The organism is Prauserella rugosa (genome assembly GCF_000719975.1).
Lineage (GTDB): Bacteria > Actinomycetota > Actinomycetes > Mycobacteriales > Pseudonocardiaceae > Prauserella > Prauserella rugosa.
The window spans coordinates 1-84,130 of sequence record NZ_JOIJ01000018.1 but is presented as its reverse complement, the minus strand read 5'-3'; the positions used below and the strand labels follow the sequence as shown (position 1 = coordinate 84,130).

General features: G+C 69.9%; 83 protein-coding genes, 1 tRNA gene and 3 pseudogenes. 57 read left to right on the top strand and 30 right to left on the bottom strand.

The genetic code is table 11. The features are described from left to right. Nucleotides 1-309 precede the first annotated feature (309 nt). Nucleotides 310-1,479: a M20 family metallopeptidase gene (locus IF64_RS0120850; RefSeq protein ID WP_030533844.1), complete on the bottom strand. Its 1,170-nt coding sequence runs from the start codon at nt 1,477-1,479 to the stop codon at nt 310-312. A 52-nt stretch (nt 1,480-1,531) separates the two neighbouring features. Between IF64_RS0120850 and hemB the strand changes: the two genes are divergently transcribed. The 11 genes from hemB (at nt 1,532) to IF64_RS25625 (ending at nt 11,906) form a co-directional block, all read left to right on the top strand. Continuing rightward, on the top strand, nt 1,532-2,503 hold the full coding sequence (gene hemB, locus IF64_RS0120845) for a porphobilinogen synthase (protein WP_030533843.1): 972 nt from the start codon (nt 1,532-1,534) through the stop codon (nt 2,501-2,503). 132 nt (nt 2,504-2,635) lie between these two features. Continuing rightward, nucleotides 2,636-3,154, top strand: coding sequence for a hypothetical protein (locus tag IF64_RS0120840; RefSeq protein ID WP_030533842.1), 519 nt, complete (start codon nt 2,636-2,638; stop codon nt 3,152-3,154). Beyond that, on the top strand, nt 3,151-3,663 hold the full coding sequence (locus tag IF64_RS0120835) for a hypothetical protein (RefSeq protein ID WP_246134825.1): 513 nt from the start codon (nt 3,151-3,153) through the stop codon (nt 3,661-3,663). Before IF64_RS0120840 ends, IF64_RS0120835 begins: the two co-directional genes overlap by 4 nt. Beyond that, a complete protein-coding gene (locus tag IF64_RS27740) occupies nt 3,656-4,174 on the top strand; it encodes a hypothetical protein (RefSeq protein WP_051758037.1) in 519 nt (172 codons plus the stop codon). Before IF64_RS0120835 ends, IF64_RS27740 begins: the two co-directional genes overlap by 8 nt. Nucleotides 4,175-4,198: 24 nt before the next feature. Then, entirely contained in the window at nt 4,199-5,521 is a 1,323-nt protein-coding gene (hemL, locus tag IF64_RS0120825; protein WP_030533839.1) for a glutamate-1-semialdehyde 2,1-aminomutase, read from the top strand. After that, nucleotides 5,518-6,147, top strand: a complete 630-nt coding sequence (locus tag IF64_RS0120820) for a histidine phosphatase family protein (protein WP_030533838.1) — start codon at nt 5,518-5,520, stop codon at nt 6,145-6,147. The genes hemL and IF64_RS0120820 overlap by 4 nt, the downstream gene beginning before the upstream one ends. Then, on the top strand, nt 6,144-6,749 hold the full coding sequence (locus IF64_RS0120815; protein WP_030533837.1) for a TlpA disulfide reductase family protein: 606 nt from the start codon (nt 6,144-6,146) through the stop codon (nt 6,747-6,749). The genes IF64_RS0120820 and IF64_RS0120815 overlap by 4 nt, the downstream gene beginning before the upstream one ends. A gap of 96 nt (nt 6,750-6,845) precedes the next feature. Then, nucleotides 6,846-7,604, top strand: coding sequence for a cytochrome c biogenesis CcdA family protein (locus tag IF64_RS0120810; protein ID WP_030533836.1), 759 nt, complete (start codon nt 6,846-6,848; stop codon nt 7,602-7,604). After that, on the top strand, nt 7,601-9,202 hold the full coding sequence (resB, locus tag IF64_RS0120805) for a cytochrome c biogenesis protein ResB (protein WP_030533835.1): 1,602 nt from the start codon (nt 7,601-7,603) through the stop codon (nt 9,200-9,202). The genes IF64_RS0120810 and resB overlap by 4 nt, the downstream gene beginning before the upstream one ends. An 11-nt stretch (nt 9,203-9,213) precedes the next feature. Next, nucleotides 9,214-10,227, top strand: coding sequence for a c-type cytochrome biogenesis protein CcsB (gene ccsB / locus IF64_RS0120800; RefSeq protein WP_030533834.1), 1,014 nt, complete (start codon nt 9,214-9,216; stop codon nt 10,225-10,227). 62 nt (nt 10,228-10,289) lie between these two features. After that, complete coding sequence (locus tag IF64_RS25625) at nt 10,290-11,906, top strand: MinD/ParA family ATP-binding protein (protein WP_246134826.1); 1,617 nt, start codon at nt 10,290-10,292, stop codon at nt 11,904-11,906. 114 nt (nt 11,907-12,020) lie between these two features. Here the strand turns inward: IF64_RS25625 and IF64_RS0120790 are convergent, their stop codons facing one another. Together IF64_RS0120790 and IF64_RS0120785 are read right to left on the bottom strand one after the other, a co-directional pair. Then, nucleotides 12,021-12,203 (bottom strand): hypothetical protein, encoded by a 183-nt coding sequence (locus IF64_RS0120790; protein WP_030533832.1) that lies wholly within the window; start codon nt 12,201-12,203, stop codon nt 12,021-12,023. 84 nt (nt 12,204-12,287) lie between these two features. After that, a complete protein-coding gene (locus IF64_RS0120785; protein ID WP_030533831.1) occupies nt 12,288-12,497 on the bottom strand; it encodes a BldC family transcriptional regulator in 210 nt (69 codons plus the stop codon). Between the two features lie 213 nt (nt 12,498-12,710). On the opposite strand from IF64_RS0120785, the gene IF64_RS0120780 reads away from it, so the two are divergent. The 3 genes from IF64_RS0120780 to cds1 are packed head-to-tail and all read left to right on the top strand — an operon-like array spanning nt 12,711 to nt 14,701. After that, nucleotides 12,711-13,178 (top strand): Lrp/AsnC family transcriptional regulator, encoded by a 468-nt coding sequence (locus IF64_RS0120780; protein WP_030533830.1) that lies wholly within the window; start codon nt 12,711-12,713, stop codon nt 13,176-13,178. Between the two features lie 3 nt (nt 13,179-13,181). Beyond that, complete coding sequence (locus IF64_RS0120775; RefSeq protein ID WP_030533829.1) at nt 13,182-13,613, top strand: DUF4229 domain-containing protein; 432 nt, start codon at nt 13,182-13,184, stop codon at nt 13,611-13,613. A gap of 2 nt (nt 13,614-13,615) precedes the next feature. Further along, nucleotides 13,616-14,701: an L-cysteine desulfhydrase Cds1 gene (gene cds1, locus IF64_RS0120770; protein ID WP_051758039.1), complete on the top strand. Its 1,086-nt coding sequence runs from the start codon at nt 13,616-13,618 to the stop codon at nt 14,699-14,701. A 74-nt stretch (nt 14,702-14,775) separates the two neighbouring features. Here the strand turns inward: cds1 and IF64_RS0120765 are convergent, their stop codons facing one another. From IF64_RS0120765 to IF64_RS0120750, 4 genes are all read right to left on the bottom strand, one after another. Continuing rightward, nucleotides 14,776-15,648 (bottom strand): 1,4-dihydroxy-2-naphthoate polyprenyltransferase, encoded by an 873-nt coding sequence (locus IF64_RS0120765; RefSeq protein WP_030533827.1) that lies wholly within the window; start codon nt 15,646-15,648, stop codon nt 14,776-14,778. Between the two features lie 63 nt (nt 15,649-15,711). After that, a complete protein-coding gene (menE, locus tag IF64_RS0120760) occupies nt 15,712-16,869 on the bottom strand; it encodes an o-succinylbenzoate--CoA ligase (RefSeq protein WP_030533826.1) in 1,158 nt (385 codons plus the stop codon). A gap of 61 nt (nt 16,870-16,930) precedes the next feature. Beyond that, nucleotides 16,931-17,371, bottom strand: a complete 441-nt coding sequence (locus IF64_RS0120755; protein WP_211252623.1) for a toxin-antitoxin system YwqK family antitoxin — start codon at nt 17,369-17,371, stop codon at nt 16,931-16,933. Nucleotides 17,372-17,454: 83 nt separating this feature from the next. Beyond that, on the bottom strand, nt 17,455-18,378 hold the full coding sequence (locus IF64_RS0120750; protein ID WP_030533824.1) for a 1,4-dihydroxy-2-naphthoyl-CoA synthase: 924 nt from the start codon (nt 18,376-18,378) through the stop codon (nt 17,455-17,457). A gap of 48 nt (nt 18,379-18,426) precedes the next feature. Between IF64_RS0120750 and menD the strand changes: the two genes are divergently transcribed. From menD to IF64_RS0120735, 3 genes are all read left to right on the top strand, one after another. After that, complete coding sequence (gene menD / locus IF64_RS0120745) at nt 18,427-20,094, top strand: 2-succinyl-5-enolpyruvyl-6-hydroxy-3-cyclohexene-1-carboxylic-acid synthase (RefSeq protein WP_030533823.1); 1,668 nt, start codon at nt 18,427-18,429, stop codon at nt 20,092-20,094. 175 nt (nt 20,095-20,269) lie between these two features. Continuing rightward, complete coding sequence (locus tag IF64_RS25620; protein ID WP_051758036.1) at nt 20,270-20,584, top strand: XRE family transcriptional regulator; 315 nt, start codon at nt 20,270-20,272, stop codon at nt 20,582-20,584. 56 nt (nt 20,585-20,640) lie between these two features. Then, nucleotides 20,641-21,225 carry a DUF3592 domain-containing protein gene (locus tag IF64_RS0120735; protein WP_342779950.1) on the top strand — a complete coding sequence of 195 codons (585 nt, stop codon included), beginning with the start codon at nt 20,641-20,643 and terminating at the stop codon, nt 21,223-21,225. 62 nt (nt 21,226-21,287) lie between these two features. Here the strand turns inward: IF64_RS0120735 and IF64_RS0120730 are convergent, their stop codons facing one another. Next, nucleotides 21,288-22,034, bottom strand: coding sequence for an NYN domain-containing protein (locus IF64_RS0120730; protein ID WP_051758035.1), 747 nt, complete (start codon nt 22,032-22,034; stop codon nt 21,288-21,290). A gap of 47 nt (nt 22,035-22,081) precedes the next feature. After that, complete coding sequence (locus IF64_RS0120725; RefSeq protein ID WP_030533819.1) at nt 22,082-22,912, bottom strand: inositol monophosphatase family protein; 831 nt, start codon at nt 22,910-22,912, stop codon at nt 22,082-22,084. A 33-nt stretch (nt 22,913-22,945) separates the two neighbouring features. Here IF64_RS0120725 and IF64_RS27285 point away from each other — a divergent pair, with 33 nt between their 5' ends. The 21 genes and pseudogenes from IF64_RS27285 to IF64_RS28270 all read left to right on the top strand — a co-directional run. Next, nucleotides 22,946-23,095, top strand: coding sequence for a hypothetical protein (locus IF64_RS27285; protein ID WP_157575530.1), 150 nt, complete (start codon nt 22,946-22,948; stop codon nt 23,093-23,095). Nucleotides 23,096-23,098: 3 nt separating this feature from the next. Beyond that, the gene (locus IF64_RS0120715; protein ID WP_211252622.1) at nt 23,099-24,217 is read left to right on the top strand and encodes a glycosyltransferase family 4 protein; all 1,119 of its coding nucleotides are present in this window, start codon (nt 23,099-23,101) and stop codon (nt 24,215-24,217) included. 27 nt (nt 24,218-24,244) lie between these two features. After that, a complete protein-coding gene (locus IF64_RS0120710; protein WP_030533817.1) occupies nt 24,245-25,354 on the top strand; it encodes a glycosyltransferase in 1,110 nt (369 codons plus the stop codon). A 71-nt stretch (nt 25,355-25,425) separates the two neighbouring features. Next, nucleotides 25,426-26,169 (top strand): class I SAM-dependent methyltransferase, encoded by a 744-nt coding sequence (locus tag IF64_RS0120705; protein ID WP_051758034.1) that lies wholly within the window; start codon nt 25,426-25,428, stop codon nt 26,167-26,169. Beyond that, nucleotides 26,166-27,437 carry a geranylgeranyl reductase family protein gene (locus IF64_RS0120700; protein ID WP_030533815.1) on the top strand — a complete coding sequence of 424 codons (1,272 nt, stop codon included), beginning with the start codon at nt 26,166-26,168 and terminating at the stop codon, nt 27,435-27,437. The genes IF64_RS0120705 and IF64_RS0120700 overlap by 4 nt, the downstream gene beginning before the upstream one ends. 524 nt (nt 27,438-27,961) lie before the next feature. Then, nucleotides 27,962-28,351 carry an NADH-quinone oxidoreductase subunit A gene (locus tag IF64_RS0120695; protein WP_030533814.1) on the top strand — a complete coding sequence of 130 codons (390 nt, stop codon included), beginning with the start codon at nt 27,962-27,964 and terminating at the stop codon, nt 28,349-28,351. 6 nt (nt 28,352-28,357) lie between these two features. Then, on the top strand, nt 28,358-28,906 hold the full coding sequence (locus tag IF64_RS0120690; protein ID WP_030533813.1) for a NuoB/complex I 20 kDa subunit family protein: 549 nt from the start codon (nt 28,358-28,360) through the stop codon (nt 28,904-28,906). 9 nt (nt 28,907-28,915) lie between these two features. Next, nucleotides 28,916-29,674, top strand: a complete 759-nt coding sequence (locus IF64_RS0120685; RefSeq protein ID WP_030533812.1) for an NADH-quinone oxidoreductase subunit C — start codon at nt 28,916-28,918, stop codon at nt 29,672-29,674. 114 nt (nt 29,675-29,788) lie between these two features. After that, a complete protein-coding gene (locus IF64_RS0120680) occupies nt 29,789-31,162 on the top strand; it encodes an NADH-quinone oxidoreductase subunit D (protein WP_030533811.1) in 1,374 nt (457 codons plus the stop codon). Further along, a complete protein-coding gene (gene nuoE, locus IF64_RS0120675) occupies nt 31,159-31,896 on the top strand; it encodes an NADH-quinone oxidoreductase subunit NuoE (protein WP_030533810.1) in 738 nt (245 codons plus the stop codon). Before IF64_RS0120680 ends, nuoE begins: the two co-directional genes overlap by 4 nt. Next, a pseudogene (gene nuoF, locus IF64_RS0120670) lies at nt 31,893-33,179 on the top strand (NADH-quinone oxidoreductase subunit NuoF); the annotation flags it as partial. The gene nuoE and the pseudogene nuoF, both read left to right, overlap by 4 nt. Before the next feature lie 77 nt (nt 33,180-33,256). After that, entirely contained in the window at nt 33,257-35,779 is a 2,523-nt protein-coding gene (locus IF64_RS0120665) for an NADH-quinone oxidoreductase subunit G (RefSeq protein ID WP_030533808.1), read from the top strand. After that, the gene (gene nuoH / locus IF64_RS0120660; RefSeq protein WP_030533807.1) at nt 35,776-37,167 is read left to right on the top strand and encodes an NADH-quinone oxidoreductase subunit NuoH; all 1,392 of its coding nucleotides are present in this window, start codon (nt 35,776-35,778) and stop codon (nt 37,165-37,167) included. Before IF64_RS0120665 ends, nuoH begins: the two co-directional genes overlap by 4 nt. Continuing rightward, nucleotides 37,154-37,720, top strand: coding sequence for an NADH-quinone oxidoreductase subunit NuoI (nuoI, locus tag IF64_RS0120655; protein WP_030533806.1), 567 nt, complete (start codon nt 37,154-37,156; stop codon nt 37,718-37,720). The genes nuoH and nuoI overlap by 14 nt, the downstream gene beginning before the upstream one ends. Continuing rightward, nucleotides 37,717-38,658 (top strand): NADH-quinone oxidoreductase subunit J, encoded by a 942-nt coding sequence (locus tag IF64_RS0120650; protein WP_084705992.1) that lies wholly within the window; start codon nt 37,717-37,719, stop codon nt 38,656-38,658. The genes nuoI and IF64_RS0120650 overlap by 4 nt, the downstream gene beginning before the upstream one ends. Beyond that, nucleotides 38,655-38,954, top strand: a complete 300-nt coding sequence (nuoK, locus tag IF64_RS0120645) for an NADH-quinone oxidoreductase subunit NuoK (protein ID WP_030533804.1) — start codon at nt 38,655-38,657, stop codon at nt 38,952-38,954. The genes IF64_RS0120650 and nuoK overlap by 4 nt, the downstream gene beginning before the upstream one ends. A 187-nt stretch (nt 38,955-39,141) precedes the next feature. Beyond that, nucleotides 39,142-41,055, top strand: coding sequence for an NADH-quinone oxidoreductase subunit L (nuoL, locus tag IF64_RS0120640; protein ID WP_030533803.1), 1,914 nt, complete (start codon nt 39,142-39,144; stop codon nt 41,053-41,055). Next, complete coding sequence (locus tag IF64_RS0120635; RefSeq protein WP_030533802.1) at nt 41,052-42,599, top strand: NADH-quinone oxidoreductase subunit M; 1,548 nt, start codon at nt 41,052-41,054, stop codon at nt 42,597-42,599. The genes nuoL and IF64_RS0120635 overlap by 4 nt, the downstream gene beginning before the upstream one ends. A gap of 6 nt (nt 42,600-42,605) precedes the next feature. Beyond that, nucleotides 42,606-44,180, top strand: a complete 1,575-nt coding sequence (gene nuoN, locus IF64_RS0120630) for an NADH-quinone oxidoreductase subunit NuoN (protein WP_030533801.1) — start codon at nt 42,606-42,608, stop codon at nt 44,178-44,180. A 198-nt stretch (nt 44,181-44,378) separates the two neighbouring features. Next, nucleotides 44,379-45,419, top strand: a complete 1,041-nt coding sequence (locus tag IF64_RS0120625) for a polyprenyl synthetase family protein (protein WP_030533800.1) — start codon at nt 44,379-44,381, stop codon at nt 45,417-45,419. 1,832 nt (nt 45,420-47,251) lie between these two features. Then, nucleotides 47,252-47,449, top strand: a pseudogene (locus IF64_RS28270) (sunset domain-containing protein); the annotation flags it as partial. 73 nt (nt 47,450-47,522) lie between these two features. On the opposite strand, the gene IF64_RS0120615 reads toward IF64_RS28270, so the two are convergent. The 3 genes from IF64_RS0120615 to IF64_RS0120605 all read right to left on the bottom strand — a co-directional run bounded on the left by IF64_RS0120615 (nt 47,523) and on the right by IF64_RS0120605 (nt 51,168). Then, nucleotides 47,523-48,587: a 2-oxoacid:ferredoxin oxidoreductase subunit beta gene (locus IF64_RS0120615; protein ID WP_030533798.1), complete on the bottom strand. Its 1,065-nt coding sequence runs from the start codon at nt 48,585-48,587 to the stop codon at nt 47,523-47,525. A 34-nt stretch (nt 48,588-48,621) separates the two neighbouring features. Continuing rightward, nucleotides 48,622-50,568 carry a 2-oxoacid:acceptor oxidoreductase subunit alpha gene (locus IF64_RS0120610; RefSeq protein WP_030533797.1) on the bottom strand — a complete coding sequence of 649 codons (1,947 nt, stop codon included), beginning with the start codon at nt 50,566-50,568 and terminating at the stop codon, nt 48,622-48,624. 153 nt (nt 50,569-50,721) lie between these two features. Beyond that, nucleotides 50,722-51,168, bottom strand: a complete 447-nt coding sequence (locus IF64_RS0120605) for an Lrp/AsnC family transcriptional regulator (protein WP_030533796.1) — start codon at nt 51,166-51,168, stop codon at nt 50,722-50,724. A 73-nt stretch (nt 51,169-51,241) separates the two neighbouring features. On the opposite strand from IF64_RS0120605, the gene ddaH reads away from it, so the two are divergent. After that, entirely contained in the window at nt 51,242-52,096 is an 855-nt protein-coding gene (gene ddaH / locus IF64_RS0120600; protein ID WP_030533795.1) for a dimethylargininase, read from the top strand. Between the two features lie 139 nt (nt 52,097-52,235). On the opposite strand, the gene IF64_RS0120595 is transcribed toward ddaH, so the two are convergent. From IF64_RS0120595 to IF64_RS0120575, 5 genes are all read right to left on the bottom strand, one after another. Beyond that, nucleotides 52,236-52,610: a VOC family protein gene (locus IF64_RS0120595; protein ID WP_030533794.1), complete on the bottom strand. Its 375-nt coding sequence runs from the start codon at nt 52,608-52,610 to the stop codon at nt 52,236-52,238. Nucleotides 52,611-52,822: 212 nt separating this feature from the next. Then, nucleotides 52,823-53,689, bottom strand: a complete 867-nt coding sequence (locus IF64_RS0120590) for a metal ABC transporter permease (RefSeq protein WP_030533793.1) — start codon at nt 53,687-53,689, stop codon at nt 52,823-52,825. After that, on the bottom strand, nt 53,676-54,572 hold the full coding sequence (locus IF64_RS0120585) for a metal ABC transporter permease (protein WP_030533792.1): 897 nt from the start codon (nt 54,570-54,572) through the stop codon (nt 53,676-53,678). The genes IF64_RS0120590 and IF64_RS0120585 overlap by 14 nt, the downstream gene beginning before the upstream one ends. Continuing rightward, on the bottom strand, nt 54,569-55,423 hold the full coding sequence (locus IF64_RS0120580; protein WP_084705991.1) for a metal ABC transporter ATP-binding protein: 855 nt from the start codon (nt 55,421-55,423) through the stop codon (nt 54,569-54,571). The genes IF64_RS0120585 and IF64_RS0120580 overlap by 4 nt, the downstream gene beginning before the upstream one ends. Beyond that, complete coding sequence (locus IF64_RS0120575) at nt 55,420-56,406, bottom strand: metal ABC transporter solute-binding protein, Zn/Mn family (protein WP_030533790.1); 987 nt, start codon at nt 56,404-56,406, stop codon at nt 55,420-55,422. Before IF64_RS0120575 ends, IF64_RS0120580 begins: the two co-directional genes overlap by 4 nt. Nucleotides 56,407-56,604: 198 nt before the next feature. Here IF64_RS0120575 and htpX point away from each other — a divergent pair, with 198 nt between their 5' ends. After that, on the top strand, nt 56,605-57,468 hold the full coding sequence (gene htpX, locus IF64_RS0120570) for a zinc metalloprotease HtpX (protein ID WP_030533789.1): 864 nt from the start codon (nt 56,605-56,607) through the stop codon (nt 57,466-57,468). Nucleotides 57,469-57,530: 62 nt separating this feature from the next. Here htpX and IF64_RS0120565 read toward each other — a convergent pair whose 3' ends face one another. Further along, nucleotides 57,531-58,124, bottom strand: coding sequence for a TetR/AcrR family transcriptional regulator (locus IF64_RS0120565; protein WP_030533788.1), 594 nt, complete (start codon nt 58,122-58,124; stop codon nt 57,531-57,533). 70 nt (nt 58,125-58,194) lie between these two features. Between IF64_RS0120565 and IF64_RS0120560 the strand changes: the two genes are divergently transcribed. After that, nucleotides 58,195-59,397 carry an MFS transporter gene (locus IF64_RS0120560; RefSeq protein ID WP_051758032.1) on the top strand — a complete coding sequence of 401 codons (1,203 nt, stop codon included), beginning with the start codon at nt 58,195-58,197 and terminating at the stop codon, nt 59,395-59,397. 8 nt (nt 59,398-59,405) lie between these two features. On the opposite strand, the gene rfbA is transcribed toward IF64_RS0120560, so the two are convergent. From rfbA to IF64_RS0120545, 3 genes are all read right to left on the bottom strand, one after another. Then, complete coding sequence (rfbA, locus tag IF64_RS0120555) at nt 59,406-60,287, bottom strand: glucose-1-phosphate thymidylyltransferase RfbA (RefSeq protein WP_030533786.1); 882 nt, start codon at nt 60,285-60,287, stop codon at nt 59,406-59,408. Between the two features lie 51 nt (nt 60,288-60,338). Further along, nucleotides 60,339-61,487, bottom strand: a complete 1,149-nt coding sequence (locus tag IF64_RS0120550) for a sialidase family protein (protein WP_030533785.1) — start codon at nt 61,485-61,487, stop codon at nt 60,339-60,341. A 102-nt stretch (nt 61,488-61,589) separates the two neighbouring features. After that, complete coding sequence (locus tag IF64_RS0120545) at nt 61,590-62,081, bottom strand: YajQ family cyclic di-GMP-binding protein (protein ID WP_030533784.1); 492 nt, start codon at nt 62,079-62,081, stop codon at nt 61,590-61,592. A 153-nt stretch (nt 62,082-62,234) separates the two neighbouring features. Here IF64_RS0120545 and IF64_RS0120540 point away from each other — a divergent pair. The 3 genes from IF64_RS0120540 to IF64_RS0120530 all read left to right on the top strand — a co-directional run bounded on the left by IF64_RS0120540 (nt 62,235) and on the right by IF64_RS0120530 (nt 63,602). Continuing rightward, a tRNA-Tyr gene (locus IF64_RS0120540) sits at nt 62,235-62,316 on the top strand. A 230-nt stretch (nt 62,317-62,546) separates the two neighbouring features. Beyond that, the gene (locus IF64_RS0120535; protein WP_030533783.1) at nt 62,547-63,113 is read left to right on the top strand and encodes a DUF2231 domain-containing protein; all 567 of its coding nucleotides are present in this window, start codon (nt 62,547-62,549) and stop codon (nt 63,111-63,113) included. Nucleotides 63,114-63,122: 9 nt separating this feature from the next. Then, nucleotides 63,123-63,602, top strand: coding sequence for a hypothetical protein (locus IF64_RS0120530; protein ID WP_030533782.1), 480 nt, complete (start codon nt 63,123-63,125; stop codon nt 63,600-63,602). 33 nt (nt 63,603-63,635) lie between these two features. Here the strand turns inward: IF64_RS0120530 and IF64_RS0120525 are convergent, their stop codons facing one another. Together IF64_RS0120525 and IF64_RS0120520 are read right to left on the bottom strand one after the other, a co-directional pair. Beyond that, nucleotides 63,636-64,703, bottom strand: coding sequence for a tartrate dehydrogenase (locus tag IF64_RS0120525; protein WP_030533781.1), 1,068 nt, complete (start codon nt 64,701-64,703; stop codon nt 63,636-63,638). A gap of 57 nt (nt 64,704-64,760) precedes the next feature. Continuing rightward, nucleotides 64,761-65,651, bottom strand: a complete 891-nt coding sequence (locus IF64_RS0120520) for an alpha/beta hydrolase (RefSeq protein WP_030533780.1) — start codon at nt 65,649-65,651, stop codon at nt 64,761-64,763. A gap of 159 nt (nt 65,652-65,810) precedes the next feature. Here IF64_RS0120520 and IF64_RS0120515 point away from each other — a divergent pair, with 159 nt between their 5' ends. Beyond that, on the top strand, nt 65,811-66,758 hold the full coding sequence (locus IF64_RS0120515) for a LysR family transcriptional regulator (RefSeq protein WP_030533779.1): 948 nt from the start codon (nt 65,811-65,813) through the stop codon (nt 66,756-66,758). Here the strand turns inward: IF64_RS0120515 and IF64_RS0120510 are convergent. After that, nucleotides 66,700-67,365, bottom strand: coding sequence for an HNH endonuclease family protein (locus IF64_RS0120510; RefSeq protein WP_030533778.1), 666 nt, complete (start codon nt 67,363-67,365; stop codon nt 66,700-66,702). The genes IF64_RS0120515 and IF64_RS0120510 overlap by 59 nt on opposite strands. A 209-nt stretch (nt 67,366-67,574) precedes the next feature. On the opposite strand from IF64_RS0120510, the gene IF64_RS0120505 reads away from it, so the two are divergent. After that, nucleotides 67,575-67,994, top strand: coding sequence for a PPOX class F420-dependent oxidoreductase (locus tag IF64_RS0120505; RefSeq protein ID WP_030533777.1), 420 nt, complete (start codon nt 67,575-67,577; stop codon nt 67,992-67,994). A gap of 29 nt (nt 67,995-68,023) precedes the next feature. On the opposite strand, the gene IF64_RS0120500 is transcribed toward IF64_RS0120505, so the two are convergent. Next, entirely contained in the window at nt 68,024-68,956 is a 933-nt protein-coding gene (locus tag IF64_RS0120500) for a LysR family transcriptional regulator (RefSeq protein WP_030533776.1), read from the bottom strand. Nucleotides 68,957-69,042: 86 nt separating this feature from the next. Here IF64_RS0120500 and IF64_RS0120495 point away from each other — a divergent pair, with 86 nt between their 5' ends. The 3 genes from IF64_RS0120495 to IF64_RS0120485 are packed head-to-tail and all read left to right on the top strand — an operon-like array spanning nt 69,043 to nt 72,426. Then, a complete protein-coding gene (locus tag IF64_RS0120495) occupies nt 69,043-69,756 on the top strand; it encodes a succinate dehydrogenase cytochrome b subunit (RefSeq protein ID WP_036877343.1) in 714 nt (237 codons plus the stop codon). A 1-nt stretch (nt 69,757) separates the two neighbouring features. Then, on the top strand, nt 69,758-71,683 hold the full coding sequence (locus tag IF64_RS0120490; RefSeq protein WP_030533774.1) for a fumarate reductase/succinate dehydrogenase flavoprotein subunit: 1,926 nt from the start codon (nt 69,758-69,760) through the stop codon (nt 71,681-71,683). Next, nucleotides 71,680-72,426, top strand: coding sequence for a succinate dehydrogenase/fumarate reductase iron-sulfur subunit (locus IF64_RS0120485; protein WP_030533773.1), 747 nt, complete (start codon nt 71,680-71,682; stop codon nt 72,424-72,426). Before IF64_RS0120490 ends, IF64_RS0120485 begins: the two co-directional genes overlap by 4 nt. A gap of 99 nt (nt 72,427-72,525) precedes the next feature. Here the strand turns inward: IF64_RS0120485 and IF64_RS0120480 are convergent, their stop codons facing one another. After that, on the bottom strand, nt 72,526-73,215 hold the full coding sequence (locus IF64_RS0120480; protein ID WP_345968977.1) for a TetR/AcrR family transcriptional regulator: 690 nt from the start codon (nt 73,213-73,215) through the stop codon (nt 72,526-72,528). Between the two features lie 561 nt (nt 73,216-73,776). Here IF64_RS0120480 and IF64_RS27275 point away from each other — a divergent pair. From IF64_RS27275 to IF64_RS0120460, 4 genes are all read left to right on the top strand, one after another. Further along, entirely contained in the window at nt 73,777-74,040 is a 264-nt protein-coding gene (locus IF64_RS27275; RefSeq protein ID WP_145600589.1) for a hypothetical protein, read from the top strand. A 2-nt stretch (nt 74,041-74,042) separates the two neighbouring features. Continuing rightward, complete coding sequence (locus IF64_RS0120470) at nt 74,043-75,026, top strand: MSCRAMM family protein (protein ID WP_246134928.1); 984 nt, start codon at nt 74,043-74,045, stop codon at nt 75,024-75,026. A gap of 151 nt (nt 75,027-75,177) precedes the next feature. Continuing rightward, complete coding sequence (locus IF64_RS0120465; RefSeq protein WP_051758031.1) at nt 75,178-75,477, top strand: YhdT family protein; 300 nt, start codon at nt 75,178-75,180, stop codon at nt 75,475-75,477. Further along, nucleotides 75,465-77,000, top strand: coding sequence for a sodium:solute symporter family protein (locus tag IF64_RS0120460; protein ID WP_030533768.1), 1,536 nt, complete (start codon nt 75,465-75,467; stop codon nt 76,998-77,000). Before IF64_RS0120465 ends, IF64_RS0120460 begins: the two co-directional genes overlap by 13 nt. Before the next feature lie 66 nt (nt 77,001-77,066). Here IF64_RS0120460 and IF64_RS28265 read toward each other — a convergent pair. Further along, a pseudogene (locus IF64_RS28265) lies at nt 77,067-77,603 on the bottom strand (DUF5753 domain-containing protein); the annotation flags it as partial. 267 nt (nt 77,604-77,870) lie between these two features. Between IF64_RS28265 and IF64_RS0120450 the strand changes: the two are divergent. Further along, nucleotides 77,871-78,548 carry a GntR family transcriptional regulator gene (locus IF64_RS0120450; RefSeq protein WP_030533766.1) on the top strand — a complete coding sequence of 226 codons (678 nt, stop codon included), beginning with the start codon at nt 77,871-77,873 and terminating at the stop codon, nt 78,546-78,548. Here IF64_RS0120450 and IF64_RS0120445 read toward each other — a convergent pair. Then, a complete protein-coding gene (locus IF64_RS0120445) occupies nt 78,545-79,570 on the bottom strand; it encodes a LacI family DNA-binding transcriptional regulator (protein ID WP_030533765.1) in 1,026 nt (341 codons plus the stop codon). The two genes, IF64_RS0120450 and IF64_RS0120445, sit on opposite strands and share 4 nt — an antisense overlap. 195 nt (nt 79,571-79,765) lie before the next feature. Here IF64_RS0120445 and IF64_RS0120440 point away from each other — a divergent pair, with 195 nt between their 5' ends. Together IF64_RS0120440 and IF64_RS0120435 are read left to right on the top strand one after the other, a co-directional pair. Next, nucleotides 79,766-81,208 carry an Nramp family divalent metal transporter gene (locus tag IF64_RS0120440; RefSeq protein ID WP_030533764.1) on the top strand — a complete coding sequence of 481 codons (1,443 nt, stop codon included), beginning with the start codon at nt 79,766-79,768 and terminating at the stop codon, nt 81,206-81,208. Next, nucleotides 81,205-81,537, top strand: coding sequence for a hypothetical protein (locus tag IF64_RS0120435; RefSeq protein WP_030533763.1), 333 nt, complete (start codon nt 81,205-81,207; stop codon nt 81,535-81,537). Before IF64_RS0120440 ends, IF64_RS0120435 begins: the two co-directional genes overlap by 4 nt. Nucleotides 81,538-81,624: 87 nt before the next feature. On the opposite strand, the gene IF64_RS0120430 is transcribed toward IF64_RS0120435, so the two are convergent. After that, nucleotides 81,625-81,942 carry a putative quinol monooxygenase gene (locus tag IF64_RS0120430; RefSeq protein WP_030533762.1) on the bottom strand — a complete coding sequence of 106 codons (318 nt, stop codon included), beginning with the start codon at nt 81,940-81,942 and terminating at the stop codon, nt 81,625-81,627. 20 nt (nt 81,943-81,962) lie between these two features. Further along, entirely contained in the window at nt 81,963-82,985 is a 1,023-nt protein-coding gene (locus IF64_RS0120425; RefSeq protein WP_030533761.1) for a LacI family DNA-binding transcriptional regulator, read from the bottom strand. A 132-nt stretch (nt 82,986-83,117) separates the two neighbouring features. Here IF64_RS0120425 and IF64_RS0120420 point away from each other — a divergent pair. Continuing rightward, the coding region (locus IF64_RS0120420; RefSeq protein WP_030533760.1) for a Gfo/Idh/MocA family oxidoreductase at nt 83,118-84,130 on the top strand (1,013 nt) is incomplete at its 3' end.

Here is an 84,130-nt window from a genome sequence, read left to right as displayed (position 1 = left end):
ACGCAAGACGCTCGACTGGGATACCCCAGCCGAGCGTCTGCGTGATCTACTGACGACCAACTAGCCATCAGGTGTTGCGAGGACCCCTGGAAACCGCCCGGGTGCGGCGGGGCGTCCGCGTGTTGCGGACTCGGGAGCTCGTGTTGCGCATTCAGGGCCCCGTGTTGCAGCTCCGGGGCGCCGTGTTGCGGGTTCGGGAACTCGTGTTGCGCACTCAGGGGCCCGTGTTGTCGTTCGAGGGGACTTGCGCGCCCTTCGCTCGTACGGTTCTCCGCCGGGACGACCCGGCGCGAGCGAGTCACCTGGACGTCACACGCCGCACCACGCCGCCGCGACCCGGCGGATGATCTCCTCCGACTCGCGGAGCCTGGCGATCGACACCCACTCGTCGGTGACGTGGGCCAGCTCGGGCCTGCCCGGACCGCAGACGACCGTCGGCACGCCGCCCAGCGCCGGCGTGAGCACCGACGCGTCGGTGAAGTACGTCGCCGCCCGCGGAGCGCCACCCTGCACCCCGCCGTCCTGCACCCCGCCACCCTGCGGCCCGCCCGTGACGTCGGTGGCGATCGCGGCGACGGAGGCGGCCCACTCGTCGGCCGGGTCGGTCCACACGGCGGGCAGGTCGATGAGCGCCTCGAGTGCCGCGTCGTCGCCCACCCGTGCCCGGAGCATCTCGGTGAGCGTCGCGTGGTCCTGGCCGGGCACGGTGCGGATGTCGACCGTAGCCACGGCCGAGTCGGGAACCGAGTTGGTGTTCAGCCCGCCTCGGATGGTGCCGACGTTCAGCGTCGGCCCACCCATCGCCGGGTGTTCCTGCGCGCTGAACGTGAACTCCTCGAACGCGCGCACCGCGCGGGCGAGCTTGTAGACGGCGTTCTCACCCAGGTGCGGCATCGAGCCGTGCGCGGTGACGCCCGTGGCCCTGGCAGCCAGCCACAACGCGCCCTTGTGTCCGTGGAACACGGCGTTGTCGGTGGGCTCGGCGATCAGCAGCGGTCCTGAGGGGCGGCCGTCCAGCACGTCGAGGGCTCCGCGCGCGCCGTGCGAGCCCGTCTCCTCGGCGGCGGTGAGCACGAGGCGCAGTCCGGCCCGCGGCGCGTGAGCGGCCGTGGCGACACCGATCGCCGCGCACACGATCGCCGCCACGCCGCCCTTCATGTCCGTGGTGCCGCGGCCGTAGAGGCGGTCGCCGTCGGGGTCGGCGTGGAACGGGTCGTGGGACCAGTCGGCCTCGCCCAGCGGCACCGTGTCGACGTGGCCGGACAGGCACAGCGGAGGTGTGTCGTGGCCGGTGTTCCACTCGGCGACGAGCGTTCCGCGTCCCGGTTCGTGCTCGGCGACCTCGACGGTGAACCCGGCTTCGGACAGCAGGGGTGCGACGACGTCGAGCGCCGCGTTCTCGCCGGCATCGATGGTGTTCACGGCGACGAGGTCACGGGTGAGGGTCAGGACGTCGAGCGAACGTGTGGGGCTTGGCATGGTCGGTCCTTCCGTCGGCCCGCATCGTAGGCCGGGCGAGTAGCCTGGCGGCGTGTTCCCTGAGCATCGTCCCCGGAGGTTGCGCACCACTCCGGCCGTGCGCCGGCTCGTCAGCGAGACCACGGTGCGTCCCCGTCAGCTGATCCTGCCCATGTTCGTCGCGGAGGGACTGTCCGAACCGCGGCCCATCGAGAGCATGCCGGGAGTCGTGCAGCACACCCGTGACTCGTTGCGGAAGGCGGCGACCGAGGCCGTCGCCGCGGGGGTCGGCGGGCTCATGCTGTTCGGCATCCCCGCGACGCGGGACGCCACCGGATCGGCGGCGACCGCCGACGACGGCATCCTCAACGTCGCGCTGCGCGACCTGCGCGCCGAGCTCGGCGACGACACCGTGCTCATGGCCGACACGTGCCTGGACGAGTTCACCGACCACGGCCACTGTGGCGTGCTGGACGCCGACGGCGGGGTCGACAACGACGCGACGCTGCAGCGGTACGCCGAGATGGCGCTCGCGCAGGCCCGCGCGGGTGCGCACTGGCTGGGGCCGAGCGGAATGATGGACGGCCAGGTGGGCGTCATCCGCCGCGCGTTGGACGACGCCGGGTTCACCGACACGGCGATCCTGGCGTACTCGGCCAAGTACGCGAGCGCGTTCTACGGACCGTTCCGCGAAGCCGTCGACTCGCAGCTGCAGGGCGATCGCAACACCTACCAGCAGGACCCGGCCAATCCGCGCGAGGCGCTCCACGAGATCGAACTGGACCTCGCCGAGGGCGCCGACGCGATCATGGTCAAGCCCGCACTGTCCTACTTGGACGTGATCAGGGCGGCGTCGGAGATCTCGTCGGTGCCGGTCGCGGCGTACAACATCTCCGGTGAGTACGCGATGATCGAGGGTGCCGCGGCCAACGGCTGGGTCGACCGGGAACGCACGATCCTCGAGGTGCTCACGTCCATCCGGCGCGCCGGGGCCGACTTGGTCCTGACGTACTGGGCTGCCGAGGCCGCCGGCTGGCTGGACTGACCCACCTCGGTGGCGCTGCGGATGCGTCGCCGGCCACCACCCGCTTCCGAGTCGCTGCGCGCCGCCTAGCCCGCCCGTCTCCCGGCCACCACCCCCCAACGAGCCGCTACGCGGCGCCTAGTCTTCTGGGGCATGAGCGAAGCCGACGAAAGCGACGACCAGCGGCGCGCCCGGGGGCTGCCTCCCGAGCCGCTGCGGCCTGGCGAACCGGAGCCCGACCGGCCCGAACCGCCGAAACCGGTGAACGCCGCCTTCTGGCTCGTCGTCGCCGCGGCCGCGGTCCTGGTGGTGGCCTTCGTGCTGCAACTGCTGAACAAGGACGCGCTCACCGACACGCTCATCCAGCGCAACACCGACGAGAACATCTCCAACGACCAGATCGCCTCCGGCGTGGAGTCGATGCTGTGGTCGCTGATCGTCGGCGCGGTGGCCGTCGGCGCGCTCATGGTGCTGTTCGCCTGGAAGGCCAGGCAGGGCACGCGTTCGGCGCGCACCGTCGTCACCGTGCTCGTCGTCCTGGTCGCCCTGTTCTCCCTGCTCGGCGGGGGATACCTGGTGATCGGCGCGGTGCTGCTCGCGCTCGTCGGCGCGGCGCTGATGTACCTGCCGAGCGTCGACCCCTACTTCCCGAGGGTGCTCAAACGGCCGTGAGCGACGACAACAACGACACCGGCAGCAAGAGCGACGGCGCCGGTCAGCCCGCGGGCACCGGGACATCCGAGACCGTCCACTACGCCGAGGCGGGCGCGTCGTACTGGCGGCTGGTGCTCGGCCCCGCACTGGCCGCCGCGGGCGCCGTCGCCGAGGTGGTCATGGGCGACCGGCCGCACTGGCTCATGTGGATCATCACCGGTGTCGGGCTGTTGTGGCTCAACGGCATCTGGGTGCTCGCCCGCCGGCGGTTCCTGCGTGTCCGGGTCACCGACACCCAGCTGGTGCAGGGCACCGAACGCGTTCCCGTCGCCGACATCGCCTCGGTGCTGACCCGCGAACCGCGGCCCGGGACCAGGGTGCTCGGCGGCGGTCCGACCGTGCCGAGGCGCTACGACGGCGTGGAACTGAAGCTGGCCGACGGCACCCACGTGCTCGCCTGGTCGCAGGACACGGAGACGTTCACGGCGGCGCTGCGCGGTGCCGTGCGAAACTCACGCCGTGACTGAGCACGCCCGTACGGACACCGCCATCGAGCCCGCCGCGACCGGATCCGCGGCCGAAGGGCCACGTTCCGCGCAGCGCAGCGCGGACGGGCCCCGCCGCGCTCGGGGCAGACTGCACCAGCCCTGGCGCGTCGTCGTCGCGCTCGTCGAACTGGTGCTGGCCGCCGTCGCGGTGGTGGTCGCGTTCCCGGTGTGGAACTCGTCGATCCGCGAGGTGACCGTGCAGGCCTCTGACGGTGCCGACCTGACCTCGCGGGTCTACGAGGGCAGCGGCATCGCCCTCGCCGTCGCGCTCGGTGCCGTGGCGCTCGTGCTGGTCATCGATGCGATCCGGCAGTTGATGCTGGGCATCGCCGCCAAGGGCAGGAAGCCGAAGAAGCGCGCGAACCCCGACCCGGACCCCGACGTCGACACCGATGGCGACCACGACACGAACCACGGCACCGACCACGGCACGGCGGCCCGCCGGAATGCCGGCGGTCACTCCGGTCAGGAGGCAGGCACCGCAGGCTGACGGCGTTTTGCGAGACTGGCAGGCGTGACAGGCAGCAAGAGCACGGTCGAGAAGTCCCAGTCCTGGTTCCGGCGCGCTGCCGCGGCGACGCCCGGTGGCGTGAACTCCCCGGTGCGCGCGTTCGCGTCCGTCGGCGGTGACCCACGGTTCATGGTCAAGGCCAGCGGTCCCTACCTGTGGGACGCCGACGACAACCGCTACGTCGACCTGGTCTCCTCGTGGGGGCCGATGATCCTCGGACACGCCCACCCCGCGGTGGTCGAGGCGACGAGGGAGGCCGCCTCGCACGGCCTGTCGTTCGGTACGCCGACCACCGGTGAGGTCGAGCTGGCCGAGGAGATCATCCGCCGCGTCGAGCCCGTCGAGCAGGTGCGGCTCGTCAACTCGGGCACCGAGGCGACGATGACGGCGATTCGCCTCGCTCGCGCGTTCACCGGCCGCGCCAAGATCGTCAAGTTCGCGGGTTGCTACCACGGCCACGTCGACGCGCTGCTGGCGCAGGCAGGCTCGGGTGTCGCCACGCTCGGCCTGCCGACGTCGCCGGGTGTCACCGGTGCGCAGGCCGCCGACACCATCGTCGTGCCCTACAACGACCTCGACGCCGTGCGGGCCGCCTTCGCCGAGAACCCCGGCGACATCGCCGCGGTCATCACCGAGGGCGCCCCGTGCAACATGGGTGCCGTGCAGCCGGCCGAGGGGTTCAACGCCGCGCTGCGCGACATCGCCCACGAGGCGGGCTCGCTGCTGATCATCGACGAGGTGCTCACGGGCTTCCGCGTGTCGTCGGCGGGCTGGTACGGCATCGACGGCGTCGCGGGCGACCTCTACACCTTCGGCAAGGTGATGTCCGGCGGGCTGCCTGCGGCCGCGTTCGGCGGGCGCGCCGACGTGATGGCCAAACTCGCCCCGCTCGGCCCCGTCTACCAGGCGGGCACGCTGGCCGGGAACCCCGTCGCCGTCGCCGCGGGCCTGACGACGCTGCGGCACGCCGACGCCGACGTCTACCGCGTGCTCGACACCAACGCCGGGCGGATCGCCTCGATCCTCGGTGACGCGCTGACCGCCGCGGGCGTGGCGCACACCGTGTCGATGGCGGGCAACCTCGTGACCGTCTTCTTCGGCGAGACCGCTCCGACCAATTTCGACGAGGTATCCGCGACCGAGACGTGGCGCTACGCCCCGCTGTTCCACGCCTTCCTCGACGCGGGCGTCTACGGCCCGCCGAGCGCGTTCGAGGCGTGGTTCGTCAATGCGGCCATGGACGACGCGGCATTCGAGCTCATCGAGGCGGCCGCGCCCGCGGCCGCCCGTGCCGCGGCGGCCGCGACCCCGCCGGAGCGGGCATGAGCCGCACGATCGTGCACCTGCTGCGGCACGGCGAGGTGCACAACCCCGAGGGCATCCTCTACGGCAGGCTGCCCGGGTACGGGCTGTCGGACCGTGGCCGTGAGCAGGCCGTGCTCGTCGCGCAGGCGTTGCGCCCGCACAACCTCGTGCGGGTCGTCGCCTCGCCGCTGCAGCGCGCCCAGGAGACGGCCGAACCCATCGCGGGGGCGCACCGGCTCGACATCGCCACCGACGAGCGGCTGATCGAGGCCGACAACGCCTTCGAAGGGCAGCGGGTGAGCGTCGGCGACGGGGCGCTGCGGAAGCCGGAGCACTGGCCGAAGCTGCGCAACCCGGTGCGGCCGTCGTGGGGTGAGCCGTACGTCGACATCGCCCGCCGCATGCTCGGTGCGGTGTACCGCGCGCGGGCGGCCGCCGAGGGCGGCGAGGTGCTGTGCGTGTCACACCAGCTGCCGATCTGGACGGTGCGGCGGTTCCTCGAGGGCAGGCGGCTCTGGCACGACCCGCGGTCGCGGCAGTGCTCGCTCGCGTCGCTGACCAGCCTGGTGTTCGACGGTGAGGAGCTGACCGACATCGTCTACAGCGAACCCGCAGGCACGACCGACCCGACGGTGACCGGCGCATGAACCGCCGCAGGAGACTCGCGGCGTGCGTGCTGGCCGGGGCGTTGGCGCTCACCGGGTGCACGAGCGGCCAGGACGCCGTCGAACGCGGCACGTCGTTCAACTTCGTCGCCCCCGGCGGGAAGACTGACATCACCTACAGCGGCGACGAACGGCAGGAGCTGCCCGAGGTGTCGGGTGAGGACCTGTTCGACGAGGGCGAGCAGATCTCCAGCACCGACTACCGCGGCAAGGTGCTCGTCATCAACATCTGGGGTCAGTGGTGCGGACCGTGTCGCACCGAGGCGCCCGAACTGCAGAAGGTCTACGAGCAGAAGAAGGACGAGGGCGTCGAGGTGCTGGGCATCGACGTGCGCGACTTCGACCGGACCGCCCCGCAGGACTTCATGCGCAACCGCGGGCTGACGTACCCGTCGATCTACGACCCGTCCGGCCGGTCGCTGCTCGGCCTGACCGGCTACCCGAGGAACGTCGTGCCGTCGACGATCGTCGTCGACAAGCAGGGCCGGGTCGCCGCGGTCTACCTGCGGGACCTGTTGGCCGGCGACATCCTCCCGGTTGTCGAGGATCTGGCTGCCGAGTCCGGCCAGGGCGCGCAGGAGTGACGCGCGCCGCATCGCCGCAGGTGGAGGCAGGGCCCAGGGGACTTCACACCGACCCCATTCCCTAGTCTGGGTGTCGTGAACGCGACCGAGCTGGCGATGTCCGGACCGCTGCTGCTGGCCGCAGCGGTGGCCCTCCTCGCCGGCACCGTCTCGTTCGCCTCCCCCTGCGTGGTGCCGCTCGTCCCCGGCTACCTCGCCTACCTGGCCGCGCTCGTCGGATCCGACGCCCCTGCCGTCGATGCCGCGGAGGCCTCGGAGAAGCCGAAGCGTGGCAAACGGTCCGTCGTCGGCGCCACCGCGCTGTTCGTGCTGGGCTTCACCGTCGTGTTCACGGCGGGGGTCGGCAGCCTCGTGTGGCTGGCCGACGCGATCCTCGTCAACACCGAGACGCTGCAACGCGTCGGCGGCGTGATCACGATCTTCATGGCGTTGGTGTTCCTCGGGCTCGTGCCCGGCCTGCAGCGGGAGGTGCGTTCGCACCACGTCCCGCGGGCGGGCCTGTGGGGAGCGCCCGTGCTCGGCGCGGTGTTCGGACTCGGCTGGACGCCGTGCATCGGCCCGACGCTGTCCGGGGTCCTCGCCATCTCGGCGGCCAGCGGCAGCACGGGCGCCCGCGGGTTCGTGCTCGTGCTCGTCTACTGCATCGGACTCGGTCTGCCGTTCCTGCTCATCGCGGCCGGTACGAAGTGGGCCGTGTCCGCCACGGCGTGGCTGCGCCGCAACGGAAGGCGGGTGCAGATCTTCGGCGGCGCGTTGCTGCTCGTGGTCGGCGTCATGCTCGTGTCCGGTCTGTGGGCGGAGCTGACGTCGTGGCTCAGGGACGCCTTCATCACCGACACGAGGTTGCCCCTGTGACCCCTCCGACCCAGACCTCGACCGACCCGAACGGCGACGCGGGCACCACCTACCGTCAGACGCCGCTGCGCAAGGCGTGGGCGTTCGTGCGCAACACCTGGCGCGGGCTCACGTCGATGCGCACGGCGCTGATTCTGCTGTTCCTGCTCGCCCTCGCCGCGCTGCCAGGCGCGCTGTTGCCCCAGCGTTCGCTCAACGAGCAGAAGGTCAACGAGTACCTCGGCGAACACGGCTGGTGGGGGACGCTGCTCGACCGGCTGCAGTTCTTCGACGTCTACTCCAGCGTCTGGTTCTCGGCGATCTACCTGCTGCTGATGGTGTCGATCATCGGCTGCCTCGTGCCGCGCACGTCGGACTACGTGCGCAGCATGCGCGCCAAGCCGGTGCTGACCCCGCGCAACCTCGCCCGCCTGCCGCACCACGAACACGGCCACACGGCCGATGACGTCGAGACCGTCATGGCCACCACGCGCAAACGGCTGCGCGGCTGGCGGATCGTCGAGCGCGAGGAGCCCGGCGGCGCCCGCAGCATCAGCGCCGAACGCGGGTTCCTGCGCGAGACCGGCAACCTCGCGTTCCACTTCGGCATGCTCGGCGTGATCATCGCGTTCGCGGGCGGCGCGCTGTACTCCTACGAGGGCCAGGTGATCGTGCTGGCCGACGGCTCGGAGTTCTGCAACTCCGGCATCTACAACTTCGACTCGTTCAACCCCGGCCTGCGCGTGGACGGCACCGAGTTGAACCCGTTCTGCGTGCGCGTCAACGACTTCCACGCCGAGTTCAAGAACGGCCAGCCGATCGCCTACGAGGCGGGCATCGACTACCAGTCCGGTGACGCCCTGACCACCGGCGACTGGCAGCCCTACGACCTCGCGGTCAACAGCCCGCTGCGCACCGCGGGCGACCGGTTGTACCTGCTGGGGCACGGGTTCGCGCCGACGTTCACGGTCACGTTCCCCGACGGGCAGAGCCGTACGCACACCATCCAGTGGCGGCCCGTCGACCAGACCACCTACCTGTCCCAGGGCGCGACGAAGTTCGAGGAGCCGGGCATCACCGACCCGGTGGAGCGCAGGGAGAACCAGCTCGCGGTGACGGGGCTGTTCGCCCCGACCCCCGCCATGCACGGCAGCGTGCTCTCGTCGGCGGGGCCGGAGCTGAACAACCCGACGGTGGCCGTCGACATCATGCGCGGTGACCTCGGTGTCGACTCCGGGCGCGGGCAGTCGATCTTCGAGATCGACCAGTCGATGGTGGACAGCGGCAGGCTCGACCGGGTCGCGCGCGAGAACCTCGAGGTCGGCCAGTCGGTGACGCTCGACGACGGCACGAAGGTGAGCTTCGACGGCGTCGAGCGGTTCGTGTCGTTGCAGGTGTCGCACGACCCGACGCAGAACTGGGTCCTCGGCTTCGCCGTTGTGATGTTCGTCGGCCTCGGCGCGTCGCTGTTCATCAAGCGGCGCAGACTGTGGGTGCGCGCTGCGCCCGACGGGGAACGACGTACCGTAGTAGAAGTGGGCGGGCTCGCCCGCACCGACCAAGCCGGGTACGGCGAGGAGTTCACCCGGATCGCGGCGGACCTCCTCGGCCGGAAGTAGAAGGGCATCCGATGCCGGTCAACGAGACGTTGTCACAGTACAGCGACTGGTCGTACACCACATCCGTCGTCATCTACATCCTGGCGATGGTGTTCTTCCTCGTGGAGCAGTCCTTCGGGCGCCACGGCAGGAAGGTCGCCGAACGCACCCGCACCCGCCAGCTCGTCACGGCCGGCGCGGGTGCGGACGACGTGTCTCCCGGAAACGACGACACGGGCCCCGAAAGCGACAACACGGGCTCCGGAACCCGCAACACGGGCGCGGAGCGGACCAGGGCCGAGCGGTTCGGGCGGATGGGCGTCGCGCTCACGGTGCTGGGCCTGCTGTTGCACGGCGCCGCGCTGGTGCTGCGCGGCCTCGCGACCGACCGCGTGCCGTGGGGCAACATGTACGAGTACGTGATGATCACGTGCCTCGTCGCCGTCGCGGCCTGGCTGGTGCTCCTGCGCAAACACCCGGTGCGGCACCTGTCGATGTTCGTGCTCCTGCCGAACGTGATCCTGATGTTCGTCGGCGGCACCTGGCTGTACTCGGAGGCTGCGCCGCTGCAGCCCGCGCTCCAGTCGTACTGGCTGATCATCCACGTCGCGGCCGCCGCGGCCTCGTCCGGTGTGTTCCTCGTGCCCGGGGTGGCGAGCATCCTCTATCTGGTCAAGGCGCGGAACGAGAGCAATCCGGACTCCTTCGCGTCCTTCGCGGCGAAGCTGCCCGCGAAGGAGGTCCTCGACCGCATTGCGTACCGCACCACGGTGTTCGCGTTCCCGGTCTTCACCTTCGGCGTACTGTGCGGTGCGGTCTGGGCCGAGGCCGCGTGGGGCCGGTTCTGGGGTTGGGATCCCAAGGAGACGGTCGCCTTCATCGCGTGGATCATCTACGCCGCGTACCTGCATTCCCGTGCCACCGCGGGGTGGCGGGGGAACCGCGCGGCGATCATCAACGTCGTTGGTTTCGCGGCCACGGTGTTCAACCTGTTCTTCGTGAACCTGGTGACCACGGGCCTGCACTCGTACGCGGGAGTTGGCTGACGCGACCGGTGACGGGCGGGTAGCGTCGCTCCCAGCACCGACAGCAGCGGAGGAACGAAGCGGTGACCGCAGGACACGACCCCACAGGGCAGGAACCGCAGAACCCTCATGGCGCCCACCATCTCGGCGAGGAACTGACCGATTCCACCCGGCCGCCCGAGGCCGCGGACTCGCCGGGCCTGTCCGAGAACCCCGAGGCGACGCAGCGCGTGAGCCCGCCGCAGAACCCGGCCCAGCAGGGCGCGGGAGTCCCGGAATCGGAGCAGACGCAGCCCGCGGTGCACTACCCGGCCCAGCAGCCCTACGACCCGAATCTGCCGCCGCTCACGCCGGAACAGGCCGCTGCGGCCGATCCCGCGCAGGCGGCGCACGGTCAGGGGCAGCAGGCCCCGGGTCAGCCGGGACAGGGCCAGCACGCGCAGGGCAACGCGCCGTATCAGCAGTACGCGCAGTACTCCCAGTTCGCCCAGCACGAGGCGGCCCAGCCCCAGTACGAGCAGCCCCAGTACGAACAGCCCCGGTCCTCGTATGCGCAGTCGTACTTCGAGGGCCAGCACGGTGTGCAGCCGGCCGCGCAGTATCCGCCCCAGTACGACCAGGCCCAGCACGGGCAGGTTCCGCAGGGGCAGGCACCTCAGGGGCAGGCACCTCAGGGGCAGGCGGCTCAGGGGCAGGCGGCTCAGGGGCAGGCGGCTCAGGGGCAGCCGTTGCCGCCGCTGCCGCAGCCGCAGCGCTCCGCGCAGGCGGCGGGTGATGCGGACCTGACCGGCACGAGCCTCGTCAAGCAGACGAAGCGGCCGCCGAAGTCGGGCTGGCGCAAGGCCCTCTATCTCGGCACGGGCAAGCTGGTCAACCCGGGGGAGGGTCCCGCGGACCGTGCGCAGCGGGACCTCACCGCGCGGGTCCAGCAGCCGCTACGCGGGTGCTACAAGATCGGCATCCTCAGCTTGAAGGGCGGCGTCGGCAAGACGACGACCACGACGACGCTGGGTTCGACGTTCGCGTCGCTGCGCGGCGACCGGGTGATCGCCGTCGACGCGAACCCGGACCGCGGCACGCTGTCGCAGAAGATCCCGATCGAGACCACCGCCACCGTGCGGCACCTGCTGCGCGATGCCGACCGGATCACGCGCTACAGCGACGTGCGTGCCTACACCTCGCAGGGCGGCAGCAGGCTGGAGATCCTGGCCAGCGAACAGGATCCGGCCGTGTCGGAGGCGTTCTCGGAGAACGACTACCGCAGGGCCGTCGACCTGCTCGAGCACTTCTACAACATCGTGCTCACCGACTGCGGCACCGGTCTGATGCACTCGGCGATGAAGGGTGTTCTGGACCTCGCGGACTCGCTGGTGATCGTCTCGTCCGGATCGGTCGACGGGGCGCGGAGCGCGTCGGCGACGCTCGACTGGCTCGACGCCCACGGCTACGGCGAACTGGTGCAGCGGTCGATCACGGTGATCAACTCGGTGCGTCCCAAGTCGGGCTCGGTCGACCTCGACAAGCTGACCGCGCACTTCTCGGCGCGTACGCGTGGCGTGGTGCGGATCCCGTTCGACCCGCACCTCGAGGAGGGCGCGGAGATCGACCTGGATCGTCTGGGCAAGAACACCCGCACCGCGCTGCTCGAACTCGCGGCCACGGTCGCCGACGGATTCGCCGCCGACCGGCTCGTCAGGTAAAGACCTGCCCGTGCGCCGCAGCCGGCGGCGATGCGGCGCAGGCGCACAAACAGAAGGCCGACCGCGGGCCGGTGGATCACCGGCTGCGGTCGGCCTTCGGCGCTTGCGACGAGACTACTTGTCGTCCTCGTCGTTCGTCTTCGGCTTCTGTTCCCCGAGTTTGCGCAGGAATTCCGGGTCGTCGTCAGGGGCGACCGGGCTCTGCCGGGTACTCGCACCGACCCGTTCGGCACCGAGCAACCGCCACAGAACAACGGCAATGGTGATGGCGCCGATCGCCGCGAGCAAATACAGCATGCTCGCTCCTTCCCGTGGGCTGACTGACTCCAGCCTAGCGCCTCGAGGGAGTGCTCCGACGGGTAATGCGCCTCGGGGACGACCTCAGGGCTGCTGGGGACCGTTGGGGTCGGTGGTGAGCTCGGCGAGGAGCTCGTTGACCTCGGCCTCCCGGAATCGGCGATGTCCGCCCGGGGTACGGATCGATCCGATGCGGCCTGCCGTGGCCCAGCGGGTCACCGTCTTCGGGTCCACGCGGAACAATGCGGCGACCTCACCCGGGGTGAGCAGCCGTCCTCCTGTGGTCGCGGTCACTATCCGCCTCCTTTGAACCACCGTTGATCTTCGGTCCAGGTTCTGGACCGCCATCAATCGTGGCACTCCGCCCGTCGGGTACTCGAACGGTTGTTGGCGAGTAAAGAGGAGGTAATGGACAAACGGATCGGTTCGGACATTTGCCCTGGTGGGCGCGTTCCGGACCGGAACCCGGCCCGGCGGGGGACATGGGAAGGCCTTTAACGTGGCCGGGTGGACCATGTGGACCGGAAGATCATCGCCGCCCTCAGGGACAACGGCAGGGCCACCTATGCCGAGGTCGGCAGGACCGTCGGGTTGTCGCCGTCGTCGGTGCACGAGCGGGTCGGCAAGCTCGAGGCGGCCGGTGTCATCACGGGCTACCACGCGACGGTCGACCCGCGGGCCGTCGGACTGGGCGTGACCGCGCTGGTGGGTATCCAGCCCACCGACACCGCCTCCAACGACGAGATCGCGGACGAACTGAGCGTGCTGCCCGAGGTGGAGAGCTGCTACGCGGTCGCGGGGGACGAGGCGTTCGTGGTGAAGGTGCGGGTCGAGACCGTGGACGAACTCGAGCACACCCTCGGCAGGCTGCGGCGGATCGACGGGGTCGGACGCACCCGCACCACGGTGGTGCTGTCGACCCGCTTCGAGGGCAGGCCGAACAATCAGCTGCTCGACGACGACGTAACCTCGTAGAGCGTGAACGCCTCCGCACCGGCCACGCAGCAGCACCTCGCCCGTGACCTGACGCTGTACCTGCTCGCGCGGTTCGCGCTCGTCGCCGTGCTCGCCGCGCTGTTGGTGCTCGTCGGCGTGCCGCTGCTGGTGGCGCTCATCGTTGCGCTCGTCGTCGGACTGCCGTTGGGCATGTTGCTGTTCAAGGGCCTCAACGCGCGGGTCACGGCGGCGCTGGCGGCTCGCAACGAGAACCGCGCACGCAAGCGGGCTCAGTTGCGCGCCGAGCTGCGTGGCGAGCGCGGACCCGAGGACGCCGAGGAACCGCAGGGCACCGAGGACTCTGGGGACTCTGGGGACTCTGGGGACGCCGCGGAGCCGGGCGCCGAGGAACCGGGCGCCCCGGAGCCGGACGCCGCGGAGTCGGGTAAAGACACGGGCAAGGCGGCCGAGTGACGGTGTCGCCGGGGCCGGAGGGTCGCACGCGCCGCGACTGGGTCCGCGAAGCCGTTCGCATCATCGAGGCCGATGCCAACCGCTCGGCCGACACGCACCTGCACGTCTTCCCGCTGCCTCCCGAGTGGGGCATCGATCTGTACCTGAAGGATGAGTCGGTCCACCCCACCGGTTCCCTCAAGCATCGGCTCGCGCGTTCGCTCGTACTGTACGGGCTGGTGAACGGCCAGATCGGGCCGGAGACGACGCTCATCGAGGCATCCAGCGGCTCCACCGCGGTGTCGGAGGCGTACTTCGCGCGGATGCTCGGACTCGACTTCGTGACGGTGGTGCCGCGCACGACGAGCCAGGAGAAGATCGACCTCATCGAGTTCTACGGCGGCCGGTGCCACTTCGTGGACGTGCCGGTGGCCATGTACAGCGAGGCCGAACGGCTCGCCTCCGAATGCGGCGGGCACTACCTCGACCAGTTCACCTACGCCGAGCGCGCCACCGACTGGCGGGGCAACAACAACATCGCCGAGTCGGTGTTCGCCCAGCTCGAGATGGAACGGCATCCGGTGCCCGCGTGGATCGTCGTCGGGGCGGGCACGGGTGGTACGAGCGCCACGTTCGGCCGGTACGCGCGGTACCGGCGCTACGACACCCGCATCGCCGTGGTCGACCCGGAGAACTCGGCGTTCTACGGGGCGTGGGAGACGGGCGCGCGCGACTACGGGACGGGTATGCCGTCGCGGATCGAGGGGATCGGACGTCCGCGGGTGGAGCCGTCGTTCGTGCCCGAGATCATCGACGAGATGATCCGGGTGCCCGATGCGGGTTCGCTGGCGGCGATCCGGTTCCTGCGCGAGCACACCGGCCACTGGGCGGGCGGTTCGACGGGCACCAACCTCTACGGCGCGTTCACGATCATCGCACGCATGCTCGCCGAGGGCGAGCAGGGCAGCGTCGTCACGCTGCTGTGCGACGGCGGCGAACGCTACTCGAACACGTACTACTCCGACGAGTGGATCGCCGAGCAGGGCTTCGACCTCGCCCCGCACCGCAAGGCCCTCGACACCTTCCTCGACACGGGCCGCTTCCCGTAACCCCCGGTTCAAAGCTCCCAAGGGCCCCATAGTTGCGTTCAACGCGACTATGGGGCCCTTGGGAGCATTCGCGTTCAGGCGAGGGTGAGGGCGGCGGCGGTCAGCAGCGACCACGCGAGCATCGCCAGTCCGGTGTCGCGCAGCACCGGGACGAGTTCGAGTCCCGTGCGGCCGCTGACCATCGTGTGCACCGGCTTGACCAGCAGCAGCAACGCCGCCAGCGCGATGAACGCGAGCGGGTGCGCCAGGCCGAGGGCCACCGTCAACAGGGCGGTGACCACGACCAGCGCGACGTACAGCAGCCGGGTGCGCCGGTCGCCCAGCAGGACGGCGAGCGTGCGTTTGCCCGACTCGGCGTCGGTGGGGATGTCGCGCAGGTTGTTGGCGACGAGCACGCCCGAGGACAGTCCGCCGATCGCGACGGCGCAGGCGACCGCCTCCCACGTGACCGCTCCGGCCTGCACGTAGACCGTTCCCAGCACGGCGGCCAGTCCGAAGAAGACGAACACGGCGACCTCGCCGAACCCGCTGTAGCCGTACGGTTTGCGGCCACCGGTGTAGAACCACGCGGCGGCCAGGCACATGCCGCCGAGCAGCAGCAGTCGCCAGTGTCCCGTCGCCACCACCAGCACCAGTCCGCTGACCGCCGCGACCCCGAGGCAGCTCACGGCCGCCGTCAGCACCTGGATGGGCTGGGCGGCACCCGAGCCCACGAGCCGTAGCGGGCCGACCCGGTCGGCGTCGGTGCCGCGCACCCCGTCGGAGTAGTCGTTGGCGAAGTTCACGCCGATGATCAGCGACAGCGCCACGAGCAGCGCCAGCAGCATCCGCCACCACGAGAACGCGTCGAGCTGCGCGGCCACGCCCGAGCCCGCGATCACCGGTGCGAGCGCGTTGGGCAACGTGCGGGGACGTGCGCCTTCGATCCACTCTGCGACTGTCGCCATGCCCGCATTGTTTCGCGTGCCCGGTCGGTCGTGATCGGCAGGAGGGGCTCGGGCGGGCGAACGTCACGTCGTGAGCAGGGCGCGCACCGCGGCGCGGTCCACCTTTCCGGGCCCGATGAGCGGCAGCTCGGGGACCCCGCGCAGCAGCTTCGGCACCGCCGCCCTGCCGAGGCGCTGTTTCACCAGTGCCCGCAGTTCGTCGAACGGGACCTGCGCGAGCTCGGGGTCGGCGACCACGGCTGCGGCGATCCGCTGTCCCCATTCGGCGTCCGGAAGGCCGACGACGCACGCCGCGCGTACCGCGTCGTGGCTCGTCAGCACGCTTTCGACACCTCCGGCGGGCACCTTCACACCGCCGGTGTTGATCATGTCGTCGACGCGGCCGAGCACGGTGAGGGTGCCGTCGTCGTGGATGCGGCCCACGTCGCCGGTGCGGAACCAGCCGTCCGCCGACAGGACCTGTGCGGTCAGGTCGGGGCGCAGCCGGTAGCCGTGGGTGAGCGCCTCGCCGGCGAGTTCGATCCGGTCGCCCTCGCCGAGGCGCACCCGCACCCCGTCGAGGGGCACGCCGTCGTAGACGCATCCGCTGGCGGTCTCGCTCATGCCGTACGACGACACCGCGCGCACCCCGGCAGCCCTGGCGCGGGCTGCGAGGTCGTCGTCGAGTCGGGCTCCGCCGAGGACGATCGCGTCGTAGGCGGCGGCGCTGTGGGCCGCGCTGCCGCCCGCGTCGAGCAGGCGAGCCAGCTGGGTGGGCACGAGCGCCGTGTAGTGCGGGCCCGGCTCTCGCAGCAGTTCGCGGGTGGCCTCCGCGAACGCCTCGGGGCGGAATCCGGCGGAGATGTCGAGCACCACCGGGTCGGTGCCGGCCAGGTGCGCCCGCGTGAGCACCTGGAGCCCGCCGACGTAGTTGGCGGGCGTGGCCAGTAGCCAGCGGCCCGGTCCGCCGAGCCGCGCGTGGGTGGCGTGGGCCGAGGCCACGAGGGCCGACGCCGACAGCAGCACGCCCTTGGCCTCCCCGGTCGACCCGGACGTCGGGATGATCACCGCGGTGTCGGGTTCGACCGGCTCGCCGGGCGCCATGGCCTCGCGCAGCTCGGCGCTCTTCGGGTTGCGGGGATCGAGGGGCAACAGCGTGTCGCCGCCGGCGAGCGCGCTGCGCAACGCGGTGTCGAGCTCGGCGACCGAGCCAGGGGAACCGTCCGTGAACACGACCTGCACCGCACCAGCGTAGGTCGCCCCGTCGGCACCGGCGGTGCACCTGGGTGGCGTACCGGGGAGGTCAGCTGTCTCGGGACTGAGGGGATCGGTGCCGCGTGGTCTTCTTCACGGTGCCGTCGGGGTTGTACTGCTCCCAGGCGCCGACCTTCTTGCCGTGTTCGAAGTCGCCGCGGTCGATGGCCCGGCCTTGGGCGTTCCACCGTTCCCAGGTTCCGTGTTTCTCCCCGTGGAGGAAACTGCCGCGTTGCATCAGCTGTTCGTCGGCTCGGTACCAGGTCCACTGCCCGGACAGCTCGCCGTCGGCGTACTGGCCCTCGGCGCGCAGCCGGCCGTCGTCGGCGTAGTGCTTCCACTCGCCGTGGCGCAGGTCGTCGACATAGGTGCCGACCATGACACCGCCGTGCGCGTCCTTGTCGGTCCAGAGGCCCTGTTTGCGCTGCTGTTCGTCCCGCTCGTCCGGCGTCTCGGGCAGCGGGCGGGAGCGTTGTCCGGGCTCATCCAAGCTCCTCCGCGGGGATGCACCCAAGGGCCCCATAGTTGCGTTCAACGCGACTATGGGGCCCTTGGGAGCGTGAATCCGCCGGGTCAGTAGTAGTACGGGTGGTTGGTCCAGTCCGGGTCGCGTTTCTCGAGGAAGGCGTCGCGGCCCTCGACCGCCTCGTCCTGCATGTACGCCAGGCGGGTCGTCTCGCCTGCGAACAGCTGCTGGCCGACGAGGCCGTCGTCGATCAGGTTGAACGCGTACTTGAGCATCCGCTGCGCCGTCGGTGACTTGCCCAGCACGTCGAACGCCCATTCCAGCGCCGTGGACTCCAGCTGTTCGTGCGGGACCGCCCTGTTGATGGCACCCATCTCGAAGGCCTCGGTCGCCGAGTACTCGCGGCCGAGAAAGAAGATCTCGCGCGCCCGTTTCTGCCCGACCTGGCGGGCCAGGTACGCCGAGCCGAACCCGCCGTCGAACGATCCGACGTCGGCGTCGGTCTGCTTGAACCTGCCGTGTTCGAGCGAGGCGAGTGTGAGGTCGCACACCACGTGCAGCGAATGCCCGCCACCCGCGGCCCACCCCGGAACGACGGCCATGACGACCTTCGGCATGAACCTGATCAGCCGCTGGACCTCGAGAATGTGCAGCCTGCCCGCTCGGGCCCGATCCACCGTGTCGGACGTCTCGCCGCTCGCGTACTGATAGCCGGACCGGCCGCGAATACGCTGGTCACCGCCGGAGCAGAACGCCCAGCCGCCGTCCTTCGGCGACGGGCCGTTGCCGGTGATCAGCACGCAGCCGATGTCGGAACTCGTCCTGGCGTGGTCGAGTGCGCGGTACAACTCGTCGACGGTGTGCGGGCGGAACGCGTTGCGCACGTCGGGGCGGTCGAACGCCACTCGGACGACGCGTTTGCCGGAACGGCTCTGGGTGGAACGGTGGTAGGTGATGTCGGTGAACTCGAACCCCTCGACGGGTGTCCACGCGTCCGGGTCGAACAGTTCCGATACCTGGGTGTCATGCACGCCTGGGACAATAGGCCGTTCCACCCGATGCATCGAGGGGGCTCGCACGTGAACCCTTCCACCGCGCAGGCGAGGGTCATCGTCGACGAGCTGGTCCGCAACACCGTCTCGCACGTCGTCCTGTGCCCCGGTTCGCGCAACGCACCGTTGTCGCTGGCGCTCCGGGACGCCGAGGCCGCGGGCAAGCTCACGCTGCACGTCCGGATCGACGAGCGTGGCGCGGGCTTTCTCGCTCTGGGCATCGGCGCGCGCACCGGGCGGCCCGTGGCACTGGTCTGCACCTCGGGTACAGCCGCCGCGAACTTCCACCCCGCCGTCCTGGAGGCCGACCGGGCTGGGGTGCCGTTGATCGTGCTCACCGCCGACCGGCCGCCCGAGCTGCGGGCTGCGGGCGCCAACCAGGTCATCGACCAGCAGCACCTCTACGGCGGTGCGGTGCGCTACTTCGACGAGCTCGCCGTCGCCGAACGCCGCGCCGGGCAGAACGCGTACTGGCGGAGCCAGATCTGCCGAGCCTGGAACGCCGCCTATGGCGAGTGGCGGTGCGGACCGGTGCACCTCAACGTGCCGTTCCGCGAGCCGCTCGTGCCCGACGGCGAGGCCGACTGGTACGAGTCGCTCGACGGCCGAGCCCGCGGGGCCAGGTGGACGGAACTGCCCGAGTACGGGGCGCTGCCGTCGTTCGTGGTGCCCTCGGCGCGGCAGGGACTGGTCATCGCCTGCGACGCGGGTGTGCACGCCGCCGGTGAATGGGCCTCGGAACACGGCTGGCCCGTGCTGTCGGAGACCGGAGGGCTCGGACTCGGCGGGGACACGGCCATCTCGGGTGGTGCGTGGCTGCTGGGGATCGAGGAGTTCCTCGCCGAGAACAAGCCGGAGCAGGTGCTGTGTATCGGCAGGCCGACCGTGTTCCGCCAGGTGCAACGCCTGTTGTCGGACCCGGCCGTCGAGGTGCTGCTCGTGCGGCCCGACGCGGACTGGCCCGCGCCGGCCCACAACGTGCGGCAGGTGGGGCAGTGGTTCGACGCGCCCACGAAGCCGGCGGACCCCGAGTGGCTGGCGCGGTGGCAGCGCGCCGACGCCGCCGCCGCGGCCGCGGTGCACGAGACGCTCGCTCGGGAGCCGTGGCCGAGCGGACTGCGGGTCGCCGAGGAGTTGGTGCGGGAGCTGCCACGGGACGCGCTGCTGGTGGTCGGCTCGTCCAACCCGGCGCGCGACGTGGCGCTCGTCGGCGGCAGGCGCCCCGACGTGCTGGTGCACCGCAACCGCGGGGTGGCAGGCATCGACGGCACCGTGTCGACGGCCGTCGGCGCGGCGAGCGTCCACAGGGGACCGTCGTACGCGCTGCTGGGCGATCTGACGTTCCTGCACGACATCAACGGGCTGTTGATCGGGCCCGCGGAGGACCGGCCCGATCTGACGATCGTCGTGGTCAACGACGACGGCGGAGGCATCTTCTCGTTGCTCGAACAGGGATCGCCCGAACACAGCGAGGGATTCGAGCGGATCTTCGGCACCCCGCACGGCGCCGACCTCGCAGCACTGTGTGCCGGTTACCGCGTGCCGTACCGCCGGGCGGACACGCTCGAGGAGTTCCGCGAGGCGCTGGCTCCCGCTCCGGGACTGCGTGTGGTGGAGGTCAGGGCGGACCGCACGAGGCACCGCGAACTGCACGCCACCCTGCGCGAAGCCGTGGCCACCGCGGTCACCGGCTGACCACCGGCTGACCCGACCCCGCCCGGTCGCGCGCCGAGCAGGGGCGCCGCCCGTCACTCCACGTGAATTGCCGGAAGCAGGCTGTACTGTCCTCTGGATCGACTGGCCGAGGACGGTCCTCATCTGGGCCGGCCGTTGGTCGACACATTGAGCGGTACCGATTACGGGGGACGCCTTGCGCCGGGACGCCGTCGCGCGTGGGCAGATCACCGAGGAGGGCGTGCAGCAGGCACGCGCCGAGCAGGATGCTTACGAAACCGGGTACAACCTGGCGCAGCTTCGGGAACACGCGGGCCTGACCCAGACCGAGGTCGCCGAGCGCATGGACGTGACACAGCCGCGGGTCAGCGCCCTGGAGCGAGGGCAGCTCGACCAGCTCACCGTCGCCACGGTGCGGGCGTACGTCGCCGCCTTGGGTGGAGGGATGCGCATCGTCGTGTCGGTCGACGACGCCACCGTCGATCTCGGGTTGCCGTCGTCCGCCGCTTGACGGGTGTCGAGGACACGAGGGGACGGCGGTTCGGTGGCTGCACCTAGGATTGCGGTGTGACCTCCTCGTCCCAGCCGGCACCCGAGTCGCCGCCGGACAGCGACACGGCGACCGACGCGACGACCGACCCTGCGTCGAACTCGGACGCCGGCCAGGCGGGTGCCGCCGGCACGGCCGATCAGGCCGGGCGCACGGAGCGGCGTTGGCGGATCGGCGCGTGGATCGTGCTGGGCCTGGCGGCGCTGATCACCCTCGAATGCTTCGTGCTCGCGGGCGGCGCGTGGGTCAACGACCGGGAGATCGCCAAGAACCGTGGCACGGCCGTCGCCCAGGTCGAACAGGTGACCTGGGACCGGACACTGATCCGCTACGACACCCCGGACGGCGAGTCGCACAACCCGGACCTGGGCGTGCTGTACCCGGACGGTCTCAGCCAGGGACAGCTGGTGCGCGTCGAGTACGACACCACGGAGCCGGACCTGGTGAAGATCGCCGGGCGCACGTGGGTGCTGACCCTGTTGCCGACGAGCACCACCGCACTGTTCACGTGGCTCGTCGCCGGCCCGCTGCTGTGGTTCCTGCGCAGGAAGGCAGGCGGCCGCATCGTGCCCCGCCGCCGCCGACACCGCACCGCCGCCTGAGGGCGCCTACTCCTCCTGGACGCCGGTCCATCAGTCGAACCTGACAGGGGCGGCACTGTGCGCTACCCTGAGGGCACACCCCCAGTGGGCTTCGGCCGCTGGTTAGAAGGCCCCGCTTCGGCGGGGCCTTCGGAATTTGTGGCCCATTTCTGTGGCCGGTGGACGGTCCCGTACTTGTCGGTCAGAACGTCGGGGAGTTGGCTACGCTGCAGATCCGCATGTGTGATCTGCCGGTGCCAGCGGGGGTTGGTCTGCTTCAGTTCGTTACTTGCTCGCTTGCATTGCACAGGCGATAGCAATCCGATGTCGCCGCCGAGCTCAGCCTGGACGAGGTGAAGCGGCATGACGAGATCCGAGTCGTTGGTGCACACGACGTAGATGTCAGCCTTGCGTTGCATCGCGTCGACCAGAAGTCGACTGGCCAGCGCAACGTCCGAGCCCTTCTCCTCTGTCTTCTTCACCTTGACGCGGACCGGCTTCCCGTGAGAATCCACTTCGATGGGGTGCTTGGGCATGATCCGGGCGTCCACCCGGAACTTTCCGAGGAACACCTCAACGCGCTCCAAGATGGCGAGCGCACGCAGGTACGCCTGCTGGCGCTGCGGGGCGCTCGCGTCTTTGCCAGGGAGCTGTTTGATTTTTGCGGTGAAGTAGCGGACCCCGATCACGCGATAGTCGGGCAAGACCTGATCAGCCAGCGCGGTGAGATCCAGCCATTTGTATTGAGGCTGGCCCTCCAGCAGCTGCCTGTAGAGGTTGAAACCGTCGACGTATACCAACGCGGTCGGCGGTGACCCGGCTCCGTCCATTGCGGAATCGTGCCACCTTGACGGTGAGGGCGAGCGAGAGGTCGGCGTTACTCCTCCTGGGCGCCGGTCCACCAGCCGAGGACGTCGTCCGCGACCGTGGGTGCGGCCACGAGCATGCCGTCGAGCGGCAGGGTGGCCTGCCGGCCGCGCCGGTCGAGGATGACCGCGCCGGCCTCCGTGGCGATCCCCAGCGCGCCGGCCACGTCCCACTCCCGGTACCCGTCGAGCACCGCGGCCACGGCGTGCCCCAGCGCGACCTGGGTGACCGCCAGCGCGGACGAGCCGAGGATGCGCGTGCCCGAGTGGGCGCGGGCGGCTCGTTCGACGAACCGCGCCATCCCGGGCCAGGCATCGCCGCCGGTGAGTTCGGTGCACACGATCGCGCCCGCCGTCCCCGCGCACTCCGGCACCCGCACGAGCGCCCCGTTGGCGCGGGCCCCACGCCCGCGTCCCGCGCTGTAGACCTGCCCCCGGTACGGGTCGGCGACCACGCTGACCACCGGCCCGTCGGCGTCGACGAGCGCCAGGCTGTAGGAGCACCACGGGATGCCTGCGACGTAGTTGGCCGTGCCGTCCACGGGGTCGACCACCCACCGGTACTCGGCGTGTTCGGCACCGCTGTCGTCGCCGTACTCCTCACCCACGACCGGGATGCCGGGGAACTCGGCAGCCAGCACGCGGCGGGTGTGCCGTTCGAGGGTGCGGTCGGTGTCGGTGACCCAGTCGAACGGCGATTCCTTCGTGGTCGGGCGCGCGCCCCGCCCAGCGGTCGCGGTGATCACGTCGGTGGCGTCGCCCGCGAGGCGGCCTGCCACCTCGAGCGCCTGGGAGACCAGCCCGGGGTCGACCGGGCGCAGCATGCGGGACGAGAGGGTCATGCCTCTCCACAGTGGCGATCGCGGGTGTCCGGCATGCGAAGCGGAGATGACGCCTCGCTCGCGATCCGACGACGACTCGACCGGGTGGCCGTGCTCACCGTGGGCGGTGGAGTGTTCCGCGGCCGTTCGGCGCGGCGTTACGTGAGCGTGGCACCGTCGCCGCCGGCGGGCCGCACGCTCTGAGACGTGCGCGTTGCCATCGTCACCGAGAGCTTCCTGCCGCAGGTGAACGGCGTGACCAACTCCGTGCTGCGGGTCGTCGAGCATCTGACGGCCCGCGGGGACGACGTGCTGGTGGTCGCGCCCGGCGCCGGTCCCGAGGAGTACCGCGGCGCACCCGTCGTGCGGGTGCCGTCCGTGGACCTGCCCGTGGTGAACACCCTGCCGGTCGGTGTGCCCACCCGGACCGTGCTCACCGCGCTCGCCGGGTTCGGCCCGGACGTGGTGCACCTCGCCTCACCGTTCGTCGTCGGAGCCAGGGGACTCGCGGCCGCGCGCCGCCTCGGGGTGCCGACCGTGGCCGTCTACCAGACCGACATCGCCGGATTCGCCGAGGCGTACGGCCTCGGACTCGGGGCGCGAGCCGCGTGGCGGTGGGTGCGCCGACTGCACTCACGGGCCGACCGGACGCTGGCGCCCTCGTCGGACTCGGCCCACCAGCTGCGACTGCACGGGGTACCGCGCGTGCACCGGTGGGGCAGGGGAGTGGACGTGGAACGGTTCGACCCCGGCCACGCCGACCCCGCGCTGCGCGCCGAACTGGCCCCGGGCGGTGAACTGCTCGTCGGATTCGTGGGCAGGCTGGCGCCCGAGAAGGAGGTCGGCAGGCTCGCCGCACTGGCCGACGCGCCCGGGGTGCGGGTCGTCGTGGTCGGCGACGGTCCCGAGCTGGAACCGCTGCGCGCCGCGCTGCCACAGGCGGCGTTCCTCGGTGCGCAGTACGGCGACGATCTCGCCACGGCCTACGCGAGCCTCGACCTGTTCGTCCACACCGGCCCGCACGAGACGTTCTGCCAGGCGGTGCAGGAGGCGATGGCCTCGGGCCTGCCCGTGATCGCGCCCGCCGCGGGCGGACCCCGCGACCTGGTCGACCACGGCGTCACCGGACTGCTCCTGCCTCCGGACCGGGAGGACTTCGCCACCGCGCTGCCCGAGGCGGTCGAGCTGCTCCGCCCCGCCGACACCAGGGCGGACATGGGCCGTGCCGCGCGCAGGGCCGTACTGGGCAGGACCTGGCCCGCGGTGTGCAGGCAGCTCGTCGGGCACTACGACGCCGTCCGGGGCCGGATCATCAAGGCGGCGTGAGCGATGGGCCCGGTGGGAACGGAGTCGCTGCACATCGTTCAGCTGGCCAACTTCTACGGGCCGCGGTCCGGAGGGCTGCGCACCGCACTGCACCATCTCGGAGCCGGATACGTCGCGGGCGGGCACCGGGTGACGCTCGTCGTCCCGGGTCCGCGCCACGAGGACACCGTGCTTGCCGGCGGCGTGCGCCGGGTGGCACTGCCCGCGCCGCGCATCCCGGGCACCGGCGGATACCGCGCCGTCGACCCGTTCCGCGTGCGGGCGTTGCTGGAGCGGCTCGCGCCCGACCGGCTCGAGGTGTCCGACCGCCTCACCCTGCGTGGCATGGGCGCGTGGGCACGCGAGCGGGGAGTGCCGAGCGTGGTGATCTCCCACGAACGACTCGACCGCTTGCTGCGCCAGTTCCTCCTGCCGCGCCCGATGGCCGAACGCGTGGCCGACGTCGCCAACCGGCGCATGGCGGGCACCTACGACAAGGTCGTCTGCACCACGGCCTTTGCCCGCGGCGAGTTCGACCGCATCGGTGCGCCCAACGTGCAGCGCGTGCCCCTCGGCGTCGATCTGCGCACGTTCCGGCCGGACCTGCGCGACGGTTCGTGGCGCAGGGAACTGGCGGGCGACGCGGACGCGCTGGTCGTCCACTGTGGACGCCTGTCGCCGGAGAAGCACGTCGAGCGCAGCGTGGACACCGTCGCCGAACTCACCGAGGCGGGGGCCAACGTGCGGCTCGTCGTCGCCGGGGACGGTCCGCGCCGGCGCGCGCTCGAACGCAGGGCCCGCGGCCTTCCGGTGCGGTTCCTCGGCTACGTGTCCGACCGGGCCACCGTGGCACGTCTGCTGGCGAGCGCGGACGTGTCACTGGCGCCGGGCCCGCACGAGACGTTCGGTCTCGCGGCGTTGGAGGCACTGGCCTCCGGCACGCCGGTGGTGGTGTCGCGCTCGTCGGCGTTGCGGGAGATCGTGCGGCCCGGCTGCGGTGCCGCGGTGGCCGACCACGCCGGAGCGTTCGCGGGCGCCGTGACGGACCTGCTCGAAACCCCCGAGGCCGCGCGTCGCACGTCGGCGAGAGCGCGGGCCGAGGAATTCACCTGGCCACGCGCCGTCGAGGGCATGCTGCAGGTGCTGGCTCCCGGGTAGCGGCCGGCGCTCATGGCGTCCCACCGCCACCCATAAGGACGCGCTCCGCGCGGCCGCCTTAGTCTCGGAACATGTCTCGAGCTTCGCTGGACAAGGATCCTCGCGAGGTCGCCGCCATGTTCGACGGCGTCGCGGCCGGGTACGACCGTGCCAACTCCGTGATGACCTTCGGCTTCGACCGCCGCTGGCGTGCCACCACCGCCGGTGCCCTGGAGGCACGCGAGGGGGAACGGGTCCTCGACCTCGCCGCCGGGACCGGCGTATCCACCGAGGAGTACGCCCGCGACGGCGCCTGGTGCGTCGCCGCCGACTTCTCGCTCGAGATGCTCCGCAACGGGCGCGGCCGCGGCCTTCCCATGATCGCCGCCGACGCGCTCCACCTGCCGTTCGCCGACGAGTCCTTCGACGCCGTGACCGTGTCGTTCGGGCTGCGGAACTTCGTCGACACCAAGGCGGCGCTGGTCGAGGCACTGCGCGTGGTCAAACCCGGAGGCAGGCTCGTGATCTGCGAGGTGTCCACGCCGACGTTCGCGCCCATCCGTTTCGTCTACCGCAGGATCGTCCTGCGGCTGCTGACCTGGCTGGGCAGGCGAGCCGCCTCCAACCCGGAGGCCTACGGCTACCTCGCCGAATCCATGCTGACCTGGCACGATCAGCGCGCGCTCGGCGAGATCATCGCCTCGGCGGGCTGGACGAAGGTCGAGTGGCTGAACCTCATGTTCGGCGCCGTCGCCATCCACCGGGCACGCAAACCCGAGCCCGAAGAGCCACCGGCCCCCGAGCCGGCCGGTAGTCCTGCGAAAATCGACTCATGACTCAGGATGCCGAGGTCATCGTCGTCGGAGCAGGACCGGCGGGATCGACCGTCGCCACGTACCTCGCCCGCGCCGGCGTGGACGTGCTGCTGCTCGAGAAGACCACGTTCCCCCGCGACAAGGTCTGCGGCGACGGGCTGACCCCGCGCGGGGTCAAGCAGCTGATCGACCTCGGCCTCGACATGAGCCCCGAGGCGGGCTGGACCTTCAGCAAGGGTCTGCGCATCATCACCGGCGACCTGCACCTGCAGCTCGACTGGCCCGACCTGACGAGCTACCCGCCCTACGGCGTCTCCCGCACCCGCCACGACTTCGACGAACTCCTCGCCCAGACCGCGGTCAAGGCGGGCGCCCGGCTGCAGGAACGCACGACGGTCACCGGCGCGCTCACCGACGAGCGCACCGGACGTGTCGTCGGCGTCGAAGGCAAGGCGGGGCCCGACAAGCGGCCGGTGAGCTACCGCGCCCCGCTGGTGCTGGCGTGCGACGGGGTGTCCGCCCGCCTGGCACTGTCGGTGGGCATCGAGAAGAGCGACAAGCGCCCCATGGGCGTCGCCGTCCGCCGGTACTACAAGAGCCCTCGGCACAGCGAGGAGTACATCGAGGGTCACCTCGAACTGTGGGACCGCGCCGACCCGGCCAACCCGAAGCTGCTGCCCGGCTACGGCTGGGCGTTCCCGCTCGGTGACGGCACGGTCAACGTCGGGCTCGGAATGCTGTCGACGTCCGCGTCGTTCCGCAACATCGACTACCGCCAGCTGCTGCGCTCGTGGCTCGACGGAACCCCCGAGGAATGGGGCTACCGGGAGGAGAACGCGGTCGGCAGGATCGGCGGGGCGGGCCTTCCCATGGGCTTCAACCGCACCCCGCACTACCGCGACGGGATGCTGCTGCTCGGCGACGCGGGCGGGATGGTGAGCCCGTTCAACGGCGAGGGCATCTCCGCGGCCATGGAATCGGCGCAGCTCGCCGCAGAGCACGTGGTGCAGGCGCTGGCCCGTCCGGAAGGCCCTTCGCGCGAGCGAGCGCTGGCCGGGTATCCGCGTGCCGTCGCCGACCTGATGGGCGGCTACTACCGCCTCGGCAACGTCTTCGCCAAGCTCATCGGCAAGCCGAAGGTCATGCGCGCGGCCACGAAGTACGGTCTGCGCGTCAACCCGATCATCCCGCTCGTCTACAAGGGACTCTCGGGCTGCTACGACGCGAAGGGCGGCGACGCGGTGGACCGCATCATCGCCGCGATGGCGCGCGTCACACCGAGTGCCTGAGGGCCGCACCTCGTACCCGACGAAACGCCCTACGTGGGATAGATCACGTCGGGTTTCATGATCCACATCGCGGCTGTCCTCGCGATCCGTTTTGCGCTGGTCGTGGGCCGTTCGGCCGTGTCCCGCCGGCTGTGCACGGCGTGCCTACTTAGGTCTCCCTTATAAGGAAGGGGCTAGCGACAGCCTGTGACTTGAGTCCTACACTGGCCCCATGCTTTGTGAAGCGCTTCACAACCGCTTAGGAGGGCTTGTGAACGATTTCACGACGTCAGGGGTCGGGACGTCACGCGGCGCGCTCGATTCGTCACGGCCATGGCTGTGACCTGCGTCCCTGACGAGTCGGTCCGGGCGTCGCCCGGATCACACAGGCAGCACACCACAACACGTCCGAACGCAACGACGCGGAAAGGATGGTGCCCGCAGTGAACGTCACGTTCGCGCCGGCCGGTCTCGCCTCGGCGAGTCACGTCCCGGCCGAGCACGTGCAGGCCGGCATCGGGTCCACCCAGACGCAGGCCCACGAGGTGCTGGCACAGGGCTCGGCCGCCGGCATCGGCATCTATCTGCCACTGGTGCTGCTGATCGTCCTCGCCGCCGCGTTCGGAATCTTCTCCGTGCTGCTCGGCCCGCTCGTCGGCCCGAGCCGCTACAACCGGGCCAAGACGGCCGCCTACGAGTGCGGCATCGAACCGTCGCCGCAGCCCGTGGCCGGTGCGGGCCGCATGCCCGTCGCCTACTACGTCACGGCGATGCTGTTCATCCTCTTCGACATCGAGATGGTCTTCCTCTTCCCGTACGCCGTCGCCGCGGACGCGCTCGGGCTGTGGGGCCTCGGCGCGGTGGCCCTGTTCATCGCGACGTTCTTCATCGCGGACTTCTACGTGTGGCGCCGCGGCGGCCTGGATTGGAACTGATGCGCCATGGGTCTTGAGGAAAAGCTCCCCAACGGAATCCTGCTGGCCAGCCTGGAGGGCGTCGTCAACTGGGCGCGCAAGAACTCCATGTGGCCCGCGACGTTCGGCCTCGCGTGCTGTGCCATCGAGATGATGACCAGCGGCGGCTCCCGCTACGACATCGCGCGGTTCGGCATGGAGCGCTTCAGCGCCACGCCGCGTCAGGCCGATCTGATGATCGTCGCCGGGCGGGTCACGCAGAAGATGGCGCCGGTCCTGCGCCAGATCTACGACCAGATGGCCGAGCCGCGCTGGGTGCTCGCCATGGGTGTGTGCGCCTCGTCCGGCGGCATGTTCAACAACTACGCGGTGGTGCAGGGCGTCGACCACATCGTGCCCGTCGACATGTACCTGCCCGGCTGTCCGCCGCGGCCGGAGATGCTGCTCGACGCGATCCTCAAGCTGCACGCCAAGGTTCAGGACGAGCCGCTGAACGCCCGCCGCGCGCAGCTGCGCGCCGAGAGCGGCGCCAGGACCGAGATCGTCCCGTCGTCCATCAAGTACGCGAAGAAGTAGGTCGACGTCATGTCTGAATCCGACAGCCAGAACCCCACCACGGGCGGGCAGAACTCGAGCGCGGAGCGGCCGGAGTCCGGTCTCGAGCCGCGTGGCGCGGAACCAGCGAGGGTGGTCGCGGGCCGCGAGCGGAAGGGCATGTTCGGCGTATCCGGTAGCGGCGACACGTCCGGTTACGGCGGGCTGCGGTTGCCCGCGTACTCACCGCCGCCTGCCGAACGTCCCTACGGCGGCTGGTTCGACGACTTCGCCGACGAGTTCTACGCCGCGTTGGGTGAGAACGGCATTCCCGCCGAGGCGATCCTGCAGGTCACCGTCGACCGTGGGGAGATCACGTTCTACGTCGACCGCGCGCACCTGGTTTCGATGTGCCGCGTGCTGCGTGACGACGAGGGGCTGCGGTTCGAGGTGTGCAGCTCGGTGTCCGGTGTGGACTACGGCGAGGACGTGCCGCAGCGCCTGCACTCGGTGTACCACCTGCTGTCGATGACCTACCGCAGGCGGATCCGCCTCGAGGTGACGATGAATGTCGACGACGCGCATGTTCCGTCCATTGTGGAGGTCTACCCGACGGCGGACTGGCACGAGCGCGAGGCCTACGACATGTTCGGCATCGTCTACGACGGCCACCCGGCGCTGACTCGCATCCTGATGCCCGACGACTGGGAGGGGCATCCGCAGCGCAAGGACTATCCGCTCGGCGGCATTCCCGTCGAGTACAAGGGTGCGGAGATTCCGCCGCCGGACACGCGGAGGTCGTACTCGTGAGCTTCCCGCCGAAGTTCGTGTTCCCGCTGGAGGCGCGGAGGACACCGCCGAAGTTCGTGTTCCCGCTGGAGGCGCGGAGAACACCGCTACTGTCGAACTCCCGCTGGAGGCACCATGACCACTAGCGATCACATCGCCGACGTCTCGACCGGGACGGACACCACGCCGGCCGGTGCCGACAGTGCGCCTTACGCCGAGCCGAGGGAGACCACGGAGGGTCCGGTCTACACCGTCAGCGGTGGTGACTGGGACGACGTGCTCTCGGATGTCTCGCACGACGAGCGCATGATCATCAACATGGGGCCGCAGCACCCGTCGACGCACGGGGTGTTGCGGCTGGTGCTGGAGATGGAGGGGGAGACGGTCACCCAGCTCCGGTCGGTGATCGGCTATCTGCACACGGGTATCGAGAAGAACTGCGAGTACCGGACGTGGACGCAGGGCGTCACGTTCGTGACGCGCATGGACTATCTGTCGCCGCTGTTCAACGAGATGGGCTACTGCCTCGCGGTGGAGAAGCTGCTCGAGCTGGAGGTTCCGCGGCGGGCCCAGTTGTTGCGGGTGCTGTTGATGGAGATCAACCGCATCGGGTCGCACTTCGTCTACATCGCCACCGGTGGCATGGAGCTCGGGTCGACGACGGCGATGACGCTCGGGTTCCGGGAACGCGAGGAGGTGCTGCATCTGCTCGAGCACCTCACCGGTCTGCGGATGAACCACGCGTTCATCCGGCCGGGCGGGTTGGCGCAGGACATGCCGGACGACTTCGTCGAGAAGGTCACCGAGTTCTGCAAGACCATCGACGAGCGGCTTCCCTCGTACGACAAGCTGTTCACGGGCCAGCCGATCTGGCGCAACCGGCTCAAGGGGGTCGGTTATCTGCCGGTCGACGCGTGCCTGGCGTTGGGCGTGACCGGCCCGGTGCTGCGGTCGGCGGGCCTGGCGTGGGACCTGCGCAAGACCGACCCGTACTCGTGTTACGACGAGTTCGACTTCGAGGTGCCGACGTCGACGGACGCCGATTGCTGGGCGCGGTACCTGTTGCGGGTCGAGGAGATGCGGCAGTCGTTGCGGATCATCCGCCAGGTGCTGGAGAAACTCGAGCCGGGTCCGGTGATGGTGGAGGACCGCAAGATCGCGTGGCCCGCCCAATTGTCGATCTCCAGTGACGGCATGGGTAACTCGCTCGACCACGTCCGCAAGATCATGGGCCAGTCGATGGAGTCGTTGATCCATCACTTCAAGCTCGTCACCGAGGGCTTCCGGGTTCCGCCGGGCCAGGTGTACTCGACCGTCGAGTCGCCGCGCGGGGAGCTCGGCTTCCACCTCGTGTCCGACGGTGGGACGCGGCCGATGCGGGTGCACGTGCGCGAGCCCAGTTTCGTGAATCTGCAGTCGATGCCCGCGATGTCGGAGGGCGGCCTGGTCGCCGACGTCATCGCGGCCGTCGCCTCGATCGACCCGGTGATGGGGGGAGTGGACCGGTGAGCACCGAAACGCCCACGTTCGGCGAGGACACGGTCGCCGAGGCCAAGGAGCTGATCGCCCGCTATCCGCAGTCGCGGTCGGCGCTGCTTCCGTTGCTGCATCTCGTGCAGTCGGTGCAGGGGTTCGTGAGCCAGGAGGGCATCGCGTTCTGTGCCCAGCAGCTCGGGTTGTCGGAGGCCGAGGTGTCGGCCGTCGCGACGTTCTACACGATGTACAAGCGCAAGCCGTGCGGTGAGCATCTCGTGAGCGTGTGCACGAACACGCTGTGCGCGGCGATGGGTGGCGACGCGATCTACAAGAAGCTGCAGGATCACCTCGGTTCCGAAGGGGCTCCGCTGGGGCACGAGGAGGTCGCGGGGACGCCGGGTGAGCCGGGTTCGATCATGCTCGAGCACGCCGAGTGCCTTGCCGCGTGCGATCTGGCTCCGGTGTTGCAGGTCAACTACGAGTACTTCGACAACCAGAGCGAGCAGAGCGCCGTCGAGCTGGTCGATGCGTTGCGGCGGGGGGACAAGCCCGCGCCGACGCGCGGTGCTCCGCTGTCGGACTTCAAGACCGTGGAGCGGCGCCTCGCCGGGCTGTTGCCCACCGACGACGACGAGTTCTGGTCCGATGTGGACGGGCCGTCGCAGGCGGTCGAGACGTTGCGGGGTGCGCAGTTGGCCGCGGATCGGGGCTGGACGGCGCCGGCTGCGCCGGAGGACGTCCCCCTGCCGGAGGTGGAGGCGAAATGAGCGACGGTACCTCGGAGAAGGCGCCGCTGACGCCGGTGTTGACGAAGCGGTGGTTGTCGCCGCAGTCGTGGCGGTTGGCGACGTACGAGAAGCTCGAGGGCTACACCGCGGTGCGGAAGGCGCTGAGCGGCACGCCGGAGCAGGTCGTCCAGATGGTGAAGGACGCGGGGCTGCGTGGCCGTGGCGGTGCGGGTTTCCCTTCCGGTGTGAAGTGGGGCTTCATGCCGAAGGATGAGGAGAAGCCGCATTACCTGGTGATCAACGCCGACGAGGGTGAGCCGGGCACGTGCAAGGACATCCCGTTGATGATGGCCGACCCGCACGCGCTCATCGAGGGCTGCATCATCGCGGCGTACGCGATGCGTTCGCACCACTGCTTCATCTACATCCGTGGTGAGGCGCTGCATCCGATGCGCCGGTTGCACGCGGCGGTGCGGGAGGCGAAGCACGCGGGTTACCTGGGGCGCGACATCCTCGGCTCGGGTTTCGACCTGGAGATCACGGTGCACGCGGGCGCGGGCGCCTACATCTGCGGTGAGGAGACGGCGCTGCTCGACTCGCTGGAGGGCCGTCGTGGCCAGCCGAGGCTGAAGCCGCCGTTCCCCGCGGCCGCGGGTCTGTACGCCGCGCCGACGACGGTGAACAACGTGGAGACGATCGCGACCGTCCCGTCGATCATCAACGGCGGTGCGGACTGGTTCCGCGCGATGGGCACCGAGAAGTCGCCCGGTCCGAAGATCTACTCGATCTCGGGGCACGTCGAACGTCCCGGCCAGTACGAGGCGCCGTTGGGCACGACGTTGCGGGAGCTGCTCGAGATGTGCGGCGGGATGAAGAACGGGATCCCGCTGAAGTTCTGGACTCCGGGCGGGTCGTCGACGCCGCTGTTCACGGCCGAGCACCTGGACGTGCCGCTGGACTTCGAGGGCGCAGCCGAGGCCGGTTCGATGCTGGGCACCACGGCGGTGCAGGTGTTCAACGAGACCGTGTCGGTGCCGTGGGCGGTGATGAAGTGGACGCAGTTCTACGAGCACGAGTCGTGCGGCAAGTGCACGCCGTGCCGGGAGGGCACGTTCTGGTTGGCCCAGATCCTCGAGCGCATGGTCGAGGGGAAGGGCACCGAGCAGGACATCGACACGCTGCTGGACGTGTGCGACAACATCGGCGGCCGTTCGTTCTGCGCGCTCGGCGACGCCGCGGTGAGCCCCATCCAGAGCGGCATCAAGTACTTCCGTGACGAGTTCCTCGCGCTGTGCGAGTCGAACCGGCCCACCGCCACGCAGCAGTCGCAGGCCGAGCAGGCCTCGCTCGGCGGGGCCGCTGCCGATTCGCAGGTCGCGCAACCGGTTGGAGCACAGGCATGACGGTGGCACCGGAATCCCCCGAGGTGGACGTGCCGGAGGGGCACGTCAAGCTCACCATCGACGGCCAGGAGGTCGTCGCGCCGAAGGGTGAGCTGCTGATCCGCACGGCCGAACGGCTCGGCACGGTGATTCCGCGGTTCTGCGATCACCCGCTGCTCGACCCGGCCGGTGCGTGCAGGCAGTGTCTGGTCGAGGTCGAGATGAACGGCAGGCCCATGCCGAAGCCGCAGGCCTCGTGCACGATGACGGTCGCCGACGGCATGGTGGTCAAGACCCAGATGACGTCCGAGGTGGCGGACAAGGCCCAGCAGGGTGTGATGGAGCTGCTGCTCATCAACCATCCGCTGGACTGCCCGATCTGCGACAAGGGCGGCGAGTGCCCGCTGCAGAACCAGGCGATGGCGCACGGCCGTGCCGAGTCGCGGTTCGTCGACCGGAAGCGCACGTTCCCGAAGCCGCTGCCGATCTCCTCGCAGGTGTTGCTCGACCGCGAACGCTGTGTGCTGTGCCAGCGGTGCACCCGGTTCTCGGCGCAGATCGCGGGCGATCCGTTCATCGACCTGCTCGAGCGCGGTGCCCACCAGCAGATCGGGACGTCGGAGACGGCGGACGTGCTGGACGCCGCCTCACACACCTCGGGGTCCGATTCCGCTTCAGCGGGAAAGAGTGCTTCGGCGGGGGGTGAACCGTTCCAGTCGTACTTCTCCGGCAACACGATCCAGATCTGCCCGGTCGGTGCACTCACCAGCGCCCAGTACCGGTTCCGGTCGCGGCCGTTCGACCTCGTGTCGAAGCCCAGCGTGTGCGAGCACTGCTCGTCCGGGTGCGCCGAGCGGGCCGACTACCGCCGCGGCAAGGTGATGCGCAAGCTCGCCGGCGACGACCCCGAGGTCAACGAGGAGTGGATCTGCGACAAGGGCCGCTTCGCGTTCCGCTACGAAACGGCCGAACAGCGCATCCGCAGGCCGCTCGTGCGCGATGCCGACAGCGGTGAGCTGGTCGAGGCGTCGTGGACCGAGGCGCTGCGCGCCGCCGCCGCAGGCCTGGCGGCCGCCCGCGACGGAAAGGGCGTCGGGGTGTTGCCGGGCGGCAGGCTGACCGTCGAGGACGCCTACGCCTACAGCAAGTTCGCCCGCGTGGCGCTGCGGACCAACGACATCGACCACCGCGCCCGCGCGCATTCGGCGGAGGAACTGGACTTCCTCGCCTCCCGCGTCGCAGGCGGGCCCGGTGTCGACACCGGCCGCGACGGCGGCGTGACCTTCACCGACCTGGAGAACGCTCCGCTCGTGTTGTGCGTGGCGTTCGAACCGGAGGAGGAGGCACCTGCCGTCTTCCTGAGGCTCCGCAAGGGGGCGCGGACGAAGAACGTCCAGGTCGTCCACATCGGACAATGGACGTCGCCTGCGGTGTCGAAGACGTTCGGGGAACTGCTCGCGTGCAAGCCGGGAGGCGAGGCGAGCGCCGTCGACGGCATCGCCGAGCACGCTCCCGACGTCGACGAGGGGCTGCGGGCCGACGGCGCCGTGGTGCTGGTCGGCGAGCGGGCCGCGGAGGTGCCCGGACTGCTGACCGCCGTGCACCGCCTCGCCGAACGCACCGGCGCGCGGCTGGCGTGGATCCCGCGCAGGGCGGGCGAACGCGGGGCCGTCGAGGCAGGCGCGCTGCCGAACCTCCTTCCCGGCGGAAGGTCCGTGACCGACCAGGCGGCGCGAGCCGAGGTCGAGGCCCACTGGGGTATGGCGGCGGGCACGCTGCCCGCCGAGCCGGGCAGGGACGTCACGGGGATGTTGAACGCGATCGTCACCCGCGACCTCGACGGACTCGTCGTCGGCGGGGTCGACCTCGACGACCTGCCCGACCCGGCCCTGGCCCGCAAGGCCCTGGACGCCGCGTCGTTCGTCGTGTCGCTGGAGATGCTGCCCAGCACGGTCACGCCGTACGCGGACGTGGTGCTTCCGATCGCGCCGGTCGACGAGAAGAACGGCACGTTCCTCAACTGGGAGGGCAGGCGCAGGCCGTTCACCGTGACGCTCGAGGGCACGGGAGCGCTGTCGGACTGCCGGGTGCTCGACACCCTCGGCGTCGAGATGGACGCCGACCTGTTCACCCAGACCCCGGCCGCCGCCCTCGGTGACCTGGACCGCCTGCCGGCGCACACCGCGCGGGCCGCCGCGCCGGACTGCCCGGTCGCGGAACCGCAGGCACCGGCCGACGGTGCGGCGTTGCTGGCGACGTGGCGGCAGCTCATCGACGACGGCTCGCTGCAGATCGACGAACCCGCGCTGGCGGGAACGGCACGGCGCGTCGTCGCGCGGATGTCGCAGGCCACCGCGGACGGACTCGGTGATCACGTGACCGTGTCGACCGACCGCGGTTCGGTGACGCTGCCGATCGAGATCGCCGACGTGCCCGACGGCGTCGTCTGGCTTCCGGGCAACTCGCCGGGTTCGAAGGTGCGTGCCGCGCTCGGCGCCGGACACGGCGCGCTCGTCGACATCGCAGGAGGCGTGCGGTGACCCTCAGCTCACAGCTTTCGACACCGGTTCTCGCGCAGGCCGCGCAGGAACCGCTCAACAGGGCGGAACTGCTCGCCGACGACCCGTGGTGGCTGATCCTGCTCAAGGCCGTCGTGATCATGTTGATCGGGCCGATCTTCACGGTCGTGCTGATCGTGGGGGAGCGCAAGATCGTCGGCCGGATGCAGAACCGGCCCGGCCCGAACCGGGTCGGCCCGTTCGGCATGCTGCAGTCGCTGGCCGACGCGATCAAGCTGCCGTTCAAGGAACAGGTCATCCCCGACACGGCCGACCGGAAGATCTACTTCCTGGCGCCCGTGGTGGCGGTGGTGCCCGCGTTGATCGGCCTCGCCGCGATCCCCTTCGGCGGCGAGGTGACGATCTTCGGCGAACGCACCGTGCTGCAGCTGATCGAACTGCCGGTGAGCGTGCTGCTCGTGCTGGCGGGCGCCTCGATCGGCGTGTACGGCATCGTGCTCGGCGGCTGGGCTTCCGGGTCGCCGTATCCGCTGCTGGGCGGACTCCGGTCGGCCGCGCAGGTCATCTCGTACGAAATCGCGATGGGCCTGTCGATCATCGGCGTGGTGCTGTACTCGCAGTCGATGGCCACCAGCGGCATCGTCGCGGCCCAGGCCGACAGCGGGTGGTACTTCTACCTGCTGTTGCCGAGTTTCGTCATCTACATCATCTCGATGGTCGGCGAGACGAACCGTGCGCCGTTCGACCTGCCCGAGGCCGAGTCCGAACTGGTCGGCGGGTTCCACACCGAGTACAGCTCGATGAAGTTCGCGATGTTCTTCCTCGCCGAGTACTCGAACATGGTGATCGTCTCGGCGTTCGCGACGACGCTGTTCCTCGGCGGCGGCATGTTCCCGTTCATCGGCGCCGACGCGGCGATCAACCAGGGCTGGTGGCCTGCCCTGTGGTTCCTGATGAAGATGTGCGTGCTGCTGTTCGGCTTCATCTGGCTGCGCGGCACGCTCCCGCGGTTCCGCTACGACCAGTTCATGAAACTCGGCTGGAAGGTGCTCGTCCCGGCCGCGTTGGTCTGGTTGCTGCTGATCGCCACGGTGCGGGCGCTGCGCAACGCCGAGGGCGTCTCCACGGGGCAGCTGCTCATGATCGGCGGCGTCGTCATCGTCGTGATCGTGCTGCTGACCCTGCTGATTCCGGAGAAGCAGCCGCCGGAGGACGCCGGAATGGTGTCGACGACCGGCGGTGGGCACCCGGTGCCGCCGCTCGACCTGAAGGTGCCGGAGACCACGCCGCGCAAGAAGGCCCTCGAGGCACGGCGCAAGTCCGAGGCGAAGAAGCAGGCGGAGCTGAGTCCGTCGACCGTCGGCTCGTCCGAAGGCTCGAAGGAAGGAGAGTCCGATGGGAATCTTTGATCCCGTCAAGGGATTCGGCGTCACCTTCGGGATGATGTTCAAGAAGGTCGCCACCGAGGAGTACCCGGAGATCGGCGCGCCCGCCGCGCCGCGGTACCACGGCAGGCACCAGCTGAACCGCCATCCCGACGGGCTGGAGAAGTGCGTCGGCTGCGAGCTGTGCGCCTGGGCGTGCCCCGCGGACGCGATCTTCGTCGAGGGCGGCGACAACACCGAGGAAGCGCGGTACTCGCCGGGCGAACGCTACGGCGCGGACTACCAGATCAACTACCTGCGCTGCATCGGTTGCGGCCTGTGCGTCGAGGCGTGCCCCACCCGGTCGCTCACGATGATCAATTTCTACGAGCTGGCCGACGACAACCGGCAGGACCTCATCTGGACCAAGGAGGACCTGCTGGCACCGCTGCTGCCCGGGATGGAGCAGCCCCCGCACCCGATGCGGCTCGGTGACGACGAGCAGGACTACTACGTGGGCGGCCCCGAGCTCGCGCGGGGCCGCGGCGTGCCCGAGCAGCAGACCGTGGAGACCGACACCGAGGAGGCGGTCCGATGAGGACGGAGACGTCGCTGGTGCTGGCGCAGGCCGGGGCCGACGCGACGGTGTCCACGGGCGAGGCCGTCGCGTTCTGGGTGCTCGGGCCCATCGCGGTGGCCGGCGCGCTCGGCATGATCTTCGCCCGCAATGCGGTGCACTCGGCCCTGTGGCTCGTGCTGACGATGCTGTCGCTGGGCATGCTCTACATGGTTCAGCACGCGCCGTTCCTCGGGTTCACGCAGATCATCGTCTACACCGGCGCGATCATGATGCTCTTCCTGTTCGTGCTGATGATGGTGGGCAGGGAGTCGTCCGACTCGGTGCTCGAAGTCCTCAGAGGACAGCGGCTCATGGCCGCGTTGCTGGGCATCGGCGTGGCCGGCGTGCTCGCGGGGGCGCTGACCCGCGCGCTGACCGACGTGCCGCCCGCACCGCCGATGAACCCGTGGACGCCCGACGGCGGTGGCGCGGGCGGCCTGGCGCGCGTGATCTTCCAGGACTACCTGTTCCCGTTCGAACTGACCTCGGCGCTGCTCATCACGGCGGCGATGGGGGCCATGGTGCTGGCCTTCACCGACCGGCACTCCAAGGAAGGCAAGCGCAGCCAGCGCGACCTCGTCGAGGCGCGGTTCCGCGGTGAGTACGAGCGGCCCTCGCCCAAACCGGGACCCGGGGTGTACGCGACGTCGAACTCGGTGGCCACGCCCGCACTGCTGCCGGACGGCTCGATCGCCCCCGAATCGCTGTCGGAGCTCATCGAGTCCACGCCGACCGCACAGTTGCAGGCGCATCGCGAACACCTCGACCGCGTCGAGCGCGAGAACGCCCGCGCTCTCGTGGGGCCCGACGCGGGTTCGGCGGGTTCCGGGACCGGTGAGGACTCGGGCGCCGGCGCCGGCGCCGACACCCCGGCCCCGACCGGCGGTGCTGCGAACGGCACGGAGGACAAGGCATGACCCCGACCTACTACCTGCTGCTGTCGGCGCTGCTGTTCACCATCGGCGCGGTCGGCGTGCTGGTGCGGCGCAACGCGATCGTGGTGTTCATGTGCATCGAGCTGATGCTCAACGCCGTGAACCTGTCGCTGGTCACGTTCGCGCGCATCAACGGCGACATCGACGGACAGGTGATGGCCTTCTTCGTGATGGTCGTCGCGGCGGCGGAGGTCGTGGTCGGCCTCGCCATCATCATGGCGATCTTCCGCACCCGCCGCTCGGCCTCCATCGACGACACCAACCTCCTGAAGTACTGAACAGGGCGAAATAGAAGGTGGGAGACCTGCGTATGTGGTCGGGTAGGACGCGCCCAGGCGGCGATCTACTGCGTTGGCGACCGCTCGAGTATGTCAATACGAGTCGCGACCGCCTGCCTTGTAGCTCATCCACCTGGACGCGTCCGGGTGGCCACCCTGCCAACGTGGGCCCCGAAGGGAAATAGTTGTGATCGCATCATCGTGGCTGCTGGTCGCGTTCCCGGCGCTCGGCGCGCTCGTACTGTTGCTCGGCGGCAGACGCACCGACGGCTGGGGCCACCTGCTCGGCTGCGCGACCGTCGCGGCGTCCTTTGTGTACGGTCTCGCGCTGTTCTTCTCGGAATCGCTGACCCAGGCCGCCGATACGACGCTGTGGTCGTGGATCCCGGTCGAGGCGCTGCAGGTGGACTTCGGACTGCGCATCGACCCGCTGTCGATGACGTTCGTCCTGCTGATCACGGGTGTGGGTGCGCTGATCCACGTCTACTCGATCGGCTACATGTCCGACGACCGGGACCGCAGGCGCTTCTTCGCCTACCTGAACCTGTTCGTCGCCTCGATGCTCATCCTGGTGCTGGGCAACAGCTTCGTGATGCTGTACCTCGGCTGGGAGGGTGTCGGCCTCGCGTCGTACCTGCTGATCGGGTGGTACACCGATCGCCCGTCGGCGGCCACGGCGGCGAAGAAGGCGTTCCTGATGAACCGCGTGGGCGACGTCGGTCTCGCGATCGCGATCTTCCTGATGTTCAAGCACATCGGCAGCACCAGCTACGAGGCCGTGTTCGCGGGCATCGGTGACGTGTCGCCGGGCGTGGTCACGGCGATCGCCCTGCTCCTGCTGCTGGGTGCGTGCGGCAAGTCCGGTCAGTTCCCGCTGCAGGCGTGGCTGCCGGACGCCATGGAGGGTCCGACCCCCGTGTCGGCGCTGATCCACGCCGCGACGATGGTCACCGCGGGTGTGTACCTGATCGCCCGCGGCGCGCCGATCTACAACCTCACCGAGGACGGCAGGTTGGTGGTCGCACTCGTGGGTGCGTTCACGTTGCTGCTCGGGTCGATCATCGGCTGTGCCTACGACGACATCAAGAAGGTGCTGGCCTACTCCACGGTGAGTCAGATCGGCTACATGATGCTGGCGGTCGGACTGGGCCCGTTCGGCTACGCGCTGGCCATCGCCCACCTGCTGACGCACGGCTTCTTCAAGGCCGGTCTGTTCCTCGGGGCCGGTTCGGTCATGCACGCCATGAACGACGAGGTCGACATGCGCAAGTTCGGCGGGCTGGCGAAGAAGATGCCGATCACCGCCGTCACGTTCGGCCTCGGCTACCTGGCGATCATCGGCTTCCCGTTCCTGTCGGGCTTTTTCACCAAGGACGCCATCATCGAGGCGGCGTTCGGCCAGGAGGGCTGGCGCGGCTGGGTGCTGGGCGGTTCGGCACTGCTGGCCGCCGGCATCACCGGCTTCTACATGACCCGCCTGGTGTTGTTGACGTTCTTCGGCAAGGAGCGCTGGCGCGGCGAGAAGTCCTCCGACGGGCGTGAGTTCCATCCGCACGAATCGCCACCGACGATGACGGCGCCGATGATCGTGCTGTCGGTCGGATCGGTCGCCGCGGGCGGACTGCTCATCGGCGGGGACACGCTCGCCGAGTTCCTCGCCCCGTCGGTCGGCGCGCTGGCCGAGAGCCACCACGGTGTGCTGCCGCACGCGCTGATCCCGTGGTTGACGGTGCTCGTCTCGGGGCTCGGGGTGCTCGGCGCGTGGGCGTTGTTCGGACGCAGCACGGAGGGGTCGAAGTACACGGCGGTCGAACGTCCCGAACGGGTCGCCTGGCCCGTGCGTGCCGCGCGCAAGGACCTGTACGGCAATGCGCTCAACGAGGCCCTCGTCGCGACGCCGAGCCTGTGGCTCACGCGGTTCGCGGTGTTCTTCGACAACCGGGGCTTCGACGGCGCGGTGAATGGGCTCGCCGCACTGTTCGGTGGTAGCTCCGGACGACTGCGCCGCATGCAGACCGGTTTCGTCCGCTCGTACGCGCTGTCGATGCTCGGCGGAACGTTCCTGATCGTCGGCGCTCTGTTGTTGGTGAGGTTCGGATGACCTGGCTGCTCGCACTGATCCTGCTGCCGCTGCTCGGCGCGGTGGCCGTGGCGCTGCTCCGCAAGGACGACCGGCTCGCCACGACGACCGCCTTCGCGGTGTCCGTTGTGGAGCTCGTGCTGATCCTGCCGCTGTGGCTGAGCTACGACCCGGGCGGCGACCGGCTGCAGCAGGTGTCGTCGATGGAGTGGATCCCGGCGTTCGGGGTGCACGTCTCCTTCGGCATCGACGGCATCGCGCTGTTGATGATCGCGGTCATCGCACTGCTCGTGCCAATCGTGATCGCCCTGCTGCGCTCGACGGACAAGCTTCCGGAGGGCAAGGACACCGGGGGCCTGCTGTCGCTGATCCTGCTGCAGCAGGCGCTCACCATCGCGGTGTTCGCCGCGACGGACGTGTTCCTGTTCTACGTCCTGTTCGAGATCATGCTCATCCCGATGTACTTCCTCATCGGCGGCTACGGCGGGCCGAAGCGGCAGTACGCGGCGGTGAAGTTCTTCCTGTACTCGTTCCTCGGCGGACTGATCATGCTGGCGTCGGCGATCGGTGCCTACTCGCTGGCCGCCGACGAACTGGGCCAGGGGACGTTCGACTGGGCCACGCTCGTGCAGGTCGTCAGCGAGGCCCCGCTCGAGACGCAGATCTGGATCTTCCTCGGCTTCTTCCTCGCCTTCGCCATCAAGGCACCCCTGGTCCCGTTCCACACCTGGCTGCCCGACGCGGCGAGCCAGGCACCGGTGGGCGTGACGGTGCTGCTGGTCGGCGTGCTCGACAAGGTCGGCACGTTCGGGTTCCTGCGCTACAGCCTGCCGATGACCCCCGACGCCAGCGCCGAGCTCGCCCCGCTGGTGCTGGTGCTCGCCGTGGTCGGTGTCATCTACGGCTCGATGCTGGCGGCGGGCCAGACCGACATGAAGCGGTTCGTGGCCTACGTGTCGATCGCCCACTTCGGATTCATCGCGCTCGGCATCTTCGCCTTCACCCAGCAGTCCGTGGCGGGGTCGGCGACGTACATGCTCAACCACAGCCTCGCCACCGGCATGCTCATCCTGGTGCTCGGCATCATCGCCACGCGTGGCGGCGACACCCGGATCGACGCGTACGGCGGCATGGCGAAGGTGACGCCCGTGCTGGCCGCAATGCTGCTGATCGCGGGGCTGTCCGCGCTGTCGCTGCCGGGCACGAACTCGTTCATCAGCGAGTTCCTGGTGTTGCTGGGCGCGTTCGACACCCGGCCCGTGTTCGCGATCGTCGCGACGGTGGGCATGGTGCTGGCGGCGGCCTACATCCTGTGGCTGTACCAGCGGATCATGACCGGACCCGTCCGCGGCGACGCGCTGCTCGGTGCCTCCCCCGGTCCCGGCACCGTCGAGGCACCCGCGACCGGCGCGCGCAAGACCATCCGCGACCTGGGTGGCAAGGAGATCGCGGCACTCGCGCCCCTCGTGGTGCTGATCATCGGCCTCGGCTTCTACCCCAAGCCCGTGCTGGACACCGTCAACCCGTCGGTCGAGCAGACCATCACCGCGGTGCAGGAAAGGTAACCGGCCATCGTGAACCCGTATCTCGCCCAGCAAGTGCAGACGATCGACGCCCCCGGCATCGACTGGGGCGCGATCCTGCCCATGGTGATCGTGCTCGGCGCCGCGTGCGTCGGCGTGCTGATCGAGGCGTTCGTGCCCAAGCATCAGCGCTGGTCCGGACAGGTCGTGCTGACCCTCGGGTCGATCGCCGCCGCGGGCATCGCGCTCGGCGCCTACGTCTCCGGTAAACCCGAGCACGACATCACCACGCTGTCGGGCACGCTGTCGATCGACACTCCCGCGCTGTTCCTGTGGGGCACGCTGCTCGCGTTGAGCGTGGCGGCCGTGCTGATGATCGCGGACCGTTCCGTCGAACCCGGCGGCTCGTTCGTGGCGCAGGCCGGTATCGCGCCCGGCACGGTGCAGGATCGCGCGCAGGTCGGCTCGACCGGCATGCAGACCGAGGTGTTCCCGCTTGCGCTGTTCGCGCTCGGCGGCATGATGGCCTTCACCGCGGCCAACGACCTGCTGACCATGTTCATCGCACTCGAGGTGCTGAGCCTGCCGCTGTACCTGATGTGCGGTCTGGCCCGCAGGCGCAGGCTGCTGTCGCAGGAAGCTGCGGTGAAGTACTTCCTGCTCGGCGCGTTCGCCAGCGCGTTCTTCCTGTACGGCCTGGCGATGCTGTACGGCTACGCCGGTTCGGTGAAGCTCGCCGACATCGCGACCGCCTCCGCGGGTACCGACCGCAGCGACACCCTGCTGTTCGCCGGCCTGGGCCTGCTGATGGTCGGTCTGCTGTTCAAGGGTTCGGTCGGGCCGTTCCACACCTGGACCCCCGACGTGTACCAGGGCGCCCCGACGCCGGTGACCGCGTTCATGGCGGCGTGCACCAAGGTCGCCGCGTTCGGCGGCATCCTCCGGGTGCTGACCGTGGCGTTCGAGGCCACCAGCTGGGAGTGGCGCGGCGTGTTGTGGGCCGTCGCGATCGTGTCCATGGCGATCGGCGCGGTGCTCGGCCTCACCCAGACCGACCTCAAGCGCATGATCGCCTACTCGTCGATCGCGCACGCCGGCTTCCTGCTCATCGGAACCATGGCGCTGACCGACGAGGGCCTGTCCGGCACGCTGTTCTACCTGCTGGCCTACGGCTTCACCACGCTCGCGGCGTTCGGCGTGATCTCCCTGGTGCGCGATTCCTCCGGCGAGGCCACGCACCTGTCGGCGTGGGCCGGACTGGCGAAGCGCTCGCCGCTGCTGGCAGGCGTGTTCACGTTCCTGCTGCTGGCGTTGGCCGGCATCCCGCTCACGAGCGGATTCGTCGGCAAGTTCGTCGTGTTCTCGGCCGCGCTGTCGGACGGCATGGCGCCCCTGGTGGTGATCGCACTGGTCTTCAGCGCGGTCGCGGCGTTCTTCTACCTGCGCGTCGTGGTGCTCATGTACTTCTCCGAACCGGCGTCGGACGGGCCGACCGTGAGCGTGCCCGGCGCGTTCACGACCGCGTCGATCGCGCTGGGTGTCGTGGTCACGCTGCTGCTGGGCGTGCTGCCGACGTTCGCCCTGGACTGGGCAGGCGCGGGAGGCTTCGCACTCGGCGGGTGAGCCGGGTGGGGAACCCGGAGACGACGGGCCGCTTTCCGGTCGGTGTCGACGGTCACGTCTGAGCAGCGTGAATGCGTGATCGCGGCGTACGGACTTGCCAGTAGGCTGGGGCCGATTCTCCGGCAGGTGCCCACTCCGCCGAGCGGGCACCTGCCGGGGCAGGAGTGCAACCCAGTGCCGAGAGGGCGGGAGCGAGCAGTGTCAGTGCGTGACGGCGCCACCGAGAACGGCGCTCTTGAGGATCTGCGCGCCTCGGTCGGGCTCCAGATCGACGACGAGGCGCTGCTGACCGACCTCGCGCGTGGTCTCGGCGCCGTCGAGCAGCTGCTCCGCGACGTGGTGCGCAGCGACGTCGCCGCCGTCAACGAAGCCGCCCGGCACCTGGTCGAGGCGGGTGGCAAACGGTTCCGTCCGCTGTTCACGCTGCTGGCAGGTCAGTTCGGCACCGAGACCGGTTCGCGGGACGGCGTGATCACCGCTGCCGCGGCCGTCGAACTGGTCCACCTGGCGACGCTGTATCACGACGACGTCATGGACGAGGCGACGATGCGCCGCGGCGCGGAGAGCGTCAACGCGCGGTGGGACAACACGGTCGCCATCCTCACTGGCGACTTCCTGTTCGCCCACGCCTCGCGGCTCGTCGCCGACCTCGGCACCGACGCGGCGCGGATCATCGCCGAGACGTTCGGCGAGCTCGTCACCGGGCAGATGCGCGAGACCGTGGGACCCGCCGAGGGTGAGGACCCCATCGAGCACTACCTGACCGTCATCGGCCAGAAGACCGGTTCGCTCATCGCCACGTCCGGACGGTTCGGCGGGATGCTCTCGGGCGCTCCCGACGAGTACGTCGAGGCGCTGCGGCGGTTCGGCGACATCATCGGCACGGCATTCCAGATCTCCGACGACATCATCGACATCGACTCGCCGTCGGCCGAACTCGGCAAATCGCAGGGAACCGACCTGCGCGAGGGAGTCAAGACGTTGCCGATGTTGTACGAATTGTCGGAGGACAAGCCGAACGCCCGGCTGTCCGAGCTGCTCAGCGGCCCGATCAGCGACGACGCGGAGGTCGCGGAGGCGCTGGCTTTGTTGCGTTCGTCGCGTGGACTGGAACGCGCACGCACCACCCTTTCAGGCTACGCTCAGCGCGCGAGGACGGAGCTGGCGGCGCTGCCGCCGTCTCCGGCGCGGGATGCCTGCGAATCGGTCGCCGATTACCTCGTCGCACGCACCCACTGAGGGAGGACACCGCACCAATGTCCATTTTCGGGCAGGTCTGGGTGTTCAGCGCGATCGCTTTCGTGCTGGGCGCCTTCCTGGCCTGGGTCTTTCTGGTTCGACCGGCAAGGAAGCAGGTCAGGGACCTCGAGGCGAGACTCGCGGCCCGTGAGGCCGATCTCCGCCGCATCTCCGAGCCCGCGCTCGGGGCCAGCGACGCCATGTCGGGCAGAGCGAGCCGCAACGACCCCTTCCGGGACGCCGACGAGGCGCTCGCCGCAGGCGGCGCGTCCGCGCTGACCGGGACCTACGGCGGCCCCGACACCGGCGACCGGAACGAGCCCGAAACGGACTGGCCCGAACGGGACAGCCTCGCCGGCCTCGGCGAGAGCCGCGGTGCCTACGACTCCTACGGCTCGCACGGCGAGGAGCGCGACGACTTCGACCTCGCCGACCGGCCCGAGGACCTCGAGGTCCCCGGCGAGCGGAGCATGTTCGACGACCGGGGTTACGACGACCGTGCCGAGGACAAGCAGGGGTACGGCGCGCACGCGTACGACGACCGGGACGACCGGGACGCTCTTGACGTCGACGAACGCGGGGTGTTCGACGACCGCGAGGACCGCCCCTACGGCGACCGGGCGGACGGCCGTTCCGACGACACCGACCGCGAGGCCGACGAGGACATCGACGCCGCCCTCGACGCCGCCGACCGGGACTGCGGCGACCAGGGCTACGGCGACCAGGGCTACGGCGACGGGGACTACGGCGACCAGGGGCGCGGCGCCGGGGACTACTACGACGACGCCGGGTACGACGCCGGTGGCGCCGAGGAGACCCGGTACGTCCCCGCCATCGGCGACGCCGAACCGATCGAACCCGTCTCGTCGGTGCTCGACCCCGACGAGATGCGCAGCCGCCCGCCGCAGCCGGAGGGCACCGAAACCACCCAGCTGATCGGTCCCGACGCGCAGCCGGGCCACGACGACCGTTCCGCGGCCGACAGCGGCGCCGAGTCCGACGCCGAATCCGCGGGGCAGGCGGGACGTCCGGCCGCATCGGCACTCGACATGGGCACCCCGTTCACCCCGGTGACCTCGTTCGAGGCCACCACCGAACTTCCGGTGGGTGGCGCCGACGCGATCGGAGCAGGCGGGCCGTCCGCGACGTCGCCTGCGCCCCAGACCTCGCCGGCTCCTCAGTCGGAGCCGGAGCCCGAGCAGGAGACGCGCCGCGACGGCCCTCCGCAGAAGCGGCCCGGCAGCCTGTTCGAACCCGGAGCCGTCGACGACGACAGCGACGAGCCCGCCGAATCCGGCGAGCGCACCGACCCGGCCCCCGGCACGGCTCCGGCCGACCCGGCACAAACGGGCCAGGACTCGCAGGGCGCACTGCCGTCCGACCCGCCCGCCTATGCGTTCGGCGGCGGACCCGCGGACGGACCCGACGAGGACGCCGTCGAGTCGACGAACGTCCTGCCCAAGCGGACGCCGCGACAGCGTCCGCCGGGCGGATTCGACGCGCCGAAGCCCATCCAGCCGTCGATGCGGGCCATCACCCGCAGGGAACCGGCCCCGGACGTGCAGAGCGGGTCGCTGTTCGAGCCCGCCGAGTCCGCACAGGGCGGTGGCGGTCCGACGGCGGAACCGGCTCAGGGCGAGGCGTCCCCGGCAGCCGACCAGCCGACCGGCGCGCGGTCGGAGATGACGCAGTTCGTCACCCCGGCCGGGCAGGTGCCGACGAACGGCAGGCACGGATCACTCGACGAGGACGAGGTCCCCGAGGAGCACGCTGCCGTCCGTGGCGACGAGCCGCAGGCCACCGCACCGGCCGACGAGGGCGAGGACCAGCAGGCCGGACCGTTCGGCCCCGGATCGGCGATGCCGCTGCCCGGCGGGGCCAGCCCGTCGCCGGAGTTCACCGTGAAGGCCAGCGTGACGGCATTGCGGTACGTCACCGAGGCGTCGCCGCAGTACCCGCGCATGGTCGCCGAGGTGTGGTTCCGCAGCCCGGCCGACGCCGAACGCGTCGGCTTCCGCCCCCTCGGCTAATGCGCCCAAGGGCCCCATGGTTGCGTTCAACGCAACTATGGGGCCCTTGGGAGCTTTGAACCCGAGGCCGGGGTTACTCGACCGTCCAGGTGTCCTTGCCGGTCAGCAGGGCCTGCAGATCACCCGGGTTGGCCTGCTGGGCCTGCTCGACCTGGGCACGTGCCTGGTCGTCGTAGGTCGGCCTGGCGACCTGGCGGAAGATCCCGGTCGGGGTGAGCGACAGGTTCTGGTCGCCGATGCGCGACAACGCGAACCCGTACGCCGTGTCCTCGATGGACGGATCGTGCACCACCAGGTTGTCCTCACCGATGTCGGCCACCTTGCCGACCTCGAACCCGCCGTAGCCGGTCGACGTCACGCCGAGCTCGCCCTCGGGGCCGAACCGGATCGGCTCACCCGGCGTCAGCGGAATGATCCGCTGCGCGGCCTCGTCGGAGTCCTTCAGCACGTCGAACGCGCCGTCGTTGAAGATCGGGCAGTTCTGGTAGATCTCCACGACCGCGCTGCCCCGGTGCTGGGCCGCCGCCGTGAGCACCTCCGTCAGACCCTTCTTGTCCGAGTCCAACGCCCTGCCCACGAACGTCGCCTCCGCACCCAGCGCCAGCGACACCGGGTTGAACGGCGTGTCCAGCGACCCCATCGGGGTCGACTTGGTGACCTTGCCCGGCTCCGACGTCGGCGAGTACTGACCCTTCGTCAGGCCGTAGATCCGGTTGTTGAACAGCAGGATCTTCAGGTTCACGTTCCGCCGCAACGCGTGGATCAGGTGGTTGCCGCCGATGGACAGCGCGTCGCCGTCACCGGTGACCACCCACACCGACAGGTCCGGACGCGTCGTCGCCAGCCCCGTCGCGATCGACGGCGCGCGGCCGTGGATCGAGTGCATGCCGTAGGTGTTCATGTAGTACGGGAACCGGCTCGAGCAGCCGATACCCGAGATGAACACGATGTTCTCGCGCTTGAGGCCCAACGTCGGCAGGAACGACTGGATCGTGTTCAGCACGACGTAGTCGCCGCAGCCCGGGCACCAGCGCACTTCCTGGTCGGACTTGTACTCCTTGGCCTTCTGCGGCTCGTCGGTCGTGGGGACCAGGTCGAGACCGCCCATGGTGGGCAGGCCCAGATCGGTGGCTGTCATACTGCCGCCTCCACGGGAACGAGTACGTCGTAGGTCATTCTGACGTGACCTCCCTGATGATGTCGGTGAAGACGCCCTCGAGCTCCTCGGCCTTGAAGGGCAGTCCGGCGACCTTGGTGTAGGACTGGACGTCGGTCAGGTACTTGGCACGCAGCAGCATCGCCAGCTGGCCCAGGTTCATCTCCGGCACGACCACGCGGTCGTACGAGGCCAGCACCTCGCCGAGGTTCGCGGGCAGCGGGTTGAGGTGACGCAGGTGGGCCTGCGCGACCGCCATGCCCTTCTTGCGCACCCGGCGTGCGGCGGCGCCGATCGGGCCGTACGTCGAACCCCAGCCCAGCACCAGCACGCGGGCCTTGCCGCCGCTGGCGGTTCCCCCGAGGCCGCTCGGGGCAGGATCGTCGACCTCGATGTCGGGCACGTCGATGCCGTCGATCTTCGCCTGGCGCAACCGGACCATGTGGTCGTGGTTGTCCGGGTCGTAGGAGATGTTGCCCTTGCCGTCGGCCTTCTCCAGACCACCGATGCGGTGCTGCAGACCCGGCGTGCCGGGAATCGCCCACTCACGCGCGAGCGTCTCCGGATCACGCACGTACGGCCAGTGCTCACCGGAACCGTCGGGAGCGTTCGGCTCGGACGCGAACTCCACGGACAGGTCGGGCAGCGTCGACACGTCCGGGATGAGCCACGGCTCCGAACCGTTGGCGACCGCGCCGTCGGACAGCAGCAGCACCGGCGTGCGGTACTTCAGCGCGATCCGCGTGGCCTCCAGCGCGATGTCGAAGCAGTCGGCGGGCGTGGCCGGGGCGACGATCGGCACCGGCGACTCACTGTTGCGGCCGAAGTAGGCCTGCAACAGGTCGGCCTGCTCGGTCTTCGTCGGCAGACCCGTCGAGGGGCCGCCGCGCTGCACGTCGATCACCACGAGCGGCAGCTCGGTCATCACGCCGAGCCCGATCGTCTCGGCCTTCAGCGCGATACCCGGGCCGGACGTCGAGGTCACCCCGAGCGCGCCGCCGTAGCTGGCGCCGAGTGCGGCACCGACACCGGCGATCTCGTCCTCGGCCTGGAACGTGGTGATGCCGAAGTTCTTGTGCTTCGACAGTTCGTGCAGCACGTCCGAGGCTGGGGTGATCGGGTAGGTGCCCAGCAGTACCGGCAGCTTCGCCTGCTGTCCCGCCGCCACGATGCCGTAGGCCAACGCGGTGTTGCCCGTGATCTGGCGGTAGGTGCCCGCGGGCAGCTTCGCGGGGGCGACCTCGAACGTCGTGCCGAAGGCCTCGGTCGTCTCGCCGTAGTACCAGCCCGCGCGGAACGCCAGGATGTTCGCGTCGGCGATCTCCGGCTTCTTCGCGAACTTCTCGCGCAGGAACTGCTCGGTGCCCTCGGTCGGCCGGTGGTACATCCACGACAGCAGACCCAGCGCGAACATGTTCTTGCAGCGCTCGGCGTCCTTCTTGCCGAGGCCGGTGTTCTCCAGCGCGCCCTGCGTCAGGGTCGACATGGCGACCTCGTGGACCTCGAAGGCCGACAGCGAGTCGTCCTCGAGCGGGTTCGACTCGTAGCCGACCTTCGTCAGGTTGCGCTTGCCGAACTCGTCGGTGTTGACGATGATCGTGCCGCCCTGGGGCACGTCACCGACGTTGGCCTTCAACGCAGCCGGGTTCATCGCCACGAGGACGTCGGGGCGGTCGCCGGGAGTGAGGATGTCGTAGTCGGCGAAGTGCACCTGGAAGCTGGAGACGCCGGGGATGGTGCCCTGAGGTGCGCGGATCTCGGCGGGGAAGTTCGGCAGAGTCGCCAGATCGTTCCCGAATGCGGCCGCTTCCGACGTGAACCGGTCGCCGGTCAGCTGCATGCCGTCACCGGAGTCGCCGGCGAATCGGATGACCACGCGGTCGAGCTGGTTGACCTCCGTCGGACGGGTCGCCGACAGCGCGCCTGCCCCGTCGGTGGCGCTGCCGTTCGCACTCGTGCTCATGGGCCAGGAAATCCCTCTCTCACGACTAGCGCGCCCAGCGCGCAATACTTCGAGGTTACTTGTTGTTTTCAGGGCGAGTGTTGGGGTGTGATTTGGCTTACCTCACTCGCGACGGGGGCGCCGTCGATCTCCCACGCGCTGGGAACACGGGCCTCATTCGCCGGGGTCGGGCGAACGTTCCAGCAGTGTGGAGAGCACGACCGTGGACACCGTGCGGTCGATGATCTCCAGCCCGCGCAGTCGTTCGAGTGCCGATTCCAGATGGTGGATGTCGCCGGCCCGCAGGTGCACGATCGCGTCGGCCGCACCGGACACAGTGTAGGCGGCGACGACCTCGGGCACGGGCTCGAGATGCGCCCGGATGCGCGCGGGGGACACGTTGCCCTGACAGTGCACCTCGACGAACGCCTCGGTTCCCCAGCCGAGCGCCTCCGGATCGACCACCGCGGTGAAGCCCTTGAGGACGCCGTCGTCGAGCAGCCGGTCGACCCTGCGCTTGACCGCGGGTGCCGACAGACCGACCACCTTGCCGATCTCCGCGTAGCTCGCGCGTGCGTTCGCGACCAGGCAGGAAACGATTCGCTGATCCAGAGTGTTCACACGCAATGATTAGCACACTGATGCGCAACCATGGTCGATTGTTTGCGCGCCCGGCTGGTTCTACATTCGAACTATGACGGACACCCACGCGCTGCCCGTACGGATCCCCACGCCCCGCCACTACCTGATGTGCCCGCCGCGGCATTTCGCCGTGGAGTACTCGATCAACCCGTGGATGGACCCCAGCCGTCCCGTCGACGTCGAGCTGGCCATGCGGCAGTGGACGACGTTGCGCGATCTCTACCGCGAACTCGGCCACACGGTCGACGAGGTACCGCCGCAGCCGGGACTGCCGGACATGGTGTTCGCGGCCAACTCGGGCACCGTGGTCGACGGCAGGGTGCTGGGGTCGCGGTTCCGTGCCCCGCAGCGTGCCGCCGAGGCCGAGCACTTCCGGCGCTGGTTCGTCGAGCACGGATTCCGCGACGTGACCATGCCGCGTCAGATCAACGAGGCCGAGGGCGACTTCGCCTGGACGGGCGGGCTGCTGCTCGCGGGCACGGGTTTCCGCACCGACCCCGGTGCGCACGCGGAGGCGCAGGAGACGCTGGGCGTGCCCGTGGTGTCGCTGCACCTGGTCGACGAGCGCTACTACCACCTCGACACGGCCCTGTTCGTGCTGCAGCCCGAGCAGGAGGCGATGCGCGCGCAGGTCGCCTACTACCCGGAGGCGTTCTCGCCGGGGTCGCAACGCGTGCTGCGGCGGCTGTTCCCCGACGCGGTGATCGCCAACGCGGCCGACGCCGAGTGCTTCGGGCTGAACGGCGTCTCCGACGGCAGGCACGTCGTCCTGCCCGTCGAGACCGAGTCGACCGGACTGGCAGGCCGGATCGCCGAGCGTGGTTACGAGGTGCGGTTCGTCGACATCTCGGAACTCCGCAAGGCAGGCGGCGGCCCGAAGTGCTGCACCCTGGAGATCCGAAAGTAACCACTTCGGGAACGCGTGTTGCGCTTTCGGGGGCGCGTGTTGCGTCGGCCGGGGGCCGTGTTGCGGATCGGGGGACGCTACGGCGCTGCGTCCCCGCGCCGCGGTGCGACGTGTGAGCGCGAGGTAGGCGGTGCCGGAGCTAACCGCCGTGCGACGTGTCGATGACGCAGAAGCGGTTGCCCTCGGTGTCGGCGAGCACCACGAAGTCCGGGTCGGCGGGGTAGAGGTCCCAGTCGACCCGCGTAGCACCCAGGGACACGAGCCGGGCGACTTCGGCTTCCTGGTCCTGTGCGTCGGCGGCGTAGAGGTCGAGGTGGACGCGAGGATGTTGTTGCACCGGAGACTCACTCGAGTCGATCGCCACGCCGGGGCCGTGTCCCCGGTGCGGCACGAGCACTACGAAGTCGTCGTTGAGAGCGCCGTCGCGAGGTACGTAGTCGAGCGCGGCCGCCCAGAACGTGGCCGCTCGCCGGACGTCGGCGGCCCCCATGACCACCGTTCCGATGTGCAACATACGCGCACTGTCCACGAAGGACATCTCGCCGTCAACGGGGGTCCCGGGGTCACAACACGGGCTCCCGAATCCGCAACACGCGTTCCCGAGCACGCAACACGGGCTCCCTCGCGGTGCGACACGCGCCCCTGAGTCCGCGACACAAGCCCCCGAATCCACGACACGCGCCCCCAGATCCGCAACACGGGCCCCTGGAGGTGCAACACGGGGTGCTAGGGGGTGGCGCGGCGGCGGGTGAGGAGGCCTCGGCGGGGTGCGAACAGGAGGGCGAGCACGAACAGCGCGCCGCTGGCCAGGCCGATCGTGCCGGGGATGGACGTGTCGGCCGACACGGCGACCGTGTGCCCGGCGATCGACGCGACCCACCCGCACAACGCAGCCACGACCAGCATCGTGCCAAGGCGCGCGGTGAGCAGCCGTGCCGTCGACGCGGGCACCACGAAGAACGTGATCACCAGGATCGCCCCGACACTGTCGAACGCCACGACGGCCAGCCCCGCCACCGCGACCAGCAGCACCTGGCCGATCAGCCTGCCCCGTAGACCCGCCAACTCCGCGAACGCCGGGTCGAACGCAGCCGCCTGCAACGGCCGCCACAGCACGACCACGAGCGCCACGACGGCGACGGTCGCCAGGCCGGTCACCACCAGCGACTGCGGCACGTCTGCCCCGAACAGCGACACGGTCCGCAGCGGGGCGAACGTCAGATCGCCGTAGATCGCCGAGTCCAGATCGATGTGCGCCCCCGAGGCGAATCTGCTGATCCCGAGGATTCCCAACGAGAACAACGCGGGGAACACGAGCGCCAACGCGGCGTCGGATTCGACGACGCCGGTGCGCCGCAGCCAGTCCGATCCGAGTACGCACAGCACGCCGAACGCCGTTGCCCCGACGACCGTCCACAGTGTCGCGCGCTCCCCGGTGAGCAGGAAGATCAGCACAATGCCGGGCAGGACCGCGTGGCTGACGGCGTCCGGCAGCAGCGCCTGGCCGCGCAGCACGAGGAATCCGCCGAGCACCGCGCACGACGTCGACAGCAGGCCGGCGATCACGACGATCATCACGTCATCGGGAGACACGGGCGCGCCCCCTCGCCAGCTTCGCCACGACACCCCGCCGCGGCGCGAACACGACCGACAGCACCGCGAGTCCGGTCGCCAGCAGCACGATCACCGGACCGGCTGGCAGCTCGGCGCGGCCTGCCACGAGACCGCCGACCGCCCCGCTGGCCGCCCCCACGAGACCGGACAGTGGCATCAACACCGCCAACGTGGACGTCACCTGCCGCGCCGCGACCACCGGTGCCACCAGCAGGGCGACCATCAGGATCGCGCCCACCGTCCGTACGCCCAGCACGACGGCCAGCGCCAGCAATCCCGTGCTCGCCGCGTCCACCACCCACGTGCGGACCCCCGCGACCGCGGTGAACCCCGGGTCGAACGTCGCCGAGCGCAACAAACGGAACCCCAGCCCGACCGCCACGACCGCGACGCTCGCCAGTGCCAGCGCCACCACGATGTCGCGCTCCACCATGCCCGCGGTCTGGCCCAGCAGGTACTCGTCCAGGCCGGCCTGGCTGGCGTTGCCCGAGCCGGAGATCCCGGTCAGCAGCACGATGCCCAACGTCAACGACACCGAAAGCACAACCCCGATGGCCGCGTCCGAACGCAGCCGTCCCGTGCGCTCGAGCGCGATCATCGCGAACGCCGCGACGGCCGCCGACACCGCGGCGCCCAGCAGCAACAGCTCGGGCACCTTCGCCCCGGTGACCAGGAAGGCCACGGCGACACCCGCCAGCGTGCCGTGGCTCATCGCATCGCCGAACATGCTGCGCTGCCGCAGCACCGCCAACGGGCCGAGCAGTCCCGCGACGAAGCCGACCACCGCCGTGCCGACCACCACCACGGCGTCCGCATAGGACAGTGGCAGCGCGTCGAGCAGTCCTCCGAGCACGCCCGTCATCGCACCGCCAGCGGAGCCATGCCGTAGGCGCGTTCGAGATGCTCGGTGGTGAGGACCTCGTCCGGCGCACCCGCGGCCACGACCGTGCCCGCCATGAGCACGGCGTGATCGAAATGCTCGAGCACGTCCCGTAGATCGTGGTGCACCGCGATCACCGACGCACCGCCGCGGCAGAGGCCGGTGAGGATCTCCAACAGCATCGCCTCGGTGCGCGCGTCGACGGCCGTGAACGGCTCGTCCAGCACGATCAGATCTGCACGTTGGGCCAACGCCCGTGCCAGGAACACCCGCTGACGCTGACCACCCGAGAGCTCGTCGATCGGCCGGTCGGCCAGATCCGCGACCCCCACCTGCTCCATCGCACCCGCGACCACCTCGTCGTCCTCGCGCGTCAACCTGCGCAGCCAACCCCGATGCGGATACCGCCCCATCTCCACGACCTGCACGGCCGTGATCGGGAAATCCTTCGCGACGCTGTCCTGCTGCGGCACGTACGCCACCCGCCGGCGCACCCGTCGCAACGGCTCACCCAGCCAGCGGACCCTGCCCCGCACCGACGGCACCAGCCCCAGCGCGGCTTTGACCAACGTCGACTTGCCCGCACCGTTCGGGCCCACCACCGCGCTCAGCACGCCCGCCGGAATCGTGACATCCACGCCCGTCAACACCGGACGGCCACCGTAGGAGGCGCTCACCCCCTCCAACCGCAGCGCCGCCTCCGCCCGAGTGCCGGCATCGGCCTCCTCAGCGGGAGAACGTGCGTCGTCGGTGTTTTCGGCCTCCTCCGCGGGAGAACGTGCGTCGTCGGTGTCTTCGGCCTCCTCCGCGGAGAAGAGTGCGTCGTCGGTCATCCCAGTCCCTCCTCGAGCACCGCCGCGTTGGCGCGCAGCATTCCGACATAACTGCCGTCGGAACCGGTCGAATCGGAGTACAGCTCCCCGCCGACCCGCACGTCGCCGCCCCGCTGCCGCGCCGCGGCCAGCATCGACTCGACCGTCTGTGGCGACACGCTCGTCTCCAGGAACACGGCGGGCACGTGCTCGCGTGCCAGCAGCTCGGCCACGCGGGAGACGTCCGCCGTCGTCGCCTCCTGCTGGGTCGACATCCCCTGGATCGCCACGACCTCCAGCCCGAACGCGTCGCCGAAGTAGCGGAACGCGTCGTGCGAGGTCACCAGGGTGCGTCTGCGTTCGGGGATGCGGTCGATCACCGCCTGGACGTCGTCGGCGGCGCGCAGCACCTCGCCGCGGTACGCGGCGCCGCGGCGCCGGTAGTCGTCGGCGTGGGCGGGATCCAGCGCGGCGAGATGCTGGGTGACGGCATCGACGACGTGTACCCAGCGGTGCGGGTCGTGCCAGATGTGCGGGTCGAACTCCTCCTCGGGTGCCGAACCCGCGGCGGGCCGCAGCAGCCGGTCGTGCGGCACGGCCTCACCGGCGAACAGCACCGGCTTCGTGCGCGCGATGTCGGTGAGGGTCTGCTCCAGCGCACCCTCCAGGTACAACCCGACGGCCACGACCGAGTCGGCCCGTCGCATCTCCCGCAGATCACCGGCCCTGGCCTGGTACAGGTGCGGATCGACGCCGGGCCCCATGAGCCGGACGGTGTCGACGTCGTCGCCGCCGATGCGCGAGACCGTGTCGTCGAGGAACGTCGTCGTGGTCACCAGGCGCAGCTTCGCGTTGTCCGACGTCACCGGTTGGAGCGCGTAGCCGACGGCGCTCGAGATCGCCAGGACGAACACCACACCGAGGGCGACGAGCGCACGCCGATCGCGGCGCCTGGCGCGTCGGCGACGCTCGGCGCGCGTGGGCTCGGCGCCCGCGATTTCCATGGCCACCCCCGAAGTTTCGGTGCGACGAACTCTACTCTACGCCGCTGCGAAACCGGGCGTGGGTGTGGTGTGCTACACGCCCACCTCGAACGTCCGAAGTAGACTCGCACGGCGCTACGCAGGAACTTCGGCCGGGCCCTGAGCGTTGGCCCGGGTGCAAGCCGATTTCGGATCCCGAGGCGGGAGGAGGGTGAGCTGGTGCACAAGCACCACAACGGTCTCAAGACAGCGCTGCTGCTGGGGCTGATGAGTGCGCTCATCATCGGGATCAGTGGCCTGTTCGGCAGGGGCGCCCTGATCATCGGCCTGCTGATCGCGCTCGCGATGAACGGCTACGCCTACTTCAACTCCGACAAACTGGCGTTGCGTGCCATGCGGGCCCAGCCCGTGTCGCAGGCGCAGCAGCCCGCGATGTACCGCATCGTGCGGGAGCTGGCGACGTCGGCGCGTCAGCCCATGCCCCGGTTGTACGTCAGCCCGACCAGGGCACCCAACGCGTTCGCCACCGGGCGCAATCCGCGCAACGCCGCGGTGTGCTGCACCACGGGGATCCTGGAGATCCTCGACGAGCGCGAGCTGCGGGCTGTCCTCGGTCACGAGCTGGCGCACGTCTACAACCGCGACATCCTCATCTCGTCGGTCGCGGGCGCGCTGGCCAGCGTGGTGAGCTTCCTGGCCAACATGGCGATGTTCGCGGGCATGTTCGGCGGCAACCGTGAGGGCGGCGGCAACCCGATCGCGATGATCCTGTTGGCGCTGCTCGGGCCGGTCGCGGCCGGCATCATCAAGATGAGCGTGAGCAGGTCGCGCGAGTATCAGGCCGACCAGTCCGGCGCCGAGCTCACGGGCGACCCGCTGGCGCTGGCGTCGGCGCTGCGCAAGCTCGAACGGGGCACCAGCTCCGCTCCGCTGGCCCCGGACCCCAAGGTCGTGTCGCAGTCGCACCTGATGATCGCGAACCCGTTCCGGCCCGGCGAGCGCATGTCGCGGATGTTCTCGAGTCACCCGCCGATCGAGGACCGCATCCGCCGCCTGGAGAACATGGCGCGCCGGCAGCTCTGACCCCCGCAGCCTGACTCCCGCAGCTCTGACACCCAGCGGGGGACGCCGGCCTGCGCTCGGCGTCACCCTCGGCCGCTGAGCGCGCGGCGGGCGAAGGCGACCGTGTGGGCGCGGAGGATCGCGTGGTGCTCCTCGTCGTCACGGGCCCTGCCGTCTCCTGCGTCACTTCCTGTGGGTACGAGGAAGCCGGCGAGTTGGGGGAGCGTGTGGGGCCAGGCGGCGAGGCCGAGCAATGTGAACAGGGTGGCGGCGGTCTCCCGGTCCACGTCGGTACCGAGTGCCTCGGCGAGCGCGGCGACCTTGTCGTCGTAGCCCTGCGCGCGGCGGTCGGCGTCCGGCACGGGCCGGTCGTCGTAGTGCAGTGACTCCCACAGCAGCAGCCGGAGCAGCAGCGGGTGCTCGCGGTGGTAGTCGTAGAGCCTGCCGACGTACTCGGCCAGGTCGCCCTCGGGCAGTCCGATACCCCTGGCGTGCTCGGCCTTCGCCTCGGTGATCACGGCGTCGAACAGCTTCTCCTTGCTGCCGAAGTAGCCGTAGATCCGCTCTTTGTTGACGCCTGCGCGTGCCGCGATGGCGTCGACGCGCGCGCCGGCGATCCCGTGTGCGGCGAACTCGTCGCGGGCGGCATCGAGGAGTCGTTGGCGGGTGCTGCTCATGCCGTCCATGTCTACCAGGTGGCCAACCGGCCGGTTGAAATCCAACTAGTTGGTTGGACACCATGGAGGCATGACCGCCACGGATCTCTCCACCCGCGGCACCGCGCACGTCTGGGCATCGCCCGCGAGCACCCTCGCGACCTTGGTGACCAGCGCTGTGGTGGGTGTCGGACAGACCTACGCCGTCATTCCGCTGCTGCCCGCGATCGCCGCCGAATTCGGCACGTCCACCTCGGCGGCGACGTGGATGTCGACGGCGTTCAGCCTCGCGTTCGCGCTGAGCTTCCTGGTCGCAGGCCCGCTCGCCGACCGGTTCGGCCCACGCCGCGTGATCCTCGCCGGACTCGTCGCGGCGGCCGTGACGACGGCCGCGGTCCCGCTCGCGACGTCGTTGCCCGCGGCCGTGGCGTTGCGCTGCGTGCAGGGAATGGCGGTCGCGATGCTCGTGCCCACGGGGTTCGCCTACGTCACCGGACACCTCGAGCCGGGGCGCCGTCCCGTGGCGTTCAGCGCGCTGGCCAGCGCCGGCATCGCGTCGGCGGTCGTGTTGCAGGTCGCCGCGCAGGTGCTGGCGCCGGTGGGCTGGCGTGCGGTGTTCCTCGCCTCCAGCGGGGCGTTCGTGCTGCTCATCGCAGTCGTGACGGTGGTGCTGCGGCCGGACGCGCTGGCTGCCACGCCGCGGGCCGACTCGGTCGTGGCTGCGCTCGCTGCGGTGCCGAAGCTGCTCACCCGTCCGCGGCTGCTCGGGCTGTACCTCGCGACCGCCGCGCTGCTGGGCGCGTTCGTCATCGTCTACACGGTGGTCGAACTCGCCGGGCCCGACGCGGTGAGCAGTCCGGGCGCGATGCTGGCGTTGCGGGCGAGCGCGTTGCCTGCGGTCGTGCTGGCGCCGTTGCTGACGCGCGTACTCGCCGGGGTGGCGCCTCGCGTGCGGGCGATGGTGTCGCTGGCGGTGTCGGCGATCGCCGCGCTGCTGCTGCCCGTGGCGGGCGGCAGCGTTGTGGGGTTGGCCGCGGTGCTGCTGGTGTTCGTCGGCGGCATCGCCGTCGGATCGCCGGGCCTCGTCGCGGCGATCCACGCCCACGCGGGCGAATCGGTGGGTGCGGCGACCGCGTTGTACACCGCGTCCCTGTTCCTCGGCGCGAGCGTGGGTCCCCAGCTCGTGGCCGTGGTCGGCGGTTTCGCCCCGACGCTCGTGGTCACCGCTGGGCTCCTCGCGGCGGCGACGGGCCTCGTGGCGCTGTGCACCCAGGGAGACCGCCGCCCCGCGTGAACCGTGGTTCAGGCGGTGGCGCCTGCGGCTTTCGCGATGTCCATGACGTAGTCGCCGTAGCCGCTCTTGGCCAGTTTCGCGCCGAGCCGGTGACACTCGTCGGCGTCGATGTAGCCCATGCGCAGGGCGACCTCTTCGAGGCAGGCGATCCGCACGCCGGTCCGGTGTTCCAGCACCTGCACGAACTGGCCTGCTTCGAGCAGCGAGTCGTGCGTACCGGTGTCCAGCCAGGCGAACCCGCGCGAGAGTTCCACCAGCCGCGCCCGGCCCTGCCGCAGGTAGGTCATGTTGACGTCGGTGATCTCGAGTTCGCCGCGGGCCGAGGGCCGCAGTCCGCGTGCGATGTCGACGACCTGGTTGTCGTACAGGTACAGCCCGGTGATCGCCTTGTTCGACCGCGGCACCGCGGGCTTCTCCTCGATGGACAGCAGGGTGCCGTCGCCGGAGATCTCGCCGACGCCGTATCGCTGCGGATCCTTGACGGGGTAGCCGAACAGCACGCAGCCGTCGAGGCCCGCCACCTCGGCCTGCAGGGTCCGGGAGAAGCCCTGGCCGTAGAAGATGTTGTCGCCGAGGATCAGCGCCACGTCGTCGTCGGCGATGAAGTCGGCACCGATGACGAACGCCTCGGCGAGACCGTTCGGTGCGGCCTGCTCGGCGTAGGACAGCTCGAGTCCGAACTGGCTGCCGTCGCCGAGCAGCCGGCGGAAGTTGGGCAGGTCGGACGGTGTCGAGATGATCAGGATCTCGCGGATGCCGGCCAGCATCAGCACCGAGATCGGGTAGTAGATCATCGGCTTGTCGTAGACGGGCAGCAGCTGCTTGGACACCGCCTGCGTGATCGGGTGCAGCCGGGTGCCGCTGCCCCCCGCCAGCACGATGCCCTTCATCGCCGCCCCTCCGGTCGACCCGTCGTCACCTGTTCGGGGTCAGCGTACCGACTACCGCGACGGGCCGGTGCCGAAGAAGACCTGACAGCCGGAGGCCGTGCGATCGGCCGTGAGCTGGAGCATGGTGTCGCCGTCGTCGACGGGCAGCAGGGCCGGGCTGTAGTTCGGGCACGGATCGTCGACCGGGTTGGCCACCTCGACCGGCGCCGGCACCTCGTACCACGGGCCCTCGCCGAGGTTGTCGTTGGCGAGGATCGTCTTGCCATTGCCCTCGTTGGGTTCGCCGTCGGCGTTCACGTAGATCTGTCCGATGAGGAGGATCCGCGTGCCGTTGGGGCCGCCGGGGAACAGCGAGACGGTCGGCGAATGCTCGAAGTGCCTGCCCTCGGCGGTGCCGACCTGGGTGCCGGGTGCGGTCGGGTCGCCGAAGTCGGCGCCGTCGTCGGAGATCTTGAAGTACGGGTCGCAGAACCGCTCGCCGTAGTTGCAGATCTCGTAGCTGTAGTAGTGCCTGCCGTCGGGCAGTTTGCGCACGATCGGCATGCCGGGCCGCACCTCGAACGGTTGCATGGCCAGCGTGTGCTTCGGCTCGGACCAGTTCGTCAGGTCGGTCGTCGACAACTGGGCGTTGACCTGGTCGAACCGGTCGCCGCGCTCGTCGGCGTAGTGCAGCTGGAGCGCGCCGGTGTCGTCGACGTTGAACTCCGGTTCCCACACGCCGGGCTTGCCGCTGGAGGTCACCGGTTCGGACACGAACTCCCACGAACGGCCGGTGTCCTCGCTCGCCCAGACACGGATGCCGATCTCGCGGTCGGCGCCCGCCTTCTGCCGGTAGCTCGCAGCCCAGAGCAGCGTTCCGGCGTCGTAGTCGCCCACGGCGCGCGGCAGCTCGTACAGGGTTCCGCAGCACATGCCCTTGCCGTAGACGCCTTCCGGGTCGCGGACCTCGCCGACCTGCTCGAACGTCTCACCCTCGTCGGTGCTCTCGTAGACGGGTGCGTAGAAGCCCCAGTCGTCGTTGCTGGTGAGGGTGGCGAGGATGCGCCCGTCGTGGCCCGCGCCGCCGTGCTGGGTGCGGATGACGCGCGGGTAGGCGCCGTACGCGTCGTGCAGTAGCTGACGTTCGGCCGCGTGCGCCACCGCGGGTGCGGCGCTGAGGCACAGGAGCACGCTGAACAGGACGGCGAGCGACTTACGCACTGAAAACCCCCGGTCTCCGTCGGTGACCGGGGGATTCAAACACGATCAGGTGACAGCGCGTCAACGGTTGACGCACAATTCACGAAGACGTGCCCTGAGGTCTCACCGATAGTTGGTGAACTGCAGGGCGATACCGAAGTCCTTCTCCTTCAGCAACGCGATCACGTCCTGCAGGTGGTCCTTCTTCTTGCCGGAGACGCGGAGCTGGTCACCCTGGATCTGCGCCTGCACGCCCTTCGGCGCCTCGTCGCGGATGTACTTGGAGATCTGCTTCGCCTTGTCCTGCTCGATGCCCTCGACGATCGTGCCGGTGACCTTGTAGATCTTGCCCGACGCCGCGGGCTCGCCCGCGTCGAAGGCCTTCATCGAGACGCCGCGCTTGACGAGCTTCTCCTTGAAGACGTCGACGGCCGCCTTCACCCGCTCCTCGGTCTCCGCCTCCACGGTGATGGCGTTCTCGCCGGACCAGGCCACGGACGCGCCCGTGCCCCGGAAGTCGAACCGGGTCGACAGCTCCTTCGCCGCCTGGTTCACCGCGTTGTCCACCTCCTGGCGGTCGACCTTGCTCACCACGTCGAACGACGGATCGGCCACGCTGCACGCACCTCGCTGTCTGCATCGATTGATCGGTAGAACGGACGGGCCGTGCACACGGCCGCACCGCAAGGGTAGTCACCGGGTACCCGGGTGTGGGTGCGGCAGGCGTGGGCGGTACGCTGTCTCCTTGCCGGACGAGGTCCGGAACCCGGCGGGTTGCCCGAGCGGCCAAAGGGAGCTGACTGTAAATCAGCCGGCACTGCCTTCGGGGGTTCGAATCCCTCACCCGCCACTCGCTCGAAGGCGCCCCCTGCTTGTCGCTGGGGGCGCCTTCGCTTGTTTCGAGCTTCGTCATCTCTTGTGGGGGCACAGCCCCCAAACCCCGTCCGGGGAGTGCCCCGGGCCCCCATCCTCGTGGTCCCGTTTGGTGCTCCCGAAGGCCTGCCGGCTGATTTACAGTCAGCTTCCGACTGGGTCAGGGGCATCCGAGTCGGCCCGCGGTCCGGCGGGTAGCCGGTGGGCATGTTCGTACGTCGGATCCTGGAATCGACCGAGTCGCTGCGTGCCGTGGACGGACCGGCGGCCACGGTCCAACGCTCGGTGCGGCGCGTGCTCGGCCGCGGTGGCCTCGACCGGTTCCTTCGCGGGGCCTGGCTCGGCCACCCGGTGCACCCGTTGCTGGTGGCCGTGCCGATCGGGGCGTGGACCTGTTCCTCCGTGCTCGACATCGGTTTCGACCAACCCGTTGCCGCCCGTCGGCTCATGGCCATCGGACTCGCCGCCACCCCGCCCACGGTCGTGACCGGCCTGGCCGACTTCTCCCGGCTGGACCCCACCCAGCGGCGGGTCGCCCTCCTCCACGCCGGAGCCAACGCGGTCGCCGCAGGCCTCTACCTGCGTGCCGTGACGTGCCGGAACCGGTCGGCGAGCCGCGCCTGGGCGTGCGCGGGACTAACGGCACTCGCCGCGGGTGGCGCGCTCGGCGGTCACCTGTCGTACGCGCTGGGAGCCGGCGTCGGCCGCTGGCAGCAGACGTCCGCCGAATCCGGGCCGGAACCGGCAGGAGTGCGAGCCGGACATGTCGGGTAGTGCTGAGCCGTGAACCGTCTGCTGGCGATCTACCTGAACGACCAACTCGCCCTCGGCACGCTGTGGCGCGAGCTGGCACGCCGCTCGGCACACAGCAACCACGGCACCGAGTACGGCGAGGCCCTCACGCAGGTGGCGCAGGGCATCGCCGAGGACGTCGACACCTTCCGCGCGATCATGGAGCAGCTCGGCGTACGCACCAACCCGGTGAAGACCGGCCTCGCCGTGGCCGCCGAACGCGTCGGACGGCTCAAACCGAACGGCAGACTGCGGTCGTACTCGGCCCTTTCCCGGTTCGCCGAGCTGGAGATCCTCGTGATGGGCATCCGGGGCAAGAAACAGCTGTGGACGACGCTGCGTGACCTGGCCGACCTCGGCTCCCGGCTGCCCGACATCGACTTCGACGAGCTCATCGCCCGAGCGGAACGGCAACGTGCCGAGCTCGAACCGTGGCGTGGGCAGGCGGGTCGCGACGCGTTCACCACGTAGCGACCCGCCCACCGGCGCCCGCCCGTAGCCGGGTCAGCTTGCCTTGATCGCCTCGGCCACGGCCTGTCCCAGGTCGCTGCACGTGGCCGTGCCACCCAGGTCCGGGGTGCGCACCGTGCCCTCGGCCAGCACGCGCTCGAACGCGTCGACGATCGCCGCGCTCGCGTCGGCGTGGCCGAGGTGGTCGAGCATCATCGCGCCGGCCCAGATCTGCCCGATCGGGTTGGCGATGCCGCGGCCCGCGATGTCCGGTGCGGAACCGTGGACCGGTTCGAACAGCGAAGGGAAGGCTCCCGTCGGGTTGATGTTGCCGCTCGGTGCCACGCCGATCGTGCCCGTACACGCGGGTCCGAGGTCGGACAGGATGTCGCCGAACAGGTTCGAGGCCACCACCACGTCGAACCAGTCGGGGTGCAGCACGAAGTTCGCCGTGAGGATGTCGATGTGGTACTTGTCCACCCGCACGTCGGGATACTCGGCGCCGAGCGCGGCGACCCGTTCGTCCCAGTACGGCATCGTGTGCGAGATGCCGTTGGACTTCGTCGCCGACGTCAGGTGGTTGCCGCGCCGCTGCGCCTGCTCGAAGGCGAACCGCACGATCCGGTCGGTGCCCGTGCGGGTCATGACGGTCTCCTGCACCACGGCCTCGCGTTCGGTGCCCTCGAAGATCCGCCCGCCGATGCTCGAGTACTCGCCCTCGGTGTTCTCCCGCACCACGAGGAAGTCGATGTCACCGGGCGCACGGCCGGCCAACGGTGCGGGCACACCGGGCAGCAGGCGCACCGGCCGCAGGTTCACGTACTGGTCGAAACGGCGCCGGAACTGCAGCAGCGACTCCCACAGCGACACGTGGTCGGGCACGACGTCCGGCCAGCCGACCGCGCCGAAGTAGATCGCGTCGAAGCCCTGCAACACCTCGAACCAGTCCTCCGGCAGCATCCGCCCGTGCTGCTGCCAGTACGCGGCAGAGGCGAAGTCGAACTCCTGGAAGCTCAGGTCGATGCCGAACAGCTCTGCGGCACGGCGGACACTGCGCAGGCCCTCGGGGACGACCTCGGTGCCGATGCCGTCGCCGGGGATCACCGCGATGGTGTGGGTCATGGACTGTCCTCTCGTGAACGGGGCTTCCTGGGACGGAATAGGGGCGCGTTGGGCACGTCAGCCGGAGCCGAAGAACGACCGCATCTCCCGCACCACCTCGTCGGGGCATTCCTCGGCGAGGTAGTGCCCGCAGTCGAGCGCGCGGCCGGAGACGTCGGCGGCGACCTGCTTCCACAGTGGAATCGGATCGAACAGTCGCTCGATGACCCCATGCCGGGCCCACAGCACTCGCAGCGGCACCGACGTGACGCGGCCCGCGGTGCGGTCGGCGCGATCGTGGTCCAGGTCGATGGTCGCGGCCGCGCGGTAGTCCTCGCAGATCCCTCGCGCGCGGCCCGTGCCGGTGAGGCCGGCGACGTAGTGGTCGAGCACCTCGGGCGGGAACGGGGCCAGACCCGCGTGCCTGCCGCCCAGCACGCCCTCGACGTAGGCCCGCGGATCGGCCTCGACGAGCGTTTCCGGCAACGGCGCGGGCTGGATGAGGAAGAACCAGTGCCAGTAGGCGGTCGCGAACTCCCGGTCCGCGCCCTCGTACATGTCCAGCGTGGGAGCGACGTCGAGCAGCATCGCTTTGTCGACCCGGCCGGGCGCGTCCACGGCGAGTCGGGCGGCGACGCGGCCCCCGCGGTCGTGACCCGCGACGAGGAACCGGTCGTGCCCGAGCGCCGACATCAGCTCGACGCAGTCGCGCGCCATCGTGCGCTTGCTGTGGGCGGCGTGGTCCTCGTCGGCGGCGGGGCGGCCGGAATCGCCGTAACCGCGCAGGTCGGGGGCGACGACGGCGAAGTCCTCGGCGAGCTCGGCGGCGACGCGGTGCCACATCATGTGGGTCTGCGGATGTCCGTGCAGCAACAGCAGCGCGGGGCGGGACGCCCGTCCGCCGACGCGGCCCCGCAGCCGGACGCCGTTGACCCGCAGGTCGAGGTCCGTGAAGCCGGAAAACGTCACCGCTCACCCCTTCGTCGCAGCACAGCGTGCCCGGTACTGCGGCGATGCTAGGTTTTCCGCTGGCGACAAGGAACATCGTGTGAGGCAAGGCGCCTTTGCGTGTGGCGCAAACCGGCGGGCCGTCTCGGTGTGCGGAACCAGTGCAAGGCGGGTGGGAACGTGCCGGCTCCCGGCGACGACCTCGAGTTCTTCACCACCCTCGTTGCGGCCGGGACGATGACCGAGGCCGCGCGGCACTGGGGCGTGTCGGTCTCGGCGATCAGCAGGCGACTGCGCGCCCTCGAGGAGCGGCTCGGTGTCCAGTTGGCGACGCGCGGTTCACGCACCCTGGTGTTGACGCCGGAAGGGGAGCGGTACCGCGCACGCGGCGCCGAGATCCTGCAGCAGGTCCGCGATCTCGAGACCGCGATCGGCGGCGACCCCGGCCACCTGTCCGGACCGGTGCGCGTGGTGTCGACCGCGGGGCTGGGCCGCTGCCACATCGCGCCGCTGTTGCGGGAGTTCCGCGCCGTGCATCCGCTCGTGGACTGCTCGCTCGAACTGACGAGTCTGCCGCTGTCGGCGGTGCGGCCCAGCTACGACGTCGGGGTGCACGTCGGCCCCGTGCCCGATTCGGCCCGTGCGATGCGGCGCCTGCTGCGCAACCGGCGGGTCGTCGTGGCCTCTCCCGCCTACCTCGAGCGGCGCGGCGCCCCGCAGGACCTGCGCGAGCTGCGCGACCACGACTGTCTGGTGCTGCGCGAACACGAGGGCGAGTTCTCCTGGCGGTTCGTCGTCGACGGCAGGGAACTCGCTGTCCCGGTGCGCGGCGGGCTGACGTGCAACGACGGGATCGCCCTCACCGACTGGTGCTTGGCGGGTGCGGGACTGGCGATGCGCTCGCTCTGGCACGTTCGCCGGTACCTGGACGAGGGCAGCCTCGTGCAGGTGCTGCCGCAGATCCCGACGCCGCCTGCCGACGTCGTCGCGTTGTTCGACGCCGACGCCCGCGTTCCGCCGCGCGTCCAGGCGCTCGTGGACTTCCTCGGCGACCGGTTGCCCGCCCGCGTCAGCGGCAGTGGCTCAGGACCCCGCGGATCGCCTCGGCCTCGGCCTGGTCGACGGTGAGCTCGTACCGCTGCTTGATCTGCACCCACTTGGTGACGTAGCCGCAGCGGTCCTCGTCGGGCAGCCACGTCGCCGGGTCCTGGTCGCCCTTCGACCGGTTCGACGAGGCCGTCACGGCCACGAGCACGTCGGGGTCGTTGGCGTAGGCCTCGCGCTGCTCTTCGGTCCAGTCGCGGGCACCGGAACGGGCGACCTCGGCGAGCGGCACCCAGTGGTCGATGTCCAAATCGGACGCGTCGGTGACCACCTCGCCGTCGTAGATGCTCGTCCACTCCCCGGTGACCTCGCAGCCGTCGCCGACCCGGACGTGGCGTCCCTGATCGCGCAGCGCGGCGTCGCGGGCGTCGCATCCGTCGCCGACGGAACTCCAGTGCGGCCAGTCGTCGCGGTCGTAGTGTGCGCCGGTGTCCTCCGGAGCGATCGTCAACGCGGACAGGTCCGCCTCGCCCAGCTCGCTCGACCCTGCGCTGCCCGCCGAATCGTCCGGGTCGAGCACGTCGAGCAGGAAGTACCCGCCCACCGCCAGCACGGCGACGAGGGTGGAGACGAGGGCCTTGCTGCGGGGCCTGGTGCGGGGCCTGGTGGGCGTGAGAGTGCGGGTGCTCATCGGGGACCTTTCGAACCGGACACGGTCGGCGCGGCATGCGCCGTGATGATCTTCCGGGACGGCGCAGCCGCCCTGCCGCCGGGCCGCGGACGTGCGCGCCACGTCACGACACCACCGGCCTCGGCGGGCCGAACCGCGCGGGCTGAGGCATGCTCGGGAACGGAAACCGAACCCGACGCGGGCCAAGGCCCGAGTATCGAGGAGCTGTCGTGTCCACCCCGCCGTTGCCTTCCGACGCCGTCGAGCTGTTGCGCCGTCCCAATCCCGCCGTCATGGCCACGTTGCGCTCCGACGGCACGCCCGTGTCCGCGGCCACGTGGTACCTGTGGGACGACGGCCGCGTCCTGATCAACCTCGACGAGGGGCGTGCCCGCCTGAAGCACCTGCGCCGGGACCCGCGCGTCACCCTGACGGTGCTCGACGAGAACTGGTACACGCACGTGACGCTCATCGGGCGCGTCACCGAGATCCGCGAGGACGAGGGACTGGTCGACATCGACCGACTGTCCACTCACTACACCGGCAATCCGTACCCGGACCGCGTGCGCACGCGCTACAGCGCGTGGATCGAGATCGACCGCTGGCACGGCTGGGGCGCCCACCGCGACAGCGACCAGGCTTCGGTCTGACCGGAGTGCCGGTGGGGAAGCGGCGCGCCTCACGCCCGCTTTCCCACCGGCACCGTGATCAGCGGACGCACCCGGGAGGCCTCGTCCAGGAAACCCGTGACCGCGTCGCGCAACGCGCGTACGGCGCGCGAGGGTTCGACGTCGCGCCGGGACGCCAGGCGCACGGTGCGGGTCAACCCGGGTGCGGTGAACCGGGTGATGCGGAAACCGTCGTCGACCACGGTGCTCGGCACCACGGCCACCCCCACCCCGGCTCGCACGAGTTCCAGCACCGCGTCCATCTCGCCGCCCTCCACCGCGAACGTCGGCTCGACGCCCGCCGACCGGCACGCCGCCACGGTGGTGTCGCGCAGGTCGTAGCCGCGGCGGAACATGACGAGTGGGCAGCCTGCCAGCTCCGCGACGCTCATGCGCGGCCCCGGCACGGGTGGGGGCGCGTCCTTGGCGGAGATCAGCACCAGCTCCTCGACGAACAGGGCTCGCGCGGCGATCCGCGGTTCGGGCCGCCGCTCACGCGAGTCGATGATCATCGCGAGGTCCAGGGTGCCCTCGGACAGCGCCGTCTGCAGGTCGCGCGAACCGCTCTCGTGCAGGAACAGCTCGATGCCCGGATAGCTGCGCCGGAAGGCCGCGAGCGTCTCGGGCAGGACGCCGGTGCACAGACTCGGGGTTGCGCCGAGCCGCACCCGCCCGCGGCCGAGGTCGTCCAGCTCGCGCACGGCACGGTAGGCGTTCTCGGTCTCGCCCACGATGCGCCGCGCGATCGGCAACAGTGCCTCACCCGCCTCGGTGAGCGTCACGTTGCCGCGCACCCGGTGCAGTAGTTGTGCGCCCACGTCACGTTCCAGCGCCCGCACCTGTTGCGACAGCGACGGCTGCGCCACCCGCATCTGCTCGGCGGCCTTCGTGAACTGGCGCGTTTCCACCACGGCGAGGAAGTACGCGAGCTGCTGAAGCTGCATCGCCCGAGCTTATATAGGCGATTCCTATGCTGGCGAGAGCAACAATGTCTTTGCCCTCTGCTCAGCAGGGTCCTAGCGTCGCTGACGTGGTAGCTGAGCGGACAGCGCGGGCGGTCTCACCCGTCTCACCGGTTGTGGCCTTCTGGCGCACGACGATCGGCAAGAAGACGGTCATGGCCGTGTCGGGACTGCTCTTCGTGCTGTTCCTGATCGCGCACATGGTGGGGAACCTGAAGATCTTCGCCGGCGCGGCCGAGTTCGACGCCTACGGCGCCTGGCTGCGCACGATCGGCGAACCGGTGCTCTCGCACGGCTGGTACCTGTGGATCCAGCGGGTGGGCCTGCTGGTGGCGCTCGTCGCCCACGTCACGGCGGCCGCGCAGCTGTCGGCCCGCGACCTGCGGGCGCGGCCGGTGAAGTACGCCCACGGCCAGCGCGTCCGGGCCACCTACGCCACGCGCACCATGCGCTGGGGCGGGGTGATCCTCGCGTTGTTCGTCGTGTGGCATGTCCTCGACCTGACCGTCGGTGTCGTCAATCCCGACTTCCGGCACGGCCAGCCGCACCACAACGTGGTCGTCGACTTCCAGGTCTGGTGGATCAACCTGATCTACATCGTGGCGATGGTGATGCTCGGCCTGCACATCAACCACGGCTTCGCGAGCGCCGCACAGACGCTCGGCGTGACCCGGCCGGCGCGCCGACGCGCCATCAGGGCGGTGGGGACGACGCTCGCGGTCGTGCTCACCGCCGGCTATCTGGTCGTTCCCCTCGGCGTGATGACAGGGATGGTGAGCTGACATGCGCTACGAGCTCGGCGACGACATCGCCGACACGAAGGCGCCCGGCGGTCCGATCGAACAGCGCTGGGACCGGCGCCGATTCGAGGCCCGACTGGTCAACCCGGCGAACCGGCGCAGGCACACGGTGATCGTGGTCGGCACCGGGCTGGCGGGTGCCTCGGCAGGCGCCACGCTCGCCGAGCAGGGCTACCGTGTCGTGCAGTTCTGCGTGCAGGACTCGCCGCGCCGCGCGCACTCGGTGGCTGCGCAGGGCGGGATCAACGCGGCCAAGAACTACCGCAACGACGGCGATTCGGTGTACCGGCTGTTCTACGACACGGTGAAGGGCGGCGACTTCCGCGCCCGTGAGTCCAATGTGTACCGGTTGGCGCAGATCTCCGAGCAGATCATCGACCAGGCCGTGGCGCAGGGCGTGCCGTTCGCGCGCGAGTACGGCGGACTGCTCGACACGCGTTCGTTCGGCGGGGTGCAGGTGCAGCGCACGTTCTACGCACGTGGGCAGACGGGGCAGCAGTTGCTGATGGGCGCGTACCAGGCACTGTCGCGCCAGATCGACGCGGGCGCGGTCGAGATGCACCCGCGCACCGAGATGCTCGACCTCGTCGTGGTCGACGGCAGGGCGCGCGGAATCGTGGCCCGCGACCTCGTGACGGGCCGCATCACGACCCACCTCGCCGACGTCGTCGTGCTCGCCACGGGCGGTTACGGCAACCTCTTCTACCTGTCCACCAACGCCAAGGGCTCCAACGCGACGGCCGTGTGGCGGGCGCACAAGCGCGGTGCCTACCTGGCGAACCCGTGCTACACGCAGATCCACCCGACGTGCATCCCGCGTTCGGGCGAGCACCAGTCGAAGCTGACGCTCATGAGCGAGTCGCTGCGCAACGACGGGCGCATCTGGGTGCCGGCGCGCAAGGGCGACGACCGCGCGCCCGCCGACATCCCCGAAGCCGAGCGCGACTACTACCTGGAACGCCTGTATCCATCCTTCGGCAACCTCGTGCCGCGCGACATCGCCTCGCGTGCGGCCAAGAACCGGTGCGACGAGGGCTACGGCGTCGGACCCGGTGGACTCGGCGTGTACCTCGACTTCGCCGACGCCATCGCGCGGCTCGGCAGGCCCGCCGTCGAGGCGCGCTACGGCAACCTGTTCGACATGTACGAGCGGATCACCGCGGAGGATCCGTACCGCGTGCCGATGCGCATCTACCCGGCGATCCACTACACGATGGGCGGGCTGTGGGTCGACTACGACCTGCAGAGCACCGTTCCCGGCCTGTTCGTCATCGGGGAGGCCAACTTCTCCGACCACGGCGCCAACCGGCTCGGCGCCTCGGCGCTGATGCAGGGCCTGGCCGACGGGTACTTCGTCCTGCCGCCCGCGCTCGGTGACTACCTCGCGGGCGCCGACCTCGACGACGTGGCACCCGGCCACCCGGCGGTCGTCGCCGGCGAGGCGGAGGTCACCGAGCGCCTTGACCGGCTTCTGTCCACCCGGGGCAGTCGCACGGTCGACTCGTTCCACCGCGAGCTCGGCATGCTCATGTGGGACCACTGCGGGATGTCCCGCAACGCCGAGGGGCTGGGCAAGGCGCTCGAGCGGGTGCCGGAACTGCGTGCCGAGTTCTGGCGCGAGGTGATCGTTCCCGGCAGCGGTGAGCAGCTCAACCAGGAGCTGGAGAAGGCAGCCAGGGTCGCCGACTTCCTCGAACTCGCCGAGCTGCTCCTGCTCGACGCGCTCGAACGGGAGGAGTCCTGCGGCGGCCACTTCCGCGAGGAGCACCAGACGCCCGACGGCGAGGCCCGGCGCGACGACGCGGCCTTCAGTCACGTCTCGGCATGGGAATACGGCCAGACACCCGTGCTGCACAGGGAAAAGCTCGAGTTCGACTACGTCCACCCGACCCAGCGGAGTTACACGTGAAGCTCACCGTGCGCATCTGGCGACAGCCCGGCCCCGGCGCCGACGGCGCGATGGTCGACTACCCGGTCGAGGACCTCAGCCCCGACATGTCGTTTTTGGAGCTGCTGGACGTGCTCAACCAGCAGCTCATCCTCCGCGGCGAGGAACCGGTGGCGTTCGATCACGACTGCCGCGAGGGCATCTGCGGTTCCTGCGGCGTGGTGATCAACGGCAGGGCCCACGGTCCCGAGCCGACGACCGCCTGCCAACTGCACCTGCGCGCGTTCGCCGACGGCGACGTCATCGACGTCGAGCCGTGGCGCGCGTCCGCGTTCCCGGTCGTCAGGGACCTGGTGGTGGACCGCTCTGCGCTGGACCGCATCGTCGCCGCCGGCGGATACGTCACCGCGCCCACGGGAAGCGCGCCCGAGGCCCACGCCACGCCCGTACCCAAGGCCGACGCCGACCTGGCGTTCGACAACGCGACGTGCATCGGATGCGGCGCCTGCGTCGCGGCCTGCCCGAACGGCTCGGCGATGCTGTTCACGGCCGCGAAGGTGACGCACCTGAACGTCCTGCCGCAGGGCGAGCCCGAGCGTGAATCGCGCGTGCTGGACATGGTGGACGCGATGGACGCCGAGGGCTTCGGCGGCTGTACGAACACCGGCGAATGCACCGTGGCGTGCCCGAAGGGCATCCCCATGGACAGCATCGCCGGCCTCAACCGTGAGTTCCTGCGCGCCGCCCGCCACCGTTCCCGTTGAGCCGCCACGGCGGACGTCTGCGGGACCGTGTCGGCCATGGCCAGGGCGGAGAGCGTCGACGAGTACCTCGACGGTTTCGACGGGGTGCTCTGGATGTGATCACCCGTGTGGTTCCGCGGCCCTGCTCACCGGGGCCTGCCAGATGCCCGCGATCGCGTCGATCAGTCCCTCCGCGGCCTCCCGCCACGTCTCCCGCGGCGTGGCGACTCCGTGCGCGATGGCCCGCTCGCGATCGGCGGCCATGTGCATCAGCAGGTGCTTGGTGATGTCGGCCCGCTCGGCGCGCACGGGTGCGGGCAGGTGCGCGACGCAGCGCTGCAGCCCCTCGATCGCCGTGTGCAGTCCGGCGTCGGTGCTCGTGGCGTGGAAGAGGATGGCCTGCAACGTCGGATCGGTCACCAGCTGGGCCTTGAACCGGGCGTGCCACGTCGGCCTGCCGAGTTCGGTCAGGTGGTCGGTGATGGGCAGCACCAGGCATGCCACCCAGTCCCGGAGGTCCGGCGACTCGCCGACCTGCGCGACGTAGGCCGCGCGTTTGCGTTCCAGCGTCAGCTGGTGGCGTTCCACGAGCGCCGCGATGAGGTCGTGTTTCGTGCCGAAGTGGTAGTGCACGGCCGCGTTGTTGCCCTGTCCCGCGGCTTCGCTGATCTGCCTGTTCGACACGTTGTAGATGCCCTGTTCGGCGAACAGGCGCTCGGCGGTGGACAGGATCGCCTCGCGGGTCGACTGCGCCCGGTCGTCCCGCGTGCTGTCGCTGGGCGGCATCGCGCCGTCCGAGGTGGTCACCACGCACCCTCCCCGTCGCGGCGTCCCCCTGCGAACACCGCATCCTCCCTGGCCCTGCCACGATTGACCATCACGACAGGTAACGTTGACGCACCCCACCGAGTGACGGCGTCTCGGTGCTGGAGGAGACCTTCGACTGTCCGTCGATTGCACACGTCGGCGGTCTCTGTCCCGTACCGACGCCCCGACCGACCTTCGTCGCCTCGTCTCCCGGCGGGCTCACGTCATCGAAACCCCAGGTTACCGGGGTTCTATCGGGGGTGTGCTCGGTAATGAACCCCGCACGACGGGTGATGTCACCGCATGGTCAAGCAGTTGCTTTACAGTCGCTGTGGGTGGTACACACCTGTACTCGTTCTCACTCATACGGAGGAATCTGTGAGGCTGTGGAAGCGACGGGCCGCGACCGAGACCGACCACGCGGCGGGTTCGCCGGCCTCCGCTCCTTCCGAGGCGTTCACGTCGCAGGCGGTTCCCCCGTCGCAGGTCCCATCGCCGGGCCAGTCTCCGTCGTGGTCCTCGCCCTCGGCCGAGTTCCCGTCTTCGGCGGCCGGGTCGCGTTCCGTGCGCGGCCGCATTCAACGCGGTGGTGCGCTCGCGCAGACGCTGCCCGCCGTCACCACGGTCACGGCGTATCGGCGGGACGGCTACGTCGTGGCCAACACCGTGAGCCATGACGGGGCCTACCTGCTCGAAGGGCTTCCGGCCGAGCCGCTCACGCTCGTCGCCGTCGAACACCCCGCCGTCTACGAAGAGGTCGTCGTGCGTGCGGGCGACCAGCGGCACGACATCTCGCTTCCCGCGTTCCCCAGGAAGGACCTGCCGTGACGATGCGCAACGAGTTCCCCGCGTGGCCCCAGGAGGAGCCGCCCGCGTCGAACGGCACCGGACTTCCCGTGAACGGCCTGGCCCGCAACGGCACGGGTGGGGGAGTGGGCGAGAGCCACTCGGACGCCTACGCCGACCTGGAGGTCACCGCCAACGACGTGCTGTCGGGCGTGGTGCACGGCGGGCACCGCCCGCTGGCGGAGGTCACCGTGACGGTCACCGACCGCACCGGGTCCCAGTGCGCGCGGGCCACGACGGACGCCAACGGGGTCTTCCGCGTGCCGGGGCTCGAGCCGGGCAGCTACGTGCTGGTGTTCGCGCGTGCCGGCTACCGGCCGCAGGCCACCGTCGTGCCGCCGGGCGCCGTTCCGTCTCGTTTGGACATCACCCTCGAACCGACCGCGGGCGTGCGCGGCACCGTGCGCGATCGCATCGCAGGCAGGCCGATCCCCGGCGCGACGGTCACGGCCATCGGCGAGAACGGCGAGGTCATCGGCAGCTCGGTGTCCGACGAGGACGGTGCCTATCTGCTCGGTGGGGTGCACGCGGCGCAGATCACGCTGGTCGCCGCGGCGCCGCTGGCCGACCCCATCGCCACGGTGGTCGCGCTCGACGGGCCCGCCACCGACGTGGACCTCGAACTGGAGCTGCGCGGGGCGCTCACCGGCGTCCTCACCTCCGGTGGCTGGCCGTTGTCCGGCGTGCGGCTGTTGCTGCGCAACGGTGACGGCGCCGTCGTGAGTTCGACGGTGAGCGACGACGCCGGCCGCTACCGGTTCGGTTCCGTCGTGCCGGGTGCGTACACGGTGACCACCGCTCCGCCGGAGCCTGCCGTGGTCACCGTCGGTCCCCATTCCACCCTCGCCGATCTCCCCGTGGGCGTCGGCCAGGGTGCGGTCGACAGTGATCCGGTTGCGCCCGGGACCGCCGCACGGGACGGCAGGCAGGGCCCGAACCCGCCGTTGCCGCTGCCTCGGCGAGGCTGACAACCACCAGAGTTGTATACAGCATTCGAATGAGTCGCGCCCGCTACTCGTTCGGCACCTTGTGTGGGCGAGATGGCGCCGCTAGGTTGCATACAACCTGACTCCGGGTCGGGTTCAACGTGCGATCACCGGCTCACCGAGGAGCGGCTGCATGGGTCACCGCCGACCGTCCCCGCGACCCCTGTCCGAACCGATCCGTCGCCCGTGGCTCTGGGTGACGTTCGTGCTCCTGATCCTGGCCATGGCGCCGTGGTACCTGCCGGAGGGTGAGACCGCACCGCTCGTGTTCGGCCTGCCGTACTGGTTCGTCATCTCCATCGGCGCGACCCTGATCTTCGCCGCAGTGACGAGTTGGACGTGCGTGCGCCGCTGGAACCTCGCCGAGCCCGAGGAGGAGGGCCAGGTCGCCACTGGTTCCGAATCCGGCGAGGAGACCTCGTGGACAACCTGATCTTCGGCGGCACCAGCGGCGTCCTCGTCCTTGCCTTCTACGCCGTGCTGATGCTGGTCATCGGCTACTTCGCAGGACGTCGCCAGCCGAGCGCGCGCAACACGGCGAAGGGCTACTACATCGCGGGCGGCGGCCTCGGTTTCGTCGCGCTGTTCTTCACGCTCTATGCCACCCAGTACAGCGGCAACTCGGTCATCGGCTACGCCCCGACCGCCTACCGGACCGGGTTTCCGTGGTGGCAGTCCGTCGGATTCATGACGGCGGTGATCGTCGGCTACCTGCTGTTCGCGCCTCGCCTGTACGTCATCGCCAAGCGCGAAGGGTTCATCACGCCCACCGACTGGGTTCGGCACCGGTTCGGATCGACTCCGGTGTCGGTGGTGGTCGTGATCCTCATGCTGTGGGGCTTGGCGAACTACCTGCTCGAACAGCTCGTCGCCATGGGGCACGCCATCTCCGGCCTCACGGGCAACACCGTGCCGTACCAACTGGGTGTCATCGCCTTCGTCCTCGTGATGCTGATCTACTCCTGGATGGGCGGCATGCGCGCGGTCGCCCTCACCGACATCATGCAGGGCATCGCGTTGCTGATCGGCATCACCGTGCTCCTCATCGGAGCGTTGTACCTGGCAGGCGGGAACCTCGGTGAGATCGTCGGGAACGTGCTCGCCGACGAGCCGGAGAAGGTCGCCGTGCCGCCCGCCGAGGTGTCGGTCAACTGGATCGCCATGATGCTGCTCATCGGATTCGGCTCGTCGGTCTACCCGCACGCGATCCAGCGCATCTACGCCGCACGCAGCGAACGCACCCTCAAACGTTCCTTCGCGATCATGGCGTGGATGCCGTTCGTGACCACCGGTGTCGTGTTTCTCGTCGGCATCATCGGCACCCAGCTGTATCCCGGACTGTCCGAATCGGAATCCGAGCAACTCGTCGGCCGCATCGCCAACAGCGTCGCGGGCCTGGGGCCGGTGTTCTACGCCGTGATGGTGCTGATGTTCGGCGGCATCGTTGCGGCCATCGTCTCGACCGCCGACTCGGCACTGCTCGCGTTCTCGTCGATCTTCTCCCGCGACCTCTACGGCCGCTTCCTCCAGAAGGAACCGTCCGAGAATCGGCAGTTGCTCGTCGGAAAAGCCGCGGGCGTCGTCGTCATCGGGCTCCTCCTGCTCATCGCCTGGAACCCGCCGGGCACGCTGTACGCGATCTTCGTCCTGAAGTTCGAACTGCTCGTCCAGATCGCACCGGCTTTCGTGCTCGGTATCTACTGGCGACGCCTCGCCTCCGGACCGCTTTTCTGGGGCATGCTCACCGGCGCCGTCTTCGCCGGCACCTGCACCGTCGTCGACCTCGACCAGCCCTTCGGCATCCCCTTCGGCCTCATCGGCCTCGCCGTCAACGTCGTCATCTGCGTCCTCGGGTCCTTGCTCCTCGGTGGTCGTTCGGTTGGGTCCGCTGGTTCTTCTGGTTCCGATGGGGAGCTTGGGGAAGGGGAGTCTGGGCGGGTTTCGTTTTCTGGGTGAGTTTTCGGGTTGGTTTTCCCGGTTAAGTACCTGGAAGCTGCCGGCCTGAGCCAGGTGCGCTCCTGCGTTCAGCGGGAGTATTTGCAGGTCAACGCGGGGACGCTCGCTCATTTTCAGGAGATGGTCGAGCTGTTGGGCCATGACGTTGGCGTCTCCGCGCTGGCGGTACAGCACGGACTCATCGATGACGACCCACAGCCGAGCAGAATCACCGTTACGTTCGAGGATCTTCTGTCGACCTGCACGAAGCTCAACGCGCTGTTGCACCTGCTCGTCCGAGAGCTCCGGGTCCGCTCTGATGACGGCTTCGGCGTACGCCGGGGTTTGCAGCAGGCCGGGCACGACGTAGGTGTCGAAGACGACCACATCGGCCGCACCCGCCTCGAGCCCCAGGAACAAGTCGAACCACGGTGGGACAGCGGCCTTCAGGTGTTCCCACCAGTTGCGTCCCTTGCGAGCAGCTTCAACGAGCCGCACGAAGTCGGGCAACCGCTCGGGAACGCCATAGAAGCTGAGCATTACTTCCAAGACGGGCTTGTTCGGCAGTCGCTCCGCGGTCTCTAGATGGCCCACCTGCGCCCGCGAAAGCCCGAGCCGCTGCATTACTTCCGCGCGTTCTTTGCCCGCCTCCTTACGGAGTCTGACGAGTTCAAGGGCGATCCAGCGCTTCAGTGCAGCGGGGCTTGGAGTCGCAACCACGTCGTTCTCCCTTGCGTGTAGACGATGCCGCCTCCCGGCGTACAGCGCTCCGGTTGGCACCGGAGACACAACATCACCCGAATGGCCGCAAGAAAACCCTTGGAACGCGGCAGGGTCCGGAGGATCGCGCCTCGGGCAAGATGGACTGCCACGCCGGCGAAACGAGGAGCGATGACCACCGACGCAGCGGACGAGCGCACCGCGACCAGCAAGTCCCAGCTGGCCTACGAGTGGCTCCGCGACCGGATCGTCTCGCACCGGTTCACACCCGGCTACCGGTTGGTGCTCAGCCAGCTCGCCGCCGAGCTCGGCGTCAGCACCGTCCCGGTCCGCGAGGCCATCCGCCGGCTGGAGGCCGAGGGGCTGGTCACCTACGAGAAGAACGTCGGCGCGCAGGTCGCTCTGGTCGACGAGGGCGAGTACGTGACCACGATGCAGACCCTCGCGGTGGTCGAGGGCGCCGCCACGGGGTTCTCCGCTCCCCTGCTCACCGCCGAGGACCTGGCCAAGGCGCGCGCGATCAACGACCGCATGCGCGAAACCCTGGAGCACTTCGACCCGCGCCGCTTCACCGAGCTCAACGAGGAGTTCCACTCGGTGCTGTTCCTGCGCTGCCCCAACGAGCACATGACCGACCTGGTCCGCCGGGGCTGGAGCCGCCTGCGCATGCTGCGCGACTCCACCTTCAGCTTCGTCCCCGGCCGCGCAGTGCAGTCAGTCGCCGAGCACGACCACCTGATCCACCTCATCGAAACCGGCGCAGCCCCCATCGACGTCGAGCTGGCGGCCAGAAACCACCGCACAGCAACCCTCGACGCCTTCCTCACCGCCCAGCACCCGTCCCGCTAATCGCGCACTGGCGCGATGCTGGGGCGGATCACCAGCTCGCTCGGGAGTCGCTTCTCCCTGCGGCGCAGGCGTTCCGGGGAGTTCAATCGCGTGTTGAGCATGTCGACCGCGTGCCGCGCCAGGTCGTCGAGCGGATGACGAACCACGGTCAGCGGCGGCGAGGTCAGCGCCGTCCACTCGGCATCGTGGAAGACGACGACCGAAAGATCGTGGGGCACCGAAATCCCTGCGGACCGCAGGTGCGTGACGACGCTGGCCGACACGGCGGTGTTGCCGACGATCAAGGCCGTCGGTGGTTGCGGCAGCGCGAGGATCCCGGACAGCGCGGTCTCCGCTTCGACGGGGCGGAAGGCGAGTTCGACGACCAGACCGGGGTCTTCAGCGATCCCGTGCTCCTGCAACGCCCTCCGGTGGCCCGCGATGCGCTCGCGACCGGTCGAGGTCGCACTCGGTCCGTTGACCAGCGCGATCCGCCGGTGACCTCGTTCGATGAGCGCCGTGGTCGCCGAGTGCGAGGCGTGCTCGTTGTCCATGCCGACCACGTCGATGCCCGGGATGCGGTCGATGAAGCGGTCCACGAAGGTGAGCTCGACGCCGGTCTCGCGCATGTGCCGCCACGCCGCGGCGTTCTCGGTGCCGGGTGCCGCGATCACGCCGCCCACGCGCTTCTGCAGCAGCAGCTCGATGCTCTTGAGCTCCATCGCCGGATCTTCCTGCGTGGTGGTCAGCAGGACACCCAGGCCGGCGTCCGCCGCGTGCCGCACGATGTGGTCCGCGAGCTGTGAGAAGAACGGGTTGGCCACGTCGGCGAGAACCAGGCCGATCGTGTTGGTCGTGCGGGTGCGCAGTTCGCGCGCGGCGCTGTGCGGGCGGTAGCCGAGCTCCGCGATGGAGGCCAGCACCCGCTCCCGGGTCCGCTCGGACACCGAGCCGTTGGCGTTGACCACCCGCGACACCACGCCGGGCGAGACGCCCGCGTGCTCGGCCACGTCCTTGACCGTGGGTTCGCGACCTCGCGCCATGGTCCCCTCTCTCGTCAGGCAGGCCCGCTCGCGCGGCCCATGGGTTGACAGCGGAGCGACCGGATGACACAAAGTACAACGTTACACCTGAAGTATAACGTTATACATGACTGACGAAGGAGTCAGCATGATCGGCATCGGAGTCACCCGAACCCCCGCGACGGCACCCGAGTTCGGGGCAACGGAGGTGCGGAGATGAGCACGCAGGACGCCGGCTTTCCCGCGGAGCAGGCGCGATTGCCGGAAGTACCGCCGGAACTGGCCGCACGACGCCTCAGCCTCGGCACGATCGTCAAGTTCTTCGGCCCCGGCGCCATCATCGCCTCGCTGACCGTCGGCAGCGGCGAAACCGTTCTCGCTTCGCGGATGGGCGCGGTGTTCGGGTTCGCGGTGCTGTGGGTGGTCGTCGTGGGTGCCGTGGCCAAGGCGGCGGTGATCTACTCCTCCAACCGCTACATCGTGCTCACCGGGGAACACCCGATGCGCGGCATCGCGCGGGTGATCCCAGGACCGCGCGGATGGTTCCCGATGCTCATCGGCGCGCTCGCGGTCCTGTCGTTCCCGTTCGTGGCAAGCGCACTGGCCTCGGGAATCGGCGGTTACCTCAACCGGGTCGCGGGCGGCCCGGCGATCGCCTGGGGTCTGGTCCTGCTCGTGCTGGCGGCGGCGATCGCCTGGTTCGGGTGGTACGCGCTGCTGGAACGCGCCCAGATCGCGATCGTCGCGCTCAAGGTCACGCTGGTCGTCGTGGCGGTGTTCGCGGCCAACCCGCAGTGGCTCGACGTGCTGGCGGGCTTCGTCCCGCAGCCCTTCGCCTACGAGCCCTTCGTGCACGTCGAATACCCGGACATCGCCGCGGAGTCGGCATGGGTGGAGGCCGTGGTGTTCATGGGGGGCCTGGGCGGCGGAATGTACGACTACATCGGCTACGCGGGCCTGATGCGCGAGAAGCGCTGGGGCGCGCTCGGATTGCCCGGTCGCGGAGACGACGTTCCGGTCGTGGAGCCGCTGGCGCTGCAAGATACCGACCAGGAGCGACGCCGAGCGCGTGGGTGGGCTCGCGCACCCCTGGGCGACGTCGTGCTCAGCTTCGCCACGATGGCGCTGACCGCGGTCGCGTTCATCATCACCGGCAAGGAGATCCTCGGTGCCGCGCACAACGTGCCCAGCGGCAACGACGTCCTGACCTACCAGGGCGACGTGCTGGGCGTGATCCACCCGCTGTTCCAGTACTTCTACATCGTCGCGATCATCATGGTCTTCCTCGGCACGATGTACGCGATCTGGGAGGTCTACACCCGCACCACGCACGAGTCGCTGTCCGCGGTGTCGAAGCGCGTGCACGCCGGCGGCGTGGGCCGGACGCGGCGCTGGGTCTACGGCTACGTGCTGCTCGGCGGTATCGCCCTCGTCCTCACCGGCGGCGACCTGGTGAAGCTGATCAGCCCGGCCAACATCGTCGGCGGGACGGTGGCGGTGGGCGCCTACGGCTTCGGCCTGCTCGCCCTGGAGAAGCGGGTGCTCCCGGCCGGCTTCCGGATCGGCCGCGCAGGCAGGGCGCTCATCTGGGCGTCGTCGTTCGTCCTGCTGGGAGCAGGACTCATCGCGCTGGCGCAGTACGTGGGACTCGTCCGATGAGGACGATCACGTCGGGGTACGCGATCGGAGCGGGCTGCTTCCTGCTGCTCGCCGGCTTCCGGCTGACCGAAGGCCGGTGGGTGTGGGCGGTGGTGTTCGCCCTCGCCGCGGCCTGCCAGGTCTACTTGGGACGGCGCGCTGGCCCGGCCACCCCCGCACGCGAGACGCCCGCGCCCGCCGAACGCGAACTTCGCACCTGGCGGACGCTGGCCGTCTCCTCGTGCGCCCTGACGGCCGGACTCCTGTTCCTGCAGCCGGTCCTCAGCCCGATCGCCGCAGGTGCCGGGGTGTACTGCCTGTGGAGGCTCGGGCGCCGCCGTCCCGCATGAGCCCGCGAGAACGCGATCTCAGTGGAGTTCGGGGTTCCGATTTCGATGGACATCGGAACCCCGTATTCAGCGGGGAGCGCGTCCGGGTCAGAGTTGCCCCTTGGTCTCGTGTCCGCACGGCAGAGCGGACATCGCCACCACCTCCGGGGGCGACTGGAGCAGTTCGGCCACCTCGGCGTTGAGGCGGGCGACGGCGTCGGCGCGCTGGTGAGCGGCCAGGAATTCGCGGGATTCCCACTTCTCGATGAGCACCAGGGTGTCCCCACCCGCCTCGTGGAGAGCGTAGAGCAGACAACCGGCCTCCTCGTGCACGTCCGGGATCACCGATTTCAGGACCGCTTCCAGCGCTTCGCGCTTGCCCGGAACGGGGTGGAAAACCGCGGTGACGACGACTTCGTGCGACATTGCGCTCCTCTCGGTGGTGCCTACCCCGTTCGGGGTTCGGCGGTGCTCGAACGTTCCAGGAACTCCGCCGCCACGCGCACCCGGCGCGGGCTCGGCGGCAGCTTCTGCCGCATCCGCGCGTGCACCAGATCCACCGAGTGCAGCGCGAGCATGTCGATGGGCTGGCGGACAGCGGTCAGCGGCGGCTGGATCAGGTCGGTCCAGGGGTTGTCGTCGAAGACCACGAGCGACAGGTCGTCCGGGATGGACACCCGCCCCTGGGCGAGCATCCGCAGCACGACCCGCACCTGAGCGGTGTTGGCGACCACCACCGCCGTCGGCGGTTCGTCCAACGCGAGCATCTGGGCCATCACGTCGGCGCCGCTCTCGCCCCGGAACGGCACCGGCCGCACCAACCGGTCGTCTCGGGCGACCCCGCGTTCGGCCAGGGCCCGCTCGTAACCGCGAACGCGCTCGATCCCGGTGGTCGTGTCCAGCGGCCCGGGGACGAGCCCGATGCGCCGATGACCGCGGTCGAGCAGGTGCCCGGTCGCGGTGGCCGCCGATTCGACGTTCTCGATGCTGACGACGTCGACCTGGTCGAGCCCTTCGATGGCCCGGTCGACGAAGACCACGGGCATCTCCAGTTTCGCGAGCTTCTCCCAGTGCTCGACGTTGTGGCCGGTCGGCGTGCCGATCACGCCACCGACCGAGCGGTCCAGCAACGTGCGCAGGGCCTGCTCCTCCAGGTGCGGGTCCTCCTGCGTGGTCATCAGCACGACTTGCAGCTCGCGGGAACGGGCTTCGGCGACGACGCGGTCGGCCAGGCGGGCGAAGAAGGGGTTCGCGAGGTCGGCGAGCAGCAGACCGATGGTGTCAGGCCGTTCCTGGCTCAGCTGCCGGGCGGCGGCCTTCGGCCGGTAGCCGAGTTCCTCGATCGCCTCCAGCACCTGGGCGCGCTTGGCCGGGGCCACCGGACCGGTGTCGTTGAGGACGCGCGACACCACGGACACCGACACGCCCGCGCGTGCCGCGACGTCTCGAATGGTGGCCGCCTTCTTCATCACGTCTCCTCTCCGAACTGCGTCGGACCCTAATCCACGGCCACCAGGAACGATCAGGGCGTTGACGCCCGTGAAACCGCAGTGGTACAAAACTGGAACCGTTACCACATGTTACCAGCTGGGGAGTTTCCGGTGAATTTGCACGATTTGCTGCTGGCCCGCGAGAACGACGGCAACCCGATTCGCGTGGGCGTCATCGGCGCCGGCCGGTACGGCACGATGTTCCTCGCCCAGGTCCGGAACACCCCCGGCATCCGGGTCGCGGCCATCGCCGACATCAACCTGGACCGGGCGCGGCAGGCCCTGAAGCTGGTCGACTGGCCGCAGGACGCGGCCACGGACGACGTGGACGAGGCGGTCTCCTCCGACCGCACGGCCGTGGTCGCCGACGCTGCCGCGCTCTTCCGCGAGGACATCGACGTGATCGTGGAAGCCACCGGCAATCCGATCGCGGGCGCCTCACATGCCCTGCGCGCCTTCGACTCCCGTCAGCACGTGATCATGGTGACGGTCGAGGGCGACGCGCTGGCCGGCCCGGCTCTGGCCAAGCGGGCGGCCGAACGCGGCCTGGTGTACTCGATGGCCTACGGCGACCAGCCCGCGCTGATCATGGAGCTGGTGGACTGGGCCCGCACCTCGGGCTTCGACGTGGTGTGCGCGGGCAAGGGAGCCAAGTACCTCCCCCACTACCACGAGATGAACCCCGACAACGTCTGGGAGCACTGGGAGTTCTCCCGGGAGCTCACGGATTCCGGCCAGCTCAACCCCTACATGCACACCGCGTTCCGGGACGGCACGAAGGCAGCCATCGAAATGGCGGCCGTCGCCAACGCAGCCGGACTGACTCCCTCGGACGAAGGGCTGACCTTCACGCCCGGTGATCTCGAGGAGATCGCCACCGTCTGCCGCCCGAAGGATGCCGGCGGGGTGCTCGCGCACGAGGGTTCGGTGGACGTGATGTCGAGCGTGACCCGCGAGGGTGCGTGGATTCCGCACAACACCCAGGAAGGCGTGTTCGTCGTGGTCAAAGCCACCAACGACTACGTCTCCGGCTGCTTCGCCGAATACCCGTGGCACCCGGACCCGTCCAAGCGCTACGCCGCGCTCTACCGCCCCTACCACTACGTCGGCCTCGAACTGGGGAT

What these genes read in the sequence shown, in the direction of transcription:
- IF64_RS0120635 (WP_030533802.1), top strand. Translation starts at nt 41,052, where the DNA reads ATGACCTGGCTGCTCGCACTGATCCTGCTGCCGCTGCTCGGCGCGGTG.
- IF64_RS0120535 (WP_030533783.1), top strand. Translation starts at nt 62,547, where the DNA reads ATGTTCGTACGTCGGATCCTGGAATCGACCGAGTCGCTGCGTGCCGTG.
- IF64_RS0120565 (WP_030533788.1), bottom strand. Translation starts at nt 58,124, where the DNA reads ATGAGCAGCACCCGCCAACGACTCCTCGATGCCGCCCGCGACGAGTTC.
- IF64_RS0120690 (WP_030533813.1), top strand. Translation starts at nt 28,358, where the DNA reads ATGGGTCTTGAGGAAAAGCTCCCCAACGGAATCCTGCTGGCCAGCCTG.
- IF64_RS0120650 (WP_084705992.1), top strand. Translation starts at nt 37,717, where the DNA reads ATGAGGACGGAGACGTCGCTGGTGCTGGCGCAGGCCGGGGCCGACGCG.
- IF64_RS0120705 (WP_051758034.1), top strand. Translation starts at nt 25,426, where the DNA reads ATGTCTCGAGCTTCGCTGGACAAGGATCCTCGCGAGGTCGCCGCCATG.
- nuoK (WP_030533804.1), top strand. Translation starts at nt 38,655, where the DNA reads ATGACCCCGACCTACTACCTGCTGCTGTCGGCGCTGCTGTTCACCATC.
- IF64_RS0120765 (WP_030533827.1), bottom strand. Translation starts at nt 15,648, where the DNA reads ATGGCGACAGTCGCAGAGTGGATCGAAGGCGCACGTCCCCGCACGTTG.
- IF64_RS0120850 (WP_030533844.1), bottom strand. Translation starts at nt 1,479, where the DNA reads ATGCCAAGCCCCACACGTTCGCTCGACGTCCTGACCCTCACCCGTGAC.
- IF64_RS0120815 (WP_030533837.1), top strand. Translation starts at nt 6,144, where the DNA reads ATGAACCGCCGCAGGAGACTCGCGGCGTGCGTGCTGGCCGGGGCGTTG.
- IF64_RS0120580 (WP_084705991.1), bottom strand. Translation starts at nt 55,423, where the DNA reads ATGACCGACGACGCACTCTTCTCCGCGGAGGAGGCCGAAGACACCGAC.
- nuoI (WP_030533806.1), top strand. Translation starts at nt 37,154, where the DNA reads ATGGGAATCTTTGATCCCGTCAAGGGATTCGGCGTCACCTTCGGGATG.
- IF64_RS0120500 (WP_030533776.1), bottom strand. Translation starts at nt 68,956, where the DNA reads ATGCAGCTTCAGCAGCTCGCGTACTTCCTCGCCGTGGTGGAAACGCGC.
- IF64_RS0120700 (WP_030533815.1), top strand. Translation starts at nt 26,166, where the DNA reads ATGACTCAGGATGCCGAGGTCATCGTCGTCGGAGCAGGACCGGCGGGA.
- IF64_RS0120465 (WP_051758031.1), top strand. Translation starts at nt 75,178, where the DNA reads ATGGGTCACCGCCGACCGTCCCCGCGACCCCTGTCCGAACCGATCCGT.
- IF64_RS0120730 (WP_051758035.1), bottom strand. Translation starts at nt 22,034, where the DNA reads ATGGACGGAGCCGGGTCACCGCCGACCGCGTTGGTATACGTCGACGGT.
- IF64_RS0120585 (WP_030533792.1), bottom strand. Translation starts at nt 54,572, where the DNA reads ATGACGGGCGTGCTCGGAGGACTGCTCGACGCGCTGCCACTGTCCTAT.
- ddaH (WP_030533795.1), top strand. Translation starts at nt 51,242, where the DNA reads ATGACGGACACCCACGCGCTGCCCGTACGGATCCCCACGCCCCGCCAC.
- IF64_RS0120685 (WP_030533812.1), top strand. Translation starts at nt 28,916, where the DNA reads ATGTCTGAATCCGACAGCCAGAACCCCACCACGGGCGGGCAGAACTCG.
- IF64_RS0120490 (WP_030533774.1), top strand. Translation starts at nt 69,758, where the DNA reads ATGCGCTACGAGCTCGGCGACGACATCGCCGACACGAAGGCGCCCGGC.
- IF64_RS0120665 (WP_030533808.1), top strand. Translation starts at nt 33,257, where the DNA reads ATGACGGTGGCACCGGAATCCCCCGAGGTGGACGTGCCGGAGGGGCAC.
- IF64_RS0120450 (WP_030533766.1), top strand. Translation starts at nt 77,871, where the DNA reads ATGACCACCGACGCAGCGGACGAGCGCACCGCGACCAGCAAGTCCCAG.
- IF64_RS0120510 (WP_030533778.1), bottom strand. Translation starts at nt 67,365, where the DNA reads ATGAGCACCCGCACTCTCACGCCCACCAGGCCCCGCACCAGGCCCCGC.
- IF64_RS0120680 (WP_030533811.1), top strand. Translation starts at nt 29,789, where the DNA reads ATGACCACTAGCGATCACATCGCCGACGTCTCGACCGGGACGGACACC.
- IF64_RS0120425 (WP_030533761.1), bottom strand. Translation starts at nt 82,985, where the DNA reads ATGAAGAAGGCGGCCACCATTCGAGACGTCGCGGCACGCGCGGGCGTG.
- IF64_RS0120440 (WP_030533764.1), top strand. Translation starts at nt 79,766, where the DNA reads ATGAGCACGCAGGACGCCGGCTTTCCCGCGGAGCAGGCGCGATTGCCG.
- IF64_RS0120725 (WP_030533819.1), bottom strand. Translation starts at nt 22,912, where the DNA reads ATGACCCTCTCGTCCCGCATGCTGCGCCCGGTCGACCCCGGGCTGGTC.
- IF64_RS0120615 (WP_030533798.1), bottom strand. Translation starts at nt 48,587, where the DNA reads ATGACAGCCACCGATCTGGGCCTGCCCACCATGGGCGGTCTCGACCTG.
- IF64_RS0120445 (WP_030533765.1), bottom strand. Translation starts at nt 79,570, where the DNA reads ATGGCGCGAGGTCGCGAACCCACGGTCAAGGACGTGGCCGAGCACGCG.
- IF64_RS0120790 (WP_030533832.1), bottom strand. Translation starts at nt 12,203, where the DNA reads ATGCTGTATTTGCTCGCGGCGATCGGCGCCATCACCATTGCCGTTGTT.
- IF64_RS0120610 (WP_030533797.1), bottom strand. Translation starts at nt 50,568, where the DNA reads ATGAGCACGAGTGCGAACGGCAGCGCCACCGACGGGGCAGGCGCGCTG.
- IF64_RS0120810 (WP_030533836.1), top strand. Translation starts at nt 6,846, where the DNA reads ATGTCCGGACCGCTGCTGCTGGCCGCAGCGGTGGCCCTCCTCGCCGGC.
- IF64_RS0120470 (WP_246134928.1), top strand. Translation starts at nt 74,043, where the DNA reads ATGCGCAACGAGTTCCCCGCGTGGCCCCAGGAGGAGCCGCCCGCGTCG.
- IF64_RS0120435 (WP_030533763.1), top strand. Translation starts at nt 81,205, where the DNA reads ATGAGGACGATCACGTCGGGGTACGCGATCGGAGCGGGCTGCTTCCTG.
- IF64_RS0120525 (WP_030533781.1), bottom strand. Translation starts at nt 64,703, where the DNA reads ATGACCCACACCATCGCGGTGATCCCCGGCGACGGCATCGGCACCGAG.
- IF64_RS0120820 (WP_030533838.1), top strand. Translation starts at nt 5,518, where the DNA reads ATGAGCCGCACGATCGTGCACCTGCTGCGGCACGGCGAGGTGCACAAC.
- IF64_RS0120560 (WP_051758032.1), top strand. Translation starts at nt 58,195, where the DNA reads ATGACCGCCACGGATCTCTCCACCCGCGGCACCGCGCACGTCTGGGCA.
- IF64_RS0120595 (WP_030533794.1), bottom strand. Translation starts at nt 52,610, where the DNA reads ATGTTGCACATCGGAACGGTGGTCATGGGGGCCGCCGACGTCCGGCGA.
- IF64_RS0120840 (WP_030533842.1), top strand. Translation starts at nt 2,636, where the DNA reads ATGAGCGAAGCCGACGAAAGCGACGACCAGCGGCGCGCCCGGGGGCTG.
- rfbA (WP_030533786.1), bottom strand. Translation starts at nt 60,287, where the DNA reads ATGAAGGGCATCGTGCTGGCGGGGGGCAGCGGCACCCGGCTGCACCCG.
- ccsB (WP_030533834.1), top strand. Translation starts at nt 9,214, where the DNA reads ATGCCGGTCAACGAGACGTTGTCACAGTACAGCGACTGGTCGTACACC.
- IF64_RS0120430 (WP_030533762.1), bottom strand. Translation starts at nt 81,942, where the DNA reads ATGTCGCACGAAGTCGTCGTCACCGCGGTTTTCCACCCCGTTCCGGGC.
- IF64_RS27285 (WP_157575530.1), top strand. Translation starts at nt 22,946, where the DNA reads ATGCGAAGCGGAGATGACGCCTCGCTCGCGATCCGACGACGACTCGAC.
- IF64_RS0120575 (WP_030533790.1), bottom strand. Translation starts at nt 56,406, where the DNA reads ATGGAAATCGCGGGCGCCGAGCCCACGCGCGCCGAGCGTCGCCGACGC.